Source organism: Nannocystis sp. RBIL2 (assembly GCF_026626745.1).
Lineage (GTDB): Bacteria > Myxococcota_A > Polyangia > Nannocystales > Nannocystaceae > Nannocystis.
In genome coordinates this window covers 1779215-1894557 of the sequence record NZ_JAPNJW010000001.1, presented here as the reverse complement: position 1 = coordinate 1894557, position 115343 = coordinate 1779215, and the positions used below count along the sequence as shown (strand labels likewise).

98 protein-coding genes and 2 pseudogenes (1 of these 100 cut by a window edge) are annotated in these 115343 nt (G+C 71.1%); 38 read left to right on the top strand and 62 right to left on the bottom strand.

The annotated features are described in order from the left end of the window. Positions 1-194 precede the first annotated feature (194 nt). Both OV090_RS07510 and OV090_RS07505 read left to right on the top strand, forming a co-directional pair. Positions 195-476 (top strand): annotated as a pseudogene (locus tag OV090_RS07510) (glutathione-dependent formaldehyde dehydrogenase); the annotation flags it as partial. 98 nt (positions 477-574) lie between these two features. Next, positions 575-850 carry a hypothetical protein gene (locus OV090_RS07505; RefSeq protein ID WP_267702820.1) on the top strand — a complete coding sequence of 92 codons (276 nt, stop codon included), beginning with the start codon at positions 575-577 and terminating at the stop codon, positions 848-850. 446 nt (positions 851-1296) lie between these two features. On the opposite strand, the gene OV090_RS07500 is transcribed toward OV090_RS07505, so the two are convergent. The 4 genes from OV090_RS07500 to OV090_RS07485 all read right to left on the bottom strand — a co-directional run bounded on the left by OV090_RS07500 (position 1297) and on the right by OV090_RS07485 (position 6379). Continuing rightward, positions 1297-3291, bottom strand: coding sequence for an ATP-binding protein (locus OV090_RS07500; protein ID WP_267702819.1), 1995 nt, complete (start codon positions 3289-3291; stop codon positions 1297-1299). Between the two features lie 180 nt (positions 3292-3471). After that, positions 3472-3609 (bottom strand): hypothetical protein, encoded by a 138-nt coding sequence (locus OV090_RS07495; RefSeq protein WP_267702818.1) that lies wholly within the window; start codon positions 3607-3609, stop codon positions 3472-3474. Positions 3610-4500: 891 nt separating this feature from the next. Then, a complete protein-coding gene (locus OV090_RS07490; protein ID WP_267702817.1) occupies positions 4501-5256 on the bottom strand; it encodes an SMI1/KNR4 family protein in 756 nt (251 codons plus the stop codon). After that, the gene (locus OV090_RS07485; protein WP_267702816.1) at positions 5225-6379 is read right to left on the bottom strand and encodes a PAAR-like domain-containing protein; all 1155 of its coding nucleotides are present in this window, start codon (positions 6377-6379) and stop codon (positions 5225-5227) included. Before OV090_RS07485 ends, OV090_RS07490 begins: the two co-directional genes overlap by 32 nt. Before the next feature lie 284 nt (positions 6380-6663). On the opposite strand from OV090_RS07485, the gene OV090_RS07480 reads away from it, so the two are divergent. Next, entirely contained in the window at positions 6664-8076 is a 1413-nt protein-coding gene (locus OV090_RS07480) for a hypothetical protein (RefSeq protein ID WP_267702815.1), read from the top strand. 85 nt (positions 8077-8161) lie between these two features. Here OV090_RS07480 and OV090_RS07475 read toward each other — a convergent pair whose 3' ends face one another. From OV090_RS07475 to OV090_RS07440, 8 genes are all read right to left on the bottom strand, one after another. Further along, positions 8162-9361, bottom strand: a complete 1200-nt coding sequence (locus tag OV090_RS07475; RefSeq protein WP_267702814.1) for a hypothetical protein — start codon at positions 9359-9361, stop codon at positions 8162-8164. A gap of 1 nt (position 9362) precedes the next feature. Beyond that, the gene (locus OV090_RS07470) at positions 9363-9515 is read right to left on the bottom strand and encodes a hypothetical protein (protein WP_267702813.1); all 153 of its coding nucleotides are present in this window, start codon (positions 9513-9515) and stop codon (positions 9363-9365) included. Continuing rightward, the gene (locus OV090_RS07465) at positions 9512-10615 is read right to left on the bottom strand and encodes a hypothetical protein (protein WP_267702812.1); all 1104 of its coding nucleotides are present in this window, start codon (positions 10613-10615) and stop codon (positions 9512-9514) included. Before OV090_RS07465 ends, OV090_RS07470 begins: the two co-directional genes overlap by 4 nt. 7 nt (positions 10616-10622) lie before the next feature. Continuing rightward, positions 10623-11936 (bottom strand): vitamin K epoxide reductase family protein, encoded by a 1314-nt coding sequence (locus OV090_RS07460; RefSeq protein WP_267702811.1) that lies wholly within the window; start codon positions 11934-11936, stop codon positions 10623-10625. Then, a complete protein-coding gene (locus tag OV090_RS07455; RefSeq protein ID WP_267702810.1) occupies positions 11933-13774 on the bottom strand; it encodes a serine/threonine-protein kinase in 1842 nt (613 codons plus the stop codon). The genes OV090_RS07460 and OV090_RS07455 overlap by 4 nt, the downstream gene beginning before the upstream one ends. A 49-nt stretch (positions 13775-13823) precedes the next feature. Further along, positions 13824-15050: a hypothetical protein gene (locus tag OV090_RS07450; protein ID WP_267702809.1), complete on the bottom strand. Its 1227-nt coding sequence runs from the start codon at positions 15048-15050 to the stop codon at positions 13824-13826. A 185-nt stretch (positions 15051-15235) separates the two neighbouring features. Then, entirely contained in the window at positions 15236-16090 is an 855-nt protein-coding gene (locus tag OV090_RS07445) for a hypothetical protein (protein ID WP_267702808.1), read from the bottom strand. A 70-nt stretch (positions 16091-16160) separates the two neighbouring features. Next, positions 16161-16421, bottom strand: a complete 261-nt coding sequence (locus tag OV090_RS07440; protein WP_267702807.1) for a hypothetical protein — start codon at positions 16419-16421, stop codon at positions 16161-16163. Positions 16422-17122: 701 nt separating this feature from the next. Between OV090_RS07440 and OV090_RS07435 the strand changes: the two are divergent. Both OV090_RS07435 and OV090_RS07430 read left to right on the top strand, forming a co-directional pair. Further along, positions 17123-17269: pseudogene (locus OV090_RS07435) on the top strand (hypothetical protein); the annotation flags it as partial. A 36-nt stretch (positions 17270-17305) separates the two neighbouring features. Further along, positions 17306-17986 (top strand): site-specific integrase, encoded by a 681-nt coding sequence (locus OV090_RS07430; RefSeq protein WP_346660386.1) that lies wholly within the window; start codon positions 17306-17308, stop codon positions 17984-17986. 34 nt (positions 17987-18020) lie between these two features. On the opposite strand, the gene OV090_RS07425 is transcribed toward OV090_RS07430, so the two are convergent. The 3 genes from OV090_RS07425 to OV090_RS07415 are packed head-to-tail and all read right to left on the bottom strand — an operon-like array spanning position 18021 to position 25049. Then, positions 18021-20381 (bottom strand): DUF4215 domain-containing protein, encoded by a 2361-nt coding sequence (locus OV090_RS07425; protein ID WP_267702806.1) that lies wholly within the window; start codon positions 20379-20381, stop codon positions 18021-18023. Between the two features lie 32 nt (positions 20382-20413). Then, positions 20414-22666: a DUF4215 domain-containing protein gene (locus tag OV090_RS07420; protein ID WP_267702805.1), complete on the bottom strand. Its 2253-nt coding sequence runs from the start codon at positions 22664-22666 to the stop codon at positions 20414-20416. A gap of 40 nt (positions 22667-22706) precedes the next feature. Beyond that, a complete protein-coding gene (locus OV090_RS07415) occupies positions 22707-25049 on the bottom strand; it encodes a DUF4215 domain-containing protein (RefSeq protein ID WP_267702804.1) in 2343 nt (780 codons plus the stop codon). Positions 25050-25944: 895 nt separating this feature from the next. On the opposite strand from OV090_RS07415, the gene OV090_RS07410 reads away from it, so the two are divergent. The 3 genes from OV090_RS07410 to OV090_RS07400 all read left to right on the top strand — a co-directional run bounded on the left by OV090_RS07410 (position 25945) and on the right by OV090_RS07400 (position 31498). Then, a complete protein-coding gene (locus tag OV090_RS07410; protein WP_267702803.1) occupies positions 25945-27858 on the top strand; it encodes an aldo/keto reductase in 1914 nt (637 codons plus the stop codon). 331 nt (positions 27859-28189) lie between these two features. Next, the gene (locus OV090_RS07405) at positions 28190-29512 is read left to right on the top strand and encodes a hypothetical protein (RefSeq protein WP_267702802.1); all 1323 of its coding nucleotides are present in this window, start codon (positions 28190-28192) and stop codon (positions 29510-29512) included. A gap of 150 nt (positions 29513-29662) precedes the next feature. Further along, positions 29663-31498 carry a YCF48-related protein gene (locus OV090_RS07400; RefSeq protein ID WP_267702801.1) on the top strand — a complete coding sequence of 612 codons (1836 nt, stop codon included), beginning with the start codon at positions 29663-29665 and terminating at the stop codon, positions 31496-31498. Positions 31499-31709: 211 nt separating this feature from the next. Here the strand turns inward: OV090_RS07400 and OV090_RS07395 are convergent, their stop codons facing one another. After that, positions 31710-33020 (bottom strand): PQQ-binding-like beta-propeller repeat protein, encoded by a 1311-nt coding sequence (locus OV090_RS07395; protein ID WP_267702800.1) that lies wholly within the window; start codon positions 33018-33020, stop codon positions 31710-31712. Between the two features lie 258 nt (positions 33021-33278). Then, on the bottom strand, positions 33279-33776 hold the full coding sequence (locus OV090_RS07390) for a hypothetical protein (RefSeq protein WP_267702799.1): 498 nt from the start codon (positions 33774-33776) through the stop codon (positions 33279-33281). A gap of 90 nt (positions 33777-33866) precedes the next feature. Here OV090_RS07390 and OV090_RS07385 point away from each other — a divergent pair, with 90 nt between their 5' ends. Further along, a complete protein-coding gene (locus OV090_RS07385; protein WP_267702798.1) occupies positions 33867-34745 on the top strand; it encodes a LysR family transcriptional regulator in 879 nt (292 codons plus the stop codon). Between the two features lie 29 nt (positions 34746-34774). On the opposite strand, the gene OV090_RS07380 is transcribed toward OV090_RS07385, so the two are convergent. The 3 genes from OV090_RS07380 to OV090_RS07370 all read right to left on the bottom strand — a co-directional run bounded on the left by OV090_RS07380 (position 34775) and on the right by OV090_RS07370 (position 39494). After that, positions 34775-35275, bottom strand: a complete 501-nt coding sequence (locus tag OV090_RS07380) for a hypothetical protein (protein ID WP_267702797.1) — start codon at positions 35273-35275, stop codon at positions 34775-34777. Between the two features lie 10 nt (positions 35276-35285). Beyond that, a complete protein-coding gene (locus tag OV090_RS07375; RefSeq protein ID WP_267702796.1) occupies positions 35286-36056 on the bottom strand; it encodes a hypothetical protein in 771 nt (256 codons plus the stop codon). Between the two features lie 420 nt (positions 36057-36476). Continuing rightward, the gene (locus tag OV090_RS07370) at positions 36477-39494 is read right to left on the bottom strand and encodes a tetratricopeptide repeat protein (RefSeq protein WP_267702795.1); all 3018 of its coding nucleotides are present in this window, start codon (positions 39492-39494) and stop codon (positions 36477-36479) included. On the opposite strand from OV090_RS07370, the gene OV090_RS07365 reads away from it, so the two are divergent. After that, a complete protein-coding gene (locus tag OV090_RS07365; protein ID WP_267702794.1) occupies positions 39482-40489 on the top strand; it encodes a sigma-70 family RNA polymerase sigma factor in 1008 nt (335 codons plus the stop codon). The genes OV090_RS07370 and OV090_RS07365 overlap by 13 nt on opposite strands. A 132-nt stretch (positions 40490-40621) precedes the next feature. On the opposite strand, the gene OV090_RS07360 is transcribed toward OV090_RS07365, so the two are convergent. The 5 genes from OV090_RS07360 to OV090_RS07340 form a co-directional block, all read right to left on the bottom strand. Continuing rightward, a complete protein-coding gene (locus OV090_RS07360; RefSeq protein WP_267702793.1) occupies positions 40622-41392 on the bottom strand; it encodes a hypothetical protein in 771 nt (256 codons plus the stop codon). Between the two features lie 149 nt (positions 41393-41541). Next, positions 41542-41847 (bottom strand): helix-turn-helix transcriptional regulator, encoded by a 306-nt coding sequence (locus OV090_RS07355; RefSeq protein WP_267702792.1) that lies wholly within the window; start codon positions 41845-41847, stop codon positions 41542-41544. A 125-nt stretch (positions 41848-41972) separates the two neighbouring features. Next, positions 41973-42776 (bottom strand): MnmC family methyltransferase, encoded by an 804-nt coding sequence (locus OV090_RS07350; RefSeq protein WP_267702791.1) that lies wholly within the window; start codon positions 42774-42776, stop codon positions 41973-41975. Next, a complete protein-coding gene (gene tgt / locus OV090_RS07345) occupies positions 42773-43918 on the bottom strand; it encodes a tRNA guanosine(34) transglycosylase Tgt (protein WP_267702790.1) in 1146 nt (381 codons plus the stop codon). The genes OV090_RS07350 and tgt overlap by 4 nt, the downstream gene beginning before the upstream one ends. Before the next feature lie 324 nt (positions 43919-44242). Then, the gene (locus OV090_RS07340) at positions 44243-45484 is read right to left on the bottom strand and encodes a sigma-70 family RNA polymerase sigma factor (RefSeq protein WP_267702789.1); all 1242 of its coding nucleotides are present in this window, start codon (positions 45482-45484) and stop codon (positions 44243-44245) included. 511 nt (positions 45485-45995) lie between these two features. Between OV090_RS07340 and OV090_RS07335 the strand changes: the two genes are divergently transcribed. Then, positions 45996-46157: a DUF1328 family protein gene (locus OV090_RS07335; protein WP_267702788.1), complete on the top strand. Its 162-nt coding sequence runs from the start codon at positions 45996-45998 to the stop codon at positions 46155-46157. Between the two features lie 567 nt (positions 46158-46724). On the opposite strand, the gene OV090_RS07330 is transcribed toward OV090_RS07335, so the two are convergent. From OV090_RS07330 to OV090_RS07275, 12 genes are all read right to left on the bottom strand, one after another. Next, a complete protein-coding gene (locus OV090_RS07330) occupies positions 46725-47174 on the bottom strand; it encodes a DoxX family protein (protein ID WP_267702787.1) in 450 nt (149 codons plus the stop codon). Between the two features lie 126 nt (positions 47175-47300). Next, the gene (locus OV090_RS07325; RefSeq protein ID WP_267707078.1) at positions 47301-47567 is read right to left on the bottom strand and encodes an MFS transporter; all 267 of its coding nucleotides are present in this window, start codon (positions 47565-47567) and stop codon (positions 47301-47303) included. Between the two features lie 17 nt (positions 47568-47584). Beyond that, the gene (locus OV090_RS07320) at positions 47585-48967 is read right to left on the bottom strand and encodes an MFS transporter (protein WP_267702786.1); all 1383 of its coding nucleotides are present in this window, start codon (positions 48965-48967) and stop codon (positions 47585-47587) included. After that, positions 48945-49208: a DUF1427 family protein gene (locus OV090_RS07315; protein ID WP_267702785.1), complete on the bottom strand. Its 264-nt coding sequence runs from the start codon at positions 49206-49208 to the stop codon at positions 48945-48947. Before OV090_RS07315 ends, OV090_RS07320 begins: the two co-directional genes overlap by 23 nt. 6 nt (positions 49209-49214) lie before the next feature. After that, the gene (locus OV090_RS07310; RefSeq protein WP_267702784.1) at positions 49215-49871 is read right to left on the bottom strand and encodes an isochorismatase family protein; all 657 of its coding nucleotides are present in this window, start codon (positions 49869-49871) and stop codon (positions 49215-49217) included. A gap of 47 nt (positions 49872-49918) precedes the next feature. Then, positions 49919-51355: an alginate export family protein gene (locus tag OV090_RS07305; RefSeq protein ID WP_267702783.1), complete on the bottom strand. Its 1437-nt coding sequence runs from the start codon at positions 51353-51355 to the stop codon at positions 49919-49921. A gap of 380 nt (positions 51356-51735) precedes the next feature. Next, a complete protein-coding gene (locus OV090_RS07300; protein WP_267702782.1) occupies positions 51736-53526 on the bottom strand; it encodes an amidohydrolase in 1791 nt (596 codons plus the stop codon). Positions 53527-54027: 501 nt separating this feature from the next. Then, positions 54028-54555, bottom strand: coding sequence for a dihydrofolate reductase family protein (locus tag OV090_RS07295; protein ID WP_276600612.1), 528 nt, complete (start codon positions 54553-54555; stop codon positions 54028-54030). Between the two features lie 50 nt (positions 54556-54605). Then, entirely contained in the window at positions 54606-55004 is a 399-nt protein-coding gene (locus OV090_RS07290) for a VOC family protein (protein ID WP_267702780.1), read from the bottom strand. A gap of 275 nt (positions 55005-55279) precedes the next feature. Then, positions 55280-55864 (bottom strand): hypothetical protein, encoded by a 585-nt coding sequence (locus tag OV090_RS07285; RefSeq protein ID WP_267702779.1) that lies wholly within the window; start codon positions 55862-55864, stop codon positions 55280-55282. Between the two features lie 334 nt (positions 55865-56198). After that, a complete protein-coding gene (locus OV090_RS07280; protein WP_267702778.1) occupies positions 56199-56822 on the bottom strand; it encodes a class I SAM-dependent methyltransferase in 624 nt (207 codons plus the stop codon). A 492-nt stretch (positions 56823-57314) separates the two neighbouring features. Next, entirely contained in the window at positions 57315-58745 is a 1431-nt protein-coding gene (locus OV090_RS07275; RefSeq protein WP_267702777.1) for a sigma 54-interacting transcriptional regulator, read from the bottom strand. A 209-nt stretch (positions 58746-58954) separates the two neighbouring features. Here OV090_RS07275 and OV090_RS07270 point away from each other — a divergent pair, with 209 nt between their 5' ends. Further along, positions 58955-59914 (top strand): ADYC domain-containing protein, encoded by a 960-nt coding sequence (locus OV090_RS07270; protein WP_267702776.1) that lies wholly within the window; start codon positions 58955-58957, stop codon positions 59912-59914. Between the two features lie 7 nt (positions 59915-59921). Next, positions 59922-62585 carry a serine/threonine-protein kinase gene (locus OV090_RS07265; protein ID WP_267702775.1) on the top strand — a complete coding sequence of 888 codons (2664 nt, stop codon included), beginning with the start codon at positions 59922-59924 and terminating at the stop codon, positions 62583-62585. Positions 62586-62738: 153 nt separating this feature from the next. Here OV090_RS07265 and OV090_RS07260 read toward each other — a convergent pair whose 3' ends face one another. The 3 genes from OV090_RS07260 to OV090_RS07250 form a co-directional block, all read right to left on the bottom strand. Further along, complete coding sequence (locus tag OV090_RS07260) at positions 62739-63434, bottom strand: Coq4 family protein (RefSeq protein WP_267702774.1); 696 nt, start codon at positions 63432-63434, stop codon at positions 62739-62741. After that, on the bottom strand, positions 63431-64057 hold the full coding sequence (locus tag OV090_RS07255) for a MarR family transcriptional regulator (RefSeq protein WP_267702773.1): 627 nt from the start codon (positions 64055-64057) through the stop codon (positions 63431-63433). Before OV090_RS07255 ends, OV090_RS07260 begins: the two co-directional genes overlap by 4 nt. A gap of 254 nt (positions 64058-64311) precedes the next feature. Next, positions 64312-65811, bottom strand: coding sequence for a c-type cytochrome (locus OV090_RS07250; protein ID WP_267702772.1), 1500 nt, complete (start codon positions 65809-65811; stop codon positions 64312-64314). A gap of 179 nt (positions 65812-65990) precedes the next feature. On the opposite strand from OV090_RS07250, the gene OV090_RS07245 reads away from it, so the two are divergent. Beyond that, a complete protein-coding gene (locus OV090_RS07245; protein ID WP_267702771.1) occupies positions 65991-66647 on the top strand; it encodes a glutathione S-transferase family protein in 657 nt (218 codons plus the stop codon). Between the two features lie 83 nt (positions 66648-66730). Here OV090_RS07245 and OV090_RS07240 read toward each other — a convergent pair whose 3' ends face one another. Next, positions 66731-67672, bottom strand: coding sequence for a LysR substrate-binding domain-containing protein (locus tag OV090_RS07240; protein WP_267707076.1), 942 nt, complete (start codon positions 67670-67672; stop codon positions 66731-66733). A 109-nt stretch (positions 67673-67781) separates the two neighbouring features. Between OV090_RS07240 and OV090_RS07235 the strand changes: the two genes are divergently transcribed. The 3 genes from OV090_RS07235 to OV090_RS07225 all read left to right on the top strand — a co-directional run bounded on the left by OV090_RS07235 (position 67782) and on the right by OV090_RS07225 (position 69927). Beyond that, a complete protein-coding gene (locus OV090_RS07235; RefSeq protein WP_267702770.1) occupies positions 67782-68630 on the top strand; it encodes an oxidoreductase in 849 nt (282 codons plus the stop codon). A 93-nt stretch (positions 68631-68723) separates the two neighbouring features. After that, positions 68724-69167: a nuclear transport factor 2 family protein gene (locus OV090_RS07230; RefSeq protein WP_267702769.1), complete on the top strand. Its 444-nt coding sequence runs from the start codon at positions 68724-68726 to the stop codon at positions 69165-69167. A gap of 16 nt (positions 69168-69183) precedes the next feature. Continuing rightward, positions 69184-69927, top strand: coding sequence for an AraC family transcriptional regulator (locus OV090_RS07225; RefSeq protein ID WP_267702768.1), 744 nt, complete (start codon positions 69184-69186; stop codon positions 69925-69927). Here OV090_RS07225 and OV090_RS07220 read toward each other — a convergent pair. Beyond that, a complete protein-coding gene (locus OV090_RS07220) occupies positions 69924-70382 on the bottom strand; it encodes a MarR family transcriptional regulator (protein WP_267702767.1) in 459 nt (152 codons plus the stop codon). The genes OV090_RS07225 and OV090_RS07220 overlap by 4 nt on opposite strands. A gap of 55 nt (positions 70383-70437) precedes the next feature. Here OV090_RS07220 and OV090_RS07215 point away from each other — a divergent pair, with 55 nt between their 5' ends. From OV090_RS07215 to OV090_RS07205, 3 genes are all read left to right on the top strand, one after another. Further along, positions 70438-71310 carry an SDR family NAD(P)-dependent oxidoreductase gene (locus OV090_RS07215; protein WP_267702766.1) on the top strand — a complete coding sequence of 291 codons (873 nt, stop codon included), beginning with the start codon at positions 70438-70440 and terminating at the stop codon, positions 71308-71310. A gap of 18 nt (positions 71311-71328) precedes the next feature. Beyond that, entirely contained in the window at positions 71329-71544 is a 216-nt protein-coding gene (locus OV090_RS07210; protein ID WP_267702765.1) for a twin-arginine translocase TatA/TatE family subunit, read from the top strand. A gap of 423 nt (positions 71545-71967) precedes the next feature. Further along, the gene (locus tag OV090_RS07205) at positions 71968-72441 is read left to right on the top strand and encodes a GNAT family N-acetyltransferase (protein ID WP_267702764.1); all 474 of its coding nucleotides are present in this window, start codon (positions 71968-71970) and stop codon (positions 72439-72441) included. 110 nt (positions 72442-72551) lie between these two features. Here the strand turns inward: OV090_RS07205 and OV090_RS07200 are convergent, their stop codons facing one another. Beyond that, positions 72552-72797 (bottom strand): hypothetical protein, encoded by a 246-nt coding sequence (locus OV090_RS07200; protein ID WP_267702763.1) that lies wholly within the window; start codon positions 72795-72797, stop codon positions 72552-72554. 88 nt (positions 72798-72885) lie between these two features. On the opposite strand from OV090_RS07200, the gene OV090_RS07195 reads away from it, so the two are divergent. The 3 genes from OV090_RS07195 (at position 72886) to OV090_RS07185 (ending at position 75484) form a co-directional block, all read left to right on the top strand. Beyond that, positions 72886-73434: a hypothetical protein gene (locus tag OV090_RS07195; RefSeq protein ID WP_267702762.1), complete on the top strand. Its 549-nt coding sequence runs from the start codon at positions 72886-72888 to the stop codon at positions 73432-73434. Then, the gene (locus OV090_RS07190) at positions 73431-73775 is read left to right on the top strand and encodes a hypothetical protein (protein WP_267702761.1); all 345 of its coding nucleotides are present in this window, start codon (positions 73431-73433) and stop codon (positions 73773-73775) included. Before OV090_RS07195 ends, OV090_RS07190 begins: the two co-directional genes overlap by 4 nt. A 209-nt stretch (positions 73776-73984) precedes the next feature. After that, a complete protein-coding gene (locus tag OV090_RS07185) occupies positions 73985-75484 on the top strand; it encodes a M14 family metallopeptidase (RefSeq protein ID WP_267702760.1) in 1500 nt (499 codons plus the stop codon). Between the two features lie 3 nt (positions 75485-75487). Here OV090_RS07185 and OV090_RS07180 read toward each other — a convergent pair whose 3' ends face one another. The 4 genes from OV090_RS07180 to OV090_RS07165 form a co-directional block, all read right to left on the bottom strand. Then, positions 75488-77584, bottom strand: a complete 2097-nt coding sequence (locus OV090_RS07180; protein WP_267702759.1) for a tetratricopeptide repeat protein — start codon at positions 77582-77584, stop codon at positions 75488-75490. A gap of 234 nt (positions 77585-77818) precedes the next feature. Continuing rightward, the gene (locus tag OV090_RS07175; protein ID WP_267702758.1) at positions 77819-79108 is read right to left on the bottom strand and encodes a M56 family metallopeptidase; all 1290 of its coding nucleotides are present in this window, start codon (positions 79106-79108) and stop codon (positions 77819-77821) included. Further along, the gene (locus OV090_RS07170; RefSeq protein ID WP_267702757.1) at positions 79105-79491 is read right to left on the bottom strand and encodes a BlaI/MecI/CopY family transcriptional regulator; all 387 of its coding nucleotides are present in this window, start codon (positions 79489-79491) and stop codon (positions 79105-79107) included. The genes OV090_RS07175 and OV090_RS07170 overlap by 4 nt, the downstream gene beginning before the upstream one ends. 230 nt (positions 79492-79721) lie before the next feature. Continuing rightward, a complete protein-coding gene (locus OV090_RS07165; protein ID WP_267702756.1) occupies positions 79722-81821 on the bottom strand; it encodes a choice-of-anchor L domain-containing protein in 2100 nt (699 codons plus the stop codon). Between the two features lie 212 nt (positions 81822-82033). Between OV090_RS07165 and OV090_RS07160 the strand changes: the two genes are divergently transcribed. Beyond that, a complete protein-coding gene (locus tag OV090_RS07160; RefSeq protein WP_267702755.1) occupies positions 82034-82594 on the top strand; it encodes a hypothetical protein in 561 nt (186 codons plus the stop codon). Positions 82595-82695: 101 nt separating this feature from the next. After that, the gene (locus OV090_RS07155; protein WP_267702754.1) at positions 82696-83418 is read left to right on the top strand and encodes a hypothetical protein; all 723 of its coding nucleotides are present in this window, start codon (positions 82696-82698) and stop codon (positions 83416-83418) included. Between the two features lie 2 nt (positions 83419-83420). Here OV090_RS07155 and OV090_RS07150 read toward each other — a convergent pair whose 3' ends face one another. Genes OV090_RS07150 through OV090_RS07140 form a run of 3 tightly spaced genes read right to left on the bottom strand, consistent with a single transcriptional unit; the run spans position 83421 to position 85771 of the window. Continuing rightward, positions 83421-83690, bottom strand: a complete 270-nt coding sequence (locus OV090_RS07150; protein ID WP_267702753.1) for a hypothetical protein — start codon at positions 83688-83690, stop codon at positions 83421-83423. Then, entirely contained in the window at positions 83687-84457 is a 771-nt protein-coding gene (locus OV090_RS07145; protein WP_267702752.1) for an SDR family oxidoreductase, read from the bottom strand. Before OV090_RS07145 ends, OV090_RS07150 begins: the two co-directional genes overlap by 4 nt. A 15-nt stretch (positions 84458-84472) precedes the next feature. Then, positions 84473-85771 (bottom strand): family 1 glycosylhydrolase, encoded by a 1299-nt coding sequence (locus OV090_RS07140; RefSeq protein WP_346660355.1) that lies wholly within the window; start codon positions 85769-85771, stop codon positions 84473-84475. A gap of 298 nt (positions 85772-86069) precedes the next feature. On the opposite strand from OV090_RS07140, the gene ggt reads away from it, so the two are divergent. Next, the gene (ggt, locus tag OV090_RS07135; RefSeq protein WP_267702750.1) at positions 86070-87842 is read left to right on the top strand and encodes a gamma-glutamyltransferase; all 1773 of its coding nucleotides are present in this window, start codon (positions 86070-86072) and stop codon (positions 87840-87842) included. A 57-nt stretch (positions 87843-87899) separates the two neighbouring features. Here ggt and OV090_RS07130 read toward each other — a convergent pair whose 3' ends face one another. From OV090_RS07130 to OV090_RS07110, 5 genes are all read right to left on the bottom strand, one after another. Next, a complete protein-coding gene (locus tag OV090_RS07130; protein ID WP_267702749.1) occupies positions 87900-89069 on the bottom strand; it encodes a zinc-dependent alcohol dehydrogenase in 1170 nt (389 codons plus the stop codon). Between the two features lie 254 nt (positions 89070-89323). Beyond that, entirely contained in the window at positions 89324-90511 is a 1188-nt protein-coding gene (locus OV090_RS07125) for a cytochrome P450 (RefSeq protein WP_267702748.1), read from the bottom strand. A 33-nt stretch (positions 90512-90544) separates the two neighbouring features. Beyond that, a complete protein-coding gene (locus OV090_RS07120) occupies positions 90545-91198 on the bottom strand; it encodes an HAD-IA family hydrolase (protein ID WP_267702747.1) in 654 nt (217 codons plus the stop codon). Between the two features lie 38 nt (positions 91199-91236). Then, entirely contained in the window at positions 91237-92718 is a 1482-nt protein-coding gene (locus OV090_RS07115) for a prenyltransferase/squalene oxidase repeat-containing protein (protein ID WP_267702746.1), read from the bottom strand. Positions 92719-92878: 160 nt separating this feature from the next. After that, the gene (locus tag OV090_RS07110) at positions 92879-94066 is read right to left on the bottom strand and encodes a cytochrome P450 (protein WP_267702745.1); all 1188 of its coding nucleotides are present in this window, start codon (positions 94064-94066) and stop codon (positions 92879-92881) included. A 519-nt stretch (positions 94067-94585) separates the two neighbouring features. Between OV090_RS07110 and OV090_RS07105 the strand changes: the two genes are divergently transcribed. The 4 genes from OV090_RS07105 (at position 94586) to OV090_RS07090 (ending at position 97223) form a co-directional block, all read left to right on the top strand. Continuing rightward, positions 94586-95092 carry a hypothetical protein gene (locus tag OV090_RS07105; RefSeq protein ID WP_267702744.1) on the top strand — a complete coding sequence of 169 codons (507 nt, stop codon included), beginning with the start codon at positions 94586-94588 and terminating at the stop codon, positions 95090-95092. Between the two features lie 403 nt (positions 95093-95495). Beyond that, positions 95496-95756, top strand: a complete 261-nt coding sequence (locus OV090_RS07100; protein WP_267702743.1) for a hypothetical protein — start codon at positions 95496-95498, stop codon at positions 95754-95756. Between the two features lie 16 nt (positions 95757-95772). Continuing rightward, positions 95773-96036 carry a hypothetical protein gene (locus tag OV090_RS07095; protein ID WP_267702742.1) on the top strand — a complete coding sequence of 88 codons (264 nt, stop codon included), beginning with the start codon at positions 95773-95775 and terminating at the stop codon, positions 96034-96036. A gap of 119 nt (positions 96037-96155) precedes the next feature. Next, positions 96156-97223, top strand: coding sequence for an MBL fold metallo-hydrolase (locus OV090_RS07090; protein ID WP_267702741.1), 1068 nt, complete (start codon positions 96156-96158; stop codon positions 97221-97223). Positions 97224-97235: 12 nt separating this feature from the next. Here the strand turns inward: OV090_RS07090 and OV090_RS07085 are convergent, their stop codons facing one another. The 5 genes from OV090_RS07085 to OV090_RS07065 form a co-directional block, all read right to left on the bottom strand. Then, positions 97236-98216, bottom strand: a complete 981-nt coding sequence (locus OV090_RS07085) for a Xaa-Pro aminopeptidase (protein WP_267702740.1) — start codon at positions 98214-98216, stop codon at positions 97236-97238. 65 nt (positions 98217-98281) lie between these two features. Then, positions 98282-98881, bottom strand: a complete 600-nt coding sequence (locus OV090_RS07080; protein WP_267702739.1) for an alpha-ketoglutarate-dependent dioxygenase AlkB — start codon at positions 98879-98881, stop codon at positions 98282-98284. A 231-nt stretch (positions 98882-99112) separates the two neighbouring features. After that, a complete protein-coding gene (locus tag OV090_RS07075; RefSeq protein ID WP_267702738.1) occupies positions 99113-99718 on the bottom strand; it encodes an SGNH/GDSL hydrolase family protein in 606 nt (201 codons plus the stop codon). Positions 99719-100378: 660 nt separating this feature from the next. Beyond that, complete coding sequence (locus tag OV090_RS07070) at positions 100379-100621, bottom strand: helix-turn-helix transcriptional regulator (RefSeq protein ID WP_267702737.1); 243 nt, start codon at positions 100619-100621, stop codon at positions 100379-100381. Next, positions 100621-101124, bottom strand: a complete 504-nt coding sequence (locus OV090_RS07065; protein ID WP_267702736.1) for a DUF2975 domain-containing protein — start codon at positions 101122-101124, stop codon at positions 100621-100623. Before OV090_RS07065 ends, OV090_RS07070 begins: the two co-directional genes overlap by 1 nt. A gap of 96 nt (positions 101125-101220) precedes the next feature. Between OV090_RS07065 and OV090_RS07060 the strand changes: the two genes are divergently transcribed. From OV090_RS07060 to OV090_RS07035, 6 genes are all read left to right on the top strand, one after another. Beyond that, positions 101221-102135 (top strand): ABC transporter ATP-binding protein, encoded by a 915-nt coding sequence (locus OV090_RS07060; protein WP_267702735.1) that lies wholly within the window; start codon positions 101221-101223, stop codon positions 102133-102135. Continuing rightward, complete coding sequence (locus OV090_RS07055; RefSeq protein ID WP_267702734.1) at positions 102132-102917, top strand: ABC transporter permease; 786 nt, start codon at positions 102132-102134, stop codon at positions 102915-102917. The genes OV090_RS07060 and OV090_RS07055 overlap by 4 nt, the downstream gene beginning before the upstream one ends. A gap of 644 nt (positions 102918-103561) precedes the next feature. Then, a complete protein-coding gene (locus OV090_RS07050) occupies positions 103562-104401 on the top strand; it encodes a hypothetical protein (protein WP_267702733.1) in 840 nt (279 codons plus the stop codon). Positions 104402-104784: 383 nt separating this feature from the next. Then, positions 104785-106023, top strand: coding sequence for an SGNH/GDSL hydrolase family protein (locus OV090_RS07045; RefSeq protein WP_267702732.1), 1239 nt, complete (start codon positions 104785-104787; stop codon positions 106021-106023). Between the two features lie 704 nt (positions 106024-106727). Beyond that, positions 106728-107144, top strand: coding sequence for a peptidoglycan-binding domain-containing protein (locus OV090_RS07040; RefSeq protein ID WP_267702731.1), 417 nt, complete (start codon positions 106728-106730; stop codon positions 107142-107144). Then, positions 107122-108765 (top strand): hypothetical protein, encoded by a 1644-nt coding sequence (locus tag OV090_RS07035; RefSeq protein ID WP_267702730.1) that lies wholly within the window; start codon positions 107122-107124, stop codon positions 108763-108765. Before OV090_RS07040 ends, OV090_RS07035 begins: the two co-directional genes overlap by 23 nt. Positions 108766-108770: 5 nt before the next feature. Here the strand turns inward: OV090_RS07035 and OV090_RS07030 are convergent, their stop codons facing one another. Then, the gene (locus tag OV090_RS07030) at positions 108771-109715 is read right to left on the bottom strand and encodes an STAS domain-containing protein (RefSeq protein WP_267702729.1); all 945 of its coding nucleotides are present in this window, start codon (positions 109713-109715) and stop codon (positions 108771-108773) included. A 760-nt stretch (positions 109716-110475) separates the two neighbouring features. Here OV090_RS07030 and OV090_RS07025 point away from each other — a divergent pair. Together OV090_RS07025 and OV090_RS07020 are read left to right on the top strand one after the other, a co-directional pair. After that, entirely contained in the window at positions 110476-111819 is a 1344-nt protein-coding gene (locus OV090_RS07025) for a hypothetical protein (RefSeq protein ID WP_267702728.1), read from the top strand. 535 nt (positions 111820-112354) lie between these two features. Then, entirely contained in the window at positions 112355-112780 is a 426-nt protein-coding gene (locus tag OV090_RS07020) for a hypothetical protein (protein ID WP_267702727.1), read from the top strand. On the opposite strand, the gene OV090_RS07015 is transcribed toward OV090_RS07020, so the two are convergent. Further along, on the bottom strand, positions 112767-115343 hold the 3' portion of the coding sequence (locus OV090_RS07015; protein WP_267702726.1) for a serine/threonine-protein kinase. The gene runs 318 nt beyond the window's last position; the window shows 2577 of its 2895 coding nt (coding positions 319-2895); its start codon lies off the right edge, out of view; its stop codon occupies positions 112767-112769. The two genes, OV090_RS07020 and OV090_RS07015, sit on opposite strands and share 14 nt — an antisense overlap.

Genomic DNA, 115343 nt, shown 5'->3' with positions numbered 1-115343 from the left:
CTGATCCCCGCACGCCGGATGTCAATGCGTAATGGGTCGACGGATGCCACGGCGGTGCCCCCGCCGCGTCGCGCGCGAGCGCGGCGCGTGACGGCGCGCGGCGGGGCGGCTCGCCGCTGCGAGGCCGTCCGGCGACCTCCGGCAGCCTTTTGCGCGGGCGCTGCCGGGCCCGCTGGTCACCGCGTGGTGATCCCATGTGCTGCCGCAAGACCGGCACCCTCTCGATCCCCGGCGTGTACGTCGGCCTGCTCGACAAGGTCCCGTTCGGCGCGGCGATGAACAAGGGCCTGACGATGCGCATGGGCCAGACGCACATGCAGCGCTACCTCCGTCCGCTGCTCGAGAAGATCGAGAGCGGCGCTATCGACCCGTCGTTCGTCATCACCCACCGCCTGCCGCTCGACGAGGCGCCGAACGCCTACAAGACGTTCCGCGACAAGCAGGACGGCTGCATCAAGGTCGTGCTCAAGCCTTGAGCCGGCGGCGCCCGCGGCGCTCGATGTCGCGCCCGGGCGGCGCCCGGGAACGCTGTAACAACGGCGGGGCTGCGGGCACCTCGGCGCGGGCGGGAGTCGTGTACGCGGCGTACGACGAGCACCTCGATCGCAAGGTGGCGATCAAGCCGCTGCGCACCGACGCGGCGCCGCGGCGCGAGCTGCTGCGCGCCCGGCTGCTGCGCGAGGCGAAGCTGATGGCACAGCTGTCGCACCCGAACGTGATCGCGGTCCACGAGGCGGGCGCGCACGAGGGGCAGATGGAGGTCCGCTACGTCCTGAGGTACCCGGCGCCGAGCTCGGTGGCGACGGCGACCATCGCGTCGACCTGGACCCCGCCTGCGACTACGGCGTGATCCCCGGTAGCCGCTGGCGCCGATGAAACCGAGGCCGACGCTGAAGACCGTGCCTCCCGCGATGGCGAGCCCGCGACCCGGACGAGGTGCCGACGTGGTCGATTGGGCTGCGGGTGGGCGACCCGTCACTGGCAGCAGTGCACCGACGTCAGGTCCGCCTGCCTGCGGCTCGAGCGGCTGGACCGGTGCGGCCTCTGAGCAGCGCGAGTGCCTCGCGGACACACCGCGCTTGCGGCGAGTCGGACGGGACGCTGAACTCGACAGGCTCGCCGGGCGCGAGAGTCACGACCACGCGGCGAGGGTCGGCCCCTGCAGCCTCGAGGCACTTGCGCGCGCTCGTCTCGGCGTCGTGCATACGGGCCTCCCAGGTCTTGGCAGGCGGCGAGGTTGAGACTGTCGACGGGGCCACGGGTCCCGATCGGACCTCGGCGGTGTGCCACGAGCCGTCAGCCGGATGACTTGGCGAGCATGAGCTCGTGGAGCATCTGCAGCAGCGCGTCGAGGTCGGGCGGCTTGCCGAGGTGGCAATCGAAGCCGGCTTCCCTGGCTCGCTGGAGATCTTGGGGCGAGGCGTAGCCGGTGAGCGCGACCAGCCGCGTCGAGCGCTGGGCCGGGTCGGCGCGGATGGCTCGCGCCACCTCGTAGCCGTCCATCCCCGGCAGGCCGATGTCGCAGATGACCACGTCGGGCCGGAGCGCTCGCATCTTGGCGAGCCCCTCGGGCCCCGAGTGAGCCAGGCAGACCTCGTGGTCGACGAGCTCGAGGGCGTCCTTCAGGGTCTCGGCGGCGTCGAGGTTGTCCTCGATGACGAGGATCCGTTCCTGGGAGGCGTGTTGCGTTGGGTGGCAGGTCGGGACGTCGCTCGCGGGCGGCGCGATCGCGGGGAGGCGCACCGTGAACTCGGAGCCGCTGTCGGTCCCTTCGCTCGCGGCCCGGACGTCGCCGCCGTGCAGCTCGACCAGGCCCCGCACCAGCGCGAGGCCGAGGCCGAGGCCGCCGCGGCTGCGATCGAGGGTGGTGTCCGCCTGGATGAAGGGGTTGAAGAGGCGGGGCAGCATGTCGGGCTCGATGCCGATCCCGTTGTCGCGGATGTGGACGAGCACGTCGGCCTCGCGGGCCTCGACGGAAGCCCTGGCCCAGCCGCCGGGGCCGGTGAACTTGGCCGCGTTCTGCAGCAGGTTGCCGACGATCTGCGACAGCCGCGTGGGATCGCCGTCGACCCATGCGGGCCCGTCGGCGGGGACGAGCTCGAGCGAGACGCCGTTGCGCTCGAATACCGAGCGATGATCCTCGACAGTGCGCCGGACAAGCTCGTTCATCTCCACCGCCGTGCGCCGCAGCTGGATCTTCCGCCGGGAGATCCGGGTGACGTCGAGCAGGTCGTCGACGAGCCGCGTCATGTGCTCGATCTGCCGCTCGATCACTTGCTCGGCGCGGCGGGCTCGCTCGCTCCCCGGGGCCGCGCGCGAGAGGATGAAGAGGCTGTTTTTGATCGGCGCCAGCGGGTTGCGCAGCTCGTGCGAGAGCGTGGCGAGGAAGTCGTCCTTGCGGCGGTCGGCTTCCTGCAGGGCCTCGGCGAGGGCGCGGTGGCGTTCCTCGCTGGCGCGCAGGGCCGCCTCGGTGAGCTTGGCGTCGTGGATGTCGGTCGAGGTGCCGTACCAGCGGACGATCCGGCCGGCCTCGTCGCGCACGGCCAGCGCGCGGGCGAGGAACCACCGGTACTCGCCCGTGGGGGGGGACTTGAAGCGGTACTCGACCTGGTAGGGCTGGCCGGTGCGGATCGACTCGTACCAGACGTCGAGGCAGCGCTGGCGATCGTCGGGGTGGAGGACGAGCAGCCAGCTGGCGTCGTCGACGTGCCCCTCGGGGATGCCGGTGAGTTCGTACCACCGGCGGTTGTACCAATAGACGATGCCGTCGGGCTGGCACGCCCAGACGATCTGGGGCATTGCGTCGGCGAGCTGCTGGAATTTCACCTCGCTCGCGCGCAGCGCCTCGAGCGTCACACGGGTCTCGGAGGCCCGGCGCTCGGCCTCCTCGGCGGCGCGGGCGGCGGCGATCCGCGCCTCGACGTCACGCGCCCGGCCCGCGCGCAGCGAGCCGGACACGACGCCGATGACCGAGCCCGCGACCAGGAACGCGACGAGCTGCAGGGCCTCTTCGCGGCTCGGTTCGCCGGCCGCGGACAGCATCCACGCGCCGAGGCCCATGGTCACCAGTGCGGTGGAGACCAGGGCGGGTGCGGCGCCCGTGACCTGGGCGGACAGGGACAGCACCGCGAGCGGCACGGAGAAGAAGATGCCGCCGAGTGGGCCAGCCAGCGCGAGGGCGAGGAGCACGGCCGCCGCCGCGACGCTGACGGAGAGCGGCCAGCGGCTCGCGGGCTCGAGCCTCGTGCGCGCCGGCTGTCTCTCGCTGAGGGAATGGTCGCTGGTCGTCATCCCGACCTCGCGTCGACGACACAGGGTAATGCCACCCGTGGCGTCATGCCGGTTTCTCCGGGGAGCGCCGAGTCAAGGACGCGTCAGGGGAGCGGGCGGCCCGACAGGGCCGACGACGGCGCGAGCGGCGTCCAGCTGCGGAGGTCGACGGCGCGGCGCAGCGAGCGGCGCGCCGGCGGCTCAGGCGGCGATGTAGCCGAGCACGTGGTAGACGAACAGGAAGCCGGTGATCACGACCATGGCGCCGCCGAGGCCCCACTCCTTGAATATGCGGGCGGGAGCCAGCTCGAGGACGCGGCTCTTGGGCCAGGTCGTCACCAACGGCTACGCCAGGGGCTCCGCCACGCGAGCCGTGCGATAGTTGCTCGCTCGTGCTGGCGTGTGGCGCGTGACTTCCTCCAGAGGTTGGCAGAGTTGGGCGAGTCACCCGGCATCGAGGTAAGGTCGCCACGCATGGTTGCCTCCGAGCACCACGGCGCACAGGAGCCATAGCCCCGAGCTACTCAACGGCGCGGATCCGTCACGGGCTCCTCGGACGCGCCCTCACGCATGCAAGGGAAAGCCCAAAAAGCGAAGAGAGCACAGGTGATTAGAATGAATCACCTGTGACAGACGGCGCAGTACTGAGTGGAACAAATTCTAAGCCTCAGCAAACCCCGCGCCAAAGACAGCGCAGCCCTGAATTCTCGAAAATGCGCGGGGGGTTGAAGATGCTCGGTTTGTTCTGCGGTTATCTGCGTCGTTCCGGCTTCGTCCCAGAGTCTGTCACAGGGCTACGCCTCGCTCGAATGTTTCGCGAACATCACGCGGCCGAGGCCGAACGACAGCTCAACTGGGAACGCAGCTCGCCGGACGCTTACCCTTCCACTGAGCGGCCGCGGGCCTGTCGATTCGTGCACGGGGCGTGAGCATCCTGTGACTGCCGCTCGCGCCGTGGGTCAGCGCAGGCGGCCGACGGGCGCGACGAGCTCGAGCTCCGAGCCAGCGGCGCCCACCTGCTCGGCGCGCAAGAGCAGCAGCGGCTCATACGCTTCGACCTCTGGGTCTTGTCGGCGGGCGACGGGTGTTGCGAGAGTACAATCTGTACTGGCGGGATATCCACCACGTGGCCCTTGTGCGCTGGTGCGATTCGGCGGTGCTACGTCGCAGGGGTGACCTCGGCCGGGGTCACTCCGTGCCGGCGAGCAGCTCCTGGCGACAGTCGGCGCCTCAGGCGGCCCCAACGGGGGGGCGCCATGAATGGACCTTCACCTCGATGGACGACCGTATCGTAACCTCTCCGAGGATTCGCCGGAGCGCGGCGACGCTCGGTCCCCCGAGCGTGAAGTGCTCGACGCCCAGCGGGTTCGCCGGATTCCTGGTCTTGCACACGAGCGCCGCGTCGTCGCGATCAAAGATCCCGACGTAAGGACCCGTTGCGACCGGCTCGCTAAAACCGCGCGCCGTGAGCACCGGGGCAAGCTCCGTCCTGACCGTCTTGCCGCCCGAGACTTCCAGCCAGCCGTCACACCGCTGCGCCGTCCGGGGCAGCCGGAATTGGAGAAAGTTGCCGAACGAGATCATCTCGCGGAACGTCTCGTACATCCTGGCCACGACGTCTCCGTCGGCATCCACCATGACGATCCCGGCGTCGCCACGCACCGGTGATTCGAGGTCGTAGCAGTAATAGTATTCGTCGGGGTCGTCCTGGTACCCGATCGGAAAATAGCGGGCGTCGAGCCCCTCGGGTCTCGGAGTGCGCAGTACCCGGGCGGCGGAAAAGTCGATTCGTCCGAATTCAGCCGCCCCCATGCTGGCTCCCATCCTGGCGAGAAACCAGTGATAGAAGTCTGGGAGGGGTCTGCCGGCGAGGCGCTCGATGGCTTCGCGCTCGAAATCCTGGACGCCGCTCCATTCGGCACCCAGAGTCGGGATCAGGCGCAGCAGCAGCGCTTCAAGGCCAGGTTCGGGGTTTATGTCCAGCACAGGGCTCCTTCTTGTCTACACAGCACATCAGAGCGGGTAGGACGATGGCACAGGTCGCACAGGGAGGCACGTGCTCGCCGGGGCCGAACTGCCGCGCCGTGAGGCGCTGGCGGCCCGGGCGAATCTCCTGCCAGTGCGCCATCTTGCCGCCGGTGCTGTTTCCTTGGGGTGAGTACCAGATCTCGGACAGCGCCTGCGGCACCGCGCCGCTGACGAGGAGGAGCACGATCACCCTGGTGCCGGCGCACTGTCCCGGGGCGTTCGCGCTCGGAATGGTCCTGTCCTTCGTCGACTCGTCGAACCGCCAAGACGCCTGGGAGATGACGCGCTCCCATTTCTCGGGGGTAACATTCTTCGCCTTCCGCGCGACCTCCAGGACGGCATCATCGTCGATCGTGCCGGGCGCGTGAACCCAGCCCTGCTTCGTCGCCTGGTCTCGGACGTCGGCCCTGGGCTTGTTGGAATTCGCGACGAAGTGGACGCCGTCCGCACAGCAAGCGACCCCGATCATGGTCGACTGCCGCAGCTTGTTGCTGAGCGTCGCGCCCGGGACATTGCCGGGCAGAGCCTTGTAGAAGCCTCGCAGCGCGCCCCGCAGATCCGGGGTATCCGCCAGCTCGCGGTCCTTTCCGTGCTCCTCCCCGCAGAGCGCGCACATCTCCTTGCCGTGGACGGAGGTGATCGCGCCGCACATCTGGATCACGCCGGTCATCGTCGCCGCGTTCGCCGGCGTCCCGCTCGGTCCACCATTGTTGAGCATCGGGTCCGACAGCAGATGGACGTTCTTCCCCTCGATCTTCACGTCCATCGAGCCCGGACCGACGAAGCTCGTCGGGCCCTCGACGTTGTTCGAGACGAGTCCGCCACCCGTCCCCCGGCTCGCTACATCGCCCATCGACTTGAACGTCGCGCCCTTGATGGCGACCTTGTTCCCCTCGATCGTCACGCCCTTCGAATAGCCGGCGGGCGAGCTGTCGCTCTTCCCGATGTTGGGCAGCGGCGTCGGCACGAACGGCGCCGGTGGCCCGGGCATCTTGCATACGTTAGGAATCGTCGCTGCCGCGATCCCACTGCTCCCGTCGGTGACGGGAGTCTTGGGCGGATTGACCGACACGCTGCTCATGAACCCCTCCTCTGCGCGGGCGGCGCGATGGCCGCCGGGAGCGACTCACCACGGCCGTCACCCTCCCGGGGGGTGACATGCTGACGCCAGCATTGCCCGTCCGTCGCGGTCATGCAAGCGGTCGTTCGCTTCGATACTGCAAGGCCGGTCACCGGGCGCTGCGTCGAGAGCGTGCTTGCCTCGCACCCATCGAAACGTGCTGAGACGATCAAGCTCTAAATCAGCGCTCGGTCCAAAGGTCACGAGGGAGTTTCGCGCCGTGATGGGCCGCGCGGAGCGTGCCGATGGACATCGTGTTGCCCCCGGACGTCGGATGCCGCGCGGGCTTTATACCGGCGTTGAACGCCGTTCTCGCGCAGGACGCGGGCCCTGCAACAGACTGGCGTCGGACGGGCCTTTCGGCTACGTTCCCGCTCGCCGGCATGTCGTCTCTCTGCGTCTCCATGATGATGTTGCTGCTCGTGGCGCCAGCGGGCCCCACGGCGACGAACGCGGGCGCGCCCGCCGAGACGACCAGGCCGGTCGCATCGAGCGACAGGGCCGAGCGGACCGCGCGGGCGGCCGAATTCTTCGAGGGCGGCCGCTACGTCGAAGCTGCGCTCGAGTTCGAGGCGCTGCGGCGCGATTACCCCGACGAGCCGTCGATCCTGTTCAACGCCGCCGCGAGCCGCGATGCCGCCGGTCATTTCGCGCACGCGGTCGCCTACGTGCGCGAGTACCTCGGGCGTACGGACATCGGGCCCGACGATCGCAAGCAGGGCGAGGAGCAGCTCGCGGAGGCGGCCCGCAAGGTGACGCCGGTGACCGTGACGGTCACGCTGCCGCTCGAAGGCCCGCAGACCGTCACCGTGGTCGCGCGGCACGTCTCCAGCAGCCCCGCGGACTTGCGACCCGAGCTCTCGTTTCCGCTGCCGAACCCGCGGCAGTCGCTGAAGCTCGAGCTCGATCCCGGCGCGTGGAGCGTGCGGGTCGAGGGTTCCAGCTATCAATCCGCGGAGCAGCAGGTCGCGGTCGGGTCGGCGCCGCTGGCGATCTCGCTGCGACCGGTGCTGGCTCCCGTCGTGCGACCCGAGCCGCCGCAAGCGCGCATGGTGCCGCCCGAGGTCGTGAAGGGCACCGCGCGCGGGCTCTACATTGGCGGTGGTGCAATGGCAGCGGTCGGGCTCGGGCTCATCGGCGGCGGCGTGGGGATGATCCACGGCCAGCGGGTCAAGGCGTGCGACGATCCGACGCTCGCCGACTGCCGGCGCCGATTTGCCAGCGCGTTCGTGGTGCGCAACGTCGGCTCGACGCTCCTCGGCGCGGGCGCTGGGCTGGCCGCGAGCGCGCTCGTGTGGCGCGCGAACGATGCGCGCCAGCGGATGATCGCGTGGAGCGCCCTGGCGGCGGTCGGCGGCGTGGGCCTCATCCTGGGCGAGGTGATGGTAGTCCGGGGCTCGATCCCGTTCAGTCGCGACAACACGAATCCGGAGGGCACGCTCGCGGGTTGGTCCGAACATTGGAGGGAGCACCGCCATTCGGCGTTGCCGGCCCTCGGGGCGACCTTGCGCGGGCTCGGCGTCGGTCTGCTCGCAGGCGCGGTGACGGGGCTGATCGTCCAGCGCAAGCACCTCGGCCCGGGCGGAGCTCGGGCAATTCGCGTCGATCCCAGCGCCGGCCCGGGTCACACCGGCATCGTGCTCTCGGGCAGATTTTGAGTCGCCGACCCTCGAGAGGAACGCGTCACGCGCGACCGATCCTTGCGGCCGCGTTCGGGTGCGCGACTGCGGCGTGCAACCATGCTCAGGGCTGCAGGGCCGCGCGGCAGCGGGGCGGCTCACTGGGGCGCAGGCTCTTGCATACGAACCGATCGGCGCATGGGCAGTCCTGGCAGCAGGTGCTCCGGCTCTCGTGGGGGTCGCAGACGCCGTTGCCGCACATGGGTGAGGACGCGGGCGCGGTCACCTGCAGCTCGGGGAGTTTCTGCAGCCGGGAGCACTTGCCATTGCGGAGCCGGGTCTTCGGCGGGCACGTGGTCGGCAGGATCTCGGGCGGCGATGGGACGGCGACGGGCTCGGCGGGCTCGACGACTTCTGCGGTGCCTGGGAGATCGCCGCTGCGCCGGCGCAGCGGGCCGCAGTCCTCGAAGCTGTGATGTGCCGCGGTGCGCTCGAGCGCCTCGCAGCGGCCGTTTCCGGGCCATTCCTGGGTGCACCAGGCTCCCGGGCGGGTGTCCGCGAGTTCGGCGCGGAGCTGGTCGATCAAGGGCTCGAGCGCCGCGAAGTCCGCCTCGCCGAGCTGCTCGAACTTGGCCCAGCGGACCCGGCGGTTGCAGTCGAGGACCAGCGTGACCGGTAGGTTGCCGCGGTAGAGGCCGCCGTCGTCGCCCTCGGCCAGCGTCGAGGCGAGGGCGTCGCTCATCGTGCGATCGGCGAGACGGATCGGCGCGGGCGGCATGACGCCGGCATAATCATGGTAGGATCGAAGCGGATCGGTGTGGTCCTTGATCTGGATCGGCACGAAGCGGACGTCGTCCCACTCGCGGTGGCGAGTGAACATCGACTTGAATTCGGGCAACTCGGCGAGGCACGGATCGCACCAGGTGGCCCACAGGTTGACGACGTGGATCGTCCGCGGCGGCAGCACCTGCGGCGAGCCGAGACGCAGGTTGTCGAGCGGGAGCTTGCCGGCCTCGCCCGGGGGCAGCGCCTCGAGGTTGAGGCGCATCGCCGGCGAGATGTCCATGCCCGAGGCGCCGAGATAGCCGGACTTTACCGGATCTTGACGCGGCGGCGGCACGTGCGCGGGCTCGGGCGTCGCCGGCTCCTCGGTGCCGGCGACGGGAGCGCAGGCGTTCTGTCGCTCTGCCAACAATCGCACGAATTGCTGGTGCTGGTCGGCCCGGCGGCCCATCAGCCACACTGTGATGATAAGACCCAGCCCCGTGAACACGAGGTTGATCGCGGTCCATCCGAGGAACAGGCGGGTGCGCTCGGTGGTCACGTCACGGCTCCCGCTCGCACGCGCCCGCGAGCCGGCGCACGAAGGTGTCGCGCTCGTGACGCCAGCGCACGCCCACGACCGCGGCGGCGAGGATGCTGGCCATGGCGAGCACACACGTGATCTGGGCGAACAGGCGCGCGCTTCTTTCGGTCACGGCACGGCCTCGGCGGGGTCGACGGAGATAGGCGGCCTGTACTCGTCGCCGAGGCAGGGGATCGGGATCACGAAGACGACGCGGTTGACGGCCGAGAACAGCGCCTGCCAGGCCGGCGTGGTGCGGTCCTGAAGATCGATGGCCCCGTCGAGCGCGGCACGGAGCTCACGCGCGCTGGCAGGATCGGCGGTGACGAGCGGATCGACCTTCGGCGGCCGTCCGCTGGGATCCGTCAAATAGGTCTGGCGATAGCGAGCGGGCTCGATCGTCCGGGTAGTGGGCAGGCCGAACGAACGGATCCGCACGCGCCGCTTGTCGCGCTCGGTCTCGGGGATGCCCTCGTAGAGCACGAGGTCGAGCAGGTTCTCGACGAACTTGATCCGCGCCAGCGCCAGCCAGTGGTTGGCCTCGGCGTCGCCGTCAGGGCTGGCGCGACCGATGACGAAGATCTGCTTGGCCTCGCGCAGCGGGCCGGCGAATCGTCGCACCTGGTGGAGGTAGTGATCGAGGACCTCGGGCGGCGGCCAGTCCTTGCGCTTCACTTGCGGCTGGCCGCTCGGGAAGTGGACGGCGAAGCGGTCGGGGAAGGCCGACAGAATGAGGTCGAACTTCTCGTCCTCGAGCGCGAGCTGCTCCCACTCGGCGGTGGTGCAGGCGCCGGCGGAGACGATGTCGGCGACGGTCGTTTTGCGGGTCGAGCACTTGAGCGCGAGCGTCTTGACCGCGTCCGCGAGGGCCTGGTTCTCCTCGCAGACGAGCGGTGCGCGGTCGACGCTGGCCGGCGAGACGCAGCGCAGGTTGTGACAGACGAGGCCGTCCTCGCACTCGCAGTCGCGGCAGCTGTCGCCCTCGCCACACAGGACCTCGGGTGGCACGGGGACGCAGGCGTTCAGGCGGCAGTACTGTCCCGGGGGACAGGTCGCGGTCGTCGGGCGCGAGAGGTCGCAAGTCGGAGCGGCAGCGCGGGCTGGGGACGGGATCTGTGCGAGCGTGAGGTCGGTGTCGTCGGTGACGAGGTAGACGACCGCAGCGACCGCGACCGCCATGGCGACGGTCAGCACGAGCATCATGAGGGTCGCGGGGTCGCGGGGCGCGGACATGGTCGGATTACTTGGCTCGGGCGGGCGGAGCGGCCTGCAGCTCGATGTACATGCCGAGGTCGTCGAACGGGGTGTTGGCGAAGATCCAGTAAGGAGGACGATCGAGGTCGATCTCACCGTTCAGGGCGGCGTACACGGCGATGGCGGGGACCGCGAGGTTCAGCTCCTCGGCGTACCGTTGGTGCGCGGTGATCGTCGCTAGCATGTTGCGATCGTCGTCGATGCAGCGGAACAGCGGGTTGTCGCGGTCGTCCGGATCGATTTCCATGCCGAGGTCGACGGCGCGATTACCGACGCTTTCGGCGGAGAACAGCGGCTCGCCCGCCTGGCGATCGTCATGCAATGCGAACAGGCCGCCGATCAGGCGGTAGCCGGCGCCGGGCTGGAGCTTCTCCATGCACTCGACGGCGCGCGCGGCCAGGCAGGCGTTGTCGTCGCGGGCGCGATCGTCGGAGCGGGCAAACCCGGCGGGGAACGCCGCGGGATCGCAGGCGTGACGCGGCGCGTGGTAGGCTCGCAGCTGGATCGGCTTCGGGAATTGATTGTTGCGCAGGGCGCTGGCGAGCTGCTTGAACTTGCGCTTGCACGCGCTGCACGACATGTCGAGATAGGCGGCGAGGATCACCGGCGCATCGGCAGGTCCGACGCGGATCGGCGCGACCGGCAAGGGCTCGGCCTGCTCGGGGCAGCCGTCGCGTACGCTCACGGCGTGGCGCATGCCGTGGTAGGCGAGCGACTGCAGGCCGGTGGCGATCGTCAGCAGCATGCCGAGGCGGAAGGCAGCGTCGATGAGCGAGGCCCGGCGGTGGCGGAGCGCGACGCGCAGGCCGAATTGCTCGCGCGGGTCGGCCGCGCGCCGCACGGCCGCGGTGCACAACACGAGCAGCAGCGCGACGACGTAGAGCGACAGGCAGAACGGACAGGGCGATTGGAGGATCAGGAACGCGTACGCGGCGTAGGCGAGGCTGACGAGCGCCACCACGAGCGAGAGGCCCCACTGCAACGAGGCCGCACAGCCACCGAGGAAACCACGGCGGACGAGCTGGCCGATCGCCAGCATTGCGATGCAGAGGTATGCCGCCGAGCCCCAGGCGCTGATCGGCAGACCGCCCACGATCGACCAGGCCGCGCCCAGGGCGTCCTCGCAGCGCATCTCGCCGACCTGACAGCCGCCATTCGGGCCGAGGCACGGCGTGTAGGTCATGCGAAATTTCAGGATGGTCAAGTACCCACCGGTCGCCGCGCCAAGCAGCCCGAGCAGGGCGCAGGCGATCAGCGCTTGCCGGCGCAGGCCGGCGGCTGCGAGTCGGGCGGTGCTCATGGCTTGCCCGCCTTCTCCGGATCGAGCGGCACGGGCGCGAACTCGGCGCTCGACTGCGTCAATGTGTACACGAAGGCGCCCCCGCGCGGACTCTTGCCGAACGGGAACGACAGGGCCTTGCGGAAGCACGCGCGGAGGTCACGGTCGGCGGAGTAGACGCGCACGTCGGGTGCGCCGTTGGGGGCGACGTCGACGCGGAACTTGACGTTGGTGGTGACGAGGCCGCCCTGCATCATGCAGGTGGTCCGCAGGAACTTGAGCTGCTGGGCGATCTCTGACCTCGCCGCGGTGTAGGGGAAGCCCGGCTCGGGGCGCGGCTTCGGCTGCATCTGGGGGGCCGGCGGGGGCTGCTGAGTCTCTGGGGCCGGCGGTGGAGCGGCTTGCTTCGCCTCGGTGGGCTCGCTGACGACGGGAGGCTCGGCCCCCGTGGGCGCTCGCATGCCCGCGCCTGACGGCGGTGCTTCGGCGCGCGGCGGAGGTGTCTCAAGGGTCACGTCCTTGGGTGCATTTTCTGGGGGGGCCTCGGCGCGCGGCGGAGGTGCCTCAAGGGGCATATTTTTTAAAGCATCCCCTATCGGGGGCTCGCGGGTCGGTGACTCGGGTTTGGGTGGCCCCGGGTTCGCAGGTGCGGTGCGCGCGGGGGCCTCGGCCGAACCAGGCTTGGGCGCCGAGGTCACGGTCTTGCCTGGCGCGGCGTCGTCCGGAATCACCAGTTGGGTGGCGACCACGAACATACCGATCGTGGATAACAACGTGACGACGCGGTTGGCGACAGCGCGCGGTGCGATCGTCTCGGCGGTCGAGCCCTGACCCGCGATGGCGCCGGGTTGCGGGTCGGAACCCGGAAGATTCGCAGGCAAAACGACGGTCGCGGGAGTGCTGAACACAGAGCCCGAGACTCCGGCGCGGCGGATCCCGAGGGTCGCGCAGATGGCCTGCGCCAGCGCGTCCGTGCTGGCGTAGCGGTCGCCGGGGTTCGCTGCGAGGGTGCGGAGGATGATGGCATCGACGGACGCTGGGATCGCAAGGTGGGGCGCCGCGCGACTCGGGAGGATCCGCTCGCCGTGGACGTGTTTACCCAGGACCTCGAAGGCGCTGTCGCCGCGAAACGGGGAGACTCCGGTCAATAGTTTATAAAGGGTCGCGCCGAGCGCATAGATGTCGGTACGGATCCCCGCCCTGGCGTCACCGGTGACCAGCTCCGGGGCGAGATACTCGGGTGTGCCGATCACCGTGCCTTTCTGCGTCGGGCCGGTGGGGGCGTCCATATCGCGGGCGATGCCGAAGTCGATAATCTTGATATGATCGGGGTTGTCGTCGATCGTGATGCGGACGCAATTGCTCGGCTTGATGTCGCGGTGAATGATGCCCTGGCGGTGAGCGCTGCCGAGGCCGCTGCAGAGTTGCAGGGCGATCGGTCCGAGGCGAGCCCACGGCAGCGGGCCCTCGCGCCGGAGGAGCGCCTCGAGGTCCTCGCCCCGGAGGTATTCCAGGACGAGGTAGAGCTCTCCGTGCGGCAGAGCCCCCACGTCGATCGCATGCGCGACGTGGCTGCTGCGGACCTCCATCATGGCGCGGGCCTCATTGAAGCACCGCGTCTGCAGCTCGGCGCTGGTGGCTGGGAGAGACTCGACCACCTTGATCGCCAGCGCGGCGCCGGTCCGGAGGTGCCGGCCGAGGTACACCCGCCCCATTCCGCCGGCGCCGAGCTTGCGCTCGATGCGATAGCGGCCCTCGATCTCGAGACCGATATATGGATCCGCCGGCGGCCGCCGCAGGTTGGGTGCCGTGGCCGCATCGTCGTCGAGGTGCGTCGGGAGCTGTTCGGGCGCGATCATGATCCAGTACGCCGAGGCGCTCTTGCGTGAAAGGCTGGGCCTGGGGAGGTCACGGCGAGCTCTGGAAGCAATAGAGGTGGAGGGACGTACCGCAGCTGAAGGGGTTGAGTACAGCGTCGTTCAGGTTGGCCCAGTCGGTGTTCGTCGCGGTGGTGTCGCCGAGGCGGCCTTTCGGGGCGAGCATCGAGTTCGACCAACTGTTGCAGTGCTCGGTGCCGGCCATCGCGCCGGCGGCAGTCGTGTTGGACCAGGCGTTGAGCGGGTCAACAGGGGTCGAGCCGGTTTCGGTGAGGTTGATGGCGGCCGCGAGGGTGCCGTCGGTGAGGTCGGACCAGCCCTTGGCGATGGGGGTGCCGTCGACGAGCTTGTACCAGCCGGAGAAGGCGGTGTCGAAGCGTGTGGAGGGGGAGCCGCTGTCGTCGCTGAGCCAGGCGCGCCAGGCGGCGGCCGGGAGGTTGGGGTCGGCGGTCAGGCCGGCCGTGCCGCACTTCATGTCGGCGCCGGCGAGGCCGCCGAGGTTGCCCTTGAAGTCCGACGACGTGACGAAGACGAGGCGAGGCTTGATACACTCGTTGCTGCACGCATCGTCGTCGATCGCGTTGCCGTCGTCGCACTCCTCGCCCGGCTGCGGGATGCCGTTGCCGCACGTCGTGCAGTTGTTACGGCACTCGTCGTTGTCGATCATGTTGCCGTCGTCGCACGACTCCCCGGCGGCGGGGTTGTGTTGGCCGTCGCCGCACTCGACCGCGGTGCAGTCCGCGTCGCAGGTCGGGGTGGCCATGCCTTCGTCACAGGTTTCGGGCGGGCTCGTGATGCCGTCGCCGCAGGTGCAGTCGGCGCAGGTCGTGTCCTCGTTCGACTCCTGGCAGACTCCGTCGCCACAGTGGGGGGCTGTGCCTGTGCACGCGGTGTTGCAGGCGACCTGGTCGGGGGTATCGTCGTAAGCGTCGGAGTTGTCGTCGCCGTCGTCGCAGGTCTCACCGGCCGCAGCGTTGAGGAGGCCGTCTCCGCACTCCACGGGGGTGCAGTCGGCGTCGCACGTCGCCGAGTTGCCGCCCGCGTCGCACGTCTCTGTCGCCTGCAGCGCCTTGTCCCCGCACCACTCGGGATAGAGGCCTGTACAGGCCGCGTTGCAGTGCTTCTCGCCGGTGTACGCGTCGGAGTTGCACACGCCAGCGCCGCAGTCCTCGCCGTCGTCGCAGGTCTCGCCGGGGTCGACCATCGCGTTGCCACACAGACCCGGGCCGGTGGTCGAGGAGTCGGTGCTGGGGTCCATCGTCGTGTCCGTCGCGCTGCACGCCGCGCTGCCGCACGCCGAGGCGCCGGGGCCGTCACCGCCGCAGCCAGGGAGGCAGGCTAGCAGTGCGACCAGGGAGACGGGTCGAAGAAGCGCTGGAGCTTGAGCGGGCATAGACGAGATTCGTGCGTCAGGGCATGTTCTGGAAGCAGTAGAGGTGGAGACTAGTGCCGCAAATGGAGGGGTTGACCACAGCGTTGTCCGTCCAGGTCCGTCCAGTTGGTGTCCATCACCGTGACGGCACCGATGCGGCCCTTCGGCTCGAGCTCGGCTGAACTCCAGTTACTACAATGCACCTCTCCCGCCTTCTCGCCGGCAGCAGTCGTGTTGGACCAGACGTTCTTGGGGGACACGGGAGTCGCCGCGGTCTCGGTGAGATTGATGGCCGCGAGGAGGGCGCCGTCGGTGAGGTCGGACCAGCCCTTGGCGACGGGAGTGCCATCAACGAGTTGGTACCAGCCGGTGAAGGCGGTGTCGAAGCGCGTGGAGGGGGAGCCGGTGTCGTCGCTGAGCCAGGCGCGCCAGGCGTCGGCGGGGAGGTTCGGGTTGGCGGTCATGCCGGCCGTGCCGCACTTTATGTCGGCGCCGGCGAGGCCGCCGAGGCCTCCATCAAATTTTGCGCTCGTGACGAAGACGAGGCGGGGTTCGACGCAGTCGTTGCTGCACGCGTCGTCGTCGATCGCGTTGCCGTCGTCGCACTCCTCGCCCATCTGCGGGATGCCGTTGCCGCACGTCGTGCAGTTGTTGCGGCACCCGTCGTTATCGACCATGTTGCCGTCGTCGCACGACTCCCCGGCGGCGGGGTTGTGTTGGCCGTCGCCGCACTCGACCGCGGTGCAGTCCGCGTCGCAGGTCGGGGTGGCCATGCCTTCGTCGCAGGTCTCAGGCGCGCTCACGATGTCGTCGCCGCAGGTGCAGTCGGCGCAGGTGGTATCCTCGTTCGACTCCTGACAGACTCCGTCGCCGCAGTGGGGGGCTTTGCCCGTGCACGCGGTGTTGCAGGCGAGTTGATCGGGCATGTCGTCGTAGGCGTCGGAGTTGTCGGAGCCGTCATCGCAGGTCTCACCGGCCGCAGCGTTGAGGACGCCGTCACCGCACTCGACCGGCGTGCCCGCACCAGCCGGGATAGAGGCCGTTGCAGGCCGCGTTGCAGTGCTTCTCGCCGGTGTACTCGTCGGAGTTGCACACGCCAGCGCTGCAGTCCTCGCCGTCGTCGCAGGTCTCGCCGGGGTCGACCATCGCGTTGCCACACAGACCCGGGCCGGTGGTCGAGGAGTCGGTGCTGGTCTCGGTTGTCGTGTCCGTCGTCGAATCGGTAGTGGTACTCGGATCGACGGGGGCCCAGCACACAGCGGTGATGCATTTGCCTGGGATGTCGGCGCAACCCGCTGGGCCCGGGAGGACGGCGGAGAGAACGACGACTGAGAGCGCGGCACGTCCGAAGGCGTACATCGGGCCCGACCTTATCGAACGAGACGCTACCGTGCAAGACTCGAGCGGGACCGAACGACGTTCGGCGGCATTTCTCAGGATCTCGCGAGACCCGTGTCGGGCGGCCGCCGGAGCAGGTCGTCAGGCCCGTCCCTGAACGTCCGGTTCGGCCATGAATGCGCTGGCGCAGAGCTGAGGGACGCGGCAAGAAACTGCCACATGGTTTTGGCGACGCTCCAGGGTCACGTCGGCCGCCATGAGCTGAGCGCCGAGAGTGCCCCCGCGGGCGGGGCTCTGCTCGTCGCCACGCCTGTCGTCCTCGTGATGGTGCCGCTCGTAGATAGCGTCGTCGCTCTCTGCTGCAGCTCCGGAAGCTGTCCATGGCCGATGATGCGGGAGCCACTACTTGCCAGGTTGATCTAGCTGTGCGCTCTGACGCGCTGAATTCATGGGAATTTTCGCTTGCAGATAGCTCAACGAGCAAAAATAGACTCTGGCAAGACGCGGGTAGCCCGGCGATCGAGGTCCTCGGACGCACGGGATGTCGCCATCCTTGACCCGGCGGTAGAAGGTCGCCCGAGCCCGAGCCCGAGAAGCCGCCGCCCCCGACGTTCGAGGAGTTCGCCAAGACCTTCCTCGACCTGTGCCAGGCCGACCGGCTCGGGACCAACACGCTGATGAACTACGACGTCCATCTGCGCCTGTACCTGCTGCCGGTGCTGGCTCGCCGGCGGCTCGACGAGGTGACGCCGAAGGACATCACCGCGATCAAGAAGTCGCTGGTCAGCGAGTCGCACAACACGATGTGCGAGGTGCTCAAGACTCTCCGCTGGGTGTTCAACCGGGCCATCGCCGAGAACGAGATCAAGAGCACGCCGGTGGACTTCGAGATTCCCCGCCGGAAGCGCAAGCCCGCGATCGCCTACGACGACCAGGAGCAGGTCGCCCTGCTCGCCGCGGCTCAAGCGATGGGGCCGATGTTCGTCGTCGCCGTCTTGCTCGGTCTCGACGGCGGTCTCCGGCGCGGAGAGATTCTCGCGCTCAAGTGGACGGACGTCGATCTCAAGCGAGGGCTGATGACCATCCGCCACAACCTCGTGCGGAACAAGGTCGACCTCCCCAAGGGCAGGACCGAGGACGAGGTCGGCCTGACGATGCGTCTCACCGAGACCCTGCGCGGCTTTCCGGCGAGCGGCCCGTTCGTGCTCGACAACCGCGGGAGTCACTTCCGGGAGCACAACATCAAATCGTGGATGGAGGCGCTGGTGAAGCGCGCGGGCTTGTCCTGGCGGGGCACCCACGTCCTCCGCAAGTCGTGCGGCACGCGGATCGCCGAGGGTGGTGGCGGGGTGGCGGCGGTCGCCAGCCACCTCCGCCACAAGGATCTGCAGACCGCGAGCGACTACGTCGATCGACGCCGCGGCAGCGCTGGCGCGATCCACGCCTTGGAGACGTCGGGGAGACGCACTTCCGAGTACTCGTAAGTGCTCGGAATCTTAACCTGAATTCGCTTTTCTCTCACTGCTCGAAGCAGTACAGCCGGCGGAGGCCGTTGCACGCGGCGGGCGTGCCGTTGTCGCTCCACGTCGCGCCGAGTGAGGCGAGGCGGCCGTACTCGCCGGTGATGACGGAGCTGTTCGACGTCCAGTTGCTGCAGGTGGCGGTGGTGGCGATGCCGGAGGGGTCCGTGCCGGTCCACACGTCGCCGGAGCCGAGGATGGTGCCGGTTTCGGTGTTGCCGATGTTGGTGTCGAGCGTCCCGTCGAGCAGGTCGGCGAAGTTGTTGACGATGAGCACGCCGTCGCGTCGCACGTAACCGGCGGCGTTGGGCACGAAGCGCGTCAGCGGGTCGCTGGTGTCGGTGCTGAGCCACACGTCCCAGGTGCCGCCGAGGCCGGCCGCGGTGGCCCGCGCCTGGCACTTCGCCGCGGCGCCCTCGAGGCCGCCGAGGTTGCCGTCGTAGGTGAGGCTGGTGACGAACACGCGGGTGGCGGCCTGGCACTCGTGGCAGCCGTCGCCTGCGACGGCGTTGGCGTCGTCGCACTCCTCGTGCCCGAGCCACTTGTAGCCGTCGCCGCAGGCGGGGAGCTGGCAGTGGTTCAGGCAATCGTCGGTCTGCACGAGGTTGGCGTCGTCGCAGCCTTCGCCGGGCTGGGTGAAGCCGTCGCCGCAGGTCGGCAGCGTGCACGCGAGGGTGCAGGTGCCGCTGTTGTCGTTGCCCGCGCCCTCGTCGCAGGCCTCGCCGGGGTGGAGGAAGCCGTCGCCGCAGGTCGGCAGCTTGCAGACGTTGGTGCAGCCGTCCTCGTTGACGAGGTTGGCGTCGTCGCACGGCTCGCCGGGGGCGACGAAGCCGTCGCCGCAGATGGCGCCGGTGCAGTCGGGCTTGCAGGGCTGGTCCTCGCCGTTGTCCGCGCCGCCGTCGCAGTGCTCGACGCCGAGCCACAGGTGGCCGTCGCCGCACACGGCCTGCTTGCAATCCAGGGTGCACGCGCCGCTGTCGCTGTTGAGATTGTTGCTGTCGCACTGCTCGCCGAGGCTCGGCTGGGTGAAGCCGTCGCCGCACACGGGGAAGCGGCACAGATCGGTGCAGCCGTCGTCCTGGTCGTGGTCGACGCCGTCGTCGCACTGCTCGCCCGGATCGACGGTGCCGTTGCCGCACGTCTCAATGGCGCACACGGAGCTGCAGCCGTCACCGTTGACGAGGTTGCCGTCGTCGCAGGCCTCGCCCGGGCCGCGGTCGCCGTTGCCGCAGACGTTGAGCTTGCAATTGCTGAGGCAGGCCTTCTGCGGGCCGTTGTTGGCGCCGTTGTCGCATTGCTCGGTGCCGCTGCCCGTATTGTAGAGGAGGCCGTCGCCGCAGTAGGCGGATTTGCAAGAGAGGGTACAGGAGCCGCCGTTGCTGTTCGCGGGGCCCTTGTCGCACCCCTCGCCCGGCTGGACGTAGCCGTCGCCGCAGGCCTTGGCGGTGCAGGCGTTGGTGCAATGGTCGAGGTTCGAGGCGTTGCCGTCGTCGCACGCCTCGGTGGCCTGGACGATGGCGTCGCCGCAGGTCGGGACGGTGCATGCATTGCTGCACGCGTCGTTGTTGACCGCGTTGGCGTCGTCGCAGCTCTCGCCGGGGCCGACGTGGCCGTCGCCGCACACGCCGATCGTGCAATCGAGCTTGCAGGCGGCGCCGTCGGCGTTGCTCGCCCCGTTGTCGCACTGTTCGCCGGGGCCGTGGTCGCCGTCGCCGCAGACGTTGAGCTGGCAATTGCCGCGACAGGCCGCGCTCGCGCCGTTGGCGAGGCCGTCGTCGCACTGTTCGCCGGCGCCGGGCTGGAGGATGGCGTCGCCGCAGACCGCCGCGACGCAGGTGTTGCTGCAGGCGTCGTCGTCGACGCCGTTGCCGTCGTCGCAGGCCTCGGGCGCCTGGACGACGCCGTCGCCGCAGGTGGCGAGGGTGCAGGCGTTGGTGCAGGCGTCGCCGTCGACGCCGTTGCCGTCGTCGCACGGCTCGCCCGGGCCGACCAGGCCGTCGCCGCACACCGCGAGCAGGCACACCGAGGTGCAGGCCTTGTCGTCGCCGTTGCCGGGGCCGAGGTCGCACTCCTCGCCCGCGCCGACCTCGTAGTCGCCGCAGACGTTGAGCAGGCAATTGGTGCGGCACACGTTGCCGGGGCCGTTGGCCACGCCGTGATCGCACTCCTCGCCGTAGCCGAGCTGGCCGTCGCCGCACACGCTCACGTTGCCGCCGCCGCTGCCGCCGCCCGTGAGGTTCGGGGGCTCGACGTCGAGGTTGACGCCGACGTCGGCGTCGCAGCCGGGAGCCACGAGCAGCAGCGCGCCGGTGAGCAGGCCCGCGCGAATGCCGATAGTACGAAAGAGATGGTGGGTCATGTCGATTCTCCTGTGATTCGGATCGCGGGGGGTCATTGTTCGAAGCAGTACAGGCGGCGCTGCTGGTCGCACGGCCACGTGGTGGCGTTGTAGGTCCAGCCGGCGTTGACGGCGTCGGTCCGGCCCTCCATCGCGGTGTAGGTGTTGGTGCCCGAGGTCCAGTTGTTGCAACGTTGGGAGGTCACCGTCCCGGTTTGAAAGGTGCTGGTCCACACGCCCTGGGCGCCGACGAGGCCGCCGAACTCGTTGACGTGGATGGGCGCGTCGAGGGTGCCGTCGATCAGGTCCGCCCAGTTGTCGACCACGAACACGCCGTCGAGGCGACGATAGCCGCCGGCCGACTGGACGAAGCGCGTCAGCGGGCTGTTGCTGGCGGTGCTGACCCAGGCGTCCCAGGTGCCGCCGAGGCCGGCCGCCTCGGCGCGGGCCTGGCACTTGGCCTTGGCGCCGACGGAGCCGCCGAGGTTGCCGTTGTAGGTGATGCCGGTGACGAACACGCGCTTCGGGACGGTGCAGTCGTTCTTGCACGCGTCGGCGTTGCTGACGTTGGTGTCGTCGCACTGCTCGTGGCCGACCCACACCACGCCGTCGCCGCAGGCGGCCGCCTGGCAGTCGTTCCGGCAGGCGTCGGTGTCGTCGTCGTCGCCGTCGTCGCAGGCCTCGCCGGCCTGGACGAAGCCGTCGCCGCAGCTGGCTTGCAGGCAGAAGAGGGTGCAAGCGCCGGCGTTGTCGTTGGCCGGGCCGTCGTCGCACTGCTCGCCGACCTGGACGACGCCGTCGCCGCAGGTCATGGCCTTGCACGCGCTGGTGCACTCGTCGTCGTCGTCCTCGTCGGCGTCGTCGCAGGCCTCGCCGGGGCCGACCACGCCGTCACCGCAGACTGCGCCGGTGCAGTCGAGCTTGCAGGGCTTGTCGTTGCCGTTGCCCGCGCCCTCGTCGCATTGCTCGACGTCGAGGCGCAAGAGGCCGTCGCCGCACACCGCGAGCTTGCAGCCCAGCGTGCATGCGCCGCTGTCGCTGTTGCCCGCGCCGGCGTCGCATTGCTCGCCCCAAAACGGCTGGACGAAGCCGTCGCCGCACGCCGGGATGGTGCACAGGTCGGTGCAGGCGTCGTTCTGATTGCCGGTGGCCCCGTCGTCGCACTGCTCGCCCGGATCGACGATCAAGTTGCCGCACTGCTCGAGCTTGCAGGCCGCGGTGCAGCCGTCGCCGCCGACGAGGTTGCCGTCGTCGCAGGCCTCGCCGGGGCCGAGGTCGCCGTCGCCGCAGACGTTGTGCTTGCAATCGGCGAGGCAGGCCTGGCCGGGGCCGTTGGCCGCGCCCTTGTCGCATTGCTCGTCGCCGCCGCCCTGAGCGTGAACGAGGCCGTCGCCGCAAATCGCGAGGGCGCAGGCGAGGGTACAGTCGCCGCCGTTGCTGTTCTCGAGGCCGTCGTCGCAGGCCTCGCCGGGCTGGAGGTGGCCGTCGCCGCAGGCGGCGGGGGTGCAGGCGGTGGTGCACAGGTCGGTGTCGCTCGCATTGCCGTCGTCGCAGGCCTCGGTGGCCTGGACCAGGCCGTCGCCGCAGGTGGCGGCGACGCAGGTGTTGCTGCACGCGTCGAGGTCGACCGCGTTGCCGTCGTCGCAGCCCTCCATCGGGCCGACGTGGCCGTCGCCGCACACGCTCAGGGTGCAGTCGAGCTTGCAGGCGGCGTCGTTGGCGTTGCTCGGGCCGTTGTCGCACGCCTCGCCGGGGCCGATGTCGCCGTCGCCGCAGACGTTCGTCGTGCAATTGCTGCGACAGGCGGCATTTGGGCCGTTGGCCGGGCCGTCGTCGCATTGCTCGCCGGTGGCGGGCTGGTGGAGGCCGTCGCCGCAGGCGGCGGGGACACAGGCGGAGGTGCACAGATCGGTGTCGATCGCATTGCCGTCGTCGCACGCCTCGCCCGGGCCGACGAAGCCGTCGCCGCAGGCCGCCGGCTGACATTGATCGGTGCAGGGGGCGCCCGGGCCGTTGTCGTCGCCGTCGTCGCATTGCTCGCCGGGGCCGATGTCGCCGTCGCCGCAGACGTTGGTCTGGCAGTCGGCGAGGCAGGCCTTTCCAGGGCCGTTGAGCGGGCCGTCGTCGCATTGTTCGCCGGGGTCGATGTGGTCGTCGCCGCAGGCGCTGCCGGCGGTGCCGGCCGACGAGACGTTGATGTCGACCGCGACGTCGAGGGCGCTGTCGCAGGCGGGGGCCGCGAGCTGCAGCCCGGCCGCGAGGAGGCCCGCGCGCAGGGAATGATTGGGACGGATCTTCATGGTCATGGCAGTGAAATCTCCGGAGATGTCGATGGCGCGGGTGGGGTCATTGCTCGAAGCAGTACAGGCGCTGCAGGATCGAGCAGTTCGCGCTCAGGGCGAGCGAGCGCGCGCTCCAGTTGAAGTCGGTGACGTCGTTGCGGCCCTCGTAGGCCTTCCAGGTGGCCGCGGTGAGGGACCAGCTGTTGCACGTGTCGGCCAGGGCGGTGCCGCTGGCCGAGGTGCCGGTCCACACGCTGGCCTGCGGCACGAGGGCGCCGAATTCGTCGATGTTGATCGGCGCGTCGAGGCTGCCGTCGGTCAGGTCGGCCCAGCTCTGGGCGATCTCCTGGCCGTCGAGGCGAGCGTAATGGGTGGTCGACTTGACGAAGCGCAGCACCGGGCTGCTGCCGGGGGAGCTGATCCAGGCGTCCCAGGTGCCGCCGAGGTTGGCCGCGGTGGCCCGCGCCTGGCACCTGCTCTTGGCGCCCAGAGTGTTGCCGAGGCCGCCGTTGAAAGTGGTGCTGGTGATGAACACCCGCTTGGGTCGCACGCAGTCGGCGTTGCACAGGTCGCCGTCGAGGTTGTTGCCGTCGTCGCAGGCCTCGACGCCGGCGCGCACGAAGCCGTCGCCGCAGGTGGCCGCGACGCAGCCGCCGAGGCAGGCGTCGGTCTGGCTGGCGTTGCCGTCGTCGCAGGGCTCGACGCCCGCATGCACGAAGCCGTCGCCGCAGACGGCGAGGGTGCAGGCGAGGGTGCATTCGCCGCTGTTGCTGTTGAGGAGCCCGAGGTCGCACGGCTCGTTGGCTTGCTGGATGCCGTCGCCGCAGGTCGGCAGCTTGCACGCGTTGCTGCAGGTGTCGTCGTTGATGGCGTCGGCGTCGTCGCAGGCCTCGCCGGGGCCGACGTAGCCGTCGCCGCAGTAGCCGAGGGTGCAATCGAGCTTGCAGGCGTGGGTGTTGGCGTTGCCCGCACCGTCGTCGCACTGCTCGACCGCGAGCTGGACCAGGCCGTCGCCGCAGGTGGCGAGCTTGCACTGGCTGGTGCAGTCGCCGCCGTCGCTGTTGCCGGGGCCCTCGTCGCACTGCTCGCCCTCGCTGGCCTGGACGATGCCGTCGCCGCAGATCGGCAGCATGCACGCGTCGGTGCAGCCGTCGTCGGGATCGCCGTCCTGGCCGTCGTCGCACTGCTCGGCGACGTCGACGATCTCGTTGCCGCAGGCCTCGTGGGCGCACGTCGGGCCGCAGCCGTCGCCGCCGGCGAGGTTGCCGTCGTCGCAGGCCTCGCCGGGGCCGAGGTCGCCGTCGCCGCAGACGTTGAGCACGCAGCCGGCGAGGCAGGCGTGACCGGGGCCGTTGGCGAGGCCCTCGTCGCACTGCTCGCCGCCGCTGCCCTGATCGTGGACGAGGCCGTCGCCGCAGGTAGCGACCGCGCAGGCGAGGGTACAGTCGCCGCCGTCGCTGTTGTCCGAGCCGTCGTCGCAGGCCTCGCCGGCCTGGACGAAGCCGTCGCCGCACGCGGCGAGGGTGCAGGCGGTGGTGCAGGCGTCGGTGTCGTCGGTGTTGCCGTCGTCGCAGGCCTCGCTGGCCTGGACGACGCCGTCGCCGCACAGCGGGGCGATGCACGCGTTGGTGCAGGCGTCGTCGTCGATGTCGTTGCCGTCGTCGCAGCCCTCCATCGGACCGATGAAGCCGTCGCCGCAGGCGGCCGGAGTGCAGTCGAGCTTGCAGGCGGCGTTGTCGGCGTTGCTCGGGCCGTTGTCGCAGGCCTCGCCGGGGCCGATGTCGCCGTCGCCGCAGACCGCCAGGACGCAGCCGGGGCGACAGGGCGCGCCCGGGCCGTTGGCGGCCCCGTCGTCGCATTCCTCGCCGGGCTGGAGGTGACCGTCGCCGCAGCTGGCGGGGAGGCAGGCGGCGGTGCACAGGTCGGTGTCGACCGCGTTGCCGTCGTCGCAGGCTTCGCCGGGCTGGACGACGCCGTCGCCGCAGCTGGCGAGCACGCAGGCGTTGCTGCAGGCGTCGTCGTCGACTGCGTTGCCGTCGTCGCAGGCCTCGCCGGGGTCGACGTGGCCGTCGCCGCAGGCCGGGCCGACCACGCAGCTGTTGCTGCATTCGTCGTCGTCGACTGCGTCGCCGTCGTCGCAGGCCTCGCCGGGGCCGACGTGGCCGTCGCCGCAGACATTGAGGGTGCAATCGAGCTTGCATTCGGCGTCGTCGCCGTTGGCGGCGCCGTCGTCACACTCCTCGCCAGGCCCGATCTCGCCGTCCCCACAAGGGGGCTCGGGCGAGGGACTGGTGATATTGATCGAGACTTCCAAGCCACCGTCACAGCCGGTGGCCAAGAGATGCAGCGCCGTCGCAAGCGCGCAGGTGTACGCGCGACGAGCCGCGCGGTTCTTCGTGTTCGCCATCTGTTTTTTACTCCGATCGACTGGTTGGATACGAGCGACCCACGCCGCGACCGCCAGGCGCAGGCGCGAACGTGGGGCCGACATGAACGCGTCGGACTCGAGAATGAGTCCCGGCGCGTCGAGATTTGATCGCTCGCCGCTGGCGTGCACCTGAACTTCGGGCCATGTACGTCCGCGCCGCAGACCCGCGCAGCCCGGCGGTCACAGTCGCGCGGCGCGGGCGAGGCCGAGCGCGGTCGCCGGCTCGATGGTGCCAGGCCGGCTTCGGACTCCTTTAATGGGCGGAACGCTGGGCGATCGGGGTCGCGGGAGTCGGTACTTGGTGTTCGGCTTTCGTGGCCGGCGCGGGGCTTGATTCGTCGATCGCGTTCGCTCCGAGCCGCCGAGGACGCGAGATGCGAATCATGCGAGGCTTCATATTCTATATATTGTGTCGCGAAGCGGCGAATGGCTGGACCGCCAAAATTCAAGACGGGCGCTGCGTGGTGGAGCGACGGTCCGAGAGTCGACGAGGGCGTCGCCGCGGGGAGGGCGTCGGAGGACGAGCGGCCGGAGTGCGGAGCGGGGATACCTGTCGCGGCCGCGAGCTCGACCTCACGGATGACTGCGTGCCCGTGGTGGGGCCGACGGCGAAGGAGAGTGCCGGTGACCGACGTCGCCGGACCGGCGGAGGCGTCGGGGTCGAGCGCGGGCCGTCAGGGCGCGAGGCGGACGGTCGGGCCATCGTGGACCGCGCTGCGCTCACGAGGGTTGCGCCGCAGTGAGGCAAGTCCGGCGGGCTGCAGGTCCCCGGGCGCACGGCGCCGACCGCGGCCGCGGACGGGTCCGCTTGTATGCACAATTCACGGGCTCGCGGTTGATTCCGGCCCGCTCTCGGGGCTATGCCAGAGATCCCGTGAGCACCACAACCCCCCTCCATGGCGTCCTCGGTACCCTCGAAGTCCCGCTCGGGCTCGGTCTCCTCCGGCTGTCGACGGAAGGTCGACCGAGCGAGGCGGAGGCGATCGACGTCGTCCGCTTCGCGCTCGATCAGGGCATCCGCTTGCTCGACACCGCCGACTCGTACGCGCTCGGCGACAAGGACCTGCACTACGGCGAGGAGCTCGTGCGCAAGGCGCTGAGCGGCTGGAGCGGGCCGCGCGAGCAGGTCCGCGTGGTCACCAAGGCGGGGCTGGCGCGGCCGAAGGGCAAGTGGGTGCCGAACGGTCGCCGCGAGCACCTGCGCAAGATGGTCGAGGGCAGCCTCAAGGCGCTGGGGGTCGAACGGATCTTCATGCTGCTGCTGCACGCCAACGATCCGAAGACGCCGCTCGAGGAGAGCCTGGCGGCGCTGGCCGAGCTGCAGAAGGAGGGGAAGATCGAGCACCTCGGGCTGTCGAACACGTCGATCGCGGAGGTGCGCCAGGCCGAGCGCCACTTCAAGGTGCAGGCGATCCAGAACGAGCTCAGCGTGATCGACCGGAACAGCGGGGTCGACGGATTGGTGGCACTGGCGCGACAAATGGGCATTCCGTTCCTGGCCCACCGGCCGCTCGGCGGACACGCGAAGACGGCCAACCTGCTGAAGAACCGGGCGGTCAAGCCGATCGCGACGCGCCACAAGATCACGCCGCACGAGGCGGCGCTGGCGGCTCTGCTCGACCTCGGGCCGCCGGTGGTGCCGCTGTTCGGGGCGACGAAGCGGGCCAGCGTCGAGTCGAGCCTGCGCGCGCTGAAGGTGCCGTTCGGCGCCAGCGACCGCGCCGACCTCGAGAGCAAGATCTCGTTCGCGGCCACGCCCGAGGCGCTGGCCGCCACTGCGCCGCCGGTGGTGCCGGCCGGGCTGCGCGTGCTGGTGACCGGCGAGGGCCCCGGCGAGGAGGCCGAGGTGGTGATCATGATGGGGGTGCAGGGCGCCGGCAAATCGTCGGAGGTGGCCCGCTACCTCGATCGCGGCTACGCGCGGCTCAACCGCGACCTGCTCGGCGGCGACCTCGACGGCCTGGTGCCGAAGCTCGGCGAGCTGCTGGCCGCGGGGCAGCGGCGGGTGGTGCTCGACAACACGTACGCGACCCGGGTGTCGCGGTTCCCGGTGATCCGGATGGCGCACGCGCACGGGGTGCCGGTGCGCTGCCGATTCCTGGCGACGCCGATCGACGAGGCCTACACGAACGTGGTGCTGCGAATCCTCGAGCGCTACGGCAAGCTGCTCGGGCCCGACGAATTGAAGGAGCTGGCGAAGGACGACCCCAACCTGCCGCCGCCGGCGGCGATGGCGAAGTGGGCGGCGAGCTTCGAGGCGCCGCACGTCGACGAGGGCTTCGGGGTGGTCGAGGAGGTGCCGTTCGTCCGCCGCGTCGACCCGCAATTCAGCGGCAAGGGGCTGCTGCTGGACGTCGACGGCACGCTGCGCAAGACGAAGAGCGGCGAGATCTTCCCGCGCGACCCCGAGGACGTCGAGCTGCTGCCGGGCCGCCGCGAGGTGCTGCGCCGCTTCGTCGACGAGGGCTACAAGCTGTTCTTCGTGTCGAACCAGAGCGGGGTGTCGTCCGGGACGGTCAGCAAGGACGCGGTCGAGGCCGCGTTCGCGCGGACGATCGCGCTGCTCGACCTGCCGGTGGCGGAGGTGATGTATTGCCCGCACCCGGCCTTCCCGGCCGGCTGCTTCTGCCGCAAGCCGCTGCCCGGCCTCGGCGTGTCGCTGATCCAGCGCCACGGCCTGGCGCGCGAGGGGGTCGTGATGGTCGGCGACATGGACAGCGACCGCGACTTCGCGCGCTCGCTCGGGGTCAAGTACGTCGACGCGCTCGAGTTCTTCGCGGGCTCGTGAGCGGCCGATCGGGGTAGGTCGACCTCACTGCGAGAACGTGTTCTCGCGGTGAGGTCGCGGCGATCGTTCGCGACTGCCGACGGTGAGGCGACGGTGAGGACGTTTGCTCGCTACGAGGCCCCAGCGGACGATCGTTCGCGGCGGTGTGGAGCGGCCGAGGCGGGCTTCGCGGGCGATGCGAGCACCCGAGCGCTCGCGCGAGGCTCGGCGCGCGCGAACAGTCTGCGCGCGCGGCGGTCGATCGTCCTGGTCGGCGAGAAACGTGTTCTCGTGTGCAGCCGGTCGCTGGCGCTTGCGCGGCCGGGGCGGGCGATCGACGATGGTGGCGAGCGTGACAGGCGACGCGGACGAATTGATGGCGTTGCGCGAGCAGTGGCGTGGCCTCTGCCAGCGACCGGAGCGCGACGAGCTGGCGGCGGCGATCGCCGGGTGGTTTCGCCGCGACGTCGCGGCCGCGCGCGAGGCGTGGCTGGCGGACGAGTCGGTGGCGGCGGCGGCGGTGGGACGCATGCTGCGGGGGGTGCTGGTGGTCCAGTGGATGCGCGAGCGGAGGCCGCATCGACCGGGGCCGTACGCGGTCGAGCTGCGGCGCCGACTCGCGGGTGATGCGGTCGAGGCCGACGAGGAAGCGCCGACGGACGAGGAGGCGGGGTCGATCGATCCGGGCGATCCGTTCTTCGCCTGGCGGCTGTCCGAGCTCGCCGAGGCGTCGGCGCCGGAAGGGCGGGCGGCGGTCGTCGATCGGGCCATCGAGGCGTTCGCGGCGATCGCCCTGGCGCCGATCGATCCGGGCAACGACCCCGGGCCGTTCGCACGCCTCGCGCCGTGGATGGACGAGGCGCAGCTGCGGCGCGCGATCGCGGTGAGCGAGCGAATGGCGACCGCCGATTGGCGGCACCAGCTGAGCCACGCGCGCGCCTGCCTGTTCGTGCGGCTGGCCGCGCTCGGCCGCGTCGACGAGGCCGAGCGATTGTTGCCGGCGATCGCCGACGCGGTGGTCCGGGCCGACGCGCACGGGCAGATCTTCGGCCACCGCGTGGCATTCGGCGAGGCGTGGTCGCTGCCCGCGGGCGACACGTGGTCCGATGATTCGCTGTTCCTGCGCTTCATCGTCGGCCTGACGCAGGTGCTGGAGCCGCCCGCGCACGCGCCGTCGGAGGCGCTGCTCCGCGGCTGCCTCGATCGCGCGTGCACGGTGGGCGAGGTCGAGCTGCGCAGCGCGGCGCTGCAGGTGCTGGTGGACAGCTGGCACGCGACGGGGCCGGTGGCGCTGTGGGCCTCGCGGGTGCGCGAGCGGGCGAGCGGGCGCGAGCAGATCGAGATGTTGTTGCTGCTGGCGGCGCAGCGGGCGACGGAGCCCGAGGCGCGGTCGGTCGCGCGGCTGGCAGTCGAGCAGGCGACGACGCCGGCGGGGCTGCGCGAGGGGCTGTGGTTCGACGAGCTGTGGGCGGCGCGCGAGGTGGTGGCGCCGGCCGAAGCGGCGGGCGTGTTCGCGGCGGCGATGGGGCGAGCGGCCACCGATCCGCGCGCGTGGTCGTTGCCGCGATTGCATCACTCGTACGACCTGGCGGAGTTTCTCCGCTGGATCGGCGGCGAGGCGGCGGTCGCTGCCAGCGTGCGGGCGCTCGACGAGGCGGCGGCGCTGCTGGCCTGAACTGCGTCGGCGACGTGGCGTTCGGCGGTCGCGCTCGCACGCGGGAGCGCGGGGTCTGTTTGCCATGACATCGATGTCGCGGTGAGGTCATGGGACTCTCTTCGCCGTGCGCGATTGCTGGGGGCGTGCGCGGGTGGTATCGTCGGAGGCATGAACTCGCTTATGTTGCGTGCTGCAGTGCTGGCGGTGTTGCAGGCCGTCACGCTCGCGTGTTCCGTGAAGGTCGCGGGCGACGGCTCCGACGGCGACGGGGTGACGAGCGAACAGGGGTGCAACTCGGGGTGGGAGTACAACCTGCGCGCGTCGTCGGTGATGACCGCGGAGGCGGCCGACCTGGTCGCTGTGGCAGCGACTTCGGCGAAGTTCTCGGTGGCGCTCACGGCTGACGGGCGGCTGCTGGCGCCGCTCACGAGCGCGGTGTTCGAGCCGGTCGAGCAGCCGGCGAGCGGGACGCTGCGGGCGGTGGCGATGGGCGCAGCCGAGTGTCCGGAGCTGCAGCCGTGCGCCGATCCGGTGGCGGTGGCGGTCGGGGACGGCGGGGCGGCGCTGCGCAGCGTCGACGGCGGCAAGACGTGGACCGCGATCGAGGTCGAGACCGAGGTGGATCTGCGCGCGGCGACGCTGGCGACCGTGCGGCTGCCCGGCGAGGTGCGGCAATTCGTGGGAGTGATCGTCGGCGACGGGGTGCTGTTGCGCTCGGACGACGCGGGGGCCACGTGGGTGCCGGTGGCGCTGGCGCCCGAGCTGACCGGGTCGTTCCGCGCGGTCGAGGCCGGGTGGACGCGGATCGTGGCGGTGGGCGACGGCGGCCTGGCGATCGCCAGCACCGACGCGGGGGCGACGTGGACGAAGCTCGACAGCGGGACGACCGCCGACCTGCGGCGGCTGGTGCTCGAGCGGGATCGGGTGTTCGCGGCCACGGAGGCGGGCGAGGTGGTGGTCGAGGGCGAGGACCTGGCCTTCGAGACAGTCGTGCCGTCGGTGCCGGTGGTCGACGTCGGGCTGGTCGACACCATCGGCCGGATCGCGCTGTTCGCCGACGACCGGGTCGGGCCGTGGCCGGAGGACTCGCCGTTGGCGCAGTCGATCGCGCTGCCGTCGACGCCGCGGGCGCTGTCGCGGGGCGGCCACGAGCTGCTGGTCGGCGACGACGGGCTGATCGCGGAGGTGTTCGTCGAGGCGCAGGGGGGCTGCTTCGAGGACGGGGTCGGCAGGCCGTTCATCGTCGACGGCGCGGCACAGGCGGCCGCGCTGACCGGGCGCGAGGACTGGTGCGCGACGGTGGCGGTGACGCTGACGGGGCTCGACGCCCGCACGCGCGAGCGCCTGGCCGCTGCGTGGGGCCGCGACGCGGCGCTCGAGCACGCGTCGGTGGCCGCGTTCGCGCGCTGGATCGTGGAGCTGCTGGCGTGCGGGGCCCCGCCGGCGCTGGTGTCGGCGGCGCAGGCGGCGATCGCCGACGAGATCGAGCACGCGCGGCTGTGCTTCGGGCTGGCGTCGGCCTACGCGGGGCGGCCGGTCGGGCCGGACGCGCTGCCGGTGAGCCAGTCGATGGCTGTCTCTTCGGACATGTCGCAGCTGGCGGTGTCGACGCTGATCGAGGGCTGCGTCGGCGAGACGATCGCGGCGGTCGAGGCCGGCTACGCGGCGGCGGTGTGCGCAGATCCGGCCGTGGCGCGGGTGCTGCGGACGATCGCGGCCGACGAGCAGCGCCACGCGGCCCTGGCCTGGCGCGCGCTGGCGTGGGCGCTGGAGCGCGGTGGGGCGCCGGTGCGCACGGCGGTGGCGGCCGCGGTGGCGACGCTGGGCGTGCCGCGGCAGGGCGCCGAGGCGATCGCAGAGCCGGCTCGCGGTCGGCTCGGCGCGGCAGAGCGACGCGAACTGGCGGCGACGACGTTGCGGGCGGTGATCGCTCCGTCGGCGCGGCGGCTGCTGGGGCGCCGCGAGGCGCGGCGCGCGTCGGCGGAGCCGCGAGCGCAGGTGTAATCAACGGCTTCGATAGCGATGCGCGGTGGCCCGCGGAAGAAGAGGGAGGCGCGCTCGATCGAGGGGGTCGCTCGTGACGCGCGTCGCCCACGGGGACGAGGGATTCACCGGCGGCGCGCGTCCGGGTTCGAGTGATGGTTCGCCGCGGGATCGTGTGATTCCCTGGCGTTCGCAGCGGCGAGGTCGTGACGGTGCGGGTTCTTCGGCGCGCTCAATCGAGGGCGAAGCCGCGGAGCCACCATGTGGTGGTGATGTTGTTGTTTTCATGCTCTGTCCAGATGTTGCCGCCGGCGACGAGGACGCCGGGGCCGAAGCCGACGCCGATGGGGTCTTCGTTCACGTCCTCCTCGGGGCTGGAGAACTTCGACGACCACAACAGGGCGCCGTCGCCGTCGTGGAGGTTGACTGCGCCGACGCCGTCCTTGCCGATGTCGCTGCCGATGGCGGCGATCCGGTCGCCGGGTCCGGCGATCACCCGCTGGGTCCAGATGTTCGGGACGCCGGCGGCCGCGTTGGACCACTGTTCGCTCTGGTCGGGGTGGAGGCGCCGGACGATGAGACCGAGCTCCGTGGTCTGCCCGGCGAGCACGAGGTCGCCGTTGCTCAGGCCGTCGAGCGCGTTCCAGCGCCGCGAGTCGATCGGCTCGTCGAGCTCGAGCGAGAGCAGGGCGCCGGCCGTGTCGAACGTGGCGAGCATCGGCCGCGGACCGTCGACGTCGTTCGCGGTCTTGCCGACGACGAAGATGCGCTCGCCGACGACTGCGAGATCTTGGGCGTCGACGTCCTCGCCCTCGGGCGTCACGGCCTCCCACACGATCGCGCCGGTGCCGGGGTCGAGGCGGCGCACGACGACTCGCTCCTGCGCGCCGGGCTCGTAGTTGGCGATGTAGAGCGCGTCGTCGCCGACGTCGATGCCCACCGGAGGGTTCGGGGTCAGCTCGCCGTCGGGGCCCACGTGCCACAACGCGGTGGAATCGGGGGCGAACGCGAGGACGCCGGAGAACTTGGACAGCATGTAGATCTGGCCGGCCGCGTCGATGGCCAGCGGGCCGATGCCTCCTACGTCGATCTGCCACAGGTCGCTGCCGTCGGGGGCGAAGGCGGCGAGGAAGGCCTCGGGGTCGATGCCGCTGACGTAGATCGTGCCGTCGGCGGCCATGGCGAAGCCGAAGATCTCGCCGTCGCGCTCGACGGTCCACACGACTTCGCCGCTGCGAGTGCAGGCGGCGTCGCAGCCGTCGTTGGGTTCACCGTCGCCGTCGTCGCAGGCTTCGCCGGCATTGACGACCCCGTCGCCGCACACGCCGGGGACCGGCTCGTCGGTGGTGCCGGTGGTCGCGGTGCTGCTGCCGTCGGTCGGGTCGCCCGTGGGGAGGTCCGGTGCGGTGGTCGAGCCTGGCGTGGTGGACGAATGGGCGGTCGTCTCGTCCTGCGGGCTGTCGCCGACGACGATCGAGGGGATGCAGGCGGACAGGACGAGCAGGGACGGAACGAGGAGCGCGGGTGACAGGGCGTAAGGCAAGAGAAACACCTCCGACGCGGCTCGTGCCCGTCCGCGACGGCTTCCGTCACGAGGGAGAAATTTTACGGATCGCCCTCCGGCGCGAGCGCGGAGCCTCGCGGCCGGGCGACGCATGGGTCTCGTGGTCGCGCGGCCGCGAGGGCGCGGTGAATCGACCCCGCGAGCGCAAAAACCTCGCGGCCGGGCGACGCACGGAGCTCGTGGTCGCGCAGCCGCGAGGGCGTGGGGGTCGTGGATGGAGCGCGCAGGCGGTCGCCGTCAGGCCGCGGAGGCCCACTGGCGGGCGGCCCACTCGCGCACTGCGGCCCAGTCGAGGACCGGCGTGGTCCACGGGGGGCCGGGTCGCTTCTGCTCGCCGAACAGCAGCTTGTGCTCGACGATCCCGCGCAGGTGCTCGAGCACGTCGAGGCGATCGTCGATCATGACGGTGAGCCGGAGCTTGCGCGCGTGGACGGCCTTGTCGGGGCGCGCGAGGCAGAAGCGCAGGTGCGACGGGTCCATGCCGGTCTGGTCCCAGAAGCGGTGATGGGCCAGCCAGGCGCGCGTCTTGGCCTGGACGCCGGGGCCGCACTTGGACACCAGCCAGGCGTTGCCGCCGGTGCGCATGACCAGGTCGGCCACTCCGGCGAAGGCGCCGGGGGCCGGCGGGGTGCGCATGGCCTCCTCGTGGCCGGAGCCGAGGAAGCTGGTGTCCGCGCGTCCGTTGACGACCGGGCCGATGATGACGCGGCCGATATCGATGCCGATGCGATGCATAAAAATAAACTCTCCTTGGTTGGTACGCCCCGAGAGTGCATCGCAGTAGCATCCATGTACACGATTGGTTTTGGATGATAGATTCAAGAAATGGATACCTCGCAGGTCCGCCTCGACTGGCTCCGCGCCTTCCTCGCCGTGGTCGAGACCGGCGGCTTCACGGCCGCGGCGGCGCGCCTGCACCTGTCGCAGCCGGCGCTGCACACCCAGGTCAAGCAGCTGGCCGGGTGGGCGGGGCCGCTCTACCGCTTCGAGGGCCGGGCGCTGCGGCTGACGCCGCGCGGGCAGGAGGTCGAGGTGCTGGCGCGCGAGGTGCTGGGCGCGGTCGACCGCTTCGCGGCGCGCGCGGCCGGCAAGGTGGCGACGGTGCCGGTGGTCAGCGCCGGCCGGGCGCTGCAGCTCTACGTGCTGGCCCGGGCGCTGCGCGGGTGGTCAGGGCCGCTGTCGCTGCGCACGGAGGACCGACCGGCGACGGTCGAGGCGGTCCGCAGCGGCCGGGCCCACCTCGGGCTCACGTCGCTGCTCGAGGCCGACCCGGAGCTCGACGGCACGCGCGTGCTCGAGGTCGGGCAGGTGGCGATCGTGCCGGAGCACGACCCGCTGGCGCAGCGCAGGCACATCCGCGCGCGGGCGCTGGCCGGGCGGCCGCTGATCTTGCCGCCGCCGGGGCGCACGCACCGGGCGACGCTGGCAGCGGCGCTCGGCGGCGACCTGCACGTGGCGGTCGAGGTCGACGGCTGGGAGCTGATGACGCACTACGCGTCGCTCGGCCTCGGCCTCACTGTGGTCAACGCATACATCCCGACGCCGCCAGGGACGGTCGCGGTGCCGGTGGTCGATCTGCCGCGGCTTCAGGTGCATTTGATAAAGCGCAAGCGGGCGCCGGTGATCGCGGAGGTGGCGGCGCTCGAGGCCCACGTGCGCAAGCACCTGGCGCAGGGGACAGGTTCGACGCGGGCGCGGGCTTGAAGGGTTCGCTGCGCCGGCGGCCGTCGCCTTCAGGGGCAGGCAGTGGCAGGGTCCGGCGCCCACACACACGACACTGCCACCACGGTGCCGGCGGGCGCCTCGTCTCGCCGGAGGACGCCGAACTCCCCGTTGCTCCCGCGGTCGATGCAGGTCTGGCTCATGTCGTCGAGCGGCCCGGGGGTCCAGGCGTTGTCGTCGAAGCGGAAGTGAAAGCACGCCGCCTCGCCGTCGGGGATCGTCCACTCGCCCCAGATCTCGACGCACGCGACGAGCGCCCCACAGCTCTCGTCCGTGGGATCGTAGTCGCACACGTCGCAATCGATCTCGACGAGACGAATGGTGGACGGGTCGATGTCCTTGACGCACTTGTCGAGGCAGCCCGAGGCGTCGAGCTCGACCGGCGGCTCCGGGTCGCTCGTACCGCCGGTCTCGCTGTCGGTATCGCTCGCTGCCGAGTCACCGCAGCCGAGGCTCAGGAGAGCGCCCAGGAGGAGCGCGCATGAATGGATCGCACCGTTCTTGCCGATCATCGTCGATCTCCTATCCGAACCGCCAGCCGAGGAATGCTCGCGTCCGACACAGTATGAGCACGCCGGGCCAGGTGAAGTCGAGCGCGGGCTCGACGCCCAGCAAGAACCGCTTCCGTGGTCCCAGAGCTCCCTGGACCCCCGCTCCCAGCGAGAGCAGGAAGAACAGCGCCGCTCGACGGCCCGGCTGATCGAACATGTCCCTGGGGATCACGGCGAGGTCGAGCCCGGTGCGCACCAGGCCGTAGCCGAACACTCGTTCATTGCTTGCGCCGATCCGGAACTCCCCGCCGAAGCGCAGCAGGTCGACCGCCGGATCGCGCGGGCCCGCGAGGTGCTCGAAGAAACCGCCCAATTGTGCGGCGAATCGGCGGCCCCGGCTGATCGAACGCCCCCCGCCGATCCCCCAGGCGTATTGTCGGTACCGCGGATCGAGGACGTTGAAGGACAAGATTCCGGGGGCGACGTGCAAATAGGTGCCCGCTCGACGAAAGCCCTCGGTGAGGACCGCCGCTTCAGGCGCGCGAGGGGGGCGGGCAGGACCGGGTTTTTCGTCGTCGAACGCGCTCGGTGCTGCGAGCTCGGGGGTCTGCGCGGATTGCTCGGGAGCGACGGGCTCGCCGCTCGTCGTCGACTCGACCACCGGCGCAGGCTCCGGGTCCACCGCTTCACCGCGAGCCTGGCCTTCGGCCGTCGTGGGCGCGGCCTCGGCCGGGGAGGGGGCGCCCGGCGAAACCTCGCCCGGCGCGCTCGACCACGTGACGAAGAACAACCAGACGAGCATCGGTTCGATCGCAGTCTAGACCGCGCCCGGCGCCGCTTCAAGCCTCCCGTCCGTGCCATCCATACGGCTTCGGGCGACCCAGCTCACGACGGTATGCAGCGAACGGGCGAACGCTTTCACGACACCGCCGACGGTGCGTCGCTGGCCACGGCGGCCACCGGTCCTTCGGCCATGGCCGCCGTCGAGGGGCGCGGGGTATCGGCGGTCGGCCGCGCCCGAGATTTTCATGGGTGGTCTTCAGGACATGTCCCAAAGATCATTCATGAAATGAAGCGCTTCAGGCAGGCCCACTTCAGGCGGCGGTCTCGCAGGCGGCGGTGTTGCTGGCAATGGCAGGACCGCGCCTCGCGGCCTGTCGCCGGCGAATGTCCCATCGAACATGTCCTCTCGGGCATTCGCGGGTGCGCGGCAGAGCGCGCGTCAGCTCGGCGGGCGCAGGCCGCGGGCTTTCATCCACTGCTCGAGGGTCGCGCGCTCCTCTTCCATTCGCTCGTCGGCGCGGATGTGGCGCCAGGCCTCGTCGAGGAGGGTCAGGGCGCGCGGGCGGTCGCGGTCGGCGTCGTACAGGGCGCGCGCCAGCAGGCCGCGGGTCCAGGCGACGAGGCCCGGGTCGGCGCTCGGGTCCTGCACTGCGACCGCCTGCGCGAGCAGCTCGGCCGAGCGCTCGGGCCGGCCGAGGCGGTACTCGATGTCGCCGAGCACGCGCAGCTCGTCGGCGCCGTCGTAGCCGTCGCCGCGGGCCTTGCGGGAGATCGCCAGGCTCTGGGTGATCGAGCGCCGGGCGTCCTCGTAGCGGCCGAGCTCGACCTCGAGCTCGCCCAGGCCGAACAGGGCGTCGCCGATCCAGTAGTGCTCGGGGTCGACGCTGGTGCGCAGCGCCGCGAGGGCCCGGCGGTACATCGCCTCGGCCTCGCCGTGGCGACCGGCCCGCGACAGCGCGCCGGCCAGGCCGGCCAGGACGTCGCCGGTGTGCGGGTGCTGCGGGCCGAGCTCGCGCTCGCTCAGGCTCGCGGCCTGGCGCATGCGATCGAGCTCGTCCTGCTCGCGGCCCTGCCAGGCGTGGACCTGGCCGAGGTTGTGCAGGACTGTGGCGATCCGGTGATGATCGGGGCCGAGGGCGCGCTGGTAGGTGGCGAGGGCCCGCTCGTAGGCGGCTTCGGCCTCGTCGTAGCGGTGCAGGGCGTAGAGCGCGGCGCCGAGGGTCTCGACGGTGAAGGCGACCTCGGGGTGCTCGTCGCCGTAGACCCGCCGCTGACCGGCCAGGGCGCGCTCGAGCAGGGGCAGGGCGCGCTCGCCGTCGGCGCGCTGGAGGGCGACGCCGGCGAGGTAGAAGACGATCTCGAGGGTGCGCAGATCGTCGGGGCCGAAGCGATGTTCGCGGATCGCCAGGGCCTGCTGCAGGTCGGCGTCGGCGGCGTCGAGGTCGCCGCGCTCGAGGGCGACGCGGCCGCGCATCGACAGGAAGGTGGCCTCACGCGCGGGCAGGCGGCCGAGCCGCTCGAGCGCGGCGGTCAGGCGGGCCTCGAGCGCGGGCAAATCATCGTAGTCGGCCTGCTCGATCGCCCGGATCCACATCAGATCGGTGAGCGCATTGGCCATCACCACGTCGTGGCGGCTGGCCTCGGCCGCCCAGATCGCGGCCTCGAGCGAGCGCGCGGCGACGTCGAACTGGCCGAGGTCGTCGGCGAGGAGGCCCTCGAGATACAGCGCCTCGGCGAGGAGCGGGCGGTAGCCGAGGGCGCGCGCCTCGGGGATCAGGGCGCGCGCGTGGGCGAGGCCGTCGCGGTAGCGGCCGGCGTCCCAGGCGGCCTTGGCTTCGGCCAGGCGGGCGCGCAGGGCCTCGACCTGCTGGCGGGTCTGCGGATCGGCGGGCGGGCGCACGGGGGCGGTGAGGGCCTCGACGTCGGCGCAGGCCTCGAGGTCGGACAGGCGCTGGGCGGCGCGGACGGCCTGCTCGGCGGTCGGGCGATCGGCGCCTGCGAGGCGCTCGCCGAGGGCCTGCAGCTCGCGCAGGCGGGCGTCGAGGCAGGAGGTGCGCAGGCCGAGCAGGGCCTCGGTCTGCTCGCCGTGCAGCCAGGTGGCCTCGCACGCCTCGGTGCGCATCGCCACCCAGCGCGCGGCGTAGTCGTCGAGGCTGCCCGCGAGCCGGGCCACGGCGGCCGGCGGGGCCCCGGCCGAGGTCAGGGCGCGGGTCACCTGCTCGCGGCGCTCGCCGTCCCACACGCCCTCGAGGTGGCGCGCGGCGCCGCGGCACAGCGCGGGCTCGGCGGTCGCGGCGTACACGAGGCCGGCCGCCAGCGCGCCGGCGCCGACGAGCAGGGCGGCCGCGCCCAGGCGCCGCCAAGGGTCGCGCGCGAGGGCGGCCAGCAGGGCGTCCATGGTCGGGAATCGATCGGCGGGCGCGACCGACAGACCGCGCAGCAGGGCCCGTCGCAGGCGCCGGGGCACACGGGCGTCGCGGGGCGCGGAGGTCAGTCGACCGTCGCGCACCGCGAGCGCCAGCGACTCGAGGGTGTCGCCGGCGAACGGGCGCTGGCCGTAGAGCGCGGTGTACAGCGCGACGCAGAAGCTGAACTGATCCGAGCGCGCCTCGGCCGGACGGCCCTCGTGCTGCTCCGGGGCCATGTAGATCGGGGTGCCGAGCACCGCCCCGGTCGCGGTCAGATCGGCGAGCTGCTCGCTGCCGGTGCCCGACGCCGCTGTGATCGTGAGCGGCTCGTCGCCGCTGGCGCGCGCGAGGCCGAAGTCGACCACGCGGACGTGGCCGTCGTCGCTGACGAGCACGTTCTCGGGCTTGAAGTCGCGGTGGACCAGGCCGGCCGCGTGCGCGGCAGCCAGGCCGCGCCCGGCGAGCAGGAAGCGGGCCAGGACGTCGCGGCGCGCTCGCGGGGCGGCGCGTAGCCAGGCCGCCAGAGTCTGGCCGCGGATCAGCTCCATGGCGATGAAGATCCGGTCGCCGATCTGGCCGACGTCGTGGATCGCGGCGACGTTGGGGTGCGACAGGCGGGCCATGGCCTGGGCCTCGCGGCGCAGGCGATCCTCGAGCTCGCGGCGCGGGCCGGCGGGGTGCGGGCGCAACAGCTTGAGCGCGACGGGCCGGCCCAGCTCGGGGTCGTGCGCGGCGTAGACGACCCCCATGCCGCCGGCGCCGAGCAGCGACATGACGACGTAGCGGCCGAGGCGGGCCCCGGGCTGCAGCGGCAGGTCGAGCTCGCCGGGGTCCGTGTCGTCGGCTCCGGGCGTGCGCGTCGGCGCGCCGCGGTCGTGCGTGGGCGCCTCGGTGGCGTCGCTGGCCAGCTCCGAGAGCAGCTGGCGGCAGGCCTCGCAGCGCGAGGCGTGAGCCTCCACGCGCGCGCGCGTGGCCGCGGCGGCGCGGCCCTCGACGAGCTCGAGCAGCGTGTCCGTGCCCAGGCATGCGCTCTGCGGTGACGACGGCATCGTTGCTCGCTCGACCGGGGCACGATATCACCGGCGAGGTGGTCACCGGGCGCGAGGACACCGATGCGCGCGAGCGCGAGGAGGCCGCGCTGGCGGCGTTCGTCGCGGCGCGGCCCGAATTGGCGGTCACGCCGGGCCTCGGTCGCGCGCTGGCCTCGGTCGTGGTCGCGGCCGCGGCCGCGTGGCCGGGCGTGTCATTGACGGCGGCGCGCTTCGTGGCCGCGCTGGCGCCCCGGCTGGCCGCGGACCGGCCCGTGGAGGCCGCGCTGGCCGAGCTGTGCACGGGCGACATGTACCTCGCGTGCGCGTGCGTCGACGGTGACCCGCGGGCGCTGGCGCAGTTCGACCGCCTGCTGGTCCCGATCGTCGAGCGCGCGGCCAGTCGCCGCGGAGCGACGCCGTCGCAGCAGAACGACCTGCAGCAGATCGTGCGCGAGCGCCTGCTGATGCCGCGCCCGTCGGCGCCCGAGGAGGCGCACGCGCGGCTCGCCGAGTACTCCGGCCGGGGCAGCCTGCGCGCGTGGATCCGCGTGGTCGCCACGCGCGAGACGCTGCGCCTGCTGGCCCGCCCGCAGCGCGAGGTGTCGGGCGACGAGGAGGCGATGGCGGCGCTCATGCCCGCCGACGCCGGCCCCGAGGTCGAGCACCTGAAGCAGCACTACCGCGAGGCATTTAAAGAGGCGTTCCGCGAGGCGGTGGCGGGGCTGTCCGACCGCGAGCGCGTGCTGCTGCGGCAGCACGCGCTCGACGGGCTGAGTATCGACCGCCTGGCGGATTTTTATAAGGTGCATCGCTCGACGACGGCCCGGTGGGTCGAGGGAGCCCGTCGCGCGGTGCTCGAGAAGACCCGCCGCGCGCTGGGCAGACGCCTCCACGTGCCCGCGGCGGAGCTCGACAGCATCATGCGGCTGATCGACAGCCGCCTCGACATCACGCTGCCGACGCTGCTGCGCGAGCCCGGGGCGGCGCCGAGTCCCTCGTCAAAAAAGGGATGAGCTCCGGGGCATCTCGCCGGGATGCCGCTGCGGCAGTGAACGATCACGGGACATGTCGTGAAGGGAATGTCTCAATGGACATGTCATTTCGAGCATGTCCTCGTGAACATGCTCGACGTCGACCTGTCCAGCTCAGGAAGCTCGGCTGCGACGAAGGACCCGCCATTGCACCCACGCGACGGTCACGACGACGGCGGTCCCGATGAACGCGAGCGGGTCGCCGGTCTGAATGAATTCGCGTGCGTTCCAGCTGACCACCGCGAACCCCAGGGCGATGAGCCAGCGCGGATCGGCGAACCCGGCGGCGATGCAGGCGACGAGCAGGAGCGCCGCGCCTGCGGCCGAGATCCGGTCGACGGTGCCGGGTGAGAGGTGCCAGGTCGCCGTCACGAACAGGGCGGCGAGGCGCCACGTCGCCGCGGCCAATGCGACCAGCGCGAGCCCGACGAGAGCCGGCTGGACTGCGAGCGCGCGATCGGTCTGCCTCGCGGGGATCATGGCCGCAGCGACGAGGAAGGGGACGGCGCCGGGGATCGCCATGCCGAGCGCCCACCGGAGGTCGACGGGCCCACCGTAGCGCAGCGCGCCGAGGAGGCCGATGCCGCCGAGAGCGATGGCTCCCGCCCACGCGAGCACGCGCCGCCGCTGCAGCAGCGCGACCGCGAGGCCCACGTACGCCGCGAGCTCGAGCACGAGCAGCGCGGCGGGGAGCGCGAGATCGGCGAACGGCACACCGGCGGCGCTGTTGGTGGGGAGCCAATACAAAAACAAGCCGAGGCGAAGCAGGAGGACGCCGACGCGGAGGCTGGCGAGGAGGGTGGCCCCCAGGGCGATGCCCTGGACGAGCACGACGCGGAAGGGCTGGTCCGCGGGCGTCTTGGCGTGGGCACGAATCGCCGCCACGAGGAGATCCAGGGCGTCTCGCGGGTGAGGCCAGGACTGCCCGGCGGTGCGAGTCTCGAGCGTGGTAAGGACGAGCTCTTCCTCCCACCGCGCGCGAAACGAGGCAGGAAAGAGGGCCGTGAGCGCGCGGACACGACGTTCGAGGGGGCTCATCGGTGCGCGAGCCTCTGCTTGGCGAGCCCCACGAGGGCGTCCCGCCGCTGGGTCTCCTCGACGAGGACGCCGCGGCCGCGCCGCGTGAGGCGGTAATACCGTCGCGGCCGGCCGTCCTCGATCTCCTCGCGGTCGAGCTCGATGTGACCGGCTTCTTCCAGCCGCTCGAGCGCCCCGTACAGAGTGCCGGGGCCGATCCGGATGGTCCCGCCGCTCAACTCCTTGGCCTCGAGGAGGATGCCGTAGCCGTGGCGCGGCCGATCGGAGAGCGCGAGGAGGATCAGGAACGTGGGGTCCTGCATCGGCTCTCGATGTATCACCGCGAGATATATCGGTCAACGATATATCGAATCACGGCGACCGGAGTTCGCGCGGCGTCGCGCGCAATCGTGGCTTTCTATCTGGGCCGCGGCTGCGGAGCCGGCGGCTAGGCGAATTGGGGGTGAGCGGCGACGCGCTGAAAGGCGTCGCCAGGGGCGTCGGCGGGGAATGCTGCGGTCGAGCGAGCGAGGCGTGCGAGCCAGCGGCGATCGAGCGGGTGCTCGAGGTCTGCCGAATCGACGGCCGCGCGGGTGGCCGCTTTATGCGCGCCGGTCGGTTCGCCGACGCCGACGAAGAAGCCGGCCAGCAGCAGCGCCGAGCGGACCGCGGTCGCGCCGCTGTAGGTGTGCACGGTGGCCCCGGCGCGGCAGCGGCGGCGCAGCATCGTGAAGGCGGCGACCGACCACAGCTCGGGGTTGACCCGCGGCGAGAACGGGTCCCAGAACACGACATCGGCCTCGGGTCCGTCGGCGAGCGAGCCCGGCAGCTCGCCCGCGATCAGCTGCCATGTGGTCCACGGGGCCTCGTGGAGGCCCCCTGTGAGCAGCGAAGCGGCGGCGGCTCCGGCGGCGCCGTCGAGCCCGAAGTCGGCGGCGTGCTCGGGCCGCAGGGCGAGCGCGAGGGCGTCGAGGCTGCGCTCGAAGCTGACGAGCGTGAGGCGCGGCCCGGCGGTGCGCGCCTCGGACAGCCGCCACGCCGCGATCGCGTTGGAGCCGGCGCCGAGGCCGACGTCGAGCAGCACCAGCGGCTCGCTCCGCTGCAGCCGCGCGGCCAGCCGGGCCGGCTCACAGTAGAGCCGCGCGGCCTCGACCGCGGGCCCGACCACGGGGTGCATGACCTCGCCGACGCGCCGGTCGAGGATCGCCTGGGCGCCGCCGGTCGTCGTCACCACCTCGCAATCGTCGCTCACGAGGTCGCCCCGATCCGCCGATCGCTGTGCTCGTAGCGATCGATCGCCTCGAGCTTGGCGCGCGCGTAGGCGGCGAACCGACCGGCCGCGATGGCGGCGCGGGCCTCGGCCATCAGGGCGTGATAGTGATGCAGGTTGTGGATGGACACGAGGCGCGGGCCGAGCGGCTCGCCGCAGCGGAACAGGTGATGCAGGTACGAGCGCGTGTACAGCTTGCAGGTGCTGCAGGCGCAGGTTGCGTCGAGCGGGCGGTCGTCGTCCTTGGTGCTCGCGCGGGTCAGCTTGACCCGGCCGGTCGAGGTGAACGCGGTGCCCTGCCAGGCGAGGTTGGTCGGCAGGATGCAGTCGAACATGTCGACGCCGGCGAGGATGGCGTGCAGCAGATCGGGCGGGGTGCCGACGCCCATGAGATAGCGCGGGCGATCGGCGGGCAGCAGCTCGGCGGCCATGTGGGTGATGTCCTCGCGCTCGGCCCGGGTGTCGCCGACGGCGAGGCCGCCGATGGCGAAGCCGTCGAACGGGTGGTCGGTGAGGAAGGCCGCCGACTCGCGCCGCAGCTCGGAGAAGATGCCGCCCTGCATGATGGCGAACAGCGCCTGCGGGGTGCCCGTGCGGGCGGCCAGGCTGCGCAGGGCCCAGCGATGGGTCCGCTGCATGGCGGCCCGGGTGGTCGCCTCGTCCGAGCGGGCGTCGACGCAGACGTCGAGCACCATCATGATGTCGGCGCCGATCGCCTCCTGCATGGCGATCGAGGCCTCGGGCGAGAGCATGTGGAACTGCTGATTGGTGTAGCTGCGGAACCGGGCGCCGCGCTCGCTGATCACGCGATCGTCGGACAGCGAGAAGATCTGGTAGCCCCCCGAGTCCGTCAGCATCGGGCCGTGCCAGCCCATGAATCGGTGGATCCCGCCGACCCTGCGGAACAGATCGGGGCCGGGGCGCAGCATCAAATGATAGGTGTTGCCGAGGACGACCTCGGCGCCGACCTCGTGCAGCTCCGCCGGCGTCAGACCCGTGACCGTCGCCCGGGTGCCGACTGCCATGAACACCGGGGTCTCGATCCGGCCGTGCGGAGTGTCGAGCGCGCCGCGGCGAGCCCGTGAACCCGGGTCGACGGCGCTGACGTGGAAGGGGAAGCGCATGGGCGGCGCAGTGTAGCGGACGCGCCGCGCCCCGTCGCCGCGAAGCTCGGGCGCGCCCCGGCCGGCTTTCGCGCCCGGGGCGCCGACCGCCGACGGCCGCGCTTCGGCCGCGATGGCTTTAAATAAAAAGGAGGCCGCGCGGCGGACGTGTCCTGCGGGACAGGTCCGCCGCGCGGAGCGGTTTGGCGGTTCGGGGAGGAAGACAAATCGGTCGGTGACGCGCTACGGGGTATCGTTTCGCGGGCGAGCGGGGAGCTCGGCCCGCAGCGCGCAGAGGCGGCGGGCAAGCGAAAGAAGGGGCCGCGGCGCCACCGACCGCGCGCGTCACATGAGCTTGCGACGCGAGAACTCGGCGCGCAGCTTGGCGAGCGCGCCCTCCTGGAGCTGACGGATCCGCTCGCGCGACAGCGAGTAGCCGGCGCCGATGTCCTTGAGGGTCATCTCGGTCTCGCCGTCGAGGCCGACGCGCTTGCGCAGGATGTCGGCCTCGAGCGGGGTGAGCTGAGCGAACACTTCGGCGAGCTGCGACTGCAGCAGGTCGCGGTCGATGAGGTCGGACGGGGGGACATAGTCGGGGTCGGCGACGGCGTCGGCGAGGGTGCCCTCGCTGTCGCGCGAGGCCGGCGAGGCGAGGCTCAGCGGGGTCTCCATCAGCGACCAGCCCATGCGGGAGATCCGCTCGCGGCTGACGCCGCTGACGGAGGCCAGCTCCTCGTCGGTGGGCTCGCGGCCCTCGGCGAGCTCGAAGTCGCGGCGGGCGCGGGCGACCTTCTGGCAGGCCTCGATCATGTGGACGGGCAGGCGGACGCAGCGCGACTTGTCGGCGATCGAGCGGGTGATGGCGTGGCGGATCCACCAGGCCGCGTAGGTCGAGAAGCGGCAGCCACGGGCGGGGTCGAAGCGGGCCACGGCCTTGAGCAGGCCGAGGTTGCCCTCCTGGATCAGGTCGGGCAGGGGCACGCTGCCGCGGTAGAATCGGCGCGCGAGGGCGACGACGAGGCGCAGGTTGGCGCGCACGAAGGCGTTGCGGGCGGCGACGAAGGCGATCTGCTTGCTGCGCACGGCGGCGACGTAGCGGGCGAACGGGACGCTGCCGCGGCGCGGGGGATGGACTGCGAGGCAGGTCGGGGCGCCGCGGTTGCCCTCGAGGGTGCCGAGGTCGGCGACGAGGAGGTCGGCGAGCTCGGTGTCGACGTCGGCCTCGAGCAGGATGCCGGCGACGCGGTCGCGGGCGGCGTGGAAGGCGTCGTGGTGCTTGCGCAGGTCGCGGTCGCGGAGGGTCCGCGCGGCCTTCTCATAGGCGGCCAGGGCGGCGTGCGAGCAGACCTCGTCGGCCAGCCGCTCGCGCACGAAGGCGCAGATCGGCTCGGCGTAGGGCGGATAGTCGAGGAGCGCCGTCCACATGCCGCGGCGCAGGTGCACCAGCTTGATCGCGGAGGCGGTCTCCTCTTCGCGCGTCATCACCTCGGCGTCGGCGAGGTCGCGGAAGTAAGTGGTGAGTGGCCGGTGCGACGAATCATTCACCAGAGCGCCGTTCGAGTCACGGGTATCGATTTCTCGCAGCATGGTGTCAGTCCTTCCATATCCGGGCGGCCATTCGCCGCCGTACGCGTGGTCCGAGCGGCTCGCCGGCGCATCGAGGCCGTGCCGCGGATCTTGCCCTCGCCCCGGGGAGAACCTTGTTTCCCGGGCACTCGGTCGTCTTGTGGGAGACGTGATCGGGGCCCGGACGGATGTCAATGCCGGCCGGCGCAACTTTTTTCGCGACGTTTTTTGGGGTCCGAAGCGCCCAGCGAGGCGCAGCGCGGCGTCAGGTCGAACGGACCCTGGACACTCCTTCTACGGCGATCGCAGGCCCCTGGTCGGCCAGGCCCGCGCGGGCCGGGCTGTCGCCCTCGCAATGGTAGAAGGGCGTCGCGCTTCGTGCGCGGGTATTGGCGCACCGCTCGGCGGAAAAGGCCTGCAGGGGCCCTGGGAGGCACCCTGGAGGCCGAAGGACGGGTGTCCGCCGGAGCCCCCGGGCGCGCGGTTGCGCGGGCCCGCGTTCCGAAAATAAGAGGCTCACGAGGATTCGGACATGCTTCGCTGGGCGCTCATCTTCCTGTTCATCTCGCTGGTGGCCGCGCTGATCGGCTTCAGCGGCATCACGGTGGTCGCGGTCCAGCTGGCGCAGGTGCTGTTCTACATCTTCCTGGGCGGCTTCGCGGTGATGCTGGTGGCCGAACTGCTGGCGGGCTGAGCCGTACCGGCGAGGGCCGCCGCAGCGGGCTGTCCCCGGCGACATGTATTAATAGTAGGCCCACGGGCGCGCCCGACGGCCGGCAATCCCCCGCAAAACCTCGCTGCACGGCGGGGTCGTCAGCGAGCCGCCGCGGGTGACGCCGTGAATGTCGATCGGCGCGACTGCTCCGCGCCGTGCACGCATTCGCCCCCGCGCTGTTCTCATTCCAGGGCGGGCCGCGGCGGTCGTGCTCGTAGCTCCAATTGTCGCACTCGGGTTCATGAATCCGAGCGCAGTCGGCGGCGCACGCGAACGCCAGGCAGGAGGCATCCCTCGGATTCGCAGCGGCAGGCGCGGCACCTCGGCGATCGGGCGCAAGCCGGGAGGGGGAACCCTCGCGCGCCGAGGACTCTGTTCCGCCTCGGCGCAAATCGCGCGATGGCGAAGGTGGGGCTGGCGGAGGCTGCGCCGAAGAGCCGCGCAAGGAGCGCCGTATCGCAGGGGCGAAACGCGCGGGGTCCTGGCCTCCGAAGGTCCGCCTTCGTGACGGGACCGGTGACGTCGACGCGCGAACGCGAGCGCGCGTCAGGGCGTGACGAGGCGGGCGAGGAAGCGCCGGTAAGGGGCGCGCAGCCGGTGGTCGAGCGAATAGCGGCCCGCGCCGGTGAGGGCGAGCGCGGTGTACGGCAATGCGTAGAGCAGCGCCGACTGGACGTCGGCGCCGGCGAAGCCGCGGGCGGCCATCGTCACGACCATGAGCATGGTGAAGACGATCGGCACGGCGGCGAGGCGGGTGAGCAGGCCGAGGGCGACGAGCAAGCTGCACACGCCCTCGGCCGCGAGCGCGAGGACGAAGCTGGGCGCGGAGCCGATGCCGAGCGGATCAGGGAACTCGCGCAGCTCGGCGTCGAAGTGCAGCAGCTTGGGCCGCATGTGAAAGGTCCAGATCAGGGCGGCGGCGCCGAGGCGGAGCGACAGGAGGCCGAGGTCGCGGGCGCGAGCTGCGAGCGGGGCGGCAGATTCGTCGGGAGTCACGGATGCTCCGATGGGGGCGGGGGCGACGCGAGGACGAGTGAATCGTCGGTCACGGGAGTACGATGAATGGAATGCGGGCGCTGCGGCGAGAGAGACGCTCGTCGGCCTCTCGCGAATGTGAGGACGTCATGGATGTTCGGGGTGCGGCGGCTCGATGTGAGCGCCGCGGGCTCGAGCGGCCGCGAGGGCGCGGGCGTCGACGAGGTGGACGACGCCGGCGTCTTCGCTGAGGGCGGCGAGCTTCGTCAGCAGGGCCTGGTCGGCGACCACTGCGCGGCCGTGCTGGCGCACGTGCTCGGACCACGAGCCGAGCGCGAACGTCTCCACGAAGAGGTCCGGGGCGCCGAGGTCCTCGTAGATCGACCAGTCGCTGGCGCCGTCGCGGCGGCGCAGGTTCTCGAGCTCGCGGCTCAGCGCCAGGAACTCGGCGCGGTGGGCCGCGGCGACGCGGTGGCGCGGACGATCAGGACCGGGCCGGCGTGGTGGTCGAGGTCGGTGCCGAGGACCACTGGTTCGGGCCAGGCAGCCCACGACGCGACGGCCTCGCGGCGGGCGTCGCCGAGGCGCCAGCGCACGGCCCCGAGCGCGCCGAGAGCGACGCCGGCGGCCGCGATCGTCAGGGTGGCGGGCGAGCCGAGCTGGCCGGCGAGGCTGCCCCAGGCGAGGCTGCCGAGCGCGAGGCCGCCCTGGAAGACCAGCAGGTAGAAGCCGAGCGCGCGCGCGTGGACCCACCCGGGCGCGGCCGAGGCGGCGGCGACGTTGAGGCTCGACATGATGCTGATCCAGGCGACGCCGGTGGCGAGCATGGCGAGGTACAGCAAGGGCTCGCTGCGCACGTGGCCGAGCACCAGCATGGTGGCGGCGTAGAGAAGGCTGGCGGCGGCGGTCATGCGATCGGGGCCCCAGCGCGCGCGCAGCTTGGGCATCACTGCGGCGCCGAACAGGGCGCCGGCGCCGACGCAGCCGAGCAGGGCGCCGAAGCGCAAGGGGCTCATGTGCAGCTCGCGGCGGGCGATCACCGGCAAGAGGGCCCACAGGGCGCTGCCGCAGACGATGAACGCGGCGGCGCGGGCGATCACGGCCCGCAGCACCGGGGCGTGGACGGCGAAGCGCATGCCGGCGACGATGGCCCCGACGACCCGCTCGGGGGTCTGCGGCGGGGGCTTTCGGATCGGTCGCCAGCGCACCACCTGGACGACGACGAGCGAGAAGACGCAGGCGTTGAACGCATAGACCGCGCCGCTGCCGGCGAGGGCGACGCCGACGCCGCCGATCGCGGGGCCGACGGCGCGGGCGATGTTGACTGCGACGCCCCCGAGAGTGACGGCGGAGGCGAGCTCGCCGGCCGCGACCTGCGACGGCAGCACCGACTGCCACAGCGGGGCCGACAGCGCGGCGCCGAGGCCGAGGGCGAAGGTGAGGGCGAGCAGGGCCGTAGGCCCGAGCGCGCCGGTGATCGAGAGGACCGCGAGCGCGAGCGAGACCGCGGCCATCCACGCGGCGAAGCCGACGAGCAGCCGCCGGCGATCGAACAGATCGGCGAAGGCGGCCGCTGGCAGGCCGACGAGCAGCACCGGCGCGCCGGACATGGTCTGCAGCAGGGCGACGTAGATCGGCGCGCTGGCGAGGGAGGTCATGTCCCAGCTGCCGACGGCGTTCTGCACCCACAGGGCGATGTTCGACCCGAGCGCGCCGAGCCACAGCGAGCGGAACACGCGGTGACGCAGCGGCGCCCAGGCGGAGGCAGGAGCGGCGGACGAAGCGGGAGGATCAGCGGGGGGCGTGGTCGCCATGGTCGGGCTCGGGCGCGGGCACGCCGGTGATCTTGGGCGCGCACTCGCGGGAGAACCATGCCGCACTCAGCGGCTCCCCGGCGAGGAGCCGCCGCGCGATCGGCCCGACCTGCTCGCCGAGGAGCATGCCGAACAGCCCGATCAGCGCCACGATCGGCGGCGCCGGTGAGCGCACGTTCAGCACGCTGTAGAGGACGCCGACCAGGACGCCGACGCCGAGCGAGAGCAGGTAGAGCTTCATGGGCGCCTAGTGGCCGCCCTCGGAGGCGTTGAACATGGTCTTGGCGTAGATGATCCCGAGGCCGTAGGCGCCGCCGAGCTCGGCGGCGAGGCCGGTGGTCGCGCCGTAGGTCTCGCCGCGGGCCCAGTCGCGCTGCAGCTCGAGCAGGTACTGCAGGGCGGTCAGCGGCCGCGCGCCGGCCTGGACCATGCGGGTGATCGCCTGCTCGTGGGCCTCGTCGGACACGTCGCCGCAGGCGTCGGTGATCACGTAGACCTCGAAGCCCTGCTCGATCGCCGACAGCACCGGGCCGACGATGCACACGGACGTCCACAGGCCGGCGATGACGACGCGCGACTTGCCGAGCTTGTTGACGCGGTCGATGACGTTCTGGTCCTCCCAGCAATTCATGGTGGTGCGATCGATGAGGTCGAGCTCCGGCTGGGCGGCGCGGATCTCGGCGAAGATCGGGCCGGAGAAGGTCTTCTCGGCCACGGTGGTGAGGATCGTGGCGACGTTGAAGACGCGGGCCGCGCGGGCCGCCAGGGCGGCGTTGTTGCGCAGCATGATGGCGTCGATCGAGCGGGTGGCGAACGCCATCTGCGACTGGTGATCGATGAGGATCAGGGTGTGGTCGCCGGGGGTGAGCAGCGACTTGGCGGGGGTGGCGGTGGCGGTGGGCATGGGTCTTTCGCGTCCTTGATTGATTGGGATGATGGCAACGGTGAGGGTCAGAACTTGAGGGTCAGCCAGGTGGCGACGAAGTCGACGTCGCGGGTGCGCCCGGCCTGGGCGAGGAAGGGGCCGCGGAAGAAGCGGCCGACGGTGACGACGAAGCCGATGTGGCGCCCGAGCTCGGCCTCGAGGGTGGCGCCGGCGCGGTGGCCGATGAAGCGCGCGTCACCGAGGTTGTCGAGGAGCGGCTCGCCGGGGACGTTGTAGATGCCGTCGGCCCGGCTGTAGCGCCACAGGCACACCCAGTCGAGGGTGAGGCTGAGGCGCTCGAGCGGGGCGAGCGTCAACATGGGGTGGACGTCGTAGAAGTTGGCGGGGCCTATCAGGGCGTCCTCGCCGAAGTACGAGCCCTTGGGGAACAGCGCGGAGAAGGTGCCCATGGGCCGTCGGCCGCCGCGGTCGCCGGAGGCGACGTCGAGGCGCACGCCGAGCCGCGGGTCCCACGGCAGGGGCAATGCGATGCCGGTGTCGCTGGCCAGGGTCCACGCCAGCAGCGGGGCGTCGCCGAACTTGCCGGCCTGCAGCACCGCCTCGACGTTGTAGTCGAGCCGGCCGGCGGCGCCGAACCAACGTGTCCCGAGAGACAGGCGGCGCTCGTGCGCCCGCCCGCGCTGGTACTCGGCGTCGGGGCGGTCGAGGTAGAGCGCGTAGACGTCGACCTGGCCGCCGGGCAACGGCGAGGGCACCGTGACGTGGGCGCCGGCGAACCACTGACCGCGCTCCCAGCCGTCGTCGAACACGCCGGGGCGGGTGGCGACCGGGCGAGTGACGAAGAGGTGGGCGCGGACGCGGCGGACCGCGACGATCAGCGAGACGCCGTCGAAGCTGCGGCGGACGTTGGGGCCCTCGCGCGGGGAGACGAGGCGGCCGGAGCCGAACGCGAGCTCGTGGCGGCCGGCGCGGAGGATGATCCGCAGGCCGGGGCGCTCGAGGTCGAAGTCGGCGAAGGCCTGGTGGAAGTCGAGGTCGTCGCGGTCGATGTCCCGCGGGCCGCCGGGGCGGCCGGTCTCGAGGGCGCTCTTGATCTGCGCGAAGGCGCGGAAGTACGGGGCGCGCAGCTCGGCGTGCAGCATGTAGCGCTGCAGCCACGACAGCGAGCGCGGCGGGCCTGCGCCCCAGTCGAGGTGGCGGAAGGCGTCGAGGCGCTGGCGGGTCTCGCCGCCGAAGCCGAGCGCGACGCGCTTGCGCGGGCCGAGCGGGATGTACTTGAGGACATCCAGGAGGTCGACCTGGCGCGTGGGGTCGCGCAAATAGCGGTAGTCCTCGTCGGCGCGCAAGAGGCGGTAGGGCGGCGGGGCAGCCGGCGGACCGCCGCCTCGCCCGGCCAGCGCTGCGGCCTCGCTGGCGCCGGCGGCCTGGGCCGGGGATGCGGATTTTAAGAAAGTGGCCTTGGGGACAGGTCGCGGCGCCGCGGAGGTGAGCGCGGGGCTCATGTCCTTGGGGACAGATCGCTGCGCCGTGTCGGGCGGTGGAGTTTGGCTGTCCCTTGGGACAGTTGATTCTCTCCCTGGCGCGGAGGTCGTCGTCGCTGCACGGGCCGCATCGGTGGGGGCGGGGGACGACCTGTCCGCAGGGTCAGGTTCGCGGGTCGTGGTTGCGGCGGTCGCCCTGTCTGCAGGAGCATGTGATTCGGTCGCGGAGGACATGTCTTTCTGAACATGTCCGTTCGGACCGCCCGCGGCCGGCTCGGCGCGGGCCGGGCCCGGGCCGCCGAGGACGACTGCGAGGGCCGCGGTCCGGGCCGCGCGCACGCGACCGCCGGGCCCGGCGCGGCGCGGCGCCGGGCATGTCCGCGAGGACAGGTGCATGGCGCTCAGAACACCGCGCAGGGGCAGGCGAGGCCGACGTGGTGGTGGTGATGATGGTGGGCGCGGTGGCGCAGGGCGCGGGCGACCACGCCGGGGTCGTAGCCGCCGTACTGCGCGGGCGGGGCCCAGTCGGGGCTGAATGGCAGCGGGGGAGGGGCGAGGCCGCCGAAGTCGCCGCTGGCGTGGACGACGTCGCCGCCGACCACCGTGAGCACCGAGGTGATGTCGCGGATCTCCGCCTCCGGCACCGCGAAGTAGTCGGAGGACAGCACCGCGAGGTCGCCGAGGCGACCCTCGGCGACGAGGCCGCGCTGGCCGTCTTCGCCCGAGAACCACCCGTTGCCGGCGGTGTAGAGGCGCAGCGCCTGCTCGCGCGACAGGCGGGCGCCGGGGCCGAGCAGCTCGGTGCCGCCGACGCTGCGACCGGAGACCAGCCAGCCGAGGCCGACCCACGGGTTGTAGCTGGCGACGCGCGTGGCGTCGGTGCCGCCGCCGACGGGGATCCCCGCGGCCAGCATGCGGCGCACGGGCGGGGCGTCGCTGGTGGCCTCGGGGCCGTAGCGGTGCAGGAAGTGCTCGCCCTGGTAGGCCATGCGGTGCTGGATGGCGATGCCGCCGCCGAGCGCGGCGATCCGGTCGATGTTGCGCGCCGAGACGGTCTCGGCGTGGTCGAAGAACCACCGCAGGCCGGCGAACGGGATCTTCTTGTTCACTGCCTCGAACACGTCGAGCATGCGCGTGATCGATTCGTCGTAGGTGGCGTGCAGGCGGAACGGCCAGCGATGCGCGACCAGGTGCTCGACCACGCCCTCGAGCTGGGCCTCCATCTGCGGCGGGAGGTCGGGCCGCGGCTCGAGGAAGTCCTCGAAGTCGGCGGCCGAGTAGACGAGCATCTCGCCGGCGCCGTTGAGGCGGTAATACTCGTCGCCGCGGCCGGGGCTGACCGCCTGCGACCACTGGCGGAAGTCGTCGAGCTCCTGCCCGGGGCGCTGGGTGAACAGGTTGTAGGCCAGGCGCACGGTCAGCTGCCTGGCGGCCGCGAGCTCCTCGATGATCTGGTAGTGCTCGGGGTACTGCTGGAAGCCGCCGCCGGCGTCGATCGCCCCGGTGATGCCGAGCCGGTTGAGCTCGCGCATGAAGTGACGGGTGCTGTTGCGCTGCTCGTCGGGCCCGAGCCGCGGTCCCTTGGCCAGAGTGGCGTAGAGGATCCACGCGTTCGGCTTGGCGACCAGAAGGCCGGTCGGCTCGCCGTGGCGGTCGCGCTGGATGACGCCGCCAGGCGGGTCGGGGGTGTCGCGCGTGTAGCCGACGGCCCGCAGGGCGGCGCGGTTGAGCAGCGCCTGCGAGTAGAGGTGGAGCACGAACACCGGGGTGTCAGGCGCAGCGGCGTTGAGCTCGTCGAGGGTCGGCATGCGCCGCTCGGCGAACTGGAACTCGGACCAGCCGCCGACGACGCGCACCCACTGCGGCGGCGGGGTGATCTGCGCCTGCGCCCGCAGCCGCCGCAGCGCCTCGGCCAGCGAGGCGACGCCGTCCCACCGCAATTCGCTGTTGTAGGTCAGGCCGCCGCGGATGAGGTGGAGGTGCGAATCGATGAGGCCGGGGATCGCCCGCCGACCGCGTAGATCGATCTGCCGCGCGCCCGCGCCGGCGCGCGCCAGGACGTCGGCGTCATCGCCGACGGCGACGAATCGCCCGTCGCGGATCGCCGCCGCGGAGGCCTCGGGCACCCGCGGGTCCATGGTCGTGATTCGCCCGTTGAAGAGGATCAGATCGGCGTCCGCGCTGGCTGTCATTGTCAGGTCCGCGAGGAGGATGGCAGAGGCCCGGCCGATCCGTAAACCCGACTTTATGGGGGTGAGGGCTCGAGGGCGGATCGGAACTCCCACGATTCGCTCGGTTGTGCGAATCGTTGCGGCGCGGCTGGACAATCCTCTGCACCGTCGCACCCTGTCGTACCGACGATGTTCAGGTGACGATCGGGCCGGCGGCGACTGCGAGGTTGCACGTGCGATCGGGTTTTCCGGAGGAAATCGTCCGCTCACTGCGGCGTCGCGCCCGCGCCGCGCACGAGCGCCTGGCTCTTCGGACAGGCGGCGCGCGAACCGACGTGATCCGAGCGCCGCGAGATCGGCCGTGCAGACGTCGGCGGGGCAGCTCGCCGGCGACGCGACCGCCGGCGCGACGGTCTACTCGCCGCGGAACAACCGCCGAGACCGAGTGCATGGGGCTCGCCTGCGCCCAGCGCCCAAGCGAGCGGAAGATGCCATCGATCGCGCGGCGGACGAGCCTGATGGCTACCTTCTCGGCTCGTACCGCATCGCCACCGCCCCCGAGCCGTACTCCAGCCGGCTCACGAGCTTCAAGTCGATGCGTTTGGAGAGCCCCGCGAACAACGTCGGCCCATGGCCCGCGAGCGTCGGGTGCACCACGAACTCGTACTCGTCGATGAGTCCCAACTCCGCCAGCGCCAGCGGGAGCTTCACGCCTCCCACGAACAGTCCCTTGCCGGGCTGCTGTTTGAGCTTCTGGACGGCCTCCCCCAGGTCCCCACGCACGAGCTCCGCGTTCCAATCGACCCGGTCCAGGGTGCTCGACACGACGTACTTCTTGGCGGCGTCGATCGTCCGGGCGAAGGGGTCCGTCCCGGTCGGCGACCGGAACGCTGCCTCCATCATTTCGTAGGTCACCCGACCAAAGAGCAGGGCGTCGGCCTCGGCGAGGCTGTCGGCCGCGCGACGATGCAGCTCTTCGTCGGAGAAGCCTGCACGATGATCGCAGCACCCGTCCAGTGTGACGTTGATGGAATAACGAAGGGGTCGCATTTTCGTGAGAGTACCGTCGACAGGGAAGACCAGCAACCTCGGATGGGGCATCACGTCGCCGAAGGGTTCGTCCACACCACGTTCCATCCGTGTCCGTCGAGGTCGTAGAATCCTTGGTCGTACATGAAGCCGTGGTCCTCGGGCGGACCCGCAGACACGCCGCCGTGCGCCACTGCCTTGGCGACGATCGCGTCGACGTCCGACCGGCTCGCAGCCGAGAACGAGAAGAGAGCCTCCTCGTGAGTGCGCGTGTCGCAGAGCTCGCGCTTCGTGAAGCCGGCGAAGAACGACTCTGTCAGCAGCATCACGAACGCACCCTCGCTCACCCTCATGCAAGCGCTGTGGTCGCCCGTGAACTTCGGGTCGAACTCGAAGCCGAGCGCCGTGAAGAAGGCCATCGACTTCGAAAGGTCGCGGACGGGGAGGTTCACGAAGAATTTGCGGGTCATGTCGGTCTCCGAGGAGGCGGGCGCGGTCGGGATACCCGCCGCATCGTTCCGATCGTAAAGACCAACCGGCCCCCGCGAACTCATCGGTCGATCGCGCGAGCGCGTGTGAATTTTCGTAACCATCCGGAATTATTCGCTTCTCCGACTGCCGCTCGGGCGACCCGGAGAGCGGGAAGGGCGCGCCGACGTCGAGGCACGACGTCAGGGAGGCGATGCGTTCGCCCCGGAGCTCGGCGAGCGGCCGGGGCGCTCCGGGGCGACGCGCGGGCCTTCGGTCACCAGCAGGAGCTCGGCTCGAAGCGGACGTCGAAGTTGCCGCCGTAGTTGCTGTCCCACTGCCCACCGGCCTCGGCCGCGAGCTCGATGTCCCAGGCGTTGAGCCCGCCGAATTCGTCGTGGGACCAGTAGAACAGGTGGTTCTCGACCGCGCTCGGGTAGCTGCAGATCCACTTGCCGCTCTGGTACGGCTCGAAGGTGACGTTGTTGCACGAGCTGTTCGGGTTCGGGCCGTTGGGGCACCAGAAACAGCCGCGCGGCCCGGAGTCGAGGAACACGTAGGCGTCGTCGTTGGCGCCGGGCAGGGCGTCGAGCGTCGCGCTGTTGCCGTTGAGGGACACGTAGAAGTTGATCTGATCGTCGGCGTACTGGTCGCGCAGGTAGCCGTCGTAGACGATCGTGAGCTTGTAGTGCTCGTCCCACGGATCGACGAAGTCGCGGATCACCTTGAACGGCCCCGAGTAGAGCGTCTCGGTGAGGCTGCACATGTCGTAGTCCGGCGGGTAGTTGGAGGCGTGCGCGGCGGTCGAGGCGAGGCCGAGCGCGAGGGTACACAGCGTGACGGCGAGCGAGCGGGCTTTCATGCCGCCGGACCATACACCCGGCGGCGCGGGCGGCCAGCGTGCACCATCGCAGTCGCATTGCGGGCAGCGTGCGGTTCGCCGCGACTCGCGGGCCGGGGACGCGTTCGGCCACGAGAATCCCCCAGGCGACCGTCAGGGCCGGTCGAGCCCGCGCCTGACCGCGCGCGCCGACGAGGCAGCAGTCCTCGGCCGCGAGTTCGTTCGCAGCGAACCCAGGAGCCCGGTGCGATGATTGTCCCGCCGCTGCTGGATCCGCACGGAGCATCCCGTGCGTCCGTAGGGCCTCACGCGAGGTCCGTGGACCCGACGCATTCAGGCCTGCGCGCGCGGACCGTCAGGCGTCGGTGCGCTCGATCGTGGCGCACCAGGCCCGCGCGCCGCCGGGGTGGATGAGGCTGGCGAAGCGGGCCGGACGGATCTCGCGGACCGTCCAGCCGTCCTGAAAGGCGTCGCGCAGGTCGGCCTGGGAGATCCGCCGCGGGCCCTGCTCGCCGCTCTCCTGGTCGCTGAAGCAGAGGATGTGCAAGAGGCCGCCGGGCTTGAGGGCGTCGGCCAGCGAGCGCACGTAGAGGACGCGATCACGATCGCCGAACACGTGGAACAGGCCCGAGTCGAGCAGGGTGTCGAACCGCCGGCCGAGCGCGGCGAGGTTCAGAGCGTCGTGGACGAGGAAGCGGACGTCGAGCCCGCGCGCCTGCGCCTTGGCCTGGGCGCGCGCGATGGCCTCGGGCACGACGTCGACGCCCCACACGCCGTGCCCGCGCTCGGCGGCGAACAGGGCATTGTCGCCGGGGCCGCAGCCGACGTCGAGCACGTCACCACGGATGAGTCCGCCATCGGCGAGGGCGACGAATGCGGCCTGAGGCGTGCCCACGTCCCACGGCGGGGTGCCCTGATAGGCCTCCACGAAGAGGTGCGAGGGGACACCAGGGTGCGCAGTGGTCGGTTTGTCGCTCATGCGAGTGGCGTAGCACGAGCGGGTGGCCGATCTGACGAGCGAGCGAGCGGGTCAATCGTGGCGGGCGTGGGACCGGCGCCGCCAGCGGTCGCCAGCGGCGCTTCCGAGGTGAGAAGCGCAAATCGTCGGACAGCGGGTCCTCGTCGCTCAGGCCGGCGCGGACGCTGATGTGCATGGATTGATCGAACAGCGCGGCGTGATTGCGCAGACCGTGGAAAGTCGTGCTCGCGCGGGTGCCCTGCCGCGGTTCGCCGATGTACCTCGAACGAACGGACATCAGGGGTGAAGACGATTCGTCTTACCTCGAAGATCGTGACATGGATGGCTGACGGCGAGAACGGACCCAGCGCGCCCGTGCAGGCCGGGGGGCGTGGAGTTTCGTGTCGGGCATGGACCTGTCCATGACCGGCCACGATCAGGTGCGTGGATGCCTGAAAGGCCATGTCCCTATAGACATGTCACTGTGGACACGCTCTCGGCCGCGCTCTCGGCCTACGCGTCGGGGTCGCGGCCGGGCAGGGCGATCGCGTACATTCCGAGCCAGCGGGTGATCTGCTTGCGCTCGCAGTCGTAGTGCTTCGCGGTCGCGCGGATGCTCCAGGCGTTGGCCTCGAGGGTGGCGAGCAGCGCCTCGCGGCTCGGGCGTGGCCGTGGGGCTCGCGGGACCGTGCGCGGGGGAGCGGCGTCGACGGGCGGAGCGGCGGGCGCGGGCGAGGCGGCCGGTGGACCTGCCCCCAGGGACAGGAGGCGCGCAGGCCAGGCGTCGGCCTCGATCTCGCCGTCGGCGGCGCCGAAGGCGTGGACGAAGCGCTGCAGGCCGCGCAGGTTGTCGGGCCACGGCTGTAGCAGCAGGGCCTCGGCGAGGGCCACCGGCAGCTCGAGCAGCGGCGGCTCGCCGCGAGCGCGCGGGGCGTGCCAGGCGCGGTGGAGGCGATCGACCCACGCGAGCAGGTCGGCCCGGCGGGCGCGCAGCGGCGGCGCGTGGATCTCCCACAGCGCCAGGCGGGCGTAGAGGTCGCGGCGGAACTTGCCCTGCTCGACGTCGGCGGCCAGGGAGCGGTTGGTGGCGGCGATCAGGCGCACGTCGACGCGGTGGCTCTGGGTGCTGCCGACGGCCACGACCTCGCCGAGCTCGACGGCGCGGAGCAGCTTGGGCTGGAGGTCGAGCGGCAGCTCGCCGAGCTCGTCGAGGAAGAGGGTGCCGCCGGTGGCGGCGCGGAACATGCCGGGCTGCTCGGTGGTGGCGCCGGTGAAGGCGCCGCGGGTGTGGCCGAACAGCTGGCTCTCGACGAGCTGGGGGCTGAGGGCGGCGCAGTTGACGGCGACCAGGGGGCCGCGGCGGCCGCTGAGGCGGTGCAGCTCGCCGGCGATCCGCTCCTTGCCGACGCCGGTCTCGCCGAGGATCAGGGCGGGGGCGAGGTCGGGCCCGGCGCGGCCGATCGCCAGCCGCAGCTTGCGGGCCGCCAGCGACTCGCCGGGGACCGCGTCGGTCGAGACCTGCGGGGCGTCGCGCAGGTCGGCGTCGCGTCGCTCGTACACCGCCAGGACGTCGCCGAAGCGCAGCACCGCCTGGTCCTCGAGGTAGACGGGCAAGGCGTGGACGGAGCGGCCGTCGACCCAGGTGCCGTTGCGGCTGCCGAGGTCGGCGACCGTGTGGCAGCCGGCCACGGGGTCCCAGCGGAACGCGGCGTGCTGGCGCGAGACGGTCTTGTGGGCGGCGACGAGCTGGCCGGCGTCGCGCTGGCGGCCGAGCACCACCGGGGCCTCGGCGAGCGCCTGCGGCTCGCCCAGGCCGCGCGGGTGCACGAGGACGAGCCGGGCGGTGCGCGGAGCCGCGCATATCCGCGCGGACCGCTCGGTGGACACGGTCTCGTCGGCGGTCCGGTGCTCGAACGGCGTCTTTTCGAACTTGCGCGGGCCCATGGGGCGGCTCGATGGTGTCCCATGCGGCCGCACCCGGGCAAGCCGAGAAAAACCTGGTGTCAGCGCGCCTGGGGCCTTGCGATCCTTGGGGAAATTCGCGGCATGTCCGTTGCTGAGGGAGTGACCACACAGCTCACCGGCGGCGCATTCCGGCCGCCTCTTACCCTTCTCGGAGTACCACGATCATGTCTTTCCGTTTCGCCCGCCTCATGCCCCTCTGTGTCGTCGTCCTCGCCGTGACCCCCGCCTGCACCTCGGCGCCGGAGGGCGACGAGCTGGAGTTCCGCGAGACCTGCGGGACGTGCGGCTACAACTCGCCGGAGATCAACGACGCGCCGTTCCCGGAGCTGTCGCTCGCCGGCGTGCCGAACTCCGCGGGCGTGAGCCTGGTGGGCCTGCGCGACCCGCTGGAGAGCGACATCTACCCGCTCAACACCGACATCCGCGGCGAGCTGGTGGTCTACAAGGGCGACACGACGCAGGTGCTGGCCGGCGGCGAGGACCTGGTCGGCTGGAAACTCGTGCTCGAGAAAGACGGCGACGAGGTGGAGGGCACGATCCTCGTCTACAACGACGACGAGCCGTCGTCGGCCGACGAGGGCCGGCCGTTCACGACTTACGCGATCTGGTTCGTCGACCCCGACGACGCCACGACGAAGAACGTGTGCCCGACCTTCTGGAACCAGCCGTCGACGCCCGTCCTCACGGTCATCCGCGGCGAGACCTACGACCGGGAGAACAAGGAGGTCGACCTGATCGAAGACGAGTGGGTGACCTTCGCCTGTAAAGACCAGGCGGCCTTCAAGGCCAAGGCCTTCGGCTACGAGCAGGGCCAGATCTTCCCCCTCACGTCCGCCCCAGCCACGCGCGCGCAGCAGGACGCGACGCTCAAGATGATCACCGCCGATTACTGCGGCACCGGCCAGAGCTTCACCGTCCAGGATTGGAATATCTACTGGGAGAACGCGGCGGGCACGGTCACGCCCGACGCGGTCATGAACCCCCTCCACATCGAGGCCGTGTGGGACGAGTTCGGGGCGATCTGCGTGCAAAACCCGCGGCTCGCCACTATCGAGAAGGTCGACCTCGATTGCCCCGGTATTCCTCGCTGCCTTGACATCGATTGGGCCAGCGTCCCGTACGAATGGATCACCTGGAAGGTGATGTGATTCGTTCATGACCGGCGACGACAGCCTGGACTCGGCGACCGGCCCGCGGGGGTCGGACAGCGACGAGGCGACTGCGGACCCGGCCTCCGCGTCCGGCGGCGCGGCGCGTCCGCTGCCGGCGCGGCTCGGCCGCTACCACGTGCTGGGGCAGCTCGGCGCCGGCGGCATGGGGGTGGTTTACGCGGCCTACGATCCCGACCTCGATCGCAAGGTCGCGCTCAAGCTGCTGCGCGCCGACGGTCACGCCGCCAGCCCCGGCCGCCTGCTGCGCGAGGCCCACGCGCTGGCCCGGCTGTCGCACCCCAACGTGGTGCAGATCCACGACACCGGGGCGATCGACGGCCGGATCTTCATCGCCATGGAATTGGTCCGCGGGGTCGACCTGCGCACCTGGCTGGTCCAGCCGCGCGGGCTGGCGGAGGTCCTGCGGGTGTTCCTCGACGCCGGGCGCGGGCTGGCGGCGGCGCACGAGGCGGGCTTCGTGCATCGCGATTTCAAGCCGGACAACGTGCTGGTCGGCGCCGACGGGCGGGTGCGCGTGGCGGACTTCGGCCTGGTGCGCCAGCACGACGAGCCGGCGAACCCGGGCGCGCTCGAGCCCGATCGCGGGACGCTGTCGCGGCCGCTGACCATGACCGGGGCGCTGCTCGGGACGCCCGCGTACATGGCCCCCGAGCAGCACCGGGGCGGCACTGCCGACGCCCGCAGCGACCAGTTCAGCTTCTGCCTGGCGCTGTGGGAGGCGCTGCACGGCCCGCGGCCGTTCGCGGGCGACAGCCCGGCGGCGATCGCCGCGGCGATGCGCGTCGGGCAACTGCGGCCGGAGCGAGGCGCCGGAGTGCCCGGCGAGCTGACGCGGACCCTGCAGCGCGGGCTGGCCTACGAGCCCGAGCGCCGCTACCCGGACATGCCGGCGCTGCTCGCCGCGCTGGGGGTCGACCGCGGACGTCGGCGGCGGCGCTGGTTGGCGGGGCTGGGCGCGGGTGGGCTGCTGGCGGGCCTCGTCGCCGCGCTGACCAGCGGCCCCGAGCCGTGCAGCGGTGGCCCGGCGGCGCTGGCGGGGGCGTGGAACCCGGAGCGCCGCGAAGCCGTGGCGGCCGCGCTGGCGGGCACCGACGCGTCGTCGCGGGTGCTGGCGGGCCTCGACGCCTACGCGGGCGCGTGGCTGGTCGGGCACCGCGAGGCCTGCCTCGACCATCGCCGCGGCGAGCAGTCGAGCGCGCTGCTCGACGCGCGCATGCGCTGCCTCGACGGCCGGCGCGAGACGCTGGCCGCGGCGGCGCGCCTGCTGACGGGCGAGGCAGAGATCGACGCCGCCCAGCTCGTGGCCCGCCTGCCGCCGATCGCCGCCTGCGCCCAGCCGGCGGTGGTGCTGGGCGAGGCGAGGGTGCCCGAAGATCCGACGCTGGCCGGCCCCGTCGCGGCGATCGGCGCGGGGCTCATCGAGGCGCGCGTGCGCCACGACGCGGGCGACCTCGACGGGGCGCTGATCCGGGCCGAAGAGGCGATCCGGCAGGCCCGCCGGATCTCCTTCGAGCCGCTCCTGGCCGAGGCGCTGCTGGTCCAGGCCCGGGTCCTGTTCAGCCGCATGCGCTGGGCCGCGGCCCGGCCGGTGCTGGTCGAGGCGTTGACGCGGGCCATCGAGGCGCGGCGCGACGACCTGGCCGCCGAGGCGATCGCCCGCCTGCTCTACGTCGACGGGGTCCAGAGCGGCCGCACCGCGGAGGCGCTGCGCCTGGCGCCGCTGGCCCTGGCCATGGCTGCGCGTGCGCCCGAGCCGCACGCTGCCCGGGGGCTGGCCAGCAACAACGTCGGCGTGGTCCAGCTGCTGGCGCGGGACCGCGAGGGCGCCGCGGCGTCGATGCGGCGCGCGGTCGAGGAGCTGCTGGCGGCGCCGCACGCCGACCCGATCGAGTCGACCAACGCGATGTTCAACGCGGCGATGGTGACCGTCGCGGGCGACGAACGCCACGCCCTCCTGGCCCGCGCCGACGAGCTGTTGGTCGCGCACCTCGGGCCGCGCCACCCGTTCGCGCTCGACCGCCGGACGTTCGGCGCCCGCTTCGAGCCGGAGCTGCGCCAGGCCGTCGCCACGCTGTCGAATGTGTGCCCGGAGTTCCTGGCGGTGGCCGGCGGGGCGTCGACGACCTGCGGGTTCTGCTTCCAGTACCTGGCTTATCTGCAGATATACGGCGGCGACCGGGCCGCGGCGCTCGCCAGCGCCGGGCGCGTGCCCGCGTGCGCGCCGGAGGCCGACGCGGCAGGGCAGGAGGCGAACCAGCGCGCCAAGGCGCGGGCGTTCGTCGCGGTCCACGCCGGCCGCCCCGCGGCAGCGCTGGTGGAGGTGGAGCAGGCGCGGACCTGGACCGACCGGTTCCGCGAGGCGCCGTGGATCGCCGGCGAGGTGGCGGAGCTCGAGCTGCTGCGCGGCCGGGCGCTGCTGCTGCTGGACCGCCCAGCCGAGGCCGCGGAGGCGCTGGGGCGAGCGGTCGCCGGCTTTGCCGACGCGGGCGAGAGGGCCGATCTGCTGGCGCCGCTGTGGCGCGCCGAGGCGCAGACGCTGCTCGCGCGGGCGCTGCTGGCCCGCACGCCGGCGGACCACGAGCGGGCGAAGGCGTTGCACGAGGAGGCGGCGGCGACGTGGGCGGCGCTGAAGGCGGTCGCGCCGTGACGGGTGTGTTCTCATCGTTCATCGGACATGTCATCGAGGACATGTCGTGAAGTGCATGCTGTCAATGCAATGACATGTCAAAAAGGACGTGTCGCTGAGAACATGTCCGAAGGTCAGCGCGGGCCCGGCGAGCGGCCGTCGCCCGCGTCGCGCTCAGCGGATGCCGAGCAGCGCGCGCACCTGCTCCACCGGCTGGTCCCACAGGTGCTCGTAGCGGACCCCGAGCAGCGGCTGGGCGGCGCGGCCGCGGCGGTACGCGGCGGTGACTCGCCGCAGGTAGTCGCGCACCGTGATGCCCGGCAGCGTCGGCAGGACCTTGATCGTCGTGAAGACGACGATCAGGGCCGCGGTCCGGAGCCCGAGGTTGCCGACGATGAACGCCTGCAGCTCGACCTCGCCGGGCACGTCGGTGCCGTAGCCGGTGAGCACGTGGACCAGGTCGTGCTCGTCGCGGTAGCGCCTGGAGAGGTACTCCACGTCGGAGTGGACCGGGTACGGGTTCTCGAACGGGGTGATGCCGTTGGCGCCGAAGTAGCGCGCGAACTCGCGGCCGAGGGTGCCCTCCGGCAATCGCTCGAGCGCGGCCAGGTCGAGCACGCGGCCGTCGAGCGGGGGGCGCTCGGCGAGCAGCCGCCGCCCGTCCTCGGTCCGCGCCAGCCCCTCGCGCAGCCTGGCGAGGGCGTCGCGGTTGAGGCTGAGGTTGAGCGCCTTGCCGGCGGCGATGTCCTTGGGGTCGTGGCGGAGCGTGCGTAGGGCGCGGAGCGCGAGGCCGATGCGCCGCGGGAGCGAGGCGTCCTCCGGGAGGTCGAAGCTGCTGGCAGTGGGCGGGACGGTGGCGGTCGTGTTCATGAGGCTCTCCTCCGGGTTGGCTTGCGGGCCTGGCCGCGCGCCGATGAACGGCGCGGGCTGGCAGGCTTCGCGGGGGCGGCGGCGCGGGGCTCTTGCGCGGGCGAACGGCGCGGGCGAGCAGGTTTCGCGGGGGTCTGTCGTGCAGGCGGCTCGCGGGTCGTGGCGAGCGCCGGCGGTCGCTCGAGCGCGGCGACGGCCTGCTCGATGCGAATCAGGGCGCGGCTGCACTCGGCCAGCGCCTCCGCGCTCGCGCCCGCGAATTGGGCCGCGAGCTGCTGCGCCAGCGCCTGCTGGACCTCGTCGCAGACGCGCTCGCCGGCCTCGGTGATCCGGAGCGAGTACCGCCGCCGATCGCCGGGCGAGACCTCGCGCCGCACGTAGCCGCGACGCTCGAGCCGGTCGACCAGGCCGGTGACGACCGCGGGGGTGACGTTGAGCCGCGCCGCGACCTCGCTCGGCGAGCGGTTGCCGGCGCGCAAGGCGGCGAACACTGCGAACTGACGCAGGCTCAACCCCCGGCCGAGCTCGCCGCCCTGCACCCGGGTGGCCGCCCAGCGAGTGAAGCGAGGGAACAGCGCCAGGGCCTGGAGCGCGAGCTGCATGCGGGGGTCGGGGCGCGGCATGGATAGTTTGCTTTGCAAAGCATATGAAAACGGCTCGGGGCGTCAACGGGCGCGTCCGCGCTCGCTGCGGGCGGAGCCGCCGGCGCAGCGGCCATGTCCGCATCAGCTCCGATGCCTCGCGTCTGCGGCGAGGTGTCCGCCGAGCGCCGCGGGTGCGGCGGTCCGGCGGCGGTCCGTTCGCCGGGATTTTGCGAGCGCGACGAATGGCTCGAGCCGCGCCGGGGCTGCGCGGCCTCGCGACGAGGACCGTCGAGTCAGAGCGTCTTGAGGTACTCGAGCAGGGCCTGGCGCTCGGCGTCGTCGAGGTGATCGCCGAAGGTGTGGCCGCCGTTGCCGTAGCCGAACGCGGTGGTGTCGTAGATGAACTTGCGCTCGCTCACCGGCGCTTCGGACCAGGCCGTCGCCGGCTCCCACGGCCAGCCGAGCGCGGCCTGGTCGAAGTGGGTGCTGTCGTAGTCGAGGCGCCGCCAGCTGCTCGGTCGCGCCGTGCTGTCGAGCACGAGCGCGATGCTGGGCACGGAGCCGTTGTGAAAATACGGCGCGGTCGCCCAGATGCCGTCGAGCGGCGGCGCGGTGTAGCCGGGCGTCGGGTCGTCGGTCACGACCTCGCTGAACATGCCGTAGAACGACTCGTTGAACCAATCTTTCAGGTGGTGATAGAAGCCGCCTTCGGCCGAGAGGGTGGCGAACGAGGGATCGGTGCCGATCACGTCGAGCGGGATCAGCAGGTTGGGGTAGGTCTCGGCCTTGGGGTCGTCGGCGTAGGTGCCGTGACAGCCGGCGCAGTTGCACTCGAAGATCTCCGCGCCGTCGGCCGCGAGCGCCGCGTCGATCGCAAACGGATAACGGGGCGCCTCGAGCGAGGCGAGGTAGGCCTGGATGTCGGCGAAGTAGTCGACCACGGGGCCGGCCTCTTCCACGCTGTCGGTGCACAGCGACGACGCGAGGACCATGGTCCCGCGGTGGTCGCGGCGCGACATGCCGTTGGCGAAGTTGCTGGCCTTCTTGCCGACCCGCCACCACGGCGGCGGATCGGCCGGGATCACCCGCTCGGTGGACAGCTCGTAGCGCGGCTCGTCGCTCCACGCGAGGGTGACCGGATCGCGGTGCGAGAGCAGGATGATGGCGAACATCACCGCCGGGTTGGCGCCGATCGTCAGCATCGTCGAATAGGGCCCGAGCGCCGCGGCGCGCGCCTTGAACTTGTTGAAGGCCGCGTTGGCCTCGCTGGTCTCGGGCAGGTCGGGCAGCGGCTCGGCGAAGTCGCTGAGCGAGGTCGTGAAGTCGGCCGAGGCCTTGCCGAGGCCGACGATCAGCTCGCCGTCGAAGTAACCCGCGTGGCACTGCAGACAGTTGGAGACGACCAGCTCGCTGCCGTCCCCGAGGGTCACGACGTTCCAGGCGTGGCCGACCTCGGCGTTCTTGCCGGTGCGCCCGGGCAGCGGCTCCTCGACGCCGAGCACGTCCTCGGCGAAGCCGAACAGCTCCCAGGGGATCCCGCAACTGACGTAATCCTCGGTGAGCAAGGCTTCGTAGCCCGCGGCCGGATCGCCGGCCGGCAGCTCCGGGACCGCGATCGGCTGCCCACTTTGCCAGGGCCCGCCGTCGCACAGGGCGTGGCCGCCTTCGCTCGTACTGTCACCGCCGCTGCTGCCCGTGCTGGTGTCGGTGTCGCTGTCCGGCTCGCCCGCCGCCGGGGGGACGCTCGAACAGGCGGACAGCAGCGTGAGGACGGCGAGGGCGACTGGACGCATGGCCGCATCGTATCCGATCTCGCCGGCGCGCGCCGAAGCGCCGCTCCTCGGCGTCCCGCGGCCGTGGATGCCCGCGTCACCCGGGTGACCGAGGTGGGGCGGCCTCTTCGTGCACAGATCCCCGGCCCGGCGCGCCCGCAACTGTGTCTGTGGCCGGTCGCGGCCCGGTGGTAATTGCCATGGCGAGGGGTCGATTCGACATGAGCGACGTGCAGATCATCGGTCGTAGCAGCTCTCACTTCACCCGGTTGGCGCTGATCTTCGCGCACGAGCTCGATGTCCGGTTCGAGCTGGTGCCGGTCCACGACATGACCGTCGCCCGGCCCGAGGTCTACGCCGGCAACCCCGCCCTGAAGCTGCCGACGCTGCGCAGGGGCGGCTCGCTGGTGTTCGGCGCCGAGAACATCTGCCGCGCACTCGCGGAGCTGGCCGACCCGGGCCGGCGCGTCGTGTGGCCCGAGGAGCTGCGCTCCGACGTCGCGCGCAACGCCCACGAGCTGGTGCGCCACGGCATGGCGGCGCAGGTGCAGCTGGTGTTCGGCCCGGTCCTGTGCAAGCTCCCGGCCGACAACGTCTACTTCGTGAAGGCGCGGCAGGGCTTCGAGGGCGCGCTGCGCTGGCTCGACGATCACCTCGCTGAAGTGCTGGACGGGCTCGCCTCGCCGCGCGACCTGAGCCTGTTCGAGGCGTCCCTGTTCTGCCTCGTCGACCACCTCTCGTTCCGCAGCACCGTGCCCGTCGAGCCGTACCCCGCGCTGGCGCGCTTCGCCGAGAGCTTCGCGGCGCGGCCGTCCGCCCAGCGCACGCAGTATCGATTCGACGCTCCGCCCGGGTGACGTGATTCGGCGGTCGGTCCCGGCAGCCACCGCGATCGTCTGACCCTGACTGCTGCGACCGAGCCCGTCCGGTCGCGCGGCGACTACTTCTTGACCGCCGCGCCGCTCGTGGGCTTCGCCCTGGCGGGGCCCGTCCGCTCCTCGACGCGCACGCCCTTCACGACCTCGACGAGGGCCTTGAGCTTCGGCTGCTCCTGCGTGCGCGCGGGGAAGTAGAGGCAAAAGCCCGGGCCGGGGGTCACGAACGGCCCTAGCACGCGCTCGAGGCGGCCGTCGGCCACTGCGTCGGCGACCGCCTCGTCGAGCACGTAGGCCAAGCCAGCGCCTGCGATCGCCAGCGCCACCATGAGGGCGACGTCGTCGACGACGATCGAGCCGGGGACGTCGACGGTCATCGACTTGCCCTGTCGCTCGAGCTCCCAGCGATAGACGACGCCGGTGGCGATCATGCGCTGGCGGATCGCGCGATGGCGGAGCAGGTCCTCGGGCTTGCGCGGCCGGCCTGCCCGCGCGAGGTAGCTCGGCGCGGCGACGATCGCCCACGCAGACTGCTTCGTGATCGGCACGCGCACCATGTCCTTCTCGATCGCATCCCCGAGCCGGATCCCGGCGTCGAAGCCGGCGGCGACGAGGTCGACGAAGGCGTCGTCGAGCGAGACCTCGACTGCGAGCTCGGGGTACTGCTCGGCCATCCGCGCGACGATCGCCGGGAGCAGCCAGGACCCGCTCGCTCGCGGCGCGGTCAGGCGCAGCCGCCCCGACGGGCGCCCGCGGTAGTCGCCGAGGGTGGCGAGCGCGACCTCCACCTCCGCCAGCGCCGGCCCGAGGCGCGCGAACAGGCTGGTCCCCGCGTCGGTCAGCGCCACCCGCCTCGTCGTGCGCTGGAACAGCACGACGCCGAGGCGCTGCTCGAGCAGCTTGATCTTCTGGCTCATCGCCGTCGGCGACACGCCCATCTCGGCGGCGGCCGCAGTGAAGCTCTTGTGGTTCGCCACCGCGAGGAACGAGGGCAGCCCGTCGAACATGTCGTCCACCGGCCGATTATGAACCGCAGGTTCATGACGCATCAAGCGTTGGCCTGATTTTCTTCACGATCGCGGGCGCTATGGTCTCCTCGTCGAAGGGAACACAATCATGGTCACGAAGCAGTCGAAGCGGGTTTGGTTCATCACTGGGGCGTCGCGCGGGATCGGCGCGGAGATCGCGGCTGCCGCGCTGGCGGCGGGGGACGAGGTCGTGGCGACCGCGCGCGATCCGAAGCGAGTCACCGAGCGGCTCGGCAGCTCCGAATCACTGCTGCCCGTCGCGCTCGACGTCACCGACGAGCAGTCGGTCGCGGCGGCCGTCGAGGCGGCGCTGGCCCGCTTCGGGCGGATCGACGTGCTCGTCAACAACGCGGGCTACGGCCTTATCGGCGCGGTCGAGGAGACCTCCGGCGAGGACGTGCGGCGACTGTTCGAGACCAATGTGTTCGGCCTGCTCGCGGTCACTCGCGCGGTGCTCCCGACGCTCCGGAAGCAGCGCTCGGGGCACGTCATCAACCTGTCGTCGATCGGCGGCTACAAATCGGCCCACGGCTTCGGCGTCTACTGCTCGACCAAGTTCGCCGTCGAGGGCCTCTCGGAGGCGCTGCACGCCGAGCTCGCGCCGCTCGGGGTCGCGGTCACCGTCGTCGAGCCCGGGTACTTCCGGACCGAGTTCTTGGAGCCGCAGTCGGTGGTCGAGACGGACGCGAGCATCGCCGATTACGCGGAGACTGCCGGCAAGGTGCGCGCGGTCGCCAAGTCGGTCAGCCTGCAGCAGCCGGGCGATCCGGTGCGCCTCGCTCGCGTGGTGGTCGACCTCTCGCGCGCGGAGCGGCCCCCGCTGCGTCTGGCGCTCGGCAGCGACACGGTCGCGGCCATCGAGGCCAAGCACGCGTTCGTGGCCGAGGAGCTCGCGGCCTGGCGCGCGGTGTCGGTCTCGACCGATTTCCCGCGCTGAGCCCGGGCCGGCCGAGGCAACGAGCGCACGTTGCTTCAACGCGACCTCCCGCTGCCCGCGCTAGCATCGGCGCGAAGCAAAAGGAGGATTCGCATGTCCCTCGCAACGCCCGCCGGACAGAGCACCGCGCAGTCGCTGTCCTTGCCCGATCTCTTCGCTCGTTATCACGTCGGCTGGGAGACCCGCGATCCTGCGCTGATCGCCTCGCTCCATGCGCAGGACAGCGTGTTCCACCTCCATGACGGGTCGGAGCCCGTGCATGGGCGCGACGCGCTGCGGCGGCATTGCGCCGGGCTGTTCGCGCGCTTCGAGTTCGGCTTCGAAATGGGGCGCCGGCTGTACGGCGCGGACCACTGGGTGTTCGAGTGGACGATGGTGCTCGCGCTCCGCGAGCCCGGCGGCGCCGCCTTCACGGCACGCGTCGAGATGCTCGACGTGGTGACGCTCAATCGCGCGGGCGAGGTCGCGCGCAAGGACGTCTACATGAACGGCGCCCAGGCGCAGGCTGCGTTCGCACGGGCCGGGATCGCCGGATAGGCAACGACCTCCCGCCTTGAGTCTCCTCGAAACAGCGCCGATCATGATGGCCGTGGCCGATCCGGTGTCGCCTTTCACCAGCCCGATCTTCCCGGTGGGGGTCCGGCGGCTCGCGGCGCATCCCAATCCTGCCCTGGCGGTGCTCGTCGGGCGGACGGGCCCCGTGACCGTGGCGAATGAAGGCGGGCGCGTGACCGGAGAGGCGCTGATCGTGCGGCCGGCGATCTCGCACTGCGTCTCCTTCGCCGAGCGCGGCGCCGATGTGATTTATTTGAATGGCCTCGCATTTTCTTTCTCCGCACCGCTGGCGGTGGCGGCCACGGGCGCGCTTGCACAACTGGCGGCGCGGGCGATCGGCGGCGAGGCCGATGCGATCGCCGAGCTGCGCGCGCGGCTGGGTCTGGCCGCCGCGCCGCTGCGCACGAACATGGCGGCGATCGTGCGCGCCATTCAGGCCGATCCGATGACTCGGATGTCGCAGACCGAGCTGGCGCGGCGGCTCGGCATGGAGCGCACTCAGGCCTTGCGCCGCTTCAAGGCCGCGACGGGGCTGACCTTCCGCGCCTTCAAGCTGTGGTCGGGGCTGCAGCACGCGGCGCGGCAGATCGAGGCGGGGGTGCTGGTGCGCACCGCGGCGATGGACGCGGGCTTCGCCGATACCGCCCACCTCTCGCGCAGCTTTCGCGCGATGTTCGGGCTGTCGCCGAGCGCTGCGATCGCGGGGCTCGGCGAGAGCGCTCCCTCGCTTGCTACGCGCTAGCCCGCGTTGAAGCGGTGGAGCAGGGCCGTGAAGGTCTGCAGGTCCTCCTCGGACCAGCCCCGCAGGCGAGCCGAGAAGGCGGCGCCCCGCAGGTCGAGTGCGGCGAGCACCTGCGCTTCGCCCGTCGGGCTGAGCGAGAGGAGCACGGCACGGCGGTCGGACGGGTCGGGGCGACTCTCGACGAGTCCGAGGCGCTTCATCCAGCCGATCAGGTGACTGGTCGAGCTCCGATCCATCCCGACCGCCTCGGCCACGGCGCTCGGCTTCGCGGGCCCGTAGGCGTACAGCCAGCGGGCGATGTGAAAGGCGGCAGGCTGCAGCTCGGGGTGGAATGCGGCGGCCGAGCGCTCGGTGAGCGCCCGTGACGCACTCAAGAGCGCATTCAGCTCGACGCCGAGCTCGAGCTCCAGCGCGCTGCGGGGAGAGGGGTCGGGGTCGGGTAATTTAGTTGACATATCCCCATTACTTCGAGGATGGTTGATTTATCCCCACTATATCGGAGGCTCACCCATGCTCCCAGCCCCTCTGATCGTCCTCACCGGCGCCACAAACGGTCTCGGCCGCGTCGCCGCGGGCGAACTCGCGCGTCGCGGCGCGCGCCTCGCCATCATCGCCCGCGACCGGGAGAAGGCCGAGCGCACCCGAGCCGAGCTGCGCGCGGCCGTGACCGGTGCCTCCGTCGACCTCTTCTTCGCCGACCTGACCCGGCTGGCGGAGGTCCGTCGCGCCGGGGAGGAGATCGCCGCGCAGTACGGTCGCGTCGACGTGCTCATCAACAATGCCGGCGTTCACGCCTTCGAGCAGCGCGTGACGCCTGACGGTTTGCCCGAGATGATCGCCGTCAACTACCTGGCGCCGTGGCTGCTCACGCGGACCCTCGTGCCCGCGCTCACCGCGGCAGGTCGGGCGCGTGTCGTGACCGTCGCCTCCGAGGCCTCGCGCCGGCACGGCACGCTCTCGCTGCCGGAGGACCTCACCGACACCCGGCCGTTCACCGCCCGCGGCTCCTCTGCGATCTACGGGAAGAGCAAGCTGCTCGACATCATGTTCTCCCTCGAGCTCGCGCGGCGCCTCGAGGGGACCGGAGTGGAGGCGGTGTGCCTCGACCCGGGGTTCAATGTCACGGGGCTCGGCCGCGACCTGTGGTTCGCGGCGCCGCTCAAGCGGGTCCTGCAGTGGCTGCGAGTCGGCGATCCCGCCCGCGGCGCAGGGCTCATCGTCGAGCTAGCGATCGGCTCGAGCATCGCCGAGCGCGATGGTCGCTACATCACCGTGAAGGGGCCGCGAGCGATCACGCCGGCGCCCCCCGGGGACGATCCGGCGCTCCAGCGCCGCCTGTGGGACGAGACCGAGGCGCTGCTCGTGTGGCTCGGCGCCCTGTGACGAGCTGAAGGTTCGCCCGTGCTCGATACCCTCGAGATCGTCATCATCGTCGCGGTCATCGTGTTGGTGTTCGGCCCGTCCCGGTTGCCCGCGCTGGGTTCGAGTATCGGCCAGATGCTGCGAGGGTTCCGCAAAGAGATGAAGGCGATCGAAAACGACGAACAACAAGACGCGGAGACTCGTGAGAGCGACGACCCTCGGAAGGACGAGCTCAGGCACAACCGGTCTGGCTGACCCGGCTCACAGTCAGTCCGAGAGTAAAAGCGCCTCCACGTGGCGACGCCCCCGCGATCCCGTTTAGGAAAATGAACAAACCCGCCGTCCCCCCTCCGAGGTCTTCACAGTCAAAGAGATTGACAGGCTCCGCTTGCTCGGGGCGGTACCTGGATCGATCGACGTCAAGACACAGTGACGTGAAGCACGGCCGCACCATCCGGCGGTCCGCGTGGACTCGACGCAATCTTCGCGACCCGCTCGGTCGCGCATGGATGAGCACGCCGACAGCTCGCGCGCGCCATCCACCCTCTCCGCGCCGCCCTGCTCGGCCCGTTTGGCCGCGCGGATGAGCGTCCGGACGCTTCGCCGCGGCACCTCGCGCCGTCACCCCGCTGCCGACCGGTGATTTGGATATCCGCCAAGAAGTCGGATAGTTGCGCGATGCGGATCCGATCGGTCGAACCCAGAGATGCGGGCGCGCTCGCGCAGCTTTTCCATGCCGCCGTGCACCAGATTGCGAGGATGTACTATAGTCGGGCGCAGGTGCTGGCATGGGCGCCCGCGGTGCCCGATGAAGCGCGCTTCCGGGCTCGCGCCGCAGACGGGCGCACCTTGCTTGTAGCCGTCGACGAAGCCGATGCGCCGCTCGCTTATGGCGATGTCGAGCGCAATGGGCATATCGACCATCTCTTCTGCCGCCCCGATGTGGCCGGCACCGGAGTGACGGCGGCACTGTACACGGCACTGGAAGCAGCGGCGGTGGAGCAGGGCATCGACTTGCTGTTCGTGGAGGCGAGCGAGCCGGCGCGGCGCTTCTTTGCCAAACAGGGCTTCAGCCTGATCGAGCGGCGCGACTTCGAGATCGGTGGCGTTCCGATCCATAACTATCGGATGGAGAAAAAGCTCGGCCGCTAAAAGGGCGGTGTGGCTTACCTTATCACTGCATGACCAGGAGCGACGGCAGCGTAACTCGCTTCAGTCAACTGTGATGACTGACGGCCGCACCTCCGCCCACCGGGCGGCGCTCAACTGTCGTTGATTCTGGTGGGCTCGGCGAGCTCGTCGCCAGTGGCGAGCTCACCGTCGCCGGCGAGTTCGGCGTCAATCTCGTCGTCGCGGGCGAGTCTGGCGGCGAGTTCCGTCGCTCCCGCGAAGACCGAAGGCCCGGGTTTGGCTCCGTCGACCTCAGCGCCTCGTGGGAAGGGCAGGGTCGTCGCCGGCTGGACGCTGGCGGGCCTCGGCGGGGGCTTTCTCGCGGCCACGATCGGCACGGTCGCCGCGTTCGGCCACCAGGTCTCCCTCGGCCGAGAGCTCGTCGACGGCGCACGCGCGGAGCATCGGGACCTTACACCGGCCGAGATGACGAGCTTCTACGAGGCATACGGTGCAGCGAGGGCGGCGCAGCGAGTCTCTATTGGCTTGGGGATCTCGAGCGGTGTGGTCGACTCGGCCGGTCAGGAGATCTTTCGCAGCACGGAGAGCACCTTGACGGGCGGCCGACTCGACAGCCCCGATATCGAGATCCCGCGGGACGCAGACGGGCTGGGCTCGGGGGGGCGGCGGATCGCCTTCGGCCCCGATGAGCAGTTCCTGCGCGCCTTCGGTGACCTGTACGTCGCCACCTTCGGCATGCCGAACTTCCTCGGCCTCGAGCGATGGCAAGTCATGTACCAGCATCCCGACTCCGTCGGCGCGCTGGTCATGGGCCTGCGGAAGGACGTCGATGCGAGGACCTATCTCGGCTTCAGCGCGCCGAAGGGGATCGACTACGACTCCCGCGACATCGGGGCGCAGAAACGGTTACTGGCCGATCGCGTCGCTGGCGCGGGCTGGGTGATTCCGCAGATCGCGGAACACATGCTGCGCGCGACCGACTTCCATTTCTACTCGCTGAGTCAGTCCGCATGAGCCGTTGGTCGCGCGGGCGGATCGTGTTGGTCGGCGATGCTGGCTACGCCGTCTCCCTGGGTACGGGGCAGGCCATCTCGGTCGCAATGGTCGGCGCTTGCGTCCTGGCCGGGGAGCTCGCCACGCACAAGGATGATCTTTTCGGTGGGATCGCCGCGTACGAGGAGGGCCTGCGCGCCTATGTGACCCGCAATCAGGACATTGCGCTGGCGCAGGACGCCAAGCCGGACGAACCGACTGTCGAGGGGGAGATTGCTTTCACACGGGGCATTCCGGACTTCGGAGCGCTGACGCTGCCGTTCGCGCTCAAGAACTACGAGGAGCTGGTGAGGCGTCCATGAGCTCCGCGGACCGAATCCCCGCGCCCCCGGACGCCCAGTCCCCTGGTATCGCTGCTCACCCGCGGGGCAGCGGCGTGGGCGCCTCCGGGGCACCGGCGGATGGGTGCTGGGTCGCCGGTGCGCCGCGGCGCATGGCACGCGCACTTACGCACGCCGGGGACGGCGCGCGGCGATCGACGCCGGCGCGGTTTCCATGTCACAAGGCGGTCATGCTGCTGACCCGCGCCGAAGCTACCGGATACCGCGAGACCTCCCTGCACGCCGACGTGATGCGCTTCGTCGCCGGCCTGCGCTCGCGCGACGACCCGCGCCTGCACGTCACCGAGTTCGGCGCGAGCCCCGGCGGCCGCGAGCTGCCGCTGCTCGTGCTCTCGCGCGACGGCGTGCGCACGCCCGAGGAGGCGCGCCGGACCGGGCGACCGGTCGTCCTGATGCTCGACGGCATCCACCCGGGCGAGGTCGAGGGCAAGGAGGCGAGCCTCGCGCTGGTCCGCGACCTGCTCGACGGCAAGCACCCTGATTGGCTGTCCGAGCTGGTGCTGCTGGTCGTGCCGCTGTTCAACCCCGACGGCAACGACGCCCTCGACCCCGCCAACCGCCGCCTCGACCTCAAGAAGCTCGCAGGCCAGCCGGGCCCGGTCGTCGGCACGCGCACCCAGAGCGAGGGCATCAACCTCAACCGCGACTATCTGCGCCAGGCCGCGCTCGAGATGCGCCTGCTGCAGCAGGGCGTGTGCATCCCGTGGGCGCCCGACCTGACGATCGACAACCACGCGACCAACGGCTCGGTGCACCGGTTCCAGATGACCGTCGACGTCCCGCACACCGTCGAGTCCGGCCGCGCCGAGCCGATCGCGTTCATGCGCGAGCGTCTGGTCCCCGACGTGATCGCGGCGGTGCGCCGGCGCGGCTTCGAGAGCGGGTGGTACGGCAACTTCGTCGAGGACGAGCAGGTGCTCGACGCTGGCGGCGACGTCGATCCGAAGGCCGCAGTCGGCCTCGGCTGGATGACCTACCCGCATCACCCGCGCTTCGGCTCGAATTATCGCGGTCTCACCAATCGCCTCGACCTGCTGCTCGAGTGCTACAGCTATTTGCCGTTCGCCGAGCGCGTGGCGACTGCGTCGGCGTGGCAGATCGAGACGCTCGAGTGGGCCGCGCAGCACGCCGCGGCGATCCGCGACGTCGTCGCCGCCAGCGCCCGCCCGCCCGAGCGCGTCGCGGTGCGCTACCGGCTCGAGCGGTTCGCCGCGCCGATCGAGATCCTGACCCGCGAGCCGCGGACGCCCGATGGTGCGCCGGTGTCCGTGACGATCCCGCACCACGCGCGGTTCGTCGGCACCACAGTCGTCGACCGCCCGCGCGGCTACCTCGTATTGCCGCCGATCGCCGCGCACCTGCGCCAGCACGGCCTGCGCGTCGAACCTGCGGCCGGCAGCCACGACGTCGAGGTCGCCCGCGTCGCGGCGATCGGCGCCGAGGGCGGTCGCGCGATCCTCGAGGCGGCCCGCGTCGGCGAGGTGAGCGTCGAGTGGCGCAGCGAGGCGCGGGCGGCTCCCGCGGGCTGGTCGCGCGTCGACACCGACCAGCCGCTCGGGGCGATCGCGGTGTACCTGTGCGAGCCCGAGAGCGACGACGGCGCGGTCGAGAACGGCCTCGCGCCTGCTCCCGCCGTAGGCGACGAGCACCCGGCCTGGCGCGTGCGCTGAGCGTCAGTCCGCGTGCATCATCGCGCGGTACGCCGGCGATCGCTGCAACGCCTCGATGCCCGGCTCGGCCGCGACCCGCCAGCGCGGATGGCCGAGCTCGAGCGCGCGGCGGATGCACGCCAGCGCTTCCTCCGTGTGGCCGAGCCGGGCCAGCGCGACGCCGCGGTTGTGGTGCGCCCATTCGTACTCGGGCTCGGCCGCGATCGACGCCGCGTGGATCTCGGCCGCGCGCGCCGGGTCGCCGTTCTCATCGTAAAAGGCGCCGAGGTTGTCGCCGAGGACGATCCAACCTGGCCGCAAGGACAGGCCCCGCGCCGCGCACGCGAGCGCCTCGTCCAGGCGGCCCAGTCGCGACCACGCGGAGGCGCGCAGGTTCCACGCGTGGGCGCACGGCTCGCTGTGCCGCTCGAGGTGGGCGAGGGCGCCGGCGGGGTCGTCGAACGCGAGCAGCGTCACCGCCAGCTTCATCCGCACCGTCGCGCAGTCGGGGATCAGGGCCAGCACCGCGTCGCACGCCGCGAACGCGGCGGCCCGCTCGTCGGCCAGCAGCTCGCCGTCGATCGCCCGCAGCGCCGCCTCGACGTCCGCCCGCGTCCACGTCCCGCCGCGGGCCAGCGCTCGCTCGAGCAGTTCTTCTCGCCGCGCCAGCAGGTCGTGCAGCGCCTCGACGGCCTGACCGGTCCAGCCGTCGTCCATCGCATACCTGTCCGAAAGGACGGCCACACGATCGAAGTGGCCGTCGACCCCCGCGCGCGCCGTCCCGAGCAGCATCTCGGACGGATAGAAATCGGAGTCGGGATCCTGGGCGAGCTGCCGGCGCCGCAGCTCCTCGGCCGCCGCGAACGCCTCGCCGAACCGCCCCGCCTGCACGCTGGCGCGGGCGAGCTTCGCCAGGTGGTCCGGTGACTCGAGCTCGAAGCGCAGCAGAGTTCGCCCGTCGTCGAGCCAGCGCTCGTACCACGCGACGAACGAGCGGCCGATCCGGACCACCCCGAAATCACAGGCCAGCCACACCTCGCCGCGGCGCTCGCCCGCGACGACGAGCAGCGAGTCGACGCCGCAGCCGTCGGTGCCGAGCAGCACGCAGCCGTCGCGCTCGCTCCAGTCCGCCGGAAAATCGTCCTCGATGCGGTGGGCGACCTCGCGGCTCGCCTCGACGTCCGCCTGGCGCAGCAGCCACTCGATGTCGGACGAATCGGCGGACGCGTGCGCTGCCGGGCCCGTCGGCAAGAACGGCCTGGCGGGCCGGCCCTCGCGCAGCGCGTGCGACAATCGGTGCAGCGGATAGCTGATCGGCCCGGCCCCGCCGTCGCCGATACGTACGAGGAATTGCAGGTAGTCGCACGGCAGCGTGACGCCGTATTCGCGCTCGAACGCGGCCACCGTGGCGAGCGCGAGCGGCGGGCGCGTCTCGTAGACGAGCGGCGACGGCAGCCAGCGCGACCCGAGCGCCCGCAGCTCGGCGAGCTTGTGCGCGAGGCGATCGATGTCGTCCCGCGGCTCGGGCCGCACGCTCGCCGGGGCCGTCACCGCTCCGCCGAACGCGTCGTCGCGGTGCGGCACGCCGAGCCAGGCCGCCAGATCGCGGCCGAAGCAGCTCGCCCAGCCGGCGTCGGACAACAAAAAATTGTCGTAGTTGTAGGTCGGATCGAGCTGCGCGACCTCGTCGTGCTCGTCGAGCGCGACCACAGGTTCGCCGCCGCTCCGCTCGAGCCGCACGCCGCGGCGGACCCAGTCGTCGGCGACGAAGGACGCGACCGTCTGCACGTCGCCCAGCGCCAATTCCTCGCCGGCGAATCGGAGCTGCACGCGGGTGAGGTCGAGGCGGACCGCGGCGCGCGACCACACGACGCAGCCGAGCTCGTCGGCGACCCACACGAATTCGTGGCCGCAGTACCACGCGCCGATTCGCAGTCCGCGGCGGCGCCACGCCGCGGCCGTCGCGTCTTTGTCCGCGGCCTCGCCCTGCGCCAGCAGCCGCGCGCCGGCCGGCGACACTGCGAAGACGGCGAACGCCGCCTCCCCGGGCCGCGACGCGTCCCACGCCACCAGCTTCGGCCCCGGGGTCGCCAGCGCGGCGTCGACGTCGTCACCGGTCATCGCAGCGCCTCGCTCGTCAGTCGCTCGCTGCCGAATCGTGGTAGTAGGGCGATGGTCGGCGCGACGAACGTGCGAGCCATGTCGCACGGTATCACTCGTCTCGCTGGCGGCTCAAGGGCTCGCGGGCGCACTCACTGAACAACGCCGTCGCGGGATCGAGTAGGGTGCGGAGCTGCTCAGGGCCTCCTGCGGCGCCGAGAGCGAGCTCGAGCCGGTCGGCGAGCGCTCCAGCCTTCAGCACCCGTCGGTGCCGGCGCCGGGGTCATCGGTACCGTCGTCGGGCAGGTCGAGGAACGGGATCGGGGCCTCGGGGCGCTTCCGGGGCGGGGCCTTGTCCGGACCGAGGAGCACCGCGAAGTCCTGCCCGTGCTCGTCGGTGAAGAACCCGAACGCCCGCGGCTGGCCGTCCGGACCGTTGGGCGAGACCTCGTTGCCCTCGTGGTCGATGAACTTCAGCGGCGCGCGGGCAGGGGCCGCCGGCATCGCTGCTGCGAGCTGCTGTTCCGCGGACGCTTCGACCTCGAGGGGCACGGGGCATTCTTCGACGTCGCACAGCCACAGCGTCGCTCCGCCGGCGACGGCGCCGAGCACGAGGGTGAAGCAGAGACCGAGCGAACAGGTGGGCCTTGCGGCGGTGGGGTCGACGAGACGTTCGATGCGATTCACGAGAGTTCCTCCGCTGGCAGACAGCGCCGGTGAGGCGGCCGCCCGATCGGCCGCGGCGAGACGGGTGAGCGCGCGGACATAGGCGACGAGGTCGGCCTGGCGAGGCGGGACCACTGCGTCGCAGCAGCACTCGCGCTCGTGACGGACCTGCTGCGCCAGCCACCGCGCGGCGGGGTGAAAGAACAGCGCGACCTCGACGAGCACCTGCAGCCAGTTCCAGGCGACGTCGGCCCGCTGCACGTGGGCCAGCTCGTGGATCAGCAGACACTCGAGCTCCTCGTCGGGCACCCGGTCGAGCAGGGCCGACGGCAACACGACCAGCGGCCGCCACCAGCCGATCAACGTCGGCACCCCGACCGCCGACGAGCGGGCCATGGCGACGGGGCGGTGGAAGTCGAGGTGCCGGCGCGCGCGCGCCAGCAGCCGCTCGGCGTCGTCGACCGCGAGCGGTCGCGCCGCGCGGCGCAATCGCTCGACCCTGCCGCTGGCGACCGCGAGGCCGAGCGCCCCCCAGGCGGCCCCGAGCAGCCACGCGAGGCCGATCCACGGGGTCGCAGGCGCGAGCGAGAGCCTGGCCTCGCCGGCCGCAGGGACCCTCGCCTGCGCGGCCAAAGGCGGCGCCGTCTCGGTCGTTTCGCCAGCGCCGGCGATCGTCGCGGCGAGCGGCGGCGGAGCGAGCGTCACTGCGATCGCCGCCGGTGGCACGATCAGCAACGCAGCGAGCGCGACGCCGTGGCGCCGGCGCGGGCGATCGACGCCGAGCCATCGCAGCGCGATCGCGGCGACCGCCGCAGTGGCCACGCCGAGCCAGGTCGCGTGCAACACGACCACGCCGAGCCACGCGAGCGCCGCGGTCACGACCCGCCCCTCCGCTCGAGCCGCTCCAGCAGGGTTCGCAACTGCGAGAGCTCGTCGGCGCTGGCCGGCCGCTCTTCGAGCGCGCGCATGACGAGGCGAGACGTCGAGCCGGCGAACGCCTTGTCGAGCAGGTCACGGACCAGCGAGCCCTGCGTCTCCGCCTCGGGCTGGGCCGCGGCGTACACGTGACTGCGCGCCGACTCGTCGCGCGTGACGAGCCCCTTGTCGGTCATGATCTGCAGCAGCTTGAGGGCGGTCGTGTAGTTGACCGGGCGCTCCGCCTGCAGCACCTCGTGCACTGCCCGTACGGTGGCCGGCCCGATCTTCCAGAGGACGCGCAAGATCGACAGCTCGGCGTCGGTCGGGCGGGGTGGGGGACCCATGACCGGGATGATGTACGACGGCCTTCGTAGTGTCAACGAAGATTTTCGTACTTTCTCCCCGCGGCGCCCGGCGCGATCGCGCGCCGCTCCTCCGGCGTGACGTGGGAGGCGCTGCGCCGGCTCGGGCCGCTCCCTCGGGGCCCGAGCGCTTCGAGGCGCAGCGAGGCCTCGAGCATGAGTCCGAAAGGCCATGTCCGTGAGGACATGGCCTTTCATTCACGCTCGCGGTCTCAGTTGGGCTGGACGCCCGGCTGCGAGGCCTGGACCGACCAGACCCAGTCGTCGAGGAGGACCAGCGAGTCGTAGATGCCGTCGCCCGTGTCCCAGATGGCGAAGCGGATCTCCATGATCTCGCCGCCGGTGACGTTGCCGGACATCTTCAGCCAGCCGGTGCCGCCGCCGGTGGTGTTGTTATTACCGCAGCCGCCCTCGACGATGTCGAAGCCGGTGCCGGCGAGCCCGGTCTGGCCGCTGCAGCCGTTGTAGGTGCCCCCGTTGCCCAGGCAGCTGATCGCGCCGTTCTTGCACTGCGTGAACAGGCCGGGGGCGGCCTTGGCGATGTTGACGCCGACCGGGTACTTCTGGTTGTTCGGCGTGGTGTAGATGGCGATGTTCTTGTCGTTCGGGTTGCCGGCGGCGTTCGAGTTGACCAGGGTGACGAACAGGTCGTTGAAGGACGTGCACACGTACTCCGGCCACTCGGCCGAATAGAAGTACATCTGCACGTTGAACGACTTGGCGTTGGTCGGCACGCGGATCCGCAGCTTCAGCATCGCGCTGTTGTTGGCCTGGGTGCTGTTGGGGCCCGGGCAGCCCGGCGCGTTGGGGAACTGACCGCCGTTGGAAGCGAGCCAGTCGGCCGGGGCGGCGCTGTTGGCCCCGTTGTCCTTGCCCATCTGGAAGTCGGCGTAGCCCGGGTTCACGTCGTTCGAGTCGGCGGCGTTGCCGGTCGAGAGGATCGCCAGGCGGGCGTTCTGCTGCGGGACGACGTTGGTGCCGAAGCCGGGGCGGATCGACTTGGCCGACGCATCGATCGCGCCGGCCCCGTTGGCGCGGGTGAGGGTGCCGGAGATGACGCCCCACTTCTTCTGGTTCTGCGGCGGGTTCTCGGTCGTGGTCTGGCAGAGGTCGATCGCCTTGGCGTAGTCGAGCGGGGTCGACGAATTGCTGGCCAGGCCGGCGTCGCACGAGGGGAGCGGGTTGTCCTTGGTGCCGTCGCAGTCGTCGTCGACCATGTTGCCGCCGACCTCGAACGCGCCGGGATTGACGAGCACCGGGTTGAGGCAGCTGGGGCCGACTTCGTCGCAGCAGTCGCCGCCGCACACGGTGTAGCCGTCGCCGTCGGCGTCGGGGTCCTCGTCGACCTGATTGTTGCAGTTGTCGTCGAGGCCGTTGCTGCAGATGTCGGTCGGGTTGGGCGTGACCTCGCCCATGCACGGGCCGTAGCCGGTGCCCTGCGGGTTGCAGGTCTGCGCGCCCTGCTTGCAGATGCCGACGCCCTGGGTCCCGTCGGGGCCGGTGTAGCAGGCGGTCTGGGTGCCGGGCTCGCACTGACACGGGCCCTGGTTCTCGCAGCCGTTGCCCGGGTCCTTGTCGCAGTCGTTCCACGGCGCCTTGCAGGACTCGAGGCCGCACTGGGCCATGACGCACGCGGCGTTGCCGTTGGGCGGCGCCGGACAGGCGTTGCCGCAGGCCTGACAGTTGGCGGTGTCGACCAGCAGGTCGACGCAGCTGTTGCTGCAGCAGGCCAGGCCGTCCTGACACGGCTGCATGTCGTTGCAGCCGGGCACGCACTCGCCGGCGTCGCACACGGTGCCGAGCGGGCAGTCGCCGTCGCCGAGGCAGCCCTTGCAGGTGTTGCTGCCGACGTCGCACTTGGCCGGGGCGTTGCAGTCGGTGTCGTCGTTGCAGCCGGGGATGCACCCGTCGCCGTTGGGGTCGCAGAACTGTCCCATGGGACAGTTCGCCTCCTCGCACGGCATCGTCATCCCCGTGGTGTCGGTCGTGCTCGTGGTGTCGGTCGCGCTCGTCGTGTCGGTCGCGCTCGTCGTGTCGGTGTCGGTGGTGCCGGTGCTGGTCGTCTCCGGCGGCTCGATGCCGGTGTCCGTCGACCCAGACTCGGTGCCCACCGTGCTGTTGCCAGGGTCGGTCGGGGCCGTCGAGGTGGGCTCGGTGGTCCCAGGCGCAGTGGTGGTGCCCATCTGGCCGGTGGCGGTGATGGTGGCCGACGTGACCTGAACGGTGGGATCGGGGGACGCATCGTCGCCGCAGGCCGCGAGCAGCACGGCGCACGACGCCAGCGCGGCGATATCGAGGCAGATGTTACGCATTTCAGCCACTTTACCAGGGTCTCGCAGCCGCGATCGTCGCCAGCGCGCCGCAACCTGCCCGGGTTTGCGCACGTGTTCGTCGACGCGCGCGCTTTTTTTGACCGCACGCGACAGGGCATTCCCGCGCTCGCGGGCTTGCCCGAATGAGTGCACTCAATTTCGCAGGGTCGCCGGTGAATGGCCGCAGGGCCGGCGGTCTACAGTCGCGCTCGATGCGGGCAGGGCTGCTCGAGCGCGTCGCAGGCGGCCCCACCCGGCTCGATGGCGACGTCTTCTCGGGCCATCGACTCATGCGCCTCAGCAGCACGCCATGCACCGGCGCCGACTGCACCGGATCGGGGGAGATGCTGCAGGCCGACGGGTCGAACGACGACGGGCCGACCCGCGACACGAGCGAGCTGTGTTTTCGCGTCGAGGCCGCGGGGGCGGAATTGAACCACACGCGCCCCAGACACCCCCAGGGCCAGCTTTCGGGCCGCAGGTCGCGGGGCTGGCGCCGATGCGGCATGCGGGTGCGCGCCGCGCTGCTGACATCACCGCAGGTCACGGGGACGATATCGACGACGCTTATGACGGCGCACCCTGCCACGGGTCGGGCAGCCCGTCGTCGCGGCGCGCGACCTCGGGGCATGCGGGGCGCGTCGCGCTGCGGATCGTCAGCGCATTCGCCGGCTGCTTTCAGCCAGCCCGGGCCCGACGAGCGGTTCGAGCTGCTGTCCCGGATCGGCGTTTCAGGCCGTGATCGAGGCGACGGCGAAGTGGGCGGGCTCTGAGCCACGTGAGCCGCGAGAACTCGGGCGCGAGCGACGATTTCGGGCCCCACTGGCCGCCGAGCTCGACGCATGCGCACCGCTGACGATGGTAGGATCCAGGCATGTCCGGGGAGCGCCGCTACGACGAACGCGAGGTCGGCCAGATCCTCAGGCGCGTCGCGGAGCTCCACGCGCGTGAGGGCGAGAAGACCGACGCGCGGTCGATGAGCCGGGGCGAGATCGAGGAGGTCGTCCAGGAGCTGGGCATCTCGAAGGCTCTGGTGGCGCGCGCGACCGGTGAGCTGGCGCTGCAGGACGTCCGCAACCGGCCGGTGTGGTGGGCCGGCGGCAAGATCGACCTGATGTTCGAGGATGTCGTCGACGGCCAGGTCGACGACGCGAGGCTGTCGCAGATGATCGAGGTCCTGCGCCGCTCGCTCGGCGACCCGGGGCAGCTCAAGCAGGAGGCCGGGGCCCGGATCTGGTCGGCGACGACGCGCCGGATCCACCTCACGGTGGTCGAGCACGAGGGCCGCACCACCCTGCGCCTGGAAGAACGCATGGACGCGAGCGTGACCCTGGGGAGCGCATTCCTCGGCGGCTTCGCCGGCTTCCTCGCCGGATTGTTCGCGGTCGTGCTGCTGAAGGGGGTGGTGATCAAGGCGCTGCTGCTCCTGCTGCTGGGGGCGTTCGCGTCGACCGGCGCCGTCGCGGGCTGGATCGGCGGGCGCGCGCTGTGGCGGCGCCGCAGCGAAGGCCACGAGGCGCAGCTGCGGCAGGCCTTCGCCGCGATCGTGGCGCTGACGGATGGGCTCGCGTCGCGGCAGTCGCCTCCGGACGAGTGATGTCAGCGGGCCTCGTCGAGGGGGGCGCCGAAGAGCCGGCCGTGCGCCTCCGCGAACGCATTCGGTGTCTCGGGCTTGACGAACAGGGCAGTGACTTCGGGGTGGGCCGCTCGCACTCTGGCCTCGATAGCGGCGACGGCGGCCTCGACCTCGGGCACGCGCAGCCCGTCCTCGAATTCGAGGCTCAGGGCGACGACGTTCTGATCGGGCGCGAGCTGACTCGTCCGGCGACGGCGGGCGCGCCGGGCCTTGCTGCTCGCCAGGAGCGTCACAGGCGGGCGAGTCGGCCGCCGTCCACCACCACCGCGGTCCCCTCCACGAACACGGCCTCCGACGCGGCCAGGAAAGCAATCGCCGCCGCGACGTCCTCGGGGTGGCCGACCTCGGAGCGATCGATCCGCTCCACACCCGACTTCACGTTGGGGTTCTCCCACAGCATCGGCGTATCGATCGCCCCGGGCAGCACCGCGTTGACGCGGATCCCCCGCGGCTTGCCCTCGATCGCGGCGCTGCGGGTCAGCGAGACCAGGGCTGCCTTGGCCGCGGCGTACGGCGCGACGTGGGGCTCGGTCTCGCGGGCGTGGATGCTCGAGACGTTGACTATCGCGCCGCCGGGCTGCATGTGCAGCAGGCCCTGGCGAATGAACAGGAACGCGCCCATCAAGTCGACGCCGAGGACCCGCGCCCAGTCGTCGCCTTTGAGGTCGATGAACGGCTTGAAGGTCATCAGGCCGGCGTTGTTGACGATCACGTCGACGGCGCCGAAGCGCTCCAGCGCTCGTCGCATGCAAGCCTCGACCTGGTCGTCCCGGCTCACGTCGCAGGCGACGCCGAGCGCCTCCGAGGCGCCGGCGGCGACGAGCGCCTGTGCGGCCGATTCGGCGGCCTCGCCATGCAAGTCGGCGATCACCAGCCTCGCCCCCTCGGCGGCGAGGCGGCGGGCGGTGGCGAGACCGATGCCGCTCGCGCCGCCGGTCACGATCGCTGTCTTGCCGGCGAAGCGGCGGCACGTGGTGGGCGTTTCGGCTGTGTTCGGCATGGGTCGGCTCCCGGCTCACGATGGGTCGTTCGACGGCGCCTTCTGGTAGCGCCGCTCCCGGCTGCGCGCGCCGGCGACGAGTTGTTGCGTCGCAGTGTCGTCGTGCTGGCTCGGAGGGTGCACGGGCAGGCCGAGCACGACGCTCTGGGTCGGGAGGACCTCGCGCCACTCGGCGATCAGCTGCCGGTAGACCTCGGCGACCGCGCGGGGCTTTCGGTCGAGGTCGTAGAGGCCGAGCGGGTTGACGCGCCCGTTGTCCTCGCGCAGGGCGGTGTCCCAGTCGACCTGGTCGATGAGCGAGTACCAGGTGAAGCCGACGATCGGCAGGCCGTCGTTGCGGACGCGCAGGACGTTGGCCCACTCCTTCCGCAGCCAGCGAACCGCCTCGTTCTTGCCCGGGCCCTCCATCAGGTTCGTCTCGGTGTGCATGATGGGCAGCCGATAGCGCGCGTAGTATTGATTGGTGATCACCGCGTAGCCGAAGATCTCGCCGGACGCCTCGGTGGTGCCGTCCGGGTGGACGAGGTGCTCGTTGGTCGAATAATAGTCGTTGCCCATGACGCAGTGGTGCTTGAGCCGACCTTCCAGGAAGAAGTGGTATTCGTCGCGCGTCAAGCCGTTGTCGAGCAGATACTCGTACATCGTCGAGTTGACGCGGTGCCCGTAGTTCAAGTCGAGCGACAAGAACCGCACCGCGTTGAGCGTCTCGGCCCGGTGGATCGCGGCCGGGTTCTGCGCGTGGTAGTACTCGCTGGACTCGCTCTGAATGAAGATGGCGTCGGGCCGCACCTCGAGGATCCGCCCCATCGCCAGCACGTTGGCCTTGACGAGGTACTTGAGCGCCGTCACGAACGCGCGGTCCGTCTTGAGCTGTTCGTTCCACCAGCCGTACTTGGCCGAGAACAGCGCGCATATGTACATCTCGTTGATGGGCGTGTAGAGCTGGACCCACGGGAATCGCTCGGCGAAGGCGCGGGCGTAGTCGGCGAACAGCGCCGGGAAGTCGGGGTTCTGATAGTCCCCGAGCCAGTCGGGCACGCCGAAGTGGCAGAGGTCGGTGATGGGGACGATGTCTCGCCTGCGGAGCTCGGCGAACGTCTCGTCGGCGAAGCCCCAATCGTATCTGCCGGGCCCGATCCAGGTCCGGTGGATCGGGGGGCCGTACCGCAGGTAGCGGATCTCGCACTCCTCCACGAGGTCGAAGTCGCGGCGCCACAGATCGTAATGGCGGCACTTCTCCATCTCGTCGACGCGTCGGCCGGAGACGGTCGGGCAGCTGTTCTCGATGCCCGTGGCGAACATGAAGTAGATCATGGCGAGGAGCCGCTGGCGGTCATGGCCGCGATCCAGGCGCGAGCAACACCGGAGCGCGCTCGACCGCACCCGCGCGGGAGGAAGCGCGAGCGCACGAGAAGGGCGCGGCGGGCCCAGCATTTCCAAGCAAGAGCTCCGCTGCCGGCGCCCCTTCACCGGGCCGCCGAGGAGGCGCGAGAACAACGGCCCGGGGTGTGATCGGAGCATCAAGCGGCGCGACGGCAGGGTCACAGGCAGGTAGCGCGTCGTCTTGCCGGGCCGACGGAGCCGTGTAGGTTCAAGTCAGGAGGTTATCGCCATGCGCTTTATGAACATCCTCGTCGGCGTCTCGTGCTTGACGCTATTCTCGGCGACGGCCCACGCCGGCAAGAAGAGCCAGCCGCTGCTGACGATAGGGCCGGCAGTGAGCGGTCACGACGGGATGGTGGTCTCGTCGAACAGCGACGCATCCCGGGTCGGCGCGATGGTGCTCTCGCAGGGAGGCAACGCGATCGACGCGGCGATCGCCATGGAGTTCGCCCTCAACGTGTCCGAGCCGGCCTTCTCCGGCATCGGCGGCGGCGGGTTCATGCTGATCCGCGAGGCCGCGACGGGCGACGTGGTGATCATCGACAGTCGAGAGCGCGCCCCCGCGAGCGCGACCCCGGACATGTTCCTCGTCGATCTGGACAACGACGGTCAAATCGACGATCCGATCCCCTTCGCCACCCGGCGCACTCTCGGGATCGCCGTGGGAGTCCCGGGGGCGCTCGCCGGCGCCCAGGCGGCGCTCGACCTGTTCGGGACGTGGAGCTTGAAGCAGACCCTCGCACCAGCGGTCGCTCTGGCGGAAGACGGGGTCGTCGTCACGCAGCTGCTCGCGGAGAGCATCGCCGCCAATCAATCGCTGCTGGCCGCGAACCCGGCGGCGCGGGCGGTCTTCTTGCCGGGCGGGCAGCCGCTCGCGGCCGGAGACTTGCTGGTCCAGCCGGACCTCGCGGGCACGTTCCGGCTGCTGCAGAAGCAGGGGATCGAGGCGTTCTACAGCGGTGAGCTGGGCGAGGCCTTCGTCGCGGAGGTCCAGGCGGCCGGCGGCGGCATGACGGTGGAAGACCTCGAGAACTACGAGATCACGCTCGACGAGCCAGTCCGCGGCTTTTATGGGGAGTACGAGATCCTCTCGGCCGCGCCGCCGACGTCGGGCGGTCTGACGGTGCTGCAATCGCTGGCGATCCTCGAACAACTCGACATCTCCCAGTATGCCGACGATCCGGTGACGCGCTATCACCTGCTCCTGCAATCGTTGCACCTCGCCTTCGCCGACCGCAACGCGTATCTCGGCGATCCCGAGTTCGTCGATATCCCGCTCGAGGGGTGGCTCGATCCGGCGTACATCGCGAGCCGAGCCGGCCTGCTCGATCCAGACGGCTACACCTGCCCGATCGTGGCTGGCCCGGTCCCGGGCTCGACGAGCGCGTCACCGAGCGAGTCCGCGGAGCTCAGCGCGAGTACGACCCATCTCACCGTCACGGATCGCTGGGGGAACATCGTCGCGTTCACGACGACCATCGAGCAGGTCTTCGGGACCGGCCGAATGTTGCCTGGCTACGGGCTCATGCTCAACAACGAGCTGACCGACTTCAACCCGATACCCGGCGGGCCCAACGAGGTGCAGCCGAACAAGCGGCCGCTGAGCAGCATCGCGCCGACCGTCCTGTTGGCCGACGGTGAGCCGGTGTTGACGATCGGATCGCCGGGTGGGCCGCGCATCATCGGCTCGATCGTCCAGGTCCTGGTCCAGATCCTCGATCTCGACATCGACCTGCAGACGGCGGTCTCGACGGCCCGCGTGTTCAGCTCGACGTGCGCGACCGCCACGCCGAACGTCCGCTGGGACTCCGGGTTTCCGAACGATATCCGGGCCGGACTGATCGAGCTCGGCTACGTGTTCGAGCCGACGCCGCAGGAGGTCGGCAACGTCAACCTGATCGGTATCGAGGACGACACGTACACGGGGGTCGCCGATCCGCGGCGTGAGGGTATCGCCATCGGGCTGACGGACGCTCCCGGCAAGCCGGGCAAGGGCGGGTAGCGAGCAGGGGCGGGCGGCCTCTCACCGCCCGCTCGTCCGCTCCGCTCGAGCTGCGCTTCAGGGGCGCAGCACGACCTTGATGCAGCCGTCCTGCTTGTCGCGGAAGGTCTTGTAGGCCTCCGGGGCCTGCTCGAGCGGCAGGCGGTGGGTGACGACGAACGACGGGTCGATCGTGCCCGCCTCGATCTTCTCGAGCAGGGGCCGCAGATAGCGCTGGACCGGCGTCTGACCCATGCGGAGGGTCAGGCCTTTGTTCACGGCGGCGCCCATCGGCATCTTGTCGACCGCGCCGACATAGACCCCGGGGATCGACACCGTGCCGAACTTGCGGCAGCACATGATCGCCTCGCGCAGCGCGTGGGCGCGGTCGGTCGCCAGGTTCACCGCGGTCTTCACCTTGTCCATCACTGCGTCGGGGCTGCCGAGCCCGTGGGCCTCGCAGCCGACCGCGTCGATGCAGCGGTCGGGGCCGCGGCCCTGCGTCATCTCCATCAGGCGGTCGTAGACCTTCGTCTCGTCGAAGTTGATGATCTCGGCCTTGCCGGCCTCGGCCATGCGCAGCCGCTCGGGTACGCGGTCGATGGCGATCACGCGGCCCGCGCCGAGCATCCAGGCGCTGCGGATCGCCATCTGCGCGACCGGCCCGCAGCCCCAGATCGCCACCGTGTCGCCCGGTTCGATGCCGCACAGCTCCGCGGCGAAGTAGCCGGTCGGGAAGATGTCCGACAGGAACAGCACCTGCTCGTCGCTGAGCCCGGAGTCGATCTTGATCGGGCCGACGTCGGCGAAGGGTACGCGCAGGTACTGGGCCTGACCGCCCGCGAACCCGCCCAGCATGTGCGAATAGCCGAACAGGCCGGCGGGCGACTGGCCCATCATCTCGCGGGCGATGTGCGCGTTCGGGTTGCTGACGTCGCAGCCGCTGTGCTCGCCGCGCTGACAGAAGAAGCACGAACCGCAGGCGATCACGAACGGGACCACCACGCGGTCGCCCTTCTTGAGCCGCGTGACCGCCTTGCCGACCTCCACCACCTCGCCCATCGGCTCGTGGCCGAGGATGTCGCCGGACTCCATCGTCGGCACGAAGCCGTCGTAAAGATGGAGATCCGAGCCGCAGATCGCCGTGGCCGTGACCCGGATGATCACGTCGCGCGGGTCGAGGATCGTGGGATCCGGGACGTCGTCGACGCGGACGTCGCTCTTGCCGTGCCAACACAGTGCTCTCATGACCTTCTCCGATGCGGTGAGACGTCAGCGTGCGGCGGCTCGACCCTCGTCGTAGCCGCCGACTGCCGGAACCCTGAGCGATCGCGGTGCGGGTGCAAACGGGTCGGGACCTGTGCCCGGCGAGCTCTGCCACCAGGTCGGATGCTCGCCGGTTCACGGCAGAGGGCGATCGAGTGTGTGCAACGGGCCGCCGATGCAGCGAGCGCGTCGGGCCCGAGCGAGCAGTCTCTGCAGTCGACGCGCGCGGTCCGGAGTCACGCCGGCACCCCGCGGAGCCGCAGGCTGGTCAGCGTGCGCACGAGGTACGTGTGATTCCACGGGGCGGGCGGTCCCACGCGCTCGAAGTGGCGGAAGCGCGGCAGGAGCTCGCCGAGAGTGATGCGCACCTCCATCTTCGCCAGCGCCATGCCGATGCAGGCGTGAATGCCGTGTCCGAAGGCCACGGAGCCGCGGTCGCTCCGATCGATGTCGAACACGTCGGGGTTCGAGAACTGGCGCTCGTCGCGGTTCGCGGCCGCGAGCATCGCCATCACGACGGCGCCCGCGGGCACCTTGTGCCCGGCGATCTCCGTGTCGCACTTCACCGAGCGCGCCATCGAGTGCGCCGGGGGCGAGAAGCGGAGCACCTCGTCCACGAAGCGCGGCACGAGCGACATATCGGCGCGCAGCCGCTCGAGCAGGCCTGGCCGTTCGGTCAGGTGGAGCATCGCGCTCGTCATGAGCCCCGACGTGGTGTCCATCGCGCCGACGATCAGGACCGCCAGGAAGGGGACGATCTCCTCGTCGGTGAGCCGCTGTCCGTCGACCTCGGCCTGCACGAGCCGGCTCACCATGTCGTCCTGCGGGGAGCGCCGCCGCGTCTCGATCAGGCTTCGCAGGTACGCCGCCATCTCGTCGACGGAGGCGCGCACGTGGGTGGCGTGCTCGGGGCTGCGGGGCACCGGCCGGATGCTCATCATCGCCTCCGACCAGCCCCGCAGCTTCGGGTGCAGCGCGGGATCGAGGCGGAGGTAGTGCCCGATCGTCCCGGCGGTCACGGGCAGACCGATGTCGTTGACGATCTCCGCCTCGCCGCGCTCCAGGAACTGCCGCGCCGCGGCCTCCGCCACGCCCTGCACGAGGGGCGCGGTGCGTTCGATGGTGCGCGGCAGGAACGCTGCGCTCACCAGATTGCGCATCTTGGTGTGATCCGGCGGATCCATCGAGTGCAAGGAATAAGCGCACGGGTTGGGCCTCAGCCAGTCGGGCTCCCACGCGCTGGCGAATCCGCCGGACGAGAACACTTCGGTGTTCCGGAGGACGGCGAGGACATCGGCGTGGCGGCTCACCACATAGCGGCCTCCCGGCTCGATCCGGGAGAGTCCCTCGGCGCGCATGCGCGCGTAGAAGGGGTAGGGGTCGGCCTGGTAATCGGGGGAGAGTAGATGGAAGGTCGAGCTCATTGTCGTGAGTCGGTGGTGAGAAAGGTGGAGGGGTTAGAGGCCTAGCCTCGGGCGAGGGCCCGGAGGTCCGACAGGTCCTTCACGACGGCCGGATCGTCCGGCGGGGCCAGCGCTGCGGCGCACGAGGAAGCCGCGCATGCCGGCCGCGCGGGCCGCCGCGACGAAGCTCGGCTCGTCGTCGAAGAACAGGCAGCGGTCGGGCGAGGTGCCCAGGAGGCGCGCGACGTCGAGATACGCCGCCGGCTCCGGCTTGACTGCGCTCCCGCGGGCGGGCACCCGCACTACGTCGGCCAGCTCGGTCACGGGGAGCGGGGCGGAGGGTGATTCGAATCTGGGCAGGGCGGAGTTCGAGAGGACGCCGATCCGCAGGCCGAGGCGCCGCGCCTCGCGGAACGCGTCGAGCGCGTCGGGGTACCGCCGGAAGAGCGTCAGATAATCGTATGCGCAGATCTCCGCGAGCGCGGCCTCGGGGATTCGCAGCTCGGGGCCGAGGCCCTCCCAGAAGGCGCGCCACATCTCGCTGGCGATCAGCCGCTCCCCGTGATGGTCGGCGCAAAAGGCCTCCCAGCGCTGGTGGAGCGCCCGCACCGGCAAGGGCGAGCGCCCGTGGAACAGCGAAGCGGCCCTGCTGCGATCCAGCTCCACCAGCACGCCGTCGTAGTCGAAGATTGCAGCGTCGAATCTCATCGCGGGGTACCTCTTGCGAATGCGGCCCGAGGCGAAGCTCAGCGGTGGCGCGAGAGCCGGCGCCACGCGGCCATGAGCCCCATGCCGGCGAAGGCGTGGGTGTTGGTCGGCAGGTGATAGACGAGGGGCCTGGGTCCGTAGAGCTCCGGCGTGCCGGGCCACGTCCCGTCGGGCTGCTGGGTGCCCATCAGGTAGTCGAGCGCCCGGCGCAGGAACGGCTCGTGCACGTCGTGGCGCTCCGCGAGCGCGGCGACCGCGAGCCCGGTTGCGCTCGGCGTGCTGTCCTCGCCCGGGCCGAGGGGGAAGCCGCCGTCGGCGTTCTGCAGCGCGCGGAGCGACTCGACCGCGCTGTACATGACGGGGTGCCCTTCGCCGAGCCCCTTGCTCACCTCCAGCACCGCGTAGGGCAGGTTGCGGTACCACCCCGCGGTCCAGCGGCCCTGCGCCTCGTAGCGCTGCGCGAGCCAGCGCCGCGCCGGGCGGATCGATCGGTGCGCGGGGCCGCGGAAGGTGGCCAGCGCCGCGACGACGTGGGCCACGCAGTCCTCGACGGGGAGGTCCTCCGCCGATTGCCAGGTGGTCCACAATCCGCCTTCGAGCTGGCACCCGAGGAGATAGGCGACGCCCTTCTCCGCGGCGTCGGTCGAGGCGTCGTCCTCGCGGTCGCGGAGAGCGAGGAGGGCGCAGGGCGTCGTGTCGTTGTCCGACTCCAAATCGCTGCGGTAGCCCCACCCGCCGTCGGGGTTCTGCGCCTTCACGAGGAATTCGAAGGCCCGGGGCGCCGCGTCGCGGGCGAATACGGGGTGCTCGCCGTACGCGCGCAGGGTCAGCGAGGTGTCCCAGACGTCGCTCGTGCAGAAGCGAAAGGTCCCGTCGGCGCGCTGCGCGGCGAGCAGGTGCGCGAGGCACCGCTCGAGGGCCGGCGAGCCGGGGAGCGCATGGGCCAACGCGAGCAGCGCGACCGCGGAGCTGACGGGGTTGTGGCAGAAGCCGCCGTCGGCGCTCTGCATCGTCACGAGGCGCTCGGCGACCGCGGCGGCCCTCTCGGCATTGCCGTCCAAGGCTTCGAGGAGCGAATACGTGGAGAGGAGGTCGACGTGGCTCCACCGCTTCATTCGCGTGGTGTCGGCCTTCTCGTAGAAGCGCTCGACGAGCTCCTTGATCTGCGGCGGCGTGTACGGCGAGAGCACGCGCGCGCCGCGGCTCCGGGCGAGCGCGTAGAGCAGGATCGTCTTGCGCCGGTAGAGGTCGCCGTACAGCGTGGGGCCCCGCAGATCGATGGGCCCGGCGCTGTCCCGCAGGAGGAGCCAGGGGAGCTCGTCGAGCAGCCTCGCCATGGGATCGTGGTCCTGCGGCGCGCGGCGCTCGAGCCACGTGCGCGCCCGCTCCACGGCCGCCGCAGCAGCGGGTCCCCCGACGCGCACCAGAGCGCAAGCCACGAGCGCAGTGTCGAACATCCGCGGGTCGGGCTCGATCTGCCAGGAGCCGGGCGGATCCTGCGTATCGAGGCAGTACCTCACCGCGCGCTCGAGGTGCCGGGCGAGGCGCTGACGCGGCCTCTCCGGCGCCGCGATCGCGGGCGGCGAGGGAGTCTGTTGAACATGGTCTGTCCCCGTGCTCGGGGAGCTCACGCCAGGAAATCGCTCTTGTTCGAGGAGATGCATTGTGTCGGGCTCTCTGTCAGGCGAGCACGCCGCGGAGCTTCAGCCGCGTCGGCCCGCGCACGATGACGGTGTGGGTCCATTCGATGGTCGGCTCCACCAGCTCGAAGCGTCGGAAGCGCGTACAGAGCTCGCCGAGGGCGAGCCGCGCTTGCAGCTTGGTGAGCGCCATGCCGATGCAGGCATGGATGCCGTGACCGAAGGACACCATCCCGCGGGTGTCGCGGGTCATGTCGAAGACGTCGGGCGCGGGGAACTGCAGCGGGTCGCGATTGGCGGACGCGAGCATGAGCACCACGCTGGTCCCGGCCGGCACCGCGTGCCCGGCGATCTCGGTGTCTCGCGCCACGAAGCGAGGCATGCCGTGCGACGAGGGATCGTAGCGCAGCATCTCGTTGACGAAGGCGGGTACGAGCGCCGGATCGGCGCGCAGCCGGTCCAGGAGGTCGGGGCGCTCGGCCAGCATGAGCATCGACCTCGACAGCATGTTCGCGGTGGTCTCCATGCCGCCGACCAGGAGCATCGCCAGGAAGCCGACGAGCTCCGGCTCCGTCAGGCGCTCGCCGTCGATCTCGGCCCGCGCCAGCCCGCTGACCAGGTCGTCGCCCGGCGAACGCCGGCGCTCCTCGATCACCGAGGTGAAGTAGCGCAGCATCTCGTCGAGGGCAGTGCGGACGGTGGCCTCGTGCTGCGGGCTGCGAGGCGCCGGCGTGATGCTGAGGTAGCCGTCCGACCACTCCTTGCACTTGGCGTGTAGCCGTGGATCGAGGCTCAGAAAGTGGCCGATCGCGCCGGCAGTGAGCGGGGTGGCCACCTCCGTGACGAACTCCACCTCGCCGCGCGCCGCGAAGCAGCCGACCACGGAGTCGACCAATGCTCGCAGGAGAGGCGCGGTGCGCTCGAGCACGGACGGGGTGAACGCGGTGCTCACCAGGCTGCGCTTCTTGGTGTGCTCCGGCGGGTCGAGCGAATGCATGGTCTTGGTGCAGGGGTGCGGCCCGAGCCACGCGGGCTCCAGCGACCTCCGCAGGCCCGAGGCCTTGAAGACGTCCGGGTCGCGGAAAATGGCGACCACGTCCGCGTGACGGCTCACCGCGAGGAAACCGCCCGGCTCGAGCCGGCTCAGACCCTCTTCCCGCATGCGAGCATAGTAGGGGAACGGATCCGCCTTGTAGTCGGGTGAATCGAAATTGAACGACGAGAGCATGCGGCTTCTTTCTGAAGAAAAATGTGCGTTCGACGCGACGAGGTCAGCGCGGGCGTGAGCCAATCGTGTCAGTCGCCGCGTCACGGCTCCTCGAGTTCGACTGGGGCGAGAGCGGTGAATGTCAACAGAAGGCGGGGACATTCGCCGAGGAGCCGGGGACGCGGCGGACATGCGGAGGTGGCAAAGCACCCGCCGTTCCACGCCAGATTGTTCAAGGATCTTCGGGTGCTTGCGCGGAGCGACGGCCCCGGGCGGGGAAGGTCTCATGCGACGACATCGCCGATGTCCCAGGGGGACATTCGTCGCCGTGGGTGTCGCCGGGACGCGCCGCTCCGTCGGCCTCTGGCCGTCCGTCGAACCGCGCTTCGATCTCCGCCGCGCACGGGCGAAGGGCGAGGCCTCACCCTGCCGAGCGGATCGGAATCACGTCGACCTCGGGAGCCGGTCGAGATTGACGGCGAGCAGGCGAGGGGATCAAACTGTGACGGCCCGCGCGTCGGCGCGGGCGAGGGGGCCGCCATGAAGACACGGATCGTTTTGATCATCACCGGACTGCTGGGCGCTTGCGGGGGGCAGACCGGCGACATGACCACGACCGACGGCACCGGCACGGGCACCGGGGCCAGCAGCGAGAGCACGGGCCCGACCAGCACATCCTCCGGGTCGACGGACGGGTCGAGCTCGGACGCGACCACCGCGGTGCCGACCACCGGCTCGTCGAGCACGACCGGCGAGCCGGGCTCGTCCGGCTCGAGCTCCGGCGAGCCCGACACGAGCTCGGGCTCGACCGGGGCCGACTGCCTCAGCTGCGCCGAGTCGCTCATGGGCGCGGAGGGCGAGCTCTGCGAGGCCTCGCAGATGCTGTCGGACGCCCTGTTCGCGTGCATCTGCGACGCCTGTGCCGATGTCTGCGAGGCGACCTGCACGATGGCCGCCTCGCCGACCGCCGAGTGCTCGATGTGCCAGAACCAGGCGTTCGCCGACACCTGCATGCAGGCGGTGATGGCCTGCCTCGCCGATACCTGAGCCGACGTCGCTCGAACCGCTCGCGCGGCCGATCGGCGAACCCGCTGCAGCGCTGCGGTAGTCGCTGCGGTCGACCCGCGCGCCGAAGCCGTGCGGACGCTCGCGTGGCGCGGCGCGTGGGCCGGCCTACGACGATCAGGTGGCGCGCGGCGAGGCCGAGCAGGGCCGCGCGCTTCGGCGGCGAGCGCGATTCGACGATCCCGACCTGCCTCGCGGCTGCGGCGTGCGCTGCGGCGACGGGTGCGAGCGGCTGCGCGCGGGCGGTGTCGTGGGGGTCACGAGAGACCGTTCCGCCCGCGGCACCTCGACGGCCGCGAGACATATTGCAACCCTCGAGGAAACTATGACGACAGGCATTCGCGGCTGCGACAATCAATCGAACGCCCACATATCCATCGTGAACATGGAGAATCCGGCGGACAGCCAGACGGTGGGCCCACGGTCGTACGCCGAGGTGTACGCCTGGATCTCCCAGCACAAGGACGTACCGCTCAGCATCCAGACCGGGAGAGGCCGCTGCATCCTGTGGGACGAGGACTGGAAGATCAAGGCTGAATGGGACGACGGCTCGGGTGAGACCATCCTCGCCAACGTCCACAGCAGCCCGCAGGATTATAAAATGACCGTCGATCCCACGGGCAACATCTCCCTCGCCGAAACTTGACGGGGCCGCCATGAGCATGAACGACTGGAAGATCGCAAACGCCCTGGAGAACCTCACGGGGAACTGGGTCTATTACGTCTGCAACACCATCGCCGCCTTCGCGAACATCCACTTCAGCCGCCACGTGGACAATCCCGGCGACGATCACATGGCGACGAACGACAATGAGTACTATTACTATGGCTTCACCGGGGTCTTCAGCCACCGCGGCGGCGGCGCGGTCCCGCAGGCGATCCGGGACGCGCTCTACCAGGCCTGGCGGAACTACTTTCAGGTCTAGCATGATGCTGTGAAAGGGGACTGCGTAACCACACGCCGGGACGCACGCCTCGGGTTAGCCGACTCCGGTCCACCTGTCCGTGGTTGCGTGCCCGCGCGAGGGTGGCGTACGTTCGCGTGATGCGAACGCTCTGGACTCCCCTGCTCTGTGTACTCGCATGCGGCGGTGAGGAGCCCGCCGCCAGCGACGGGACCACCACCGGCACGACCGGCACGACCACGACCTCGGGCACGACCGCGAGCACGACCGAAGGCGCCACCACCACGACCACCACCACCGCGGAGCCGGTCACGACCACGAGCACGACCTCGACGAGCGACGACAGCTCCACTGGATCCACCACCAGCGCCACCACCAGCGCCACCACCGGCGTGCAGGAGTGTGCCGGCGAGCTCCCGGCCCACTGGATCGACGGCATCGACTGCGGCAGCGAGCCGCAGGTCCAGGTCCATCAGTATTCCGCCGACACCTGGATCCTCCGCCAGTCGCTGTGTACCAGCTTCGAGGGCCCGTTCATGATGCTGCTGTTCGGCTCGGAGCGCGCCCTCCTGCTCGACACCGGAGACGGCAACATCCCGATCGACGACATCGTCCACGGCCTCGTCGACGACTGGTCTCAGGCCCATGGTGGCGCCCCCATCGAACTCGTCGTCGGCAACACCCACGCCCACGGCGACCACGTCGCCGGCAACGACCTGTTCGTCGGTGACGCCGACACCAGCATCGTCGGCATCGGCGAGGCCGCCGTGCGCCAGTTCTTCGGCATCGACGCCTGGCCCGAGCAGATCGTGCAGTACGACCTCGGCGGGCGCGTCCTCGACATCGTCCCGCTACCCGGCCACGAGAAGGCGCACATCGCCGTCTACGACCCCGCCACCGGCGTCGTCTTCACCGGCGACACGCTCTATCCCGGCCGCCTCTACATCGCCGACTTCCCCGCCTACGTCGCCAGCATCGGCCGCCTCGTCGACCACCTCGCCGACAAGGAGGTCTGCCGGGTCCTCGGCGCGCACATCGAGATGACCAACACCCCCGGCGAGGACTTCGAGTTCATGCAGGCCTCGCACCCGGACGAGCACCCGCTCGAGCTCGACATGGCCCACCTGCTCGAGCTGCGCGACGCCGTCGAAGCCATGCAGGAGCCCGTGATCGAGGTCCACGACGACTTCATCGTCTACCCGCTGTGAGGCGGTGAGCGTTCACGGCAGGCCGAGCGCGCGCATCGATACGCGATAGATGTCGCCCTGCTTGCCGTCGCCGACGCCGGCGACGCTGCGGTCGTCCCGCGGGTCGTCGAAGCGCGGGCCGAGCGGTCCCGTGTAGCTGCGGTTGCTGCTGAAGTACAACCATGCGCCGTCGGGCGAGACGCTGTGATTCCACTCGGAGGCGGCGGTGTTGAGGCTCGCCAGCGGTCGCGCGGGCTCCCACGCGCCGTCGCGCCGGCGGCTGAAGTACAGGTCGTAGCTGCCGATCGAGTCGGCGCGGCGCAGCCCGGCGAAGATCAGATAGCTCTCGTCCGGGGCGATCCACGGCTCGACTTCGAGGCCCGGCGTGTTGATCGCGGGGCCGAGGTTCTCGGGCGGCTGATAGACGCCGTCGACGCGACGCGCGACCCAGAGGTCGGTGCCGCCGTGGCCGCCGGGGCGCTCGATCCCGAAGTAGAGGTTGCCGCTGGCGGCGATCGCCGGCGACCACTCGTCGACCGCGGCGTCGTTGACCGGCTCGGGCACGCGCTGCGCAGGCCCCCACGAGCCGTCCGGCGCGCGCGGGGCGAACCAGATGTCATACGTGGTCCGCGGTCCCGGCTCGTCGGGGCCGATGGGACGGTTGGAGATGAAGTACACGGCGTCGCCGGCGGGCGAGATGTGCGGGTCGGCGTCGCTCCACTGTCCGGCGAAGCTCGGGTGCGCCGGCTTCGACCAGCGAGCGTCGGCGCCGAGCCGGGTCTCGAGGAGCTCGTAGCGATCGAAGGCCGGGTCGGCGCGGCCGAACAACACCTGCCGCTGATCGGGCGAGAAGGCCATGAAGAAGTCCCACGCCCCGGTCGTGAAGTGGCCGGCGCCGTACAGCTCGACCCCCGGGTCCGCCGCTCGCGGCGCGGCGTCGACCGCCCCTGGGCCGCCGACCGTGCACGCGCACGCGACCAGCAGCGCCGCCTTGCAGTGAATCGCTCGCCTCATACAGGTGCCATACGAGAATGAGCGCCGGCTGTCAAAGTCGCGGAGCCCGGCCCCGACGTCCCGGCTCAGCGGTCCGCGCGAGGGGCCAGGTCGCTGCCGTCGTCGGGCCATACCGGCCGGAACATGATAGCGATGCGGGGGGCAGCGCGAGCGACCTTCGGCACCGCGTGCTGATACGTGCGCTGGCAGCTGCCGCCCATCACCAGCAGGTCGCCCCAGCCGAGCGACAGCTCGAGCGAGGCGCCGCCGCGGGTGGGACGCAGCAGGAAGCGCCGCGGCGCGCCGAGCGAAACCGTGGCGACGAGGGCCTCCTGTATCCGCCGCGCGACGTAGTCGCCGTGGAACGCGACGCTGTCGCGGCCGTCGCGGTAAAGGCCGAGCGTCACCCGCTCGAAGTCGGTCGCGTAGCGGGCGTCGAGCGCCGACCGGACCGCCCGCAACGTCTCCGCCGCCGGCCCGCGCGCCGCCGGCACTCCGTGCAGCCGCGGCACCTCGACCTGCCGATCGTACATCACTCGCTCGTCCGCGCGCCAGCGCGTGCCGTGCAGGAGCAGCTCGAACAAGCTGGCATGTCCCGAGAGCCATCCGCGCGCGACCTCGATCCACGCGTCGTCGGCCAGCTCGATCCGCTCGAGCGTCGAGAACGAGGCGTCGAATCGGGGCACCTCGTGTCCGAACAGCGGGAGCTGCCGGGTGAGAGCAATTGCGTCGGAATTGTCGGCACCGCGCATGGGAGCAGGACAGGATGACATGCGGCGCGGCGCCTCGCCGCTCGATGGCAGCGAGGCGCGGCATGCCCGGCCGCACGCGACGAAGTCAGGACTGGCGCGGCGGAATGCACGGCCGCGGCGCGCGCGCCGGGCTTGTCGGCACTCACGGGGCAAGGTCACTTGCGGTCATTGCGGATGCAACGCGGCGAAGGCCGGCCAGATCGTCTCGTACCACGCCGCATGACCGGCGGCGGAGGGATGGAAGCCGTCGGCCGCGAAGTACTCGGCGTGCTCGTCGAGGCGGGCCGAGCCGAACAGGTCGACCAGCGCGTAGCTGTGGTCGACCGCGAGCCGGCGCACGCGCTCGTTGTAGGCGACGATTCGCTCCTCGATCTGCGCGCGGGCGATGCCGAGGAATCTCTCGGCGAGCGCCGCGGCGGGTGCATGGGCCAGGTTGGGCAGAGTGCCGACCACGACCGGGCAGCGGGCTCGGTCGAGCTGATCGGCGATCGCCTCGAGGTTGCGGCCGTAGTGCGAGGGGGTCACGCCGCGCCACAGGTCGTTGCCGCCGATGAACAGCGAACAGACGGTCGGCTGCGCGGCGAGGGCAGCGCCGAGCTGATCGGTACGCAGCGTCGCGGTGGTCGCGCCATTGCGCGCGAGGTTCCGCAGCCGCGCGGACGGGTCTCGTCGCTGTAGCTGGGTGAACACACGATCGACGTAGCCCGCGCCGGCAGGCACACCGAAGCCCGCGCCTGCCGAGTCCCCGAGGGCGACGTAATGGATGGGCACGGCGCGCCAACGTAGGTCGCGGCGACGGAGGTGCAAGCGGGTCCGCGAAGCGAGCGGTGTGTGAGCAGACCGGCGTCGCCGAATCTCGGGGACGCTGAAGCGCTTCAGCGCGATGCAGGGACTACCTCCCCCGGTCGAGAGAGGCGGACCTCCGCGTTCGGGTCGGCGTGCATGGCGGTCATGATCATGGCCCGGCCAAACGGCGAGCTGCAGAAAAAAGCACGGCTTCAAAGACACGTCCGAACAGACACCGAGGTGGCCCGCCAGAGCGACTCGCAGGAATCCCGCTTCGACGAGGCGCCTGCCGGCACAGGGTGGTAGTGTCGTGCGTGTGAGCGCCGGACCCTGCCACGGCCTGCCCGTGAAGGCGACGTCCCGCCGGCTCTCCGTGCGTCGCAGACGCGCAAGAGCCGTTGCCCGCGCGTGACGGCAGTCGTGGTGGCAGTCGAATCACTGCAGGGCGCCGACGACCTCGACGCTCGGCGCGGTCGACCACGTGGCGAAGTGGGTGATCGGCCGATTCGGGTCTTTGCACGGAGCGATCGAGCGACGATAACTCTGCCGAACGCTTGGCGACGTCGACCGCGGCGCCGGCGCAGGTTTCATCTTCGACGCGGGCGCTGTGCAGCTCGAGGAGGGGAGGCCGCCGCACGACCGTCGTCAATCGCCGTCGTCGTCGCCCTCGGCGAGGTCCGATTCGCCCGGCTCGTAGACGAGCAGGTCGCCCGGCTGGCAGCCGAGCGCCGCGCATAACTTCGCCAGCGTGGCGAAGCGTACGCCTCGCACCTTGCCCGAGCGGAACAGCGAAAGATGGGTCTCGCTGACGCCGATCTCGGCGGCTATCTGTTTGGCCTTCAGGTGCTTCGCCGCGAGCACTTCGTCGAGCCGGATACGGATCGGCATCAGAAAATCTCGTCGAGTTCGGCCTGGAGGACCGCGGCGCGGCCGAGCACGCGGGCGATGACGGTGAGCGACAGCCCGAGCGCGCCGAGCACGAGCCCGGACACGTCGAACGCGATCCAGTAACCAGGACCGCCGCCGAGGGCCCGCTGCAGCGCCGGCACCACGAAGACGCCGAGGAAGGCGCCGGTGGCGAGCAGCGTGCCGACCCGATCGAGCAGGCGCGTGATCGTCGGCGCATAGAGCTCGCCGCGCGCAAACTCGGCCAGCGCCCGCCGGACGCACCCGAGCGCGAGCAGGTAGAGCACCTCCGGACCGGCGGCGACGAGCTGCACCGCCAGAGCCCGCAGCGACGCGGCGTCGGCGTGGCGTTCACACACCTGCAGGCCGGCGGCGCCGAATCGCTCGAGCAGCAGCAACAGCCACAGCACGACGAGGAGGCCGCCGGCGAGCCGGCGGAGCGACGCACTGCGCGCGCGAATTTGAGCGAGCTCCGGGTTCTTCATGAGCATCGAAATTTAACCTTGACTTAAATTTTTGGCCAAACAATTTAACTCTTACTTCAATTCGCCGCCTTCGACCCCTCCGCTGGAGCGTGCCCCGTGTTGTGCCTCAAAACCACCGGCCTCTGCCACTGCTATACATCCGACCAGCCCATTCTGGACGACATCGCCCTCGCGGTGCCCGAGGGGAGCGTGTACGGGTTCCTCGGCCCGAACGGCGCCGGCAAGACCACGACGCTGCGACTCGTGCTGGGGCTCATCCGCAAGCAGCGCGGCACGATCTCGATCTTCGGTCGCAGCCTCGATACGCACCGCATCGAGATCTTGCAGCGCGTCGGCTCGCTGATCGAGAGCCCCTCGCTCTACGAGCACCTGACCGCGGACGAGAACCTGGCCCTGCTGCAACGGATCCATCGCGTGCCACGAGAGCGCGTCGGTGTCGTGCTCGAGCTCGTCGGCCTCGCCGGGACCCGCAGCAAGCGCGTCGGCCAGTTCTCGCTCGGCATGAAGCAGCGGCTCGGCATCGCCGCGGCGATGCTGCACCAGCCGGAGCTGCTGATCCTGGACGAGCCGACCAATGGGCTCGATCCGAACGGCATCATCGAGATCCGCGATCTGCTCGTCGCGCTGAACCGCGACGAAGGCACGACCATCGTCGTGTCGAGCCACCTGCTGGCGGAGATCGAGCGCTTCGTCACCCACGTCGGCATCGTGCACGGCGGGCGCTTGCTGTTCCAGGGCACGCTCGCTGCGTTGCGGCGCGAACGGGTGCCGGCGGCGCCGGTCGCCCTGCGCACCGGCGATGATCCGCGCGCGCTGCGGGTCCTCGCCGACGCCGGCGTGGTGGCCCGTCTCAGCGGGCACGGCATCGCGCTGGCAGCGATGCCGCCGCCGAGCATCGCCGCAGTCAACCGCCGCCTGGTCGAACACGGCATCGATGTGCATGCGATCGGCGCGGTCGAGGGCGACCTAGAGTCGATCTTCATGGACCTGATCGGGAGCCGCGCGGCATGAACTCCCGCTTCGTCGATGCGTTCTGCTGCGAGTGGCTGAAGAAGCGCCGCAGCCTCGGAGCATGGCTGGTGGTCGCCGGCGCGTTCTTCACGCCGGGCATCGTCACCCTCGCGCGGCTGATCCGCCGCGAGCACTTGCCGACCCTGTACGCGGCCCCGGAGTTCTGGACGTCGCTGTGGCGCAGCTCGTGGGAGTCGATGGCGGTCTTCTTCGTGCCGATGGCGGCGATCCTCACGACCAGCCTGGTGGTGCAGATCGAGGTCCGCAACAACTGCTGGAAGCAGGTGCACGCGCTGCCTCTCGAGCCGCACACGATCTTTCTGGCGAAGTTCGCGGTGATCGTGCTGATGCTGGTGCAGTTCTTCCTGCTGTTCGACCTCGGCATCTATCTCTCGGCGCTGCTGCCGTGGCTGCTGGTCGCGGGCGTGCCGTATCCGCAGGCGTCGCTGCCGCTCGGCACGTTCGTGGGCGACACTGCGCTCTACTTCGTCGATTGCCTGCCGATCGTCGCCGCGCAGTACTTGATGAGCCTGCGCTTCGCCAACTTCCTGGCGCCGATCGGCATCGGCTTCCTGGCGTGGGTCGGCGCGCTGGGCGTTCTGTCGTGGCAGCACGCCAACCTCGTGCCCTACGCGTACACGATGCTGGACTACCTCGGAGACAACCCGGCCGCACGCACGACGGCCCCGACGTCCGGCCTGCAGTTGTTCGCGCTCGCCTGGTTCGTGTTGCTCACGGTGGCAGGGTACGTGCTGTTCGCGACCCGGACCCACAAGGGATAGGAGCGGCCCTCGCCAGCGCCGATCCAGTGGTAGCCTTCGGCAGTGCCCGACGCGCCGATCGACCTGGAGGCTGCGGGCGGGGACGCTGATTCTGCATGGCTATACGGACATGTCTTTGAGTTCATGCTGGCGCGTGCGCACGGTTGTTCGTTCTTTACGCAGCCGAGCCAATGAGGAGGCGACGAAGCTCTCGGCGCACAGTCGAGCCCCCGAAAGATTGCGTCTCTGCGAGCGTCGCCCGCCGGACGCGCGAACGTGCGAGGCGGAGATTTTTTGCTCGCGCGATGCGACATCGAATCGCGGCACCTGTCATCTCCTGGGGGACCGCCGCGACGCGTGGTGCGCCGGGCGACTTGCCCCATACACCACAGGAGGAACCATGAAGACCAAATCCAAGATCAAGGCGGGCGCGTTCAAGCTCGGGCTCACCAACGGCTGAGTCGTGTGCGACGCCACGCGCGGCGGTGGCTCGCCGACCCCGCTTTGGGGTCGCCCATGGGCAGTGCTCGAGCGATGCCTGCAGACCGCCCGCGGCTGCAGGCCGCGCACGCGACCGGGTTGTTCGACGCGGTGTTCGCCGTCGCGGTCGGTCGACCTGGCCGCGAGCACGTGCCAAGCGGCGCGGGAGGTGATACGACTCCGACATGCGACTGACTTATGCGTGGATCCTGTCGGGACTGGCTGCGTGCGGGCCCAAGACTCCGGGCGGCGACACCGAGAGCGGCAGCGGCGAGGGCTCGACCAGCACCGCGACGACTGACGCCATCGAGCCGACGACCTCGGCCTCGACGACGTCCTCGAGCACGACCGGCGAGGCGACCGGCGAGAGCGAGACCACTGGACCCGAGGCGATGTGCCCGGCGCCGCAGACGCCCGAGGTGATGTTCGAGGTGGTCGGCTTCGCCGAGGACTTTCAGGGCCACGTCCAGGCGTCGTGCACGGTCGCGGGCGTGTCGCTCGGCGACGTGTCGGACGCGGTCACGTTGGCCTGCGACGTCGACGGCAGCGACGTCGAGGTCACGGTGAGCTTCACCAACGCGGCAGTGCAGCTGCCCGAGGGCCTCCAGCAGCTCGACGCCCCGGTGACGCTGAGCTACGTCCGCGCCGACTACGAGTACCGCGGCGACTGGCTCGCGCTCGGTGATTTTCGCGACGTCCTGCTGCTCGGTCTGGCCGCCGGCAACAGCGCGCTGCCGTTCGTCGAGGGCGAGGGGCAGATCGCCGACATGTTCGCGCCGGTGTCCGTCGAGGCGCTCGGCGGTTTCTGTCCCAAGGGGCAGGGGAGCTGCTTCGCCCTCGGTGAGCCGGCGGTGCTGCGATTCGCGAGCGGTGACGACTCGCTCGAGGCGTTCCCCCTGCAGGCCGGGAAGATCGGTCCGTACGCGGTGCACGCGGGCGCGTCGTGGCTGTCCGACCCCGAGAGCGCCTACGAGTGCGACGGCCCGAGCGACGATTGGGCTGCCTTCGGCCTGGCCCGTCAGTGAGATCGGTTGGAAGCGAGGGTGGGCCGGGAGCATCGACCGGGGACGAGGCGACGCGGGTGCTGGAGCGGGCTCTGCCGCGGCTCGAGGCGCTCGCGTCGCGTCCGTGGACGGCGTAGTGGGCGCTGTCGTCGGGGACTGACCCGACTGGGGTCCGGACCGGACGAGCTCGCCGGGCCGTGAAGGATGAGCGAGCGCTGGCGCGCAGACCGGCGTTGCGAGCGGGTGGGCCGCTCTCCAGCGCACTTTCGCGGCGTTTTTCTTTTTTGTGAGGGCGACGAGCACTGGCCGTGTCGATCCGGGCCACCCTCGTTCGTCGAGCCAGTGGGGGCGGGGCACGCCCCACCGAGGGACCGACAATGCTGACCTTCACGAGGAATATGACCATGGGACTCGACTTCATCCGTCCGGCGAAGATCGGCGCGTTCGCGTTCGCTCTCGCCGCTGCCGGCTGCGATGACGGAGGCGGCGAGGGGCCGGACGCGCGCTGGGTCGCTGCATGGGCGACGAGCATGATGGAGCCGGGGGAGGCGATCGGCGAGCTGAAGTCGCGCAGCTTCAGCGACGAGACGCTGCGCCAGACGATCACCGTGACTGCCTCGGGCGATCGGGTCCGGCTGCGGCTCTCGAACCTCTTCGGGAGCCAGCCCCTCGAGCTCGCCGAGGTCCGGGTGGCGAAGGAGCTCGAGCCGCTCGTCACGGCGCCGGACAGCGATCGCCAGGTCCAATTCGCCGGCCGGCCGGGCGCGACGATCCCGGCGGCCGCCGAGCTCCTCAGCGACGAGGTGGAGATCGAGGTGAGCGAGGGCGAGCGCCTGATCGTCAGCATCTACGCCGCGAAGCCCTCGGAGCTGGCGACCTGGCACCCGCTCTCGCTCACGACGCACGCGGTCGCCAAGGGCAACCAGGCGGCGAGCCAGCGCCTGACCGATTCGAGCGCGCTCACGTCCGCCTTCTGGCTCGCGGGCGTCGACGTCGAATCGGCGACGAACGACAAGGTCGTCGTCACGTTCGGCGACTCGATCACGGACGGCGCCTCTTCGACCATCGATGGTGGCAGCACCTACCCGGACCGGCTGTTTGCGCGCTTGCAGGAGGACCCGCAGACCCGGTCGGTCGCGGTCGTCAACCAGGGGCTCGGCGGCAACCGGCTGTTGCGGGACTCCATCGGGCCGAGCGGGCTGTCGCGGTTCGAACGCGACGTCCTGGGCACGCCGGGAGTGACGCATACGATCGTCCTGATCGGCATCAACGACATCGGCATGCCGGGATTCGCGGGGCCCTCCGAACAGGTGACTGCGGACGAGCTCATCGACGGGCTCGAGACGCTCGCCGACGAGGCGAAGGCGAATGGGGTCAAAACGTTCGTGGGCACGATCATGCCGTTCGAGGCGGCGTTTCCGCCGTACTACACGATCGAAGGGGAGGAGATTCGCCAGGCCGTCAACGCGTGGATCCGCGACAACGAGGCGTACGACGGGGTGATCGACTTCGAGGCCGCGGTGCGCGACCCGGAGCACCCCACCCGGATCCTCGCCGCGTTCGACAGCGGCGATCACCTGCACCCCAACGACGCCGGCTATCAGGCGATGGCCGACGCGGTGCCCCTGTCGCTCTTCGAGTAGCGGGCTCGTCGGGGTCGATGGAGACCTGCCTGAATAGACATGTCGATTCAGGCATGTGCTCCAGGACATGCGGCTCGTTCACAGGTACGAGTACGGGCCCGCGCGTACGCCCGTGCGAACGATGAGCGGTCGATCGGGCGGTGAGGTCTGCGGTTTCTGTGGCTGCGGCTTGGTGTTCGGCTTGTTCATGGCTGGCACGAGGGAGAGGCGGGCCCGCGTCGCAAGTCGCGGGCCGCGGCGTCCCGAGAGCCGTGACAAACTGCACGGGCTGACGGGCGCTGCTCGTCGTTGACGGGCTGGTCGCGCCGGCGAGTGGTGGGCTCGCTGTGATCGCGCTCGGCGTCGCATCATCGCGGCGACTGTCGCTGCGGCGTCCGCATGCGGTGCTGATCCCGTGGCGTCGCGCCCATGCGCGCCTCGACTTCAAAGTCGCTGCGGGTCGGCACCCCTCGGCGAATGAGACAGCTCGATCGTCTGCGCGCGCGCGACCGTCGTGCTCGACTTTGAACGATGGGAGCTCGCGGGCAGCGTGCACGAGGGACGCTTTCACGCCTGACGGACCTCGCTCGCGGCGGCGCGGGCGCTGCAGTGGAAGAAATCGCGGTTGCGGCCTAATCTGCGGATCTGGGCGCGCGCCGGCTGTGACGGCGCGATGGAGCAGCGGAGCGATGGCGAACGACGGGCGTGCGAGCGATGGATCGACGTTGGACGAGGCGAGGCGGATCGGCGAGGACGCGCGCTTCATCGATGCCACGTGGGTGGAAGAGGACGACGTCCCGTGGGAGGAGGACGACGGCGAGGACGACCTCGGCGGCGTGCAGGTCGACTTCTTCGCGTTCGCGGGCGCGCTCGACATCGACGACGGCAGCGACGAGCGTTGGCTGCAGAGCTGCCTCCGCGAGCTCGTGGCGCCGGATCTGGTCGTCGACGGCGCGCTCGGCGGGCGCACGCGGCAGGCGATCCGCGCGTTCCAGCGCCGGGTCCGCCAGCTGCGGCCCGGGGCGCAGGCGCTGACCGTCGACGGGATCGCCGGGCCGGCGAATAGCCGCGGCCTGATCGCCGCCTCGAAGCCTCGACGAGCCTGTCCCGGAGGAGCGAATGAACGCCACCGATCTGCCTGAACTGTTGCTCGTCGACGCCGACGAGCATGTGCCCGCGCTCGACCGCGGCGCCGCGCTCGTCGCCGCCGACGAGCGCGCCACGCAAGAGCTGCCCGACTTCCTGTGGGACGAGAACGCCGCGGCCGGCGACCTCGTCGAGCAGCGCTGGGCGGTGCTCGCCCCCGAGGGTCCCGAGGGCGACGCCTTGCTCGCCGCCGTCGATCCGCTGATCAGCGCGCGCGCCGAGCAACAGGGCGTGCCCGTCCGCATCTACCGGGTGCCGCCCCGCCTCCGCGCCGAGGAGGCCGCGCGCTGGCGCAAGGGCGTGTTCCAGGCCAGCGAGCGCGATCCTCGCGACCTCCCGCGCTACCAGCTCATCCTCGGCGACCTCCACGCCGTCTCGGCCGAGCTGCAGGCGCTGCAGGCGACCGACGGCTTCGTCGGCCGGCTCGCGTTCGACAGCCGCGCCGACTACGTCGCCTATGTCGACAAGGTCCTGTCCCACGAGCAAGGTCCTCCAGGACAGGTCGCAAAGGCCATCTTTCACACCGTCCACGACGGCACCGGCGCGACGACGATCGGCCACCGGGCGCTCGTCGAGCCGGCGATCGAGCTCGCGCGCGAGATGCAGGGGCGGCGGCGGGCGGCCTTCCCGGCGGAGATCTGCGTCAGCGGCGACGTCGACGATCCGCGCCGCGACGACCTCCTGCGCGACGCCGCGGCCGGGGGCGTGCTGTTCAGCGTCAGCCACGGCGAGGGCGCCCCGCGGCGCGGCTGGCAGTCGCTCGCCGAGCAGCGGGCCCGCCAGGGCGCGATGAGCTTCGGGCCCGACGGTCGCCTCGGCGCCGACGAGCTGGCCGGCGCCACCTTCTTGCCCGGCGGCCTGTGGTTCATGCTGGCCTGCTTCGGCGCCGGCACCCCCGACACCAGCAAGTACCGCCGCTGGCTCGAGGTCCTGCAGGCCCAGGGCCAGTTCTACGGCCGGCCCGAGGTCGTGCTCGGCAGTCTGCCGCGCGCCGGGGAGCCGCCGTTCGTCGCCGCGTTGCCGAAGGCCGCGCTCGCCAGCCCGCGCGGCCCGCTCGGGTTCATCGGCCACGTCGACCTCGCCTGGACCTACTCCTTCCGCGAGCTCGACGCCGGCAAGCCGACCAACCGGCCGCAGCGCTTCGTCCACACTCTGGCCTCGGCCCTGCGCGGCGACCGGCTCGGCGTCGCTTTTCACGCGCTGTTCCGCTTCTTCGCCCAGACCAACACCGAGCTCACGACGCTCGACGAGGACGAGGTCGCCGACCCGACCCGCCGCGCGCACCTGTGGATGCTGCGCAACGACCTCGCTGGTTACGTCCTGCTCGGCGACCCCGCCGCGCGTCTGCCGATCGCCGCGCCTGCGCCGGTCCAGGCCGCGCCGCGCGGGTTGTCCGAGCAAGCCTCCGACCTGCTGGGCTTTCGCGTGACCCAGGCCGACGAGCCCGCCCCCGCCGAACCCGCGCTGGCGACGATCGAGGCGGCGATCGGCCACCTGCTCGCGGGGACAGGTCCGCTCGAGGAGGTCGCGCGCCGTCACGGTCTCGACAGCCACACTCTGACCGATCTGCTCGCGCGCTACCGTCGAGGCGGGCGCGCGGCGATCGGCCGCGGCTGAGGCGACTACCGGCGCGTGCGACCGTTCTGCATGGCGAACGCGATCCCTGTCTGCAGGGTCCCGCGCGTGACGAGCTCGTCGAGGTTGGAGCCGAGGGCGACCAGGCCCTGCGCGATGGCCGGACGGATCCCCGTCAGCACCACCTGCGCGCCGAGCAGCTTCACCGCCTGAGCGGCCTGGATGAGCCCCTGGGTGCCCTCTGCGTCGATCTCGGGGACGCCCGTGATGTCGAGGATGGCGGTGGTCACCCGCAGCCGCTGCACCTCGTCGAGGAGCACGCCCAGCGCCTGCTGCATGCGCGCCTGATCGAGCTGGCCGACGAACGGCATGACGATGACGTCGTCGCTGATCGGGATCACCGGCGCGGACAACCTCGCCAGCATCTCTCGCTGCGCCTGGATCGTCTCTTCCTTGCTCAGGCGCAGCGCCTCCTCCGCCCGCTTGCGGTCGGTGAGGTCGACGAGCGACACGAAGCAGCGCTCCCACGTCTCTTCGCAGTCCGCGCCGACGACGACGCGGAACATGATGTTCCTCGACTCGCCGAGGAGCGTACAGATGGTCGTCTCTTCCTCGTAGAACATCGCCCCGCCGCCGAGGGCGACGAGCTCGCGCCGGAACGTGTCGATCGAATCGTTATTGAACACGACCGACAGCGCCTGCAGCAGCTGGTCCTTGTTCGGGGCCTGGCAGAGCTCGAGCGTGGCCCGGTTGACGTCGAGGATCTTCACCAAGCCGATGCACGTGATGACGTCGTCGATGTGGCTGCGGAGGTAGGCGTCGAGATCGACGCCGGTGGCGAGGATCCGGTCGAGGTGCTGCTTGACCGCGGACCAGTCCTCCTCCCACAGCGAGATCGGAGAGCACTCGAAGATGTTGCGGTAACGAGCCTCGCTGCGCTCGAGCTCCGTCACGCGCTGACGCAGCTGGGTGAGCTCCTGGTCCGGATTCATCGATGTCTCCTGCAGCCCGGCAAGCGCAGGCTCGCGGCGAGGATGCCACGACGGCGCCCCCGAGGGCGAGCGACCCCGTCGGCAACCCCGTCGCCGCGAGCCGCGCCTGGCGAGGCGCGCGCGCCACCACGCGCCGATGACGGATGCCGATGAATTCCTCGCCCGTCATGGGCCGTGGCTCGTGGCGGGCACATGCTTCGAACCTTGGGCGCATATGCGAGTCATCCCCACCTCGGAGCTCGCGTCATCCGGGCGTCCCACAGCTCGTGCGCTGGGGGGCATGTTCACGCGCGCGCGAGGGCGCGGTCGACGACCTCGCGGACCGCCTTCGACAGGCCGGGTCGACCCTCGATCCGCTCGAGGCGGCCTGCTTTCCTTGTGGTGGAACTGGGTCGACCTCGTCGCGCACGAGGTGGCCGACGCGGCGAAACGGGTCGTGCGATTCCACGGGTAGCGAGGCCGCTGCTCGCGCGACTTCCAGGAACTGGCCGCGCATGGGATCACAAGGCGCGTCCGCTTCGATCCATGGCATAGGCCTATAGGATCGTATGCGCGGAAAAGGCGGGTGTAGGTCTGCTCGCGCGTGGGACTTCGATTCGCGGGACGACGACATTTGCACGGAGACGTCGTGGCGCCCGGCAGCGAGCTGGCCGTGACGAATGACGGCGGTGCTCGACGTCCAGGCGTGACGACGCTGCCGGACCTGGCTGCCCGGCGTGGCGGCTTGCGTGCGGGCGGACGGTGGACGACTCTCTCGCCCGTGTACGAGCACGAGGTCCTCGACTCCCCGGCCTACCAGCGCGTCAGCGCGGTCTATGAACAGGCGCGCGCGAAGGCGAAGGAGCCGGACGGGCCCAGGGCCCGCGAGGCGGCGTATCGTGAGGCGCTGCGCTGGGCGCGGAAGGCCGGCGACGGGGCATTCGTCGCGGCGGCCTGGTACTACCTGGCGAAGTTTTGGGCGGGGGAGTACGAGCGCGAGAAGGCCTGTACGGCGCACTTGCGGCTGATAGCGGCCGAGAACGCGAAGTTCGGGCCGCTGCACGCGGAGCTCGCGGGGAGCTGGCACAACTTCGGGGCGTTCCTGGTCGCGGCGCACGAGCCGGCGCTGGTCGAGTGCGGGATGCGGCTCTCCCTGGCGCTCGGGCGGCTGCAGGGCGGCGGCGAAGACTTCGCCGCGGTGCAGCAGACCATCCTGGTGCTGTGGAACGCGAAGCTCTGCGACCGAATGTTCCGCTGGGCCCCGCACCTCGAGGGCTGGACGGAGCGGGACGGCCTCGGCCACGCGTATCGCTGTCTCGGGCACGCGTACGGGCGGGTCGGTCGTCACGACGAGGCGCAGGCGGCCTACGAGGCGTGCCTGGGCCTCCTGCAGGAGGGCGACGCGCGCTACGACGACGCGCGGCTCGGGTACGCGGAGTCGTTCGTCGAGCGGGTGGCGCCGAAGGTCCGCATGCCGGCGAAGGTGCTCGCCGAGCTGCGGGCGCTGGTCGACGGCGCGGGCGAATCGTCGGAGCGGCAGCGGGCGATGAAGTCCCTCCTCGCGTGCGGGACCGCGGAGGACCTGCCGCGGATCGTCGCAGTGGCCGCAGAGACGCCGTTGACGGTGCGGTCGACCTGCCTGACGCTGATCGCCCGCGGGTTCGACAGAGACGCGATCCACCAGGCGCTGCGCGACGTGGCGGCGCGCGCGTCGGAGGTCGACATCGACAGTGACATCACCCGCGACATCGAGTGGCAGATGAACCGGAGCAGGGCGCACGAGGCGCTGGCGCGGTTCGAGCTCGACCAGGGGATGGACGCCCGCGCGGCGCTGCAGTCAGCTTGCCAGGCCCCGATCACGACGGACCTCGTCGGGCGGCTCGCGCTGTACCTCCTCGACGACGGCGACGCTGCCGGGCTCGACGCGTTGAGCGAGCGACACGCGGCGGTGCGGGGGACGATGCTCGGGGTGGTGCGGGCGGTGCTCGAGCTCGAGCGAGACCCGACGGAGGCGTCGATGCTGGCAGTGTATCGCGCGTTCGCGGCGTGGACGAAGCCGTGGGCGGCGCGGCTGGACGAGGACGGCAAGTCGTCCGCGCGCCGGGCCGATCGTTCCGATGATTGAGGCGCTCCGGCGACGAGCGACCGGCGTCGCTGAATGCGAGAGCAGGGGTGCTGTAGCGAATCTGGGATGTCAGCAATCCGACTCGCGTCAGTCGTGTCCGATGTGGGATTATTTCTGCTGTTCTTCTACCCGGGATGGGTGTCGAAGCTCGTGGCGGTCCTGCTGATGATTGCGCCGGTGCGGCGGATCTGAGCCTGCCGCCTGGCAGGGTCGGACGCTTCTCGGCACACCTGTCTCATGCGCCATGTCTGTCCGGCCGGCCGCGCCGTGCGGGGTGACGCCAATGTGGCTGATGTAAGGCCTGCCGGCTCGAGCGGGACGCTGCCCCCGCTGCGGTCTGCGGCGGACGGGCGCCGTCGGGGGCCATAGTCAGGGCTGCCATGATAACCCCTGGTCTGCACAGGCGCTCCTGCACCCTTCACCTACATCGCAGCGTCATGTGTCTGATCGCTGCTTGGGGGCGCGAGACGGATTGACGCGCCGCGGGTGGGTCGGCCAAATAGTTAGCTCGGTTCGGCAAACGGAGGGTTTGGACATGCGCAAGTTGATCGTGATCGGTGTGTTTGCGGCGTGCGGGCTCGGGATCGTCGAGACCGCGGTGGCCAACTACTTCTACCCGGGCAAGGTGATCATCGGCACCGGCATCATCGGCGGCGGCGGGACCACGACGGGCGGCGGGACGGACGGCACGACGGGAAGTACGCTGGGGCAGGACGCGAGCAAGATGAACTTCGAGGAGCCCTGTACGGTCAAGCCGATCGTGTGTGAGTGCTTCACCGGGGTGCCGGTGTGGGAGGCGTGCCAGAAGAGCGGCGCCGACCTGCAGTGCCTGACGCCGAAGAGCAAGTTCGACGTGATCGAGCAGGAGGGGCAGGTCGTCGTCTGGGACAAGACGATGACGATCGGCGGGCTGGTGTGCGCCGGCAAGTCCGACGGAACGGCGTATATCAACCTGCCCTAGCGGACAGCCAGGCGTCGACCTCGGCGGCGGCCGGCTGGAACGCCGCGCCGACGCCGAGGAAGCGAGTCTTCGCCTCCGACGCGAGGTCGCGGCTGCGGGCGGCGTTGGCCGGGTCGAGCCCGACCAGCGCGCGGGCGAGGGCGAACTCGGCCTCGGCGATGTCGTACGGGGCGACAAAGGCGTTCTGCGGCAGCAGCGGGAGCGCCTGCTCGAGCGCCTCGGCGGCGGCGGCGTGGCGGCCGGCGGCGAAGTGGACGCGACCGAGGCCGGCGAGCGGGACGCCGCGAGTCGGGTCGGCAGGATGAGGCTCGAGCTCGGCGAGGGCGCGCTGGAAGGTGCGCTCGGCGTCGCCGAGCCGACCGGCGCGCAGCTGCGCGGTCGCCATGCCGGCGAGCGCCTGCGTGGTGCGTGCGTGGCCTGTCCCGAAGGCCAGCTGGAAGATCGCCAGGGCGTCGGCGAACGACTGCTCGGCCGCGGCGAAGTCGCCGGCGAACATGTGGGTGTTGCCGAGCTCGATCAGGCAGTCGCCGCGGCTCGGGTGGGCGGGCGGCAGGTGGGCGTCGTAGATCGCCAGCGCCTGCCGGAGCGCGGCCAGTGAATCGGGGTAGCGCGCCTCGAACTGGGCGATCATGCCGAGGTTGAAGTGGACGGTCGCCAGCGCCGGGTGGCTGTCTCCGTAGGCGCCGCGGACGATCGCCAGAGTGCGGGTGAACGTCGCCTCGGCGTCGTCGAGGTGGAACAGGCTCAGCTCGGCGGCGCCGATGTTGTTGAGCACGTCGCCGAGCACGGGGTGGTGGGCGCCGTAGGTCTGCTCGAAGATCGCCACGACGCGGCGGTAATCGGCGATCGCGGCCGGGTAGTCGCCGCGCAGGAACTTGAGCGTGCCGCGAGAGATCAGGGCCTGGCCGTGGGCGATCGAGGTCTCGCCGTGGAGCTGGGCCCGCAGGTCGACGGCGCGATCGATGTGCGGCGCGGCGCGCTCGAGGTCGCCGCGGGCCAGCAGCAGGTCGCCGACGCGGCCCTCGAGCAGCGCCTCGGCGGTGCCGCCGTCGGACAGACGGCCGGTGGCGCCGCGCGCGAGCTCGGCGAGGCGCAGGCCCTCGTCGAAGCGGGCCTGTCGCACGCCGACGGTGCGCACGAGGTCGATCGACGCGGCGGCGCGGGTGTCGTCGTCGCCGGCGCGGTCGGCCGTGGTCGCGGTGCGCAGCAGCGCCGCCTCGGCGGTCGGGTAGTCGCCGAGCTGGTCGTCGATCTTGCCGGCGAGGTGCAGCGTCGCGGCGAGCGTCGGCGGGTGCGCCAGCGCTTCGGCCTCGGCGCGCAGCGGCCCCAGCTCGGCGCGCGCGGCCTTGTACTGACCGACGTCGAACTTCGCCTGCACGCCGGCGAGGCGGGCGCGCAGGTCGTCGACGGCGCGCGCGACCGCGGGGTCGTCGGGCGCGGGGCTGCGGGCGAGCAGGGCGCGGGTGTCGGCGCAGCGCGCGAGCGTCGGCAGCTGATCGGCGGCCTGCACCGCCTTCTCGAGCACCGCGGCGTCGGCGGTCGTCAGCACGCCGACGAGCGCGCGCAGGGCGGTCTTGCGATCGTCGAGGCAGGCGGCGCGCAGGTCGTACAGCGAGTCGGACTGCTCGCCGCGGCGGTGCGACTCGCAGGCGCCGCGGCGCATGTCGATCCACGCCCCGGCGTAGTCGGCGAGCCGCTGGTCGACGCGGGTCGCGACCTCGTCGGCGTAGGCGGTCCCGGTCGCGGTCAGGGCCTCGCGGACGGTGCGGGCGACGGAGAGATCCCAGACGCCGGCGAGCTGCTCGTCGGCGCCGACGCAGGTCGCGGCGTCGCGGGCCTGGATCGCGTAGGCCGCGTAGCCGCCGGCGCTGGCGAACAACATCACGCCGGTGGCGGCCGCGGCGATGCCGAGGCGGCGGCGTCGGGCGCGGTCGGGGTCGGCCGACAGCACCTGCAGGAGCGCGTCCATCGTCGGGAAGCGCAGCGCCGGATCGATGCTGAGGCCGCGCACCAGCGCGGCGTGGACCCAACCCGGGACCGTGGTGTCGCGCGGCGGGTCGAGTCGCCTGTCCTCGAGGACAGCCTTCGAGATCTCCACCGTCGTCGCGCCCTTGAACGGGCGGTAGCCGTGCAGGCTTTCGAACAGCGCGACGCAGAAGCTGAACTGATCGCTGAGCGCGTCGGCCGGCTCGCGCAGCAGCTGCTCGGGGGCCATGTACGCGGGGGTGCCGATGAACGTGCCGATCTGCGTCAGCTCGACGCTGCTCGCGCTCGGCGGCGGGCCGCCCGGGAGGACCACGGCGTGCTCGTCGTGGCGGGCGAGGCCGAAGTCGACGACGCGCACGCGGCCGTCGTCGCCGACGATCACGTTGTCGGGCTTGAAGTCGCGGTGGACGATGCCGGCGGCGTGGGCGGCGGCGAGGCCGTGGCCGGCTTGCAAGTACACGCCGAGGACGGCTCGCCACGACCGGTCCTCGCGCAGCAACCAGTCCTTGAGGCTGCCGCCGCTGACGAACTCCATGGCGATGAACACTGCGTCGCCGAACGGCCCGACGTCGTAGAC

Bases quoted from the DNA above. Each gene is read 5' to 3' on its own strand.
- OV090_RS07500 (WP_267702819.1), bottom strand. From the start codon at position 3,291: ATGACGACCAGCGACCATTCCCTCAGCGAGAGACAGCCGGCGCGCACG.
- OV090_RS07485 (WP_267702816.1), bottom strand. From the start codon at position 6,379: ATGAGCAGCGTGTCGGTCAATCCGCCCAAGACTCCCGTCACCGACGGG.
- OV090_RS07480 (WP_267702815.1), top strand. From the start codon at position 6,664: ATGGACATCGTGTTGCCCCCGGACGTCGGATGCCGCGCGGGCTTTATA.
- OV090_RS07465 (WP_267702812.1), bottom strand. From the start codon at position 10,615: ATGTCCGCGCCCCGCGACCCCGCGACCCTCATGATGCTCGTGCTGACC.
- OV090_RS07460 (WP_267702811.1), bottom strand. From the start codon at position 11,936: ATGAGCACCGCCCGACTCGCAGCCGCCGGCCTGCGCCGGCAAGCGCTG.
- OV090_RS07455 (WP_267702810.1), bottom strand. From the start codon at position 13,774: ATGATCGCGCCCGAACAGCTCCCGACGCACCTCGACGACGATGCGGCC.
- OV090_RS07450 (WP_267702809.1), bottom strand. From the start codon at position 15,050: ATGGACCCCAGCACCGACTCCTCGACCACCGGCCCGGGTCTGTGTGGC.
- OV090_RS07445 (WP_267702808.1), bottom strand. From the start codon at position 16,090: ATGCCCGATCAACTCGCCTGCAACACCGCGTGCACGGGCAAAGCCCCC.
- OV090_RS07430 (WP_346660386.1), top strand. From the start codon at position 17,306: ATGTGCGAGGTGCTCAAGACTCTCCGCTGGGTGTTCAACCGGGCCATC.
- OV090_RS07425 (WP_267702806.1), bottom strand. From the start codon at position 20,381: ATGACCCACCATCTCTTTCGTACTATCGGCATTCGCGCGGGCCTGCTC.
- OV090_RS07420 (WP_267702805.1), bottom strand. From the start codon at position 22,666: ATGACCATGAAGATCCGTCCCAATCATTCCCTGCGCGCGGGCCTCCTC.
- OV090_RS07415 (WP_267702804.1), bottom strand. From the start codon at position 25,049: ATGGCGAACACGAAGAACCGCGCGGCTCGTCGCGCGTACACCTGCGCG.
- OV090_RS07400 (WP_267702801.1), top strand. From the start codon at position 29,663: ATGAACTCGCTTATGTTGCGTGCTGCAGTGCTGGCGGTGTTGCAGGCC.
- OV090_RS07390 (WP_267702799.1), bottom strand. From the start codon at position 33,776: ATGCATCGCATCGGCATCGATATCGGCCGCGTCATCATCGGCCCGGTC.
- OV090_RS07385 (WP_267702798.1), top strand. From the start codon at position 33,867: ATGGATACCTCGCAGGTCCGCCTCGACTGGCTCCGCGCCTTCCTCGCC.
- OV090_RS07380 (WP_267702797.1), bottom strand. From the start codon at position 35,275: ATGATCGGCAAGAACGGTGCGATCCATTCATGCGCGCTCCTCCTGGGC.
- OV090_RS07375 (WP_267702796.1), bottom strand. From the start codon at position 36,056: ATGCTCGTCTGGTTGTTCTTCGTCACGTGGTCGAGCGCGCCGGGCGAG.
- OV090_RS07370 (WP_267702795.1), bottom strand. From the start codon at position 39,494: ATGCCGTCGTCACCGCAGAGCGCATGCCTGGGCACGGACACGCTGCTC.
- OV090_RS07355 (WP_267702792.1), bottom strand. From the start codon at position 41,847: ATGCAGGACCCCACGTTCCTGATCCTCCTCGCGCTCTCCGATCGGCCG.
- tgt (WP_267702790.1), bottom strand. From the start codon at position 43,918: ATGCGCTTCCCCTTCCACGTCAGCGCCGTCGACCCGGGTTCACGGGCT.
- OV090_RS07340 (WP_267702789.1), bottom strand. From the start codon at position 45,484: ATGCTGCGAGAAATCGATACCCGTGACTCGAACGGCGCTCTGGTGAAT.
- OV090_RS07335 (WP_267702788.1), top strand. From the start codon at position 45,996: ATGCTTCGCTGGGCGCTCATCTTCCTGTTCATCTCGCTGGTGGCCGCG.
- OV090_RS07320 (WP_267702786.1), bottom strand. From the start codon at position 48,967: ATGGCGACCACGCCCCCCGCTGATCCTCCCGCTTCGTCCGCCGCTCCT.
- OV090_RS07315 (WP_267702785.1), bottom strand. From the start codon at position 49,208: ATGAAGCTCTACCTGCTCTCGCTCGGCGTCGGCGTCCTGGTCGGCGTC.
- OV090_RS07310 (WP_267702784.1), bottom strand. From the start codon at position 49,871: ATGCCCACCGCCACCGCCACCCCCGCCAAGTCGCTGCTCACCCCCGGC.
- OV090_RS07305 (WP_267702783.1), bottom strand. From the start codon at position 51,355: ATGAGCCCCGCGCTCACCTCCGCGGCGCCGCGACCTGTCCCCAAGGCC.
- OV090_RS07300 (WP_267702782.1), bottom strand. From the start codon at position 53,526: ATGACAGCCAGCGCGGACGCCGATCTGATCCTCTTCAACGGGCGAATC.
- OV090_RS07295 (WP_276600612.1), bottom strand. From the start codon at position 54,555: ATGCGACCCCTTCGTTATTCCATCAACGTCACACTGGACGGGTGCTGC.
- OV090_RS07290 (WP_267702780.1), bottom strand. From the start codon at position 55,004: ATGACCCGCAAATTCTTCGTGAACCTCCCCGTCCGCGACCTTTCGAAG.
- OV090_RS07285 (WP_267702779.1), bottom strand. From the start codon at position 55,864: ATGAAAGCCCGCTCGCTCGCCGTCACGCTGTGTACCCTCGCGCTCGGC.
- OV090_RS07280 (WP_267702778.1), bottom strand. From the start codon at position 56,822: ATGAGCGACAAACCGACCACTGCGCACCCTGGTGTCCCCTCGCACCTC.
- OV090_RS07275 (WP_267702777.1), bottom strand. From the start codon at position 58,745: ATGGGCCCGCGCAAGTTCGAAAAGACGCCGTTCGAGCACCGGACCGCC.
- OV090_RS07270 (WP_267702776.1), top strand. From the start codon at position 58,955: ATGCCCCTCTGTGTCGTCGTCCTCGCCGTGACCCCCGCCTGCACCTCG.
- OV090_RS07265 (WP_267702775.1), top strand. From the start codon at position 59,922: ATGACCGGCGACGACAGCCTGGACTCGGCGACCGGCCCGCGGGGGTCG.
- OV090_RS07260 (WP_267702774.1), bottom strand. From the start codon at position 63,434: ATGAACACGACCGCCACCGTCCCGCCCACTGCCAGCAGCTTCGACCTC.
- OV090_RS07255 (WP_267702773.1), bottom strand. From the start codon at position 64,057: ATGCCGCGCCCCGACCCCCGCATGCAGCTCGCGCTCCAGGCCCTGGCG.
- OV090_RS07250 (WP_267702772.1), bottom strand. From the start codon at position 65,811: ATGCGTCCAGTCGCCCTCGCCGTCCTCACGCTGCTGTCCGCCTGTTCG.
- OV090_RS07245 (WP_267702771.1), top strand. From the start codon at position 65,991: ATGGCGAGGGGTCGATTCGACATGAGCGACGTGCAGATCATCGGTCGT.
- OV090_RS07240 (WP_267707076.1), bottom strand. From the start codon at position 67,672: ATGTTCGACGGGCTGCCCTCGTTCCTCGCGGTGGCGAACCACAAGAGC.
- OV090_RS07235 (WP_267702770.1), top strand. From the start codon at position 67,782: ATGGTCACGAAGCAGTCGAAGCGGGTTTGGTTCATCACTGGGGCGTCG.
- OV090_RS07230 (WP_267702769.1), top strand. From the start codon at position 68,724: ATGTCCCTCGCAACGCCCGCCGGACAGAGCACCGCGCAGTCGCTGTCC.
- OV090_RS07220 (WP_267702767.1), bottom strand. From the start codon at position 70,382: ATGTCAACTAAATTACCCGACCCCGACCCCTCTCCCCGCAGCGCGCTG.
- OV090_RS07215 (WP_267702766.1), top strand. From the start codon at position 70,438: ATGCTCCCAGCCCCTCTGATCGTCCTCACCGGCGCCACAAACGGTCTC.
- OV090_RS07205 (WP_267702764.1), top strand. From the start codon at position 71,968: ATGCGGATCCGATCGGTCGAACCCAGAGATGCGGGCGCGCTCGCGCAG.
- OV090_RS07195 (WP_267702762.1), top strand. From the start codon at position 72,886: ATGACGAGCTTCTACGAGGCATACGGTGCAGCGAGGGCGGCGCAGCGA.
- OV090_RS07190 (WP_267702761.1), top strand. From the start codon at position 73,431: ATGAGCCGTTGGTCGCGCGGGCGGATCGTGTTGGTCGGCGATGCTGGC.
- OV090_RS07185 (WP_267702760.1), top strand. From the start codon at position 73,985: ATGCTGCTGACCCGCGCCGAAGCTACCGGATACCGCGAGACCTCCCTG.
- OV090_RS07180 (WP_267702759.1), bottom strand. From the start codon at position 77,584: ATGACCGGTGACGACGTCGACGCCGCGCTGGCGACCCCGGGGCCGAAG.
- OV090_RS07170 (WP_267702757.1), bottom strand. From the start codon at position 79,491: ATGGGTCCCCCACCCCGCCCGACCGACGCCGAGCTGTCGATCTTGCGC.
- OV090_RS07165 (WP_267702756.1), bottom strand. From the start codon at position 81,821: ATGCGTAACATCTGCCTCGATATCGCCGCGCTGGCGTCGTGCGCCGTG.
- OV090_RS07160 (WP_267702755.1), top strand. From the start codon at position 82,034: ATGCGGGCAGGGCTGCTCGAGCGCGTCGCAGGCGGCCCCACCCGGCTC.
- OV090_RS07155 (WP_267702754.1), top strand. From the start codon at position 82,696: ATGTCCGGGGAGCGCCGCTACGACGAACGCGAGGTCGGCCAGATCCTC.
- OV090_RS07145 (WP_267702752.1), bottom strand. From the start codon at position 84,457: ATGCCGAACACAGCCGAAACGCCCACCACGTGCCGCCGCTTCGCCGGC.
- OV090_RS07140 (WP_346660355.1), bottom strand. From the start codon at position 85,771: ATGATCTACTTCATGTTCGCCACGGGCATCGAGAACAGCTGCCCGACC.
- ggt (WP_267702750.1), top strand. From the start codon at position 86,070: ATGCGCTTTATGAACATCCTCGTCGGCGTCTCGTGCTTGACGCTATTC.
- OV090_RS07130 (WP_267702749.1), bottom strand. From the start codon at position 89,069: ATGAGAGCACTGTGTTGGCACGGCAAGAGCGACGTCCGCGTCGACGAC.
- OV090_RS07125 (WP_267702748.1), bottom strand. From the start codon at position 90,511: ATGAGCTCGACCTTCCATCTACTCTCCCCCGATTACCAGGCCGACCCC.
- OV090_RS07120 (WP_267702747.1), bottom strand. From the start codon at position 91,198: ATGAGATTCGACGCTGCAATCTTCGACTACGACGGCGTGCTGGTGGAG.
- OV090_RS07110 (WP_267702745.1), bottom strand. From the start codon at position 94,066: ATGCTCTCGTCGTTCAATTTCGATTCACCCGACTACAAGGCGGATCCG.
- OV090_RS07105 (WP_267702744.1), top strand. From the start codon at position 94,586: ATGAAGACACGGATCGTTTTGATCATCACCGGACTGCTGGGCGCTTGC.
- OV090_RS07100 (WP_267702743.1), top strand. From the start codon at position 95,496: ATGGAGAATCCGGCGGACAGCCAGACGGTGGGCCCACGGTCGTACGCC.
- OV090_RS07095 (WP_267702742.1), top strand. From the start codon at position 95,773: ATGAACGACTGGAAGATCGCAAACGCCCTGGAGAACCTCACGGGGAAC.
- OV090_RS07090 (WP_267702741.1), top strand. From the start codon at position 96,156: ATGCGAACGCTCTGGACTCCCCTGCTCTGTGTACTCGCATGCGGCGGT.
- OV090_RS07085 (WP_267702740.1), bottom strand. From the start codon at position 98,216: ATGAGGCGAGCGATTCACTGCAAGGCGGCGCTGCTGGTCGCGTGCGCG.
- OV090_RS07070 (WP_267702737.1), bottom strand. From the start codon at position 100,621: ATGCCGATCCGTATCCGGCTCGACGAAGTGCTCGCGGCGAAGCACCTG.
- OV090_RS07065 (WP_267702736.1), bottom strand. From the start codon at position 101,124: ATGAAGAACCCGGAGCTCGCTCAAATTCGCGCGCGCAGTGCGTCGCTC.
- OV090_RS07055 (WP_267702734.1), top strand. From the start codon at position 102,132: ATGAACTCCCGCTTCGTCGATGCGTTCTGCTGCGAGTGGCTGAAGAAG.
- OV090_RS07050 (WP_267702733.1), top strand. From the start codon at position 103,562: ATGCGACTGACTTATGCGTGGATCCTGTCGGGACTGGCTGCGTGCGGG.
- OV090_RS07045 (WP_267702732.1), top strand. From the start codon at position 104,785: ATGGGACTCGACTTCATCCGTCCGGCGAAGATCGGCGCGTTCGCGTTC.
- OV090_RS07035 (WP_267702730.1), top strand. From the start codon at position 107,122: ATGAACGCCACCGATCTGCCTGAACTGTTGCTCGTCGACGCCGACGAG.
- OV090_RS07030 (WP_267702729.1), bottom strand. From the start codon at position 109,715: ATGAATCCGGACCAGGAGCTCACCCAGCTGCGTCAGCGCGTGACGGAG.
- OV090_RS07020 (WP_267702727.1), top strand. From the start codon at position 112,355: ATGCGCAAGTTGATCGTGATCGGTGTGTTTGCGGCGTGCGGGCTCGGG.